127 protein-coding genes, 4 tRNA genes and 2 pseudogenes (1 of these 133 cut by a window edge) are annotated in these 107,766 nt (G+C 49.0%); 80 read left to right on the top strand and 53 right to left on the bottom strand.

Annotation, left to right across the window (positions count from 1 at the left end):
- The first annotated feature begins 39 nt into the window (after positions 1-39).
- The gene (locus tag AF_RS11780; RefSeq protein ID WP_010879826.1) at positions 40-951 is read left to right on the top strand and encodes a restriction endonuclease; all 912 of its coding nucleotides are present in this window, start codon (positions 40-42) and stop codon (positions 949-951) included.
- A 187-nt stretch (positions 952-1,138) separates the two neighbouring features.
- Here the strand turns inward: AF_RS11780 and AF_RS11775 are convergent.
- Positions 1,139-1,211, bottom strand: a tRNA-Val gene (locus AF_RS11775).
- Positions 1,212-1,346: 135 nt separating this feature from the next.
- On the opposite strand from AF_RS11775, the pseudogene AF_RS12780 reads away from it, so the two are divergent.
- Both AF_RS12780 and AF_RS11770 read left to right on the top strand, forming a co-directional pair.
- Positions 1,347-1,671 (top strand): annotated as a pseudogene (locus AF_RS12780) (IS481 family transposase); the annotation flags it as partial.
- Positions 1,672-1,755: 84 nt separating this feature from the next.
- The gene (locus AF_RS11770; RefSeq protein WP_010879825.1) at positions 1,756-2,499 is read left to right on the top strand and encodes an alpha/beta fold hydrolase; all 744 of its coding nucleotides are present in this window, start codon (positions 1,756-1,758) and stop codon (positions 2,497-2,499) included.
- On the opposite strand, the gene AF_RS11765 is transcribed toward AF_RS11770, so the two are convergent.
- Positions 2,500-3,012, bottom strand: coding sequence for a hydrolase (locus AF_RS11765; RefSeq protein WP_010879824.1), 513 nt, complete (start codon positions 3,010-3,012; stop codon positions 2,500-2,502).
- A gap of 33 nt (positions 3,013-3,045) precedes the next feature.
- On the opposite strand from AF_RS11765, the gene speE reads away from it, so the two are divergent.
- On the top strand, positions 3,046-3,855 hold the full coding sequence (speE, locus tag AF_RS11760) for a spermidine synthase (RefSeq protein ID WP_010879823.1): 810 nt from the start codon (positions 3,046-3,048) through the stop codon (positions 3,853-3,855).
- Positions 3,846-4,964 carry an aconitase X catalytic domain-containing protein gene (locus AF_RS11755; protein ID WP_048064561.1) on the top strand — a complete coding sequence of 373 codons (1,119 nt, stop codon included), beginning with the start codon at positions 3,846-3,848 and terminating at the stop codon, positions 4,962-4,964. The genes speE and AF_RS11755 overlap by 10 nt, the downstream gene beginning before the upstream one ends.
- On the opposite strand, the gene AF_RS11750 is transcribed toward AF_RS11755, so the two are convergent.
- Positions 4,957-5,403: a flavodoxin family protein gene (locus tag AF_RS11750; protein WP_010879821.1), complete on the bottom strand. Its 447-nt coding sequence runs from the start codon at positions 5,401-5,403 to the stop codon at positions 4,957-4,959. The genes AF_RS11755 and AF_RS11750 overlap by 8 nt on opposite strands.
- Positions 5,404-5,641: 238 nt before the next feature.
- Between AF_RS11750 and AF_RS11745 the strand changes: the two genes are divergently transcribed.
- Positions 5,642-5,920, top strand: coding sequence for an AF2331 family protein (locus AF_RS11745; protein ID WP_010879820.1), 279 nt, complete (start codon positions 5,642-5,644; stop codon positions 5,918-5,920).
- Positions 5,917-6,306 (top strand): hypothetical protein, encoded by a 390-nt coding sequence (locus AF_RS11740; RefSeq protein ID WP_010879819.1) that lies wholly within the window; start codon positions 5,917-5,919, stop codon positions 6,304-6,306. The genes AF_RS11745 and AF_RS11740 overlap by 4 nt, the downstream gene beginning before the upstream one ends.
- A gap of 21 nt (positions 6,307-6,327) precedes the next feature.
- On the opposite strand, the gene gatA is transcribed toward AF_RS11740, so the two are convergent.
- The 3 genes from gatA to aroE all read right to left on the bottom strand — a co-directional run bounded on the left by gatA (position 6,328) and on the right by aroE (position 8,905).
- Positions 6,328-7,701 carry an Asp-tRNA(Asn)/Glu-tRNA(Gln) amidotransferase subunit GatA gene (gene gatA, locus AF_RS11735; protein WP_010879818.1) on the bottom strand — a complete coding sequence of 458 codons (1,374 nt, stop codon included), beginning with the start codon at positions 7,699-7,701 and terminating at the stop codon, positions 6,328-6,330.
- Complete coding sequence (gatC, locus tag AF_RS11730; RefSeq protein ID WP_010879817.1) at positions 7,698-7,979, bottom strand: Asp-tRNA(Asn)/Glu-tRNA(Gln) amidotransferase subunit GatC; 282 nt, start codon at positions 7,977-7,979, stop codon at positions 7,698-7,700. Before gatC ends, gatA begins: the two co-directional genes overlap by 4 nt.
- A 116-nt stretch (positions 7,980-8,095) precedes the next feature.
- Positions 8,096-8,905 (bottom strand): shikimate dehydrogenase, encoded by an 810-nt coding sequence (gene aroE, locus AF_RS11725; protein WP_010879816.1) that lies wholly within the window; start codon positions 8,903-8,905, stop codon positions 8,096-8,098.
- Positions 8,906-8,980: 75 nt separating this feature from the next.
- Between aroE and AF_RS11720 the strand changes: the two genes are divergently transcribed.
- From AF_RS11720 to AF_RS11710, 3 genes are read left to right on the top strand one after another with little or no spacing between them, the layout of a single operon-like run.
- Positions 8,981-9,391: a translation initiation factor IF-2 subunit beta gene (locus tag AF_RS11720; RefSeq protein ID WP_048064560.1), complete on the top strand. Its 411-nt coding sequence runs from the start codon at positions 8,981-8,983 to the stop codon at positions 9,389-9,391.
- A gap of 8 nt (positions 9,392-9,399) precedes the next feature.
- The gene (locus tag AF_RS11715; protein ID WP_010879814.1) at positions 9,400-9,684 is read left to right on the top strand and encodes a DUF424 domain-containing protein; all 285 of its coding nucleotides are present in this window, start codon (positions 9,400-9,402) and stop codon (positions 9,682-9,684) included.
- Entirely contained in the window at positions 9,681-10,967 is a 1,287-nt protein-coding gene (locus AF_RS11710) for an RsmB/NOP family class I SAM-dependent RNA methyltransferase (RefSeq protein WP_143274480.1), read from the top strand. Before AF_RS11715 ends, AF_RS11710 begins: the two co-directional genes overlap by 4 nt.
- Here the strand turns inward: AF_RS11710 and cobS are convergent.
- From cobS to AF_RS11695, 3 genes are read right to left on the bottom strand one after another with little or no spacing between them, the layout of a single operon-like run.
- Positions 10,944-11,639 carry an adenosylcobinamide-GDP ribazoletransferase gene (gene cobS / locus AF_RS11705; RefSeq protein ID WP_010879812.1) on the bottom strand — a complete coding sequence of 232 codons (696 nt, stop codon included), beginning with the start codon at positions 11,637-11,639 and terminating at the stop codon, positions 10,944-10,946. The genes AF_RS11710 and cobS overlap by 24 nt on opposite strands.
- Entirely contained in the window at positions 11,632-12,291 is a 660-nt protein-coding gene (locus AF_RS11700) for a protein-L-isoaspartate O-methyltransferase (RefSeq protein ID WP_010879811.1), read from the bottom strand. The genes cobS and AF_RS11700 overlap by 8 nt, the downstream gene beginning before the upstream one ends.
- Complete coding sequence (locus tag AF_RS11695; protein ID WP_010879810.1) at positions 12,249-12,794, bottom strand: TIGR00454 family protein; 546 nt, start codon at positions 12,792-12,794, stop codon at positions 12,249-12,251. The genes AF_RS11700 and AF_RS11695 overlap by 43 nt, the downstream gene beginning before the upstream one ends.
- Before the next feature lie 52 nt (positions 12,795-12,846).
- Here AF_RS11695 and AF_RS11690 point away from each other — a divergent pair, with 52 nt between their 5' ends.
- The 7 genes from AF_RS11690 to AF_RS11660 all read left to right on the top strand — a co-directional run bounded on the left by AF_RS11690 (position 12,847) and on the right by AF_RS11660 (position 17,702).
- Positions 12,847-13,482: a 30S ribosomal protein S3ae gene (locus AF_RS11690; RefSeq protein ID WP_010879809.1), complete on the top strand. Its 636-nt coding sequence runs from the start codon at positions 12,847-12,849 to the stop codon at positions 13,480-13,482.
- Between the two features lie 17 nt (positions 13,483-13,499).
- Positions 13,500-14,084 carry a 50S ribosomal protein L15e gene (locus AF_RS11685; RefSeq protein ID WP_010879808.1) on the top strand — a complete coding sequence of 195 codons (585 nt, stop codon included), beginning with the start codon at positions 13,500-13,502 and terminating at the stop codon, positions 14,082-14,084.
- Positions 14,081-14,518 carry an RNA-binding domain-containing protein gene (locus AF_RS11680; protein WP_010879807.1) on the top strand — a complete coding sequence of 146 codons (438 nt, stop codon included), beginning with the start codon at positions 14,081-14,083 and terminating at the stop codon, positions 14,516-14,518. The genes AF_RS11685 and AF_RS11680 overlap by 4 nt, the downstream gene beginning before the upstream one ends.
- Entirely contained in the window at positions 14,503-15,102 is a 600-nt protein-coding gene (locus tag AF_RS11675) for an RNase P subunit p30 family protein (RefSeq protein WP_010879806.1), read from the top strand. The genes AF_RS11680 and AF_RS11675 overlap by 16 nt, the downstream gene beginning before the upstream one ends.
- A 79-nt stretch (positions 15,103-15,181) precedes the next feature.
- Positions 15,182-16,738 carry a tetraether lipid synthase Tes gene (gene tes, locus AF_RS11670; RefSeq protein ID WP_010879805.1) on the top strand — a complete coding sequence of 519 codons (1,557 nt, stop codon included), beginning with the start codon at positions 15,182-15,184 and terminating at the stop codon, positions 16,736-16,738.
- Positions 16,735-17,259: a nicotinamide-nucleotide adenylyltransferase gene (locus tag AF_RS11665; protein ID WP_010879804.1), complete on the top strand. Its 525-nt coding sequence runs from the start codon at positions 16,735-16,737 to the stop codon at positions 17,257-17,259. Before tes ends, AF_RS11665 begins: the two co-directional genes overlap by 4 nt.
- On the top strand, positions 17,259-17,702 hold the full coding sequence (locus AF_RS11660) for a methylated-DNA--[protein]-cysteine S-methyltransferase (protein WP_010879803.1): 444 nt from the start codon (positions 17,259-17,261) through the stop codon (positions 17,700-17,702). The genes AF_RS11665 and AF_RS11660 overlap by 1 nt, the downstream gene beginning before the upstream one ends.
- Here AF_RS11660 and AF_RS11655 read toward each other — a convergent pair.
- From AF_RS11655 to AF_RS11640, 4 genes are all read right to left on the bottom strand, one after another.
- Entirely contained in the window at positions 17,680-18,135 is a 456-nt protein-coding gene (locus tag AF_RS11655) for a MaoC/PaaZ C-terminal domain-containing protein (RefSeq protein ID WP_010879802.1), read from the bottom strand. The two genes, AF_RS11660 and AF_RS11655, sit on opposite strands and share 23 nt — an antisense overlap.
- A gap of 45 nt (positions 18,136-18,180) precedes the next feature.
- Entirely contained in the window at positions 18,181-18,666 is a 486-nt protein-coding gene (locus tag AF_RS13785) for a rubrerythrin family protein (protein WP_143274479.1), read from the bottom strand.
- Between the two features lie 5 nt (positions 18,667-18,671).
- Positions 18,672-18,866, bottom strand: coding sequence for a MarR family transcriptional regulator (locus AF_RS11645; protein ID WP_257640147.1), 195 nt, complete (start codon positions 18,864-18,866; stop codon positions 18,672-18,674).
- A 63-nt stretch (positions 18,867-18,929) separates the two neighbouring features.
- Positions 18,930-19,715 (bottom strand): MEMO1 family protein, encoded by a 786-nt coding sequence (locus tag AF_RS11640; RefSeq protein ID WP_010879799.1) that lies wholly within the window; start codon positions 19,713-19,715, stop codon positions 18,930-18,932.
- A 175-nt stretch (positions 19,716-19,890) separates the two neighbouring features.
- On the opposite strand from AF_RS11640, the gene AF_RS11635 reads away from it, so the two are divergent.
- From AF_RS11635 to AF_RS11620, 4 genes are read left to right on the top strand one after another with little or no spacing between them, the layout of a single operon-like run.
- Positions 19,891-21,375 carry an MFS transporter gene (locus AF_RS11635; protein WP_148183489.1) on the top strand — a complete coding sequence of 495 codons (1,485 nt, stop codon included), beginning with the start codon at positions 19,891-19,893 and terminating at the stop codon, positions 21,373-21,375.
- Positions 21,376-22,569: an anion transporter gene (locus AF_RS11630; protein ID WP_010879797.1), complete on the top strand. Its 1,194-nt coding sequence runs from the start codon at positions 21,376-21,378 to the stop codon at positions 22,567-22,569. It abuts the gene before it with no gap.
- 8 nt (positions 22,570-22,577) lie between these two features.
- Positions 22,578-23,675, top strand: a complete 1,098-nt coding sequence (locus AF_RS11625; protein ID WP_010879796.1) for a glutamate-cysteine ligase family protein — start codon at positions 22,578-22,580, stop codon at positions 23,673-23,675.
- A complete protein-coding gene (locus tag AF_RS11620) occupies positions 23,672-24,145 on the top strand; it encodes a YkgJ family cysteine cluster protein (protein WP_010879795.1) in 474 nt (157 codons plus the stop codon). Before AF_RS11625 ends, AF_RS11620 begins: the two co-directional genes overlap by 4 nt.
- Here the strand turns inward: AF_RS11620 and AF_RS13620 are convergent.
- The 5 genes and pseudogenes from AF_RS13620 to AF_RS11600 all read right to left on the bottom strand — a co-directional run.
- Positions 24,146-24,385 (bottom strand): annotated as a pseudogene (locus tag AF_RS13620) (HEPN domain-containing protein); the annotation flags it as partial.
- The gene (locus AF_RS13930; RefSeq protein ID WP_372430047.1) at positions 24,336-24,488 is read right to left on the bottom strand and encodes a HEPN domain-containing protein; all 153 of its coding nucleotides are present in this window, start codon (positions 24,486-24,488) and stop codon (positions 24,336-24,338) included. The gene AF_RS13930 and the pseudogene AF_RS13620, both read right to left, overlap by 50 nt.
- 37 nt (positions 24,489-24,525) lie before the next feature.
- Complete coding sequence (locus AF_RS11610) at positions 24,526-24,864, bottom strand: nucleotidyltransferase domain-containing protein (RefSeq protein ID WP_010879793.1); 339 nt, start codon at positions 24,862-24,864, stop codon at positions 24,526-24,528.
- A 38-nt stretch (positions 24,865-24,902) separates the two neighbouring features.
- Positions 24,903-25,763, bottom strand: a complete 861-nt coding sequence (locus AF_RS11605) for an ATP-grasp domain-containing protein (RefSeq protein WP_010879792.1) — start codon at positions 25,761-25,763, stop codon at positions 24,903-24,905.
- Complete coding sequence (locus AF_RS11600; RefSeq protein ID WP_010879791.1) at positions 25,741-26,367, bottom strand: RimK-like ATPgrasp N-terminal domain-containing protein; 627 nt, start codon at positions 26,365-26,367, stop codon at positions 25,741-25,743. The genes AF_RS11605 and AF_RS11600 overlap by 23 nt, the downstream gene beginning before the upstream one ends.
- Before the next feature lie 278 nt (positions 26,368-26,645).
- On the opposite strand from AF_RS11600, the gene AF_RS11595 reads away from it, so the two are divergent.
- From AF_RS11595 to AF_RS11550, 11 genes are all read left to right on the top strand, one after another.
- Positions 26,646-27,206 (top strand): pyruvoyl-dependent arginine decarboxylase, encoded by a 561-nt coding sequence (locus tag AF_RS11595; protein ID WP_010879790.1) that lies wholly within the window; start codon positions 26,646-26,648, stop codon positions 27,204-27,206.
- Between the two features lie 60 nt (positions 27,207-27,266).
- Positions 27,267-28,163, top strand: a complete 897-nt coding sequence (locus tag AF_RS11590; protein ID WP_010879789.1) for a deoxyhypusine synthase — start codon at positions 27,267-27,269, stop codon at positions 28,161-28,163.
- A complete protein-coding gene (locus AF_RS11585; protein ID WP_010879788.1) occupies positions 28,160-29,194 on the top strand; it encodes a CDP-alcohol phosphatidyltransferase family protein in 1,035 nt (344 codons plus the stop codon). Before AF_RS11590 ends, AF_RS11585 begins: the two co-directional genes overlap by 4 nt.
- 34 nt (positions 29,195-29,228) lie before the next feature.
- Entirely contained in the window at positions 29,229-30,071 is an 843-nt protein-coding gene (locus tag AF_RS11580; protein WP_010879787.1) for a DNA primase small subunit domain-containing protein, read from the top strand.
- Positions 30,072-30,197: 126 nt separating this feature from the next.
- Positions 30,198-31,805: a cytochrome ubiquinol oxidase subunit I gene (locus AF_RS11575; protein WP_010879786.1), complete on the top strand. Its 1,608-nt coding sequence runs from the start codon at positions 30,198-30,200 to the stop codon at positions 31,803-31,805.
- Entirely contained in the window at positions 31,798-32,880 is a 1,083-nt protein-coding gene (locus AF_RS11570) for a cytochrome ubiquinol oxidase subunit I (protein WP_048064554.1), read from the top strand. Before AF_RS11575 ends, AF_RS11570 begins: the two co-directional genes overlap by 8 nt.
- Before the next feature lie 43 nt (positions 32,881-32,923).
- Positions 32,924-34,168: an aminotransferase class V-fold PLP-dependent enzyme gene (locus tag AF_RS11565; protein WP_010879784.1), complete on the top strand. Its 1,245-nt coding sequence runs from the start codon at positions 32,924-32,926 to the stop codon at positions 34,166-34,168.
- Entirely contained in the window at positions 34,135-34,284 is a 150-nt protein-coding gene (locus AF_RS13155) for a hypothetical protein (RefSeq protein WP_158296901.1), read from the top strand. Before AF_RS11565 ends, AF_RS13155 begins: the two co-directional genes overlap by 34 nt.
- Positions 34,281-35,438: an MFS transporter gene (locus tag AF_RS11560; RefSeq protein ID WP_048064776.1), complete on the top strand. Its 1,158-nt coding sequence runs from the start codon at positions 34,281-34,283 to the stop codon at positions 35,436-35,438. The genes AF_RS13155 and AF_RS11560 overlap by 4 nt, the downstream gene beginning before the upstream one ends.
- A gap of 22 nt (positions 35,439-35,460) precedes the next feature.
- Positions 35,461-35,667, top strand: a complete 207-nt coding sequence (locus AF_RS11555; protein WP_010879782.1) for a hypothetical protein — start codon at positions 35,461-35,463, stop codon at positions 35,665-35,667.
- Complete coding sequence (locus AF_RS11550) at positions 35,645-36,508, top strand: hypothetical protein (protein ID WP_010879781.1); 864 nt, start codon at positions 35,645-35,647, stop codon at positions 36,506-36,508. Before AF_RS11555 ends, AF_RS11550 begins: the two co-directional genes overlap by 23 nt.
- Positions 36,509-36,669: 161 nt before the next feature.
- Here the strand turns inward: AF_RS11550 and AF_RS11545 are convergent, their stop codons facing one another.
- The 3 genes from AF_RS11545 to AF_RS13615 form a co-directional block, all read right to left on the bottom strand.
- Positions 36,670-37,455 (bottom strand): hypothetical protein, encoded by a 786-nt coding sequence (locus AF_RS11545; protein WP_010879780.1) that lies wholly within the window; start codon positions 37,453-37,455, stop codon positions 36,670-36,672.
- Positions 37,456-37,803: 348 nt separating this feature from the next.
- Positions 37,804-38,367, bottom strand: coding sequence for a histone deacetylase family protein (locus tag AF_RS11540; RefSeq protein WP_010879779.1), 564 nt, complete (start codon positions 38,365-38,367; stop codon positions 37,804-37,806).
- Positions 38,289-38,534 carry a hypothetical protein gene (locus AF_RS13615; protein WP_244372779.1) on the bottom strand — a complete coding sequence of 82 codons (246 nt, stop codon included), beginning with the start codon at positions 38,532-38,534 and terminating at the stop codon, positions 38,289-38,291. The genes AF_RS11540 and AF_RS13615 overlap by 79 nt, the downstream gene beginning before the upstream one ends.
- A 49-nt stretch (positions 38,535-38,583) precedes the next feature.
- Between AF_RS13615 and mvk the strand changes: the two genes are divergently transcribed.
- The 8 genes from mvk (at position 38,584) to AF_RS11500 (ending at position 44,398) form a co-directional block, all read left to right on the top strand.
- Positions 38,584-39,438, top strand: coding sequence for a mevalonate kinase (gene mvk, locus AF_RS11535; protein ID WP_010879778.1), 855 nt, complete (start codon positions 38,584-38,586; stop codon positions 39,436-39,438).
- Positions 39,428-40,141, top strand: a complete 714-nt coding sequence (locus AF_RS11530; protein WP_158296900.1) for an isopentenyl phosphate kinase — start codon at positions 39,428-39,430, stop codon at positions 40,139-40,141. Before mvk ends, AF_RS11530 begins: the two co-directional genes overlap by 11 nt.
- Positions 40,138-41,175 carry a type 2 isopentenyl-diphosphate Delta-isomerase gene (fni, locus tag AF_RS11525; RefSeq protein ID WP_048064552.1) on the top strand — a complete coding sequence of 346 codons (1,038 nt, stop codon included), beginning with the start codon at positions 40,138-40,140 and terminating at the stop codon, positions 41,173-41,175. The genes AF_RS11530 and fni overlap by 4 nt, the downstream gene beginning before the upstream one ends.
- Before the next feature lie 5 nt (positions 41,176-41,180).
- Positions 41,181-42,134 carry a polyprenyl synthetase family protein gene (locus tag AF_RS11520; RefSeq protein WP_048064551.1) on the top strand — a complete coding sequence of 318 codons (954 nt, stop codon included), beginning with the start codon at positions 41,181-41,183 and terminating at the stop codon, positions 42,132-42,134.
- Positions 42,135-42,238: 104 nt separating this feature from the next.
- On the top strand, positions 42,239-42,679 hold the full coding sequence (locus AF_RS11515; RefSeq protein ID WP_010879774.1) for a 30S ribosomal protein S13: 441 nt from the start codon (positions 42,239-42,241) through the stop codon (positions 42,677-42,679).
- Between the two features lie 5 nt (positions 42,680-42,684).
- A complete protein-coding gene (gene rpsD, locus AF_RS11510) occupies positions 42,685-43,203 on the top strand; it encodes a 30S ribosomal protein S4 (RefSeq protein WP_010879773.1) in 519 nt (172 codons plus the stop codon).
- Entirely contained in the window at positions 43,203-43,604 is a 402-nt protein-coding gene (locus AF_RS11505; RefSeq protein WP_010879772.1) for a 30S ribosomal protein S11, read from the top strand. The genes rpsD and AF_RS11505 overlap by 1 nt, the downstream gene beginning before the upstream one ends.
- Entirely contained in the window at positions 43,604-44,398 is a 795-nt protein-coding gene (locus tag AF_RS11500; RefSeq protein WP_010879771.1) for a DNA-directed RNA polymerase subunit D, read from the top strand. The genes AF_RS11505 and AF_RS11500 overlap by 1 nt, the downstream gene beginning before the upstream one ends.
- Before the next feature lie 4 nt (positions 44,399-44,402).
- Here AF_RS11500 and AF_RS11495 read toward each other — a convergent pair whose 3' ends face one another.
- From AF_RS11495 to amrS, 4 genes are all read right to left on the bottom strand, one after another.
- The gene (locus AF_RS11495; RefSeq protein ID WP_010879770.1) at positions 44,403-46,244 is read right to left on the bottom strand and encodes an aldehyde ferredoxin oxidoreductase family protein; all 1,842 of its coding nucleotides are present in this window, start codon (positions 46,242-46,244) and stop codon (positions 44,403-44,405) included.
- A 66-nt stretch (positions 46,245-46,310) separates the two neighbouring features.
- A complete protein-coding gene (locus tag AF_RS11490) occupies positions 46,311-46,613 on the bottom strand; it encodes a TIGR00304 family membrane protein (protein ID WP_010879769.1) in 303 nt (100 codons plus the stop codon).
- A 1-nt stretch (position 46,614) separates the two neighbouring features.
- Positions 46,615-46,911 carry a TIGR00304 family membrane protein gene (locus tag AF_RS11485; RefSeq protein WP_143274478.1) on the bottom strand — a complete coding sequence of 99 codons (297 nt, stop codon included), beginning with the start codon at positions 46,909-46,911 and terminating at the stop codon, positions 46,615-46,617.
- Positions 46,866-47,858 carry an AmmeMemoRadiSam system radical SAM enzyme gene (gene amrS / locus AF_RS11480; protein WP_010879767.1) on the bottom strand — a complete coding sequence of 331 codons (993 nt, stop codon included), beginning with the start codon at positions 47,856-47,858 and terminating at the stop codon, positions 46,866-46,868. Before amrS ends, AF_RS11485 begins: the two co-directional genes overlap by 46 nt.
- Before the next feature lie 49 nt (positions 47,859-47,907).
- On the opposite strand from amrS, the gene udg reads away from it, so the two are divergent.
- The 3 genes from udg (at position 47,908) to AF_RS11465 (ending at position 50,690) form a co-directional block, all read left to right on the top strand.
- Positions 47,908-48,507: a type-4 uracil-DNA glycosylase gene (gene udg / locus AF_RS11475; protein WP_010879766.1), complete on the top strand. Its 600-nt coding sequence runs from the start codon at positions 47,908-47,910 to the stop codon at positions 48,505-48,507.
- Entirely contained in the window at positions 48,504-49,391 is an 888-nt protein-coding gene (locus AF_RS11470; protein WP_010879765.1) for a nucleoside recognition domain-containing protein, read from the top strand. The genes udg and AF_RS11470 overlap by 4 nt, the downstream gene beginning before the upstream one ends.
- Positions 49,392-49,472: 81 nt before the next feature.
- Entirely contained in the window at positions 49,473-50,690 is a 1,218-nt protein-coding gene (locus AF_RS11465; RefSeq protein WP_209435118.1) for an acyl-CoA dehydrogenase family protein, read from the top strand.
- Positions 50,691-51,035: 345 nt separating this feature from the next.
- Here AF_RS11465 and AF_RS13780 read toward each other — a convergent pair whose 3' ends face one another.
- The 3 genes from AF_RS13780 to AF_RS11450 all read right to left on the bottom strand — a co-directional run bounded on the left by AF_RS13780 (position 51,036) and on the right by AF_RS11450 (position 54,677).
- A complete protein-coding gene (locus tag AF_RS13780) occupies positions 51,036-53,012 on the bottom strand; it encodes a 3-hydroxyacyl-CoA dehydrogenase/enoyl-CoA hydratase family protein (protein ID WP_048064774.1) in 1,977 nt (658 codons plus the stop codon).
- Positions 53,013-53,099: 87 nt separating this feature from the next.
- Positions 53,100-53,822: an NAD(P)/FAD-dependent oxidoreductase gene (locus AF_RS11455; RefSeq protein ID WP_010879761.1), complete on the bottom strand. Its 723-nt coding sequence runs from the start codon at positions 53,820-53,822 to the stop codon at positions 53,100-53,102.
- An 87-nt stretch (positions 53,823-53,909) separates the two neighbouring features.
- A complete protein-coding gene (locus tag AF_RS11450) occupies positions 53,910-54,677 on the bottom strand; it encodes a helix-turn-helix transcriptional regulator (protein ID WP_010879760.1) in 768 nt (255 codons plus the stop codon).
- Positions 54,678-54,854: 177 nt separating this feature from the next.
- On the opposite strand from AF_RS11450, the gene AF_RS11445 reads away from it, so the two are divergent.
- Together AF_RS11445 and AF_RS11440 are read left to right on the top strand one after the other, a co-directional pair.
- Positions 54,855-55,262, top strand: a complete 408-nt coding sequence (locus AF_RS11445; RefSeq protein WP_010879759.1) for a hypothetical protein — start codon at positions 54,855-54,857, stop codon at positions 55,260-55,262.
- Between the two features lie 80 nt (positions 55,263-55,342).
- A complete protein-coding gene (locus AF_RS11440) occupies positions 55,343-56,107 on the top strand; it encodes an Mrp/NBP35 family ATP-binding protein (RefSeq protein WP_010879758.1) in 765 nt (254 codons plus the stop codon).
- Here AF_RS11440 and AF_RS11435 read toward each other — a convergent pair.
- Complete coding sequence (locus AF_RS11435; RefSeq protein ID WP_048064549.1) at positions 56,101-56,817, bottom strand: acetoacetate decarboxylase family protein; 717 nt, start codon at positions 56,815-56,817, stop codon at positions 56,101-56,103. The two genes, AF_RS11440 and AF_RS11435, sit on opposite strands and share 7 nt — an antisense overlap.
- A gap of 48 nt (positions 56,818-56,865) precedes the next feature.
- On the opposite strand from AF_RS11435, the gene AF_RS11430 reads away from it, so the two are divergent.
- Positions 56,866-57,390, top strand: a complete 525-nt coding sequence (locus AF_RS11430; protein ID WP_010879756.1) for a nitroreductase family protein — start codon at positions 56,866-56,868, stop codon at positions 57,388-57,390.
- Here AF_RS11430 and AF_RS11425 read toward each other — a convergent pair.
- Positions 57,356-58,144 carry an MBL fold metallo-hydrolase gene (locus AF_RS11425; protein ID WP_010879755.1) on the bottom strand — a complete coding sequence of 263 codons (789 nt, stop codon included), beginning with the start codon at positions 58,142-58,144 and terminating at the stop codon, positions 57,356-57,358. The two genes, AF_RS11430 and AF_RS11425, sit on opposite strands and share 35 nt — an antisense overlap.
- A 48-nt stretch (positions 58,145-58,192) precedes the next feature.
- Here AF_RS11425 and hisH point away from each other — a divergent pair, with 48 nt between their 5' ends.
- Complete coding sequence (hisH, locus tag AF_RS11420) at positions 58,193-58,786, top strand: imidazole glycerol phosphate synthase subunit HisH (protein WP_010879754.1); 594 nt, start codon at positions 58,193-58,195, stop codon at positions 58,784-58,786.
- Here the strand turns inward: hisH and paaI are convergent.
- Positions 58,776-59,189, bottom strand: coding sequence for a hydroxyphenylacetyl-CoA thioesterase PaaI (gene paaI, locus AF_RS11415; protein ID WP_081423284.1), 414 nt, complete (start codon positions 59,187-59,189; stop codon positions 58,776-58,778). The genes hisH and paaI overlap by 11 nt on opposite strands.
- Positions 59,190-59,499: 310 nt before the next feature.
- On the opposite strand from paaI, the gene AF_RS11410 reads away from it, so the two are divergent.
- Positions 59,500-59,688, top strand: coding sequence for a hypothetical protein (locus AF_RS11410; RefSeq protein ID WP_048064547.1), 189 nt, complete (start codon positions 59,500-59,502; stop codon positions 59,686-59,688).
- On the opposite strand, the gene AF_RS11405 is transcribed toward AF_RS11410, so the two are convergent.
- Positions 59,685-60,053: a hypothetical protein gene (locus AF_RS11405; RefSeq protein ID WP_010879752.1), complete on the bottom strand. Its 369-nt coding sequence runs from the start codon at positions 60,051-60,053 to the stop codon at positions 59,685-59,687. The genes AF_RS11410 and AF_RS11405 overlap by 4 nt on opposite strands.
- Before the next feature lie 4 nt (positions 60,054-60,057).
- Positions 60,058-60,246 carry a hypothetical protein gene (locus AF_RS11400; protein ID WP_010879751.1) on the bottom strand — a complete coding sequence of 63 codons (189 nt, stop codon included), beginning with the start codon at positions 60,244-60,246 and terminating at the stop codon, positions 60,058-60,060.
- Positions 60,247-60,316: 70 nt separating this feature from the next.
- On the opposite strand from AF_RS11400, the gene twy1 reads away from it, so the two are divergent.
- The 5 genes from twy1 to AF_RS11375 all read left to right on the top strand — a co-directional run bounded on the left by twy1 (position 60,317) and on the right by AF_RS11375 (position 64,710).
- A complete protein-coding gene (twy1, locus tag AF_RS11395) occupies positions 60,317-61,213 on the top strand; it encodes a 4-demethylwyosine synthase TYW1 (protein ID WP_010879750.1) in 897 nt (298 codons plus the stop codon).
- Positions 61,210-61,800, top strand: a complete 591-nt coding sequence (locus AF_RS11390; protein WP_010879749.1) for a hypothetical protein — start codon at positions 61,210-61,212, stop codon at positions 61,798-61,800. The genes twy1 and AF_RS11390 overlap by 4 nt, the downstream gene beginning before the upstream one ends.
- Positions 61,778-63,040: a tRNA(Ile2) 2-agmatinylcytidine synthetase TiaS gene (gene tiaS, locus AF_RS11385; RefSeq protein ID WP_010879748.1), complete on the top strand. Its 1,263-nt coding sequence runs from the start codon at positions 61,778-61,780 to the stop codon at positions 63,038-63,040. Before AF_RS11390 ends, tiaS begins: the two co-directional genes overlap by 23 nt.
- Before the next feature lie 31 nt (positions 63,041-63,071).
- On the top strand, positions 63,072-64,583 hold the full coding sequence (locus AF_RS11380; protein ID WP_010879747.1) for a DHA2 family efflux MFS transporter permease subunit: 1,512 nt from the start codon (positions 63,072-63,074) through the stop codon (positions 64,581-64,583).
- Positions 64,584-64,635: 52 nt separating this feature from the next.
- Positions 64,636-64,710, top strand: a tRNA-Ile gene (locus AF_RS11375).
- A gap of 392 nt (positions 64,711-65,102) precedes the next feature.
- On the opposite strand, the gene AF_RS11370 is transcribed toward AF_RS11375, so the two are convergent.
- The 5 genes from AF_RS11370 to mobB form a co-directional block, all read right to left on the bottom strand.
- Positions 65,103-66,149, bottom strand: a complete 1,047-nt coding sequence (locus AF_RS11370) for an ATP-grasp domain-containing protein (RefSeq protein WP_010879746.1) — start codon at positions 66,147-66,149, stop codon at positions 65,103-65,105.
- A complete protein-coding gene (gene cofE / locus AF_RS11365) occupies positions 66,128-66,877 on the bottom strand; it encodes a coenzyme F420-0:L-glutamate ligase (protein WP_010879745.1) in 750 nt (249 codons plus the stop codon). The genes AF_RS11370 and cofE overlap by 22 nt, the downstream gene beginning before the upstream one ends.
- Positions 66,867-69,587 (bottom strand): alanine--tRNA ligase, encoded by a 2,721-nt coding sequence (alaS, locus tag AF_RS11360; protein ID WP_010879744.1) that lies wholly within the window; start codon positions 69,585-69,587, stop codon positions 66,867-66,869. Before alaS ends, cofE begins: the two co-directional genes overlap by 11 nt.
- Positions 69,588-69,640: 53 nt before the next feature.
- Entirely contained in the window at positions 69,641-70,729 is a 1,089-nt protein-coding gene (locus tag AF_RS11355) for a DEAD/DEAH box helicase (protein ID WP_052270496.1), read from the bottom strand.
- Positions 70,730-70,954: 225 nt separating this feature from the next.
- Entirely contained in the window at positions 70,955-71,434 is a 480-nt protein-coding gene (gene mobB, locus AF_RS11350; protein WP_010879742.1) for a molybdopterin-guanine dinucleotide biosynthesis protein B, read from the bottom strand.
- 78 nt (positions 71,435-71,512) lie between these two features.
- Between mobB and AF_RS11345 the strand changes: the two genes are divergently transcribed.
- From AF_RS11345 to AF_RS11330, 4 genes are all read left to right on the top strand, one after another.
- On the top strand, positions 71,513-72,685 hold the full coding sequence (locus AF_RS11345; protein WP_010879741.1) for an argininosuccinate synthase: 1,173 nt from the start codon (positions 71,513-71,515) through the stop codon (positions 72,683-72,685).
- A gap of 30 nt (positions 72,686-72,715) precedes the next feature.
- Positions 72,716-73,405, top strand: a complete 690-nt coding sequence (locus AF_RS11340) for a competence/damage-inducible protein A (RefSeq protein WP_010879740.1) — start codon at positions 72,716-72,718, stop codon at positions 73,403-73,405.
- A complete protein-coding gene (locus AF_RS11335; RefSeq protein ID WP_010879739.1) occupies positions 73,392-74,603 on the top strand; it encodes a dihydroorotase in 1,212 nt (403 codons plus the stop codon). Before AF_RS11340 ends, AF_RS11335 begins: the two co-directional genes overlap by 14 nt.
- A gap of 66 nt (positions 74,604-74,669) precedes the next feature.
- Complete coding sequence (locus AF_RS11330; RefSeq protein ID WP_010879738.1) at positions 74,670-75,035, top strand: response regulator; 366 nt, start codon at positions 74,670-74,672, stop codon at positions 75,033-75,035.
- A 12-nt stretch (positions 75,036-75,047) separates the two neighbouring features.
- Here the strand turns inward: AF_RS11330 and AF_RS11325 are convergent, their stop codons facing one another.
- On the bottom strand, positions 75,048-75,281 hold the full coding sequence (locus tag AF_RS11325) for an MTH895/ArsE family thioredoxin-like protein (RefSeq protein ID WP_010879737.1): 234 nt from the start codon (positions 75,279-75,281) through the stop codon (positions 75,048-75,050).
- A complete protein-coding gene (locus AF_RS11320) occupies positions 75,278-76,327 on the bottom strand; it encodes a permease (protein ID WP_010879736.1) in 1,050 nt (349 codons plus the stop codon). Before AF_RS11320 ends, AF_RS11325 begins: the two co-directional genes overlap by 4 nt.
- A gap of 112 nt (positions 76,328-76,439) precedes the next feature.
- Here AF_RS11320 and AF_RS13600 point away from each other — a divergent pair, with 112 nt between their 5' ends.
- On the top strand, positions 76,440-76,973 hold the full coding sequence (locus tag AF_RS13600; protein ID WP_010879735.1) for a (Fe-S)-binding protein: 534 nt from the start codon (positions 76,440-76,442) through the stop codon (positions 76,971-76,973).
- A gap of 466 nt (positions 76,974-77,439) precedes the next feature.
- Here the strand turns inward: AF_RS13600 and AF_RS11310 are convergent.
- The 3 genes from AF_RS11310 to AF_RS11305 all read right to left on the bottom strand — a co-directional run bounded on the left by AF_RS11310 (position 77,440) and on the right by AF_RS11305 (position 79,600).
- A tRNA-Lys gene (locus AF_RS11310) sits at positions 77,440-77,513 on the bottom strand.
- Between the two features lie 12 nt (positions 77,514-77,525).
- Positions 77,526-78,044, bottom strand: coding sequence for a hypothetical protein (locus tag AF_RS13595; RefSeq protein WP_244372777.1), 519 nt, complete (start codon positions 78,042-78,044; stop codon positions 77,526-77,528).
- Complete coding sequence (locus tag AF_RS11305; protein ID WP_244372775.1) at positions 78,032-79,600, bottom strand: DEAD/DEAH box helicase; 1,569 nt, start codon at positions 79,598-79,600, stop codon at positions 78,032-78,034. The genes AF_RS13595 and AF_RS11305 overlap by 13 nt, the downstream gene beginning before the upstream one ends.
- A 136-nt stretch (positions 79,601-79,736) precedes the next feature.
- On the opposite strand from AF_RS11305, the gene AF_RS11300 reads away from it, so the two are divergent.
- From AF_RS11300 to AF_RS11280, 5 genes are all read left to right on the top strand, one after another.
- Positions 79,737-80,945: an acyl-CoA dehydrogenase family protein gene (locus tag AF_RS11300; RefSeq protein WP_010879733.1), complete on the top strand. Its 1,209-nt coding sequence runs from the start codon at positions 79,737-79,739 to the stop codon at positions 80,943-80,945.
- A gap of 38 nt (positions 80,946-80,983) precedes the next feature.
- Positions 80,984-82,228: an acetyl-CoA C-acetyltransferase gene (locus AF_RS11295; RefSeq protein ID WP_010879732.1), complete on the top strand. Its 1,245-nt coding sequence runs from the start codon at positions 80,984-80,986 to the stop codon at positions 82,226-82,228.
- Between the two features lie 61 nt (positions 82,229-82,289).
- Positions 82,290-83,624, top strand: coding sequence for an adenylosuccinate lyase (gene purB, locus AF_RS11290; protein ID WP_010879731.1), 1,335 nt, complete (start codon positions 82,290-82,292; stop codon positions 83,622-83,624).
- Positions 83,621-83,995 (top strand): cyclophilin-like fold protein, encoded by a 375-nt coding sequence (locus AF_RS11285; RefSeq protein ID WP_048064546.1) that lies wholly within the window; start codon positions 83,621-83,623, stop codon positions 83,993-83,995. The genes purB and AF_RS11285 overlap by 4 nt, the downstream gene beginning before the upstream one ends.
- Before the next feature lie 31 nt (positions 83,996-84,026).
- Positions 84,027-84,218: a ferritin family protein gene (locus tag AF_RS11280; RefSeq protein WP_010879729.1), complete on the top strand. Its 192-nt coding sequence runs from the start codon at positions 84,027-84,029 to the stop codon at positions 84,216-84,218.
- Here AF_RS11280 and AF_RS11275 read toward each other — a convergent pair.
- Positions 84,175-85,245 carry a hypothetical protein gene (locus tag AF_RS11275; RefSeq protein ID WP_010879728.1) on the bottom strand — a complete coding sequence of 357 codons (1,071 nt, stop codon included), beginning with the start codon at positions 85,243-85,245 and terminating at the stop codon, positions 84,175-84,177. The two genes, AF_RS11280 and AF_RS11275, sit on opposite strands and share 44 nt — an antisense overlap.
- Before the next feature lie 210 nt (positions 85,246-85,455).
- On the opposite strand from AF_RS11275, the gene thsB reads away from it, so the two are divergent.
- Positions 85,456-87,093 (top strand): thermosome subunit beta, encoded by a 1,638-nt coding sequence (gene thsB, locus AF_RS11270; RefSeq protein WP_010879727.1) that lies wholly within the window; start codon positions 85,456-85,458, stop codon positions 87,091-87,093.
- Positions 87,094-87,098: 5 nt separating this feature from the next.
- On the opposite strand, the gene AF_RS11265 is transcribed toward thsB, so the two are convergent.
- Positions 87,099-87,644 (bottom strand): XTP/dITP diphosphatase, encoded by a 546-nt coding sequence (locus tag AF_RS11265; RefSeq protein ID WP_010879726.1) that lies wholly within the window; start codon positions 87,642-87,644, stop codon positions 87,099-87,101.
- 83 nt (positions 87,645-87,727) lie between these two features.
- Between AF_RS11265 and AF_RS11260 the strand changes: the two genes are divergently transcribed.
- Positions 87,728-88,363, top strand: a complete 636-nt coding sequence (locus tag AF_RS11260; RefSeq protein WP_010879725.1) for a hypothetical protein — start codon at positions 87,728-87,730, stop codon at positions 88,361-88,363.
- Positions 88,364-88,420: 57 nt separating this feature from the next.
- Here AF_RS11260 and AF_RS11255 read toward each other — a convergent pair whose 3' ends face one another.
- From AF_RS11255 to katG, 3 genes are read right to left on the bottom strand one after another with little or no spacing between them, the layout of a single operon-like run.
- Complete coding sequence (locus tag AF_RS11255; RefSeq protein WP_010879724.1) at positions 88,421-89,410, bottom strand: DUF362 domain-containing protein; 990 nt, start codon at positions 89,408-89,410, stop codon at positions 88,421-88,423.
- A gap of 5 nt (positions 89,411-89,415) precedes the next feature.
- Entirely contained in the window at positions 89,416-89,619 is a 204-nt protein-coding gene (locus AF_RS11250; RefSeq protein ID WP_010879723.1) for a DUF2769 domain-containing protein, read from the bottom strand.
- A 4-nt stretch (positions 89,620-89,623) separates the two neighbouring features.
- Entirely contained in the window at positions 89,624-91,849 is a 2,226-nt protein-coding gene (katG, locus tag AF_RS11245) for a catalase/peroxidase HPI (RefSeq protein ID WP_010879722.1), read from the bottom strand.
- Between the two features lie 87 nt (positions 91,850-91,936).
- Between katG and AF_RS11240 the strand changes: the two genes are divergently transcribed.
- Positions 91,937-92,323, top strand: coding sequence for a transcriptional repressor (locus AF_RS11240; protein WP_010879721.1), 387 nt, complete (start codon positions 91,937-91,939; stop codon positions 92,321-92,323).
- Between the two features lie 138 nt (positions 92,324-92,461).
- Positions 92,462-93,472, top strand: coding sequence for a UPF0104 family protein (locus AF_RS11235; protein WP_231487516.1), 1,011 nt, complete (start codon positions 92,462-92,464; stop codon positions 93,470-93,472).
- Here the strand turns inward: AF_RS11235 and AF_RS11230 are convergent.
- Entirely contained in the window at positions 93,460-93,726 is a 267-nt protein-coding gene (locus AF_RS11230) for a hypothetical protein (protein ID WP_010879719.1), read from the bottom strand. The two genes, AF_RS11235 and AF_RS11230, sit on opposite strands and share 13 nt — an antisense overlap.
- Before the next feature lie 73 nt (positions 93,727-93,799).
- Here AF_RS11230 and AF_RS11225 point away from each other — a divergent pair, with 73 nt between their 5' ends.
- The gene (locus tag AF_RS11225; protein WP_048064545.1) at positions 93,800-95,161 is read left to right on the top strand and encodes a cobyrinate a,c-diamide synthase; all 1,362 of its coding nucleotides are present in this window, start codon (positions 93,800-93,802) and stop codon (positions 95,159-95,161) included.
- 2 nt (positions 95,162-95,163) lie between these two features.
- Here AF_RS11225 and AF_RS11220 read toward each other — a convergent pair whose 3' ends face one another.
- Positions 95,164-95,511 (bottom strand): TusE/DsrC/DsvC family sulfur relay protein, encoded by a 348-nt coding sequence (locus AF_RS11220; protein ID WP_010879717.1) that lies wholly within the window; start codon positions 95,509-95,511, stop codon positions 95,164-95,166.
- 128 nt (positions 95,512-95,639) lie between these two features.
- On the opposite strand from AF_RS11220, the gene AF_RS11215 reads away from it, so the two are divergent.
- Positions 95,640-95,712, top strand: a tRNA-Pro gene (locus tag AF_RS11215).
- 118 nt (positions 95,713-95,830) lie between these two features.
- A complete protein-coding gene (locus AF_RS11210; RefSeq protein ID WP_158296899.1) occupies positions 95,831-96,781 on the top strand; it encodes a DUF128 domain-containing protein in 951 nt (316 codons plus the stop codon).
- Here AF_RS11210 and AF_RS11205 read toward each other — a convergent pair.
- Positions 96,768-97,826 carry an SPOUT family RNA methylase gene (locus tag AF_RS11205; protein ID WP_010879715.1) on the bottom strand — a complete coding sequence of 353 codons (1,059 nt, stop codon included), beginning with the start codon at positions 97,824-97,826 and terminating at the stop codon, positions 96,768-96,770. The genes AF_RS11210 and AF_RS11205 overlap by 14 nt on opposite strands.
- A 64-nt stretch (positions 97,827-97,890) precedes the next feature.
- Here AF_RS11205 and AF_RS11200 point away from each other — a divergent pair, with 64 nt between their 5' ends.
- Together AF_RS11200 and valS are read left to right on the top strand one after the other, a co-directional pair.
- Positions 97,891-98,643, top strand: a complete 753-nt coding sequence (locus AF_RS11200) for a fumarylacetoacetate hydrolase family protein (RefSeq protein ID WP_010879714.1) — start codon at positions 97,891-97,893, stop codon at positions 98,641-98,643.
- Between the two features lie 38 nt (positions 98,644-98,681).
- Positions 98,682-101,273: a valine--tRNA ligase gene (valS, locus tag AF_RS11195; protein WP_010879713.1), complete on the top strand. Its 2,592-nt coding sequence runs from the start codon at positions 98,682-98,684 to the stop codon at positions 101,271-101,273.
- A gap of 74 nt (positions 101,274-101,347) precedes the next feature.
- Here the strand turns inward: valS and AF_RS11190 are convergent, their stop codons facing one another.
- A complete protein-coding gene (locus AF_RS11190) occupies positions 101,348-101,506 on the bottom strand; it encodes a DUF2080 family transposase-associated protein (RefSeq protein WP_010879712.1) in 159 nt (52 codons plus the stop codon).
- 51 nt (positions 101,507-101,557) lie between these two features.
- Here AF_RS11190 and AF_RS11185 point away from each other — a divergent pair, with 51 nt between their 5' ends.
- Both AF_RS11185 and AF_RS11180 read left to right on the top strand, forming a co-directional pair.
- The gene (locus AF_RS11185) at positions 101,558-102,520 is read left to right on the top strand and encodes an ISNCY-like element ISA1214-6 family transposase (RefSeq protein ID WP_010879711.1); all 963 of its coding nucleotides are present in this window, start codon (positions 101,558-101,560) and stop codon (positions 102,518-102,520) included.
- A gap of 61 nt (positions 102,521-102,581) precedes the next feature.
- Complete coding sequence (locus AF_RS11180) at positions 102,582-103,604, top strand: hypothetical protein (RefSeq protein WP_010879710.1); 1,023 nt, start codon at positions 102,582-102,584, stop codon at positions 103,602-103,604.
- A gap of 200 nt (positions 103,605-103,804) precedes the next feature.
- Here the strand turns inward: AF_RS11180 and AF_RS11175 are convergent, their stop codons facing one another.
- Positions 103,805-104,071, bottom strand: a complete 267-nt coding sequence (locus AF_RS11175; RefSeq protein ID WP_010879709.1) for a hypothetical protein — start codon at positions 104,069-104,071, stop codon at positions 103,805-103,807.
- A gap of 137 nt (positions 104,072-104,208) precedes the next feature.
- On the opposite strand from AF_RS11175, the gene AF_RS11170 reads away from it, so the two are divergent.
- The 6 genes in view from AF_RS11170 to AF_RS11150 are tightly spaced (at most 9 nt apart) and all read left to right on the top strand, a layout consistent with a single transcriptional unit that may run on beyond the window.
- Positions 104,209-104,643 (top strand): cobalamin-dependent protein, encoded by a 435-nt coding sequence (locus tag AF_RS11170; RefSeq protein WP_010879708.1) that lies wholly within the window; start codon positions 104,209-104,211, stop codon positions 104,641-104,643.
- Positions 104,644-104,647: 4 nt separating this feature from the next.
- Entirely contained in the window at positions 104,648-105,043 is a 396-nt protein-coding gene (gene mce, locus AF_RS11165; protein ID WP_010879707.1) for a methylmalonyl-CoA epimerase, read from the top strand.
- Between the two features lie 8 nt (positions 105,044-105,051).
- Positions 105,052-106,602, top strand: coding sequence for a methylmalonyl-CoA decarboxylase subunit alpha (gene mmdA / locus AF_RS11160; RefSeq protein ID WP_010879706.1), 1,551 nt, complete (start codon positions 105,052-105,054; stop codon positions 106,600-106,602).
- Positions 106,603-106,611: 9 nt separating this feature from the next.
- Positions 106,612-106,737: a hypothetical protein gene (locus AF_RS13775; RefSeq protein ID WP_257640141.1), complete on the top strand. Its 126-nt coding sequence runs from the start codon at positions 106,612-106,614 to the stop codon at positions 106,735-106,737.
- Positions 106,734-107,156 (top strand): biotin/lipoyl-containing protein, encoded by a 423-nt coding sequence (locus tag AF_RS11155; RefSeq protein ID WP_010879705.1) that lies wholly within the window; start codon positions 106,734-106,736, stop codon positions 107,154-107,156. Before AF_RS13775 ends, AF_RS11155 begins: the two co-directional genes overlap by 4 nt.
- Before the next feature lie 9 nt (positions 107,157-107,165).
- Positions 107,166-107,766, top strand: the 5' end (the start) of a protein-coding gene (locus AF_RS11150; RefSeq protein ID WP_010879704.1) for an acyl-CoA mutase large subunit family protein. 1,046 nt of this gene lie beyond the right edge of the window; 601 of the gene's 1,647 nt are visible here — the first part of the coding sequence; it begins with the start codon at positions 107,166-107,168; the stop codon falls past the right edge of the window.

Here is a 107,766-nt window from a genome sequence, read left to right as displayed (position 1 = left end):
ACTAAAAACTGATATAAATAACTGAAGCAGATAGCTGTTATGAGGCTGAAAAAAGAAGACTCCATACTGAAAATATTCATAAGAGAGGATTTTCCGTACTTTGTTGACAAGTTTTTGAACGATACGTTGCCAGCAGCTGCGTACTACTCCAAAGATGGTGAACTTTGTCAGATACACGTTTCCAAGCACTTTTTTGAAAATGAGGAACCTGAATACTTCATCCCTGATAGGCTACCAGCAAGAAAGTACGTTTTTACATTTGGAAAAGAGAGTACAACCCCAAAAATTTGTGTTGACAGCCATAAAGATTTCAACTCAATAATGCTCAGCGGGTTCGAATTTAACGAGATGATGATAATAGAGCGTGCTGATGGGGGAGAGATTGAATACTACGATAGGTACAGGATTAGAGAGGATTTTCTTAGCGAGTGGGTAGAGAATGGATGGTTTACTGACTTTGGAAGGTCTATCGTAGAAAGCGTGTACTTCAAAAAGAAGCTTTACTTTTACGTCTCCAGCGAAAGCTACGATTTCAGCTCCATAGAAGAGTTTGAGGAGGTCTTTTCGAAGTATCTGGAGAGGATGGATTATAAGGTTGTGAAGTCAGCCAGAAAGGGGAAGTTCTCAGTAGTTGACGCCACCAAGAATGGGAAGAAGGAGAAGTTTCTGCTGGTAAAGCCAGATTACGAGGATGATTCAGACAGCATCTCCAAGGAAGAGCTGGAGAGTGTAACGAAGAGGATAAGGAAAAACTTACGCATAATTATGGATTACGAAGATGATCTATCGGAGGATGCCATGAAGTGGGCCAGAGAGCAAGGGATAGAGGTAAAAACGATAGACGAGTTCATGAAAGAATTCATGCTCAGGGAGTGGGAGGAAAACGATAGAATCGCCGCTGAAGATCCTGAATTCTGGGAGGATGTGATTAGAGATATCTTTGGAGGCTGATCTCTGAGTGAGTCTTTGCTCATCACGAAACTTTCCTCCGCTATGTTCCACTTGGAACGATCTGGAACAAAATCTGAATCATCTTATTCGAAGAAAAACCCAAAAATGACTTTTCAGAAGCCTTAAACAAATTATTGAGCTTTTTTAGAGCTGAACAGGCAGCAAAATTAAAAATTTAAGAATTTAGTGGGCTCGGCCCGATTCGAACGGGCGACCTTCGCCTCGTCAAGGCGACGTCATGACCCCTAGACCACGAGCCCCTGTTTGTCTGTTTGAGGGATGTCTTATGAATTTTACGGTTACTGTGCTTATCTGTAGTATCCCGAAATAACTTTACACTCGAACTTTGCCACGTGAGGAAGCTAATGAACAAGGACATACTCAGAATAGTCTTTATGGCCTTCATGGACGACGCTTCAAGGCTGATCACTGTTAGTGTTTTTGATGAGGCAACGACTGAGAACGGATCAAGGTTTTGAGAGAGATTGCTGAGTATGGCATTCCTGAAGAGATTCTTACCGAACACGAACCCAATTCGTTGCTGCGAAAAGCAGAGAGAAGGTTAAGCACATTCTTGCGAGAGTAAAGGTTGAGAGAGGGACTGGAAAGTTTGGCTCAGTTGAAGCAGTTGTTGGATGGCATAATGAGATTAAGCCTCATAGAAGTTTGGAGTGGGATGAACTCTGCAATGCTTTCTGGTGGAAGCATCCTCCAGATTGAAGGGAAAATAATTGGGATGCCAAGTTGTGTTTTGATCGTTGATTCTCCAAAATCTTATATAATCCGTAAAAATTAATCTTTAACATGGAAAGAATAACTCTCGAAATCGACGCCCTGAAGATTTCCGTGCTTAAAGGGAAGGAGAAAGACGTGATGTACATCCATGGCTCGGGATGCGATGCAACTCTCTGGGAAAGGCAGCTTGAGGATGTTGGAGGCTACGCCATTGACCTGCCTAACCACGGCCGTAGCTGCGCGGCGGAGATAAGGGACATTGGTGATTACGCCTACTTCGTTGCAAAGACCGTGAAAAAGCTCATGGGCAAGGCTGTTATAGTCGGTCACAGCCTCGGAGGAGCGGTTGCACAGAAAATCTATCTTGAGTATCCGAAGGTTGTGAAGGCTCTGGTGCTCGTTGGAACAGGGGCAAGGCTAAGAGTTATGCCCGAAATTCTAACTATGCTTAAGGAGAAGCCCGCAGAGGCTGCAGAATTGGTTTCAAAGTATGCTTTCTCGAACCAAGAGCTTGCAAAGGAGTTCTCTAAAGTTTTTGCGGAGAGGGCGGGGGTTCTCCATCTCGACCTCTCCCTCTGCGACAGATTCGACCTTCTCGAAGACTACAGGAGCGGAAAAGTAAAGGTGGATATCCCAACGCTTCTCATCGTTGGGGAGAAAGACGCTTTAACACCCGTGAAGTACTCCGAGTTCTTCAAAAAGCACATTCCGTCAGCGGAAATGGTTGTTATCCCGGAAGCGGGCCACATGGTTATGCTTGAAAAGCCCGATGAGTTTAACAGAGCCCTAAAAAATTTTATTGAGAAGCTGTAATCAATTTTTCACTATCTGTAGAATTTCCCTGAACGCAGGATGTTCTGCAGACTCGAGAAGCTCGTAAACTATGCTCTCCCACGTGGTAAGCTTTATTCCCTCACCAGCGAGCCTCATTAACGCAATTTCCTTGTCCTCAGCTTTCCTCGAGCCTGTGCAGTCAGCGACGACGTAAACATCGTACCCAGCCCTCTTCATGTCGATTGCTGTCTGCAGAACGCAGATGTGCGCCTCTATTCCTGCCAGAATTACTTTCTCAGGCTTAAGCTCTTCTATTTTTCTTCTGAAGTTCTCGTCTTTGTAGCAGCTGAAGGTAGACTTTACTATTGGCTCTTCAGCGTATTCAGCAAGCTCATCAACCGTTTTGCCGAGCTTTATCTGCTCTGTGAAGATAACCGGCTGTTTTAAGGCGACTATAGCTTTAACGAGCTTTACCGTCCTTTTCAGCATCTCTTCAATTCCTTCAATGTGTGGGGCAAGCTTCTCCTGCACGTCCACCACGACCAGAGCCATAGGTTTATAATCCCGTCAATCCTTTATTAGCTTATGGTTTGGTTCTTCGAGTACTACGACGGATGCGGCCTGGCAATCAAAGTGAAAAAGAAGCTTTACGAGGCAGAAGGGGTTCAGAAAGTCGAGATTTATGAGACCGAATCGATGGGAAAAATGCTCGTCATCGATGGAAAAATTCAGCTCACAGAACTTGATGAACCCTTCTACCACGAAATGCTCGTTCACGTTCCGATGCTTTCCCACGAAAATCCGAGAAAGGTTGCGGTCATAGGTGGTGGTGACGGTGGAGCGCTGAGAGAGGTTCTGAAGCACAATGTTGAGAGGGCGGTGCTGGTTGACATAGACAGGAACGTTATCGACCTATCAAGAAAGTTTTTGAAGATTGACCACGGTGCATTCGAGGACGAGAGGGTTGAGATAGCGATTATGGATGGAAAGGAGTTTCTGAGAGACTGCGAGATTTTTGATGTGATCATAGTGGACAGCACTGATCCAGTAGGTGTTAGCGACACGCTCTTCGACAGAGAGTTCTTCGAGCTTGCGAGGCAAAAATGCGATGTGATAAGCCTTCAGTCTCAGTCTCCTCTAATTCAGAAGGAGTACTTCAGAACGCTGCTTGTCAACTCCGCCCCCTTTGAAAGGAGGGATGTTTACCTGTCATGCGTTCCGACCTACCCTCTTGCCCTCTGGAGCTTTATAATTGGTGGAGAATACGACTTCAGCAATCTTGAGGAAAGATTTGAAAGAATAAAGGGGAAAACCGTTCACTACAACCCTGATGTCCACAGAGCTGCATTTGCTTTGCCTGAGTGGCTCAAAAAGGAGGTGGAAGCATGTATCTGACAAAGGATGAGGAGAGGCTGCTTGAGAGTGACAACGATACAATAAGAAAGTGCATGGAAATTCTTGTTGCAGAAGGAGAGGCAAATGAGGCCGAAAGGCTTGTGGAGGTGAAATCGGCGCACATTTCCGGGGTTAGCTACGACAACATCGGTGAAGCTGGACTGGAGTGGCTTGAAAGTCTTGATGCCAAGCTGAAAGTTCCCGCAACGCTCAATCCTGCGGGCATGGATGTGGAGAGATGGAGGGAGATGGGTATAGATGAGGAGTTCCATGAGAAGCAGATGCGCGTTCTGAGAGTTTTTGAGAGGCTTGGGGTTAGGATGACTCTGACGTGCACACCCTACTACCTTCTCAGGCCAGAGTTCGGCGACCATCTGGCCTGGGCTGAAAGCTCTGCAATAGTCTACGCAAACTCCATAATAGGGGCGAGAACTGAGAGGGAGAGCGGGCCATCAGCAATAGCTGCTGCCATAATCGGCAAAATTCCCTACTACGGTGTGCACATAAAGGAGAACAGGGCACCGACAATCTTCGTCAGGCTAAAGGGTGACCTTGCAGCAGCGGGTTACAAGGCTGGAAGGGAGTTGAGAGACCAAATACCCTACTTCGTCTTTGACAGGAGCGTGACTGAGGAGGAGTTAAAGCTTCTCGGTGCGGCGCTTGCCGCAACCGGAAATACCGTGATGTTTCATGCTGAAAATTACACTCCCGAGTGGAAGGATTTTGAGAAGCCGGCTGAAAAAATCGAGGTTGACGATAGGCTTGAAAGGGCGTGTGAGCCAGATTTAATCACAATTGGATGTCCTCACGCCTCTGTCAGGGAGCTTGAAACGATCTTAAAGCTGATGGGGGGCAGAAAAGCCAAAAAAGAGTTCTGGGTGTTTACAGCAAGAGATGTTGCGAGAAAAGCTGAAAAAATCGTCCAGAAGCTTGAGGAACTTGGCGTAAAAGTTTTCTCGGACACCTGCATGGTGGTGTCACCGGCAACCTCAAAGTTCAGGTGCATTATGGTGAACTCTGGAAAGGCGCTGTACTACCTCCCGAACAAAAGGGATGTTGATGTAGCCTTTGGCGACTTAAGGAAGTGCGTCGAGACGGCCGTTAGCTGATCTTCAGCCATTTTTTGATGTTATCCCGAACCTTTTCCGGGTTCTCTCTTAGCTCCCTCCTCTTAACGAGCAAGTAATCAGCTTTTTTGGCTCCGCACTTCAGAGCGAAGCTTTTGTAAAATTCGGCATATCTTCTCTCGTCAAAGCCACCGTAGCAGATTATCATTCGGATTTCCCTGCCTTTAGCGAACTTTTTCAGGAAGGCTGTTACAGGTGGGCAGTTGAAAGTCCATTTCGGGAAGCAAAGGATTATTTCTTTACCTGTCGGAGGCTGGACGTCAATTTTAACTGCCATGCAGGGGACGAAGGAGAGCAGAAGCCATGCAATGTAGGGAAGCCTGAGGCTCTTGATTTCTCTTAACTCAACAGCGAGCTCATCTGCAACCATTTCCGCAATTTTTCTGCTGTTGCCGGTGAAGGTGAAGAAGTAAAGGTTCACAAGCTTTGTTTTGCTTGATTTTCAAAAAGGTTTGGGGCATAGGAAAGTCGGATAGCAGCATGCATATATTGAACAGAATCCAACCTTGTAGAACTCCACTGCTCATCAGCCCCTTCTGCCTTAAACTGGTGCCATATTTTTCAGTATTTAAAGATGGTTTTGAAACCAATTTGACAGGGCTTTAAAACTCCCTCAACCAAAACAATAAAAATTATCAACCTCTCAGCCAACTCCTTTTATGCCAGCCTACGTCTTCAGCAAGGAGAGCTTTCTGAAGTTTCTTGAGGGGCATCTGGAGGATGATGTTGTTGTCGTCGTCTCAAGCGATGTGACGGACTTCTGCAAGAAGCTCTCCGAGTCAATGGTTGGGGAGAAGGAGTACTGCTTTGCTGAATTTGCCTTTCCAGCAGACATCTTTGATGCGGACGAGGACGAGATTGACGAGATGATGAAGTACGCCATCGTTTTTGTGGAGAAGGAGAAGCTGAGCGAGGCGGGTAGAAACGCAATCAGATGAGATGGCAGGAGTTTGAGGGGGAAGTAAGGAGGATTTGCGAGGCACACGACTTCTCAACGAAGTTCAGGTTCGTTTTCAAAGATGAGGAGGGGAGGGCAGAGATTGACGTTGTGGCCGAGCGCTACGGAATTGTGCTGTGCTTCGATGCCAAGCTATACTCAGCCTCAAGGTACAGAGCTTCCCAGCTGCGAAGAGAGGCAGAGAAGCACAGAAGGCGCTGCGAGAGGTTTTCTGCCTTAACAGGAAAAAGAGCCATTCCTGTTGTTGTTAGCTTAATTGACGATTCACTGCGCTTTCACTCAGGCTGCATAATCGTCCCCTATCACTCCTTAAACGAGTTTCTGACGAACCTGCACTTCTACTTGGCAGAATTCGGCTTCCTTTAGCTGTTTTGATGTTTTCAGCCCCTAATCTCCCTCGCCAAACCTCTCCCCCACCCACTTACCGAAGTTCAGCAGGGTGTTCTCGCTGAAGTAGTTCCCTATGACCTGCAGGCCAACCGGCAGGCCTTTAACCATCCCGACGGGAACGCTCAAGGCAGGCAATCCCGCAAGGTTCACGGGGACGGTGTTCACATCAGCTTTATACATTGTCAGCGGGTCGGCCAGCTCCCCGATCTTGAAGGGCAGTGCTGGCATTGTTGGCGAAATCAGAACATCATACTCCTCAAAGGCCTTCTTGAAATCCCTTATGACGAGCGTTCTCACCTTCTGCGCCTTGAGGTAGTATTTTCCGTAGTAGCCTGCTGACAGAGCGTAGCTGCCGAGCATTATTCTCCTCTTCACTTCATCACCAAAGCCCTCTGCCCTAACCTTCGAGAAGTACCTCCGCCAAGAGTCCAGCTTTTCAAGGGCGAAGCCGTATCTCACTCCATCATACCTTGCGAGGTTGGATGAAGCCTCGCTCATGGCGATGATGTAGTACGCAGCGAGGGCATACTTGAAGGAGGGCATGCTCACCTCTCCAACCTCATGCTTCTCCCTGATAACCTCAACAGCTTCGTTGAAGCGTTTCATGACGTCATCATTTCCTCCCATCTCCGCAATTATGCCAACCCTCAGCTTCCTGTCCTCTGGCTCAAACCTGAACTCCCTTCCTGCGTTGGTTGAGTCCCTCGTATCTTTGCCCGCTATCACCTCAAGCAGCAGAGCCAGATCCTCGATGCTGTCTGCCATCGGCCCTATCTGCTCAAGGGAGTTGGCGTAGGGAATTAAGCCATACCTCGAAACGAGGCCGTAGGTTGGCTTCAGCCCGTAAACTCCGCAGAAGCTTGCTGGACACCTTATGCTCCCCCCAGTGTCGCTTCCCAGCGAAAGAACAGCCTCATCTGCAGCGATTACCGCACCACTCCCACCGCTGCTCCCTCCTGCAACTCTCGCTTCATCGTGGGGATTTCTCACAACTCCAAAGTAGCTGGTTTCCGTTGTGGTGCCCATGGCAAACTCGTCCATGTTGGCCTTGCCGATGATTATGGCCCCTTCCTGCTTCAACTTCTCGACAACATGGGCATCAAAAACAGGCCTGTAGTTGCTGAGCATCTTGGAGGCGCAGGTTGTGAGAATGCCCTTTGTTGAGATGTTGTCCTTAACAGCAACAGGAATCCCCGCAAGCCTACCCTTAAGCTCCCCCCTGTCATACTTCTCGGCCATTTTCAGCGCTTCATCCTTGCAGACAGTGATGTAGGCGTTCAGCCTGCTCTTCTCAATTCTTTCGAGCATCTCAGAGACGGCATCGTAGCATCCCTGACTCTCAACCTTCTCCTTCCATTCTGCAATCCTCACTCCACCACCCTCGGCCCCTTGAAGTAGCCCTCCTCCTTATGCTTCGCGTTGCTCAAAGCCTCCTCCTGCTTCAGACACTCTCCCGGCTCATCTTCTCTGAAGACGTTGGTCAGGGGAAGAACGTGAAAGGTGGGCTCAACATCCTCCTCGACCTCGTCGAGGATGTTGAAGTAATCGAGAATCGTCTCAAACTCCTTCCTGAACTTCTCCGCCTGCTCCTCAGTTATCTCAATTTTTGCGAGCTCGGCAGTGTGGTAAACATCCTCGATGGATACCATGAAGGGTGGTTAAGGGTGGGTAATAAATGGTTTTTCTAGTTTTGGGGGCTGGGGGTGTGCCTTTAGATGAGGGAATTATTCCATGATGTCACAGAATGTACAACAAACCAAAAATCTCAAAACCTCAAAGCCCTCAAAGCAGCCTCCCTCATCACCCCAACGTCAGGCTCAATGCCCGTCCAGATTTCGAAGGCCTTTGCCCCCTGATGGACGAGCATTTCTATGCCGTAAACGACCTTGCAGCCCCTCTTCTTCGCCTCACGAATCAGCGGGGTTTCCATAGGATTGTAAACGGTGTCAAAGACCAGCTCAACTCCATCGAGCATTGAAGGCGGAACCGGAATTTCTGCCTTAAATCCCCGCATTCCGAGAGGTGTGGCGTTAACAACAACATCCACCTTCCCTTTCAGCTCCTCTACTCTGCTCAAAGGCCAGAAAATGCACTCCCCATATCTTCTCAGCATTTCAACCGCTTCTCTCCCCTTCTCCTCGGTTCTGTTTGCAACGATAACAGTTGAGCCCATATCCAGCAAAGCCAATGCAGCAGCCTTCCCCGCCCCGCCTGCACCAACAACCAGCGCAGTCTTCCCACCAAGCTCGGTTCCCGAAAGGGCTGCCTTGACACCATAAACATCCGTGTTGTATCCCACCATCTCAACAAGGTCGATGGTGTTCACTGTCTTTATCTTAGCCGCCTCACCTTCAAGCTCAACGAACTCCACGACGCTCTCCTTGAAGGGGATCGTGACGTTAAGCCCCCTGAATCCCAAGGCTTTAGCACCGAAAACTGCATCCCTCAGCCTGTCTGGCTTAACCTCAAAAGCCAGATAAATCCCCTCTATCCCCTCATGCTGTAAAGCTGCATTGTGCATTGCGGGAGAGACTGAGTGCTTGATGGGGTAACCTATGACGCCAAGGTAGAGCATGCCTCATAGTGGTCATGCAGTAAAAAAGGGTTTTCGGAGCGGTAAGTATTTATCCAAAGCGGCAGAGTATCGGTGATGAGAAGCTACGAGGAACTCCTTGAAAGAGCCTTCGAGAAGCTTGCAGATAAGGATGTGGTGAGAAGGGAGAGGTTCGAGATACCGAGAGTTAGCATTCAGAGAGAGGGGGCGAGAACGATTTTGAAGAACTTCTCACAGATTGCAAAAACCCTGAACAGAAGTGAGGATCACCTGTACAAGTACATCGTCAAGTCGCTCGGTACTGCCGGCTTCATCGACAACGGAAGGCTGGTTCTTCAGGGCAAGTTTACGGAGAGCGAGCTGCAGAAAGAGGTTGACGATTACGTGAGGCTTTACGTCCTATGCAGAGAGTGCAACTCTCCCGATACGGAATTCATCAAAGAGGAGAGAGTGCTGATGCTCCGCTGCCTTGCTTGTGGAGCTAAGCACCCGGTGAGAAACATCTGATGTTCAGAATGCGAGTTTACAGAGTGAAGGGAGAAGTGCTCGTTGCCGTCTGCGATTCGGACATAGTGGGCAAAACCTTCAGAGAGGGAGATCTGAAAATAGAAGTCAAGGAGAGCTTCTACGGTAGCGAAGAGGTCGGAGAGGAGGAGGTTAAGAGAGCGCTGAGGAATGCAACGATTGCGAACATAACAGGCAAAAAAGCGGTGGAGCTTGCTGCAAGAATCGGCATCATCGACAGAAATAGAGTTCTCTACATAGGAGGATGTCCGCACGCTCAGATGGTAGTAATGTGATTCCCACCCAGGAGATTGCTGCAAAGGTTCTGGCCGAGGTCGAGAGGAGCAGAATTTCGGTAAAGTCGGCTGTTCAGAAGCTTGCCGGGGGCTTTGACTACAAGGTAAGGGGTAGCGTTCACGCCTACAGCGTTGAAACTCTCAAGAGGCTCAACGCAATAGACTACTTCCTTAAATCAACCCTCAAAAAATTCGACGGGCTCGACCCGTTTACCAGAAACCTGCTCAGGATTGCCGTTTACGAGATGAAGTACAAAGGCGTGCATCCAGCTCTCGCCACAGATTCTGCTGTGAGAATTGCAAGGGAAAGGGGAAAGGCCTCTCTTGTTAATGCGGTTCTCCGCAAAGTGGAAAAGCTTGATATTCAGGCAGAGGGCAGGCTGAAGGAACTTTCCCTCACATACTTCCACCCAGAGTGGTTTGTAAAGTACGCCATCGAACTTCTCGGTGAGGATGGGGCGCTGAAGCTGATGAAGGCAAACCTGAGGAATCCCCCAACTTACGTGAGGGTTAATGAGCTGAAAGGGTCTGTGGAATCTGTTAGAGAGTATCTGGAGAAGAACGGCGTCATTCTGGAGGAGACTTTTCTGGATGAGGTTTTCCGCGTTAAAGGTTACGAAAAGCATCCAGCCTCACTTGACTGGCACTCGGAAGGAAAGTACGTTATACAGGACCTGGCATCGTGCTTCGTTTCGCATGCCCTCAACCCATCTCCGGGAGACGTGGTCATCGACCTTGCCGCCGCTCCAGGAATGAAGACCGCCCACATGGCGATGCTGATGCAAAATGAAGGAAGAATCGTGGCGGTTGACAACTCTCCGAGCAGGGTGCGAAGGATGAGGAGCAAGCTGAAGCAGCTTGGTGTCAAAAACGTTGAGATAAAGCTCGGCGATGGATGCGTTTTTGAGTGTGAGGCTGACAAGGCTCTCGTCGATGCACCGTGCTCCTCAACTGGCAACTACGCATCCCAGCCAAACGTCAAGTGGACGTTCGACGAAAGAAAGTTCAGAGCTACAATGAAGGTTCAGAGGAAGATGATTGCCAACGCCCTGAGGAATGCCGATGAAGTCGTTTATGCAACCTGCAGCATAACCTTCGAGGAGAATGAGGAGAATCTGCTCAAAACCGGGGCGAAGATTCTGCCCCTCCCCTCGCCCTTCGGAAGGGGTGTAAGGGAGTTTAGAGGTGTGCTGTTCAGGGACTGGGAAAAGGTCGTGAGAAGCTTTCCACATCTCCACGATACTGCGGGGTTCTTCATCTCAAAGCTGACCCGCGATGGTTAGCGCTGAAAGAGAGGCGGCGAAGGTAAGGCAGTTGGCGGAGCCTATAACATCCCCATTAACTCCACCGAAGTGCTTTTCAGAGTAGGCCTTAAGCAGGAGCACCACAGCAAATCCCGAAGCGAGCGCTGCTAAAGATTCGATGCCCACTTTGTAGCAGAGAAGCACGACGGGAACCGCACCGATGAAAACGTCCTTTGAGGAAATTTTCTCCATAAAATACGAGCCCATTCCGTCCCAAGAAGGCCTGGAGAGGAGCATCAGGAGTAGCATGGAGTACTTTGCGAGAACCTGGGATAGGGCTATTTCCCAGAAGTCTGAGCGGTAGAGCAGGGTGTAAAGCAGGAGAAAGTAAACAACGACAACAGCAACACCACCCGCTCCGGTGTTGAGGTCCTTGATTGCCTCTCTTTTTCGGTTTTTGGGAGCGAAGAGAGCATCCCCGAAGTCAGCGAGACCGTCAACGTGGTTTATGCCCTCAGCCCCAAGGTAGAGCACCAAAGCCAAAAACCTGATATCGACAAAATTCCTGATGAAATGAGGAACGGAAACGATTAGTGCAATCAGGATAGCCGCATAGGGGAAAAGCCAGAGATTTTTTCTAAGCTCCTCAACGTCTCCACCTAACGGCAGAGTCGTTAAAAAGGAAATTGCTGATCTGATTGCCTTAATCATACCTCACACTTTTGAAGCCGTACTCGCCCCTTAGGGGCACAAATCGCACAGAACCCCAGTTCTTCTTCCTTACATTGCCGCTCTCATCCTTTTCCACGATTATCAGCCACTGCACGGAGTCACCTACAGGAATGACCATCCTGCCTCTGGGCTTTAGCTGCTCTATCAGCGGCTTGGGGATGTCAGGCGCCGCAGCGGTGACGTAGATTTTGTCGTAAGGAGCCTCTTTCTCGTAGCCCTTGCTCCCGTCGCCGACTATCACCTCAACATTGTCGTACCCAAGCGCCTTCAGAATCGCCCTAGCCCTCTCCGCCAGTTCAGGAATGTACTCGATGGATATCACCTTCCCGCTCTTCCCGACAATTTCTGCAGTCACAGCGGCGTGATATCCGCAACCCGTGCCCACCTCGAGGACCTTATCCCCCTCCCTCAAATCGAGAAGCTCGCACATGATCGCGACCATGTGGGGTGCGCTTATCGTCTGGCCGTAGCCTATTGGGAGGGGTGTGTCAACGTAAGCTTCATTTTTGTAGCTCTCGGGCACAAAAAGGTGTCTGGGCACCTTTCTTATCGCCTCGTAAACTTTCCTGCTCAGGTTAAGCTCCTGCCTCAATCTCTCTGCCAGCCTCTCTCTTTTCTCATCGTAGTCCATAACCTCTCAGCCCTCTCAACATCAGCAACGGTGTTTACGTTTACGACACTATCTTTCTCGATGCTATATATCTCTTCTTCCTGCCAGGTGTTGATCAGGAGAGAATCAATTATGTTAACTCCCACCGGCTCACCCTCCATAACCACCGTGAGAGCGGGTTTTATCGTTTTCATGTAAGCATCAACTATGTCAAAGGCTATATCTCTGATATAGACTATGTCGGCCGAAGCAACGATAACAGGCTCGTTGATGGCAAGCTCCCTGCAAGCTTCGCTGTAGTCTTCGATGTAACCTTTCCCCGCAGCCCTGTAAACCTCCACACCTTTTTCAGCGAGATAACTTTCCGTAGCTGGCGTGTGAGGGGAAGTTATGGCGATGACGTCGAAATCTTTGTATTGAAGCAGCGAGTGGTCGATGAGCTTCATCCCGCAAACCTCGAAGAGGGGTTTCTCTCCCCTTCCCAATCTCGTTCCCTTCCCGCCACACATCAGGAGAGTTAGCATGAACTATCGTCTCCAAAAGTTTTATTAATTGTCCCCTCAAAACTGCAAAAGCATGGCGAGAAAGAGAAGGGCTGCAAGAGTTAAGGATAAATGGACGTTGAAAAAGTGGTTTACGCTCATCGCTCCTGAGTACTTCGGAATGGCAGAGCTTGGAGAAACACCTGCTGACGATGCGAGCAAGGTCGTGGGGAGGACGGTGGAGACAACTCTGGCTGAGCTCACCAACGACTACTCCAACCAGAACACCTACAAGAAGCTCATTTTCAAGGTTTACAGGGTGGCTGGTGACAACGCCTACACCAAGTTCTGGAGATTTGAGCTTACAAGAGAGTACCTCAACAGCCTGACGAGGAGGAGAACGAGCAAAATTGAGGACATAGTTGATGTTACCACTGCTGACGGATACAAGCTTAGGGTTAAGTCGGTCGTCTTTACTGTCAGGAGGTGCAAGACGAGCCAGAAGAGGGCAATCAGGGCAATAATGAGGCAGATAGTCGTTGAAAAGGCAAGCTCGCTCAACTTCGTCCAGTTCCTTCAGGAGTGCGTTCTGGGCAAAGTTCCGGCGGAGATTTACAAGAATGCCAAGAAGATATACCCCATCAGGAGGGTTGAGATAAGGAAAATTGAGCTTCTTGCGGAACCTGCTGAGGCTGAAACTCAGCCTGCTGTTGCCGAGGCTGTTGCCTGAGTTGCGTGGTGGTGAAGATGAAGTCGATGTATGCTTATATCAGAGAAGCTTGGAAGAGACCGTACGAGGGGTATGTTGGAGAGCTAATGTGGCACAGGTTGCAGAAGTGGAGGAGGGAGCCTGCGGTTGTTAGAATTCCACGCCCGACGAGGCTCGACAGGGCGAGAGCATTGGGCTACAAGGCGAAGAAGGGAATCATAGTTGTTAGAGTCAGAATCAGAAGGGGAGGGAGAAGAGCAACGAGGCCCAACAAGGGAAGGAAGAGCAAGGGACTGATGGTGAACAGAAGAACGCCGAAAAAAAACCTGCAGTGGATAGCTGAGGAGAGGGCGAACAGGAAGTACCCCAACATGGAGGTTCTGAACTCCTACTGGGTCGGTGAGGATGGGAGGTACAAGTGGTTTGAGGTCATTTTGGTTGACAGAGACCATCCGGCCATAAAGAGCGATCCGCAGCTTTCGTGGGTTAGCAGAACCAGAGGAAGAGTTTACCGCGGTTTGACCTCGGCAGGAAGGAAGGCGAGAGGGCTGAGAAGAAAGGGCAGAGGAGCGGAGAAGGTCAGGCCAAGCCTCAGAGCTAACTTCAGGAAGAAGCGCAGATGAAAGGAAAGATTGAGTGGGTTAGAGTATCCGCAGTTGTCCACTCAACAGAAGACCGCGAAAAGGTTGGAGAAGCTATTTCCACTCTTTTTCCCTTTGAGTTTGAGATTGCTGTGAGCAAGGCCAAAGGCCATTACGGCAACCCGATGGAGTATCTCGAGGTTGAACTTACAAAAAGCTCCGAAATAAAGAAGTTCTGGAAGAATCTTCTCGAGCTTCTTGGGGAGCAGGCTGAAGAGATTTTGAGCACTCTTGAGGACAGAATAGACGAGCAGAATGTTCTGCACATCAGAATAGATAAGCAAAAAGCTTATCTTGGAGAAGTTTCCCTCACAAGTGGGGGAGACCCCATAGCGGTAAAGCTGAGGCTCGTAACTTATCCATCGAAGCGTGAGAAAGTCATAGAGTTTGCCAGAGAGCTATGTACGATTTCCTGAGGTTTTTTCCCGAGAACTTGCCTGATTTAGGCTTTAAAAGTTACGTTTTCATGCTCGAAAAACCGAAAGGCTGTGGAATTGTTATCAGGGCGAACTCTCCGGAGGAACTGAGAAAAAAGCTCAGAGGCGTTAAAAGGAGGGCCATAGTCGGCATTATCGGTAAGGAGGCTGTTTGCAGAGAGGCTGTGATGAGAAGAAGGGTTGACGTTATTCTTGACTGGGAGGACAGGGAGCTGGATTACGCAACGCTGAAGCTCGCTGCCGAGAAGGACGTTGCAATTGAGCTCAGCTTGTCCAAGTTTCTGAGGACTGAGGGCTACAAGAGAATGCACCTCTTCGAAAGGCTCAGGCAGGAAATAATGGTTATCAGGAAATTTGACGTGCCATTTATAGTTACAACGGCGGCGGAAAACCAATATGAGCTGAGAACGAGAAAGCAGGTCGAAACCTTCTTTAAGTTCTTTGGGGCCGAAATACCGAAGGCGAGATTGTATGCGCAAAGGCTTGTCAGGAGGTACTTCGACGAAAATTATATTATGGACGGATTTGAAGTTGAGCAGCTCTCGAATTCCGGTGTAGTGTAGATTTTACACTACGGGAGCGGTTAATTAAGCCCAAACCCCAACAGAAAACTTGATAAACTCTTGAACAGTTTTAATCATAATGCAGAATGTTGAATCGGAATTAAAGGATATCAGGCTCCCTTACAAAACAAAATCCCTCTGTCCTGAATGCCTGAAAATTCTTGAGGCTGAGGTTTACGAGGAGAACGGCAAAGTAATGATCAGAAAGGTTTGCGAGGAGCATGGAGAATTCGTTGACGTTTACTGGGGAGATGCCGAGATGTTCAAGAAGGCAGCGAGGTTCGCTGCCGACGGTCACGGCATCTCAACTCCAATCACACAGAACACTACCTGTCCCTTCAGCTGCGGGCTGTGCAACAACCACAAGAGCCACACAGCCCTGCTGAACATCGTTCTGACGAATCGCTGTGACCTGGCATGCTGGTACTGCTTCTTCTACGCCAGAAGGGCTGGCTACGTTTACGAGCCGACGATTGAGCAGATACGCGAAATGGTCAGGAAGGCGAAGAACATGAAGCCAATCGGCTGCAACGCGGTGCAGCTCACGGGAGGAGAGCCAACGCTGAGGGATGACCTGATTGATATAATCAGAATGATAAAGGAGGAGGGGTACGACCACATCCAGCTCAACACAAACGGGATAAGGCTTGCCGAGGACCCTGACTTCGCTCTCAGAGTTAGAGTGGCGGGGGTTAACACGGTCTACCTATCCTTCGATGGTGTTGATGAAAAAACCAATCCGAAGAACCATCACGAAATCCCGAAGATTCTTGAAAACTGCAGAAGGGCTCAGCTCGGACTTGTGCTCGTTCCAACTGTCATTAAAGGCGTCAACGACCACCAGCTTGGAGACATCATTCGCTTCGCAGCTGAGAACATCGATATCGTAAGGGGTGTTAACTTCCAGCCGGTCAGCCTCGTGGGGAGCATGCCAAGAAAGGAGAGGGAGCAGTTCCGCATAACGATTCCGGACTGCATAAAGGCAATTGAGGAGCAGACGAACGGAGAGATTGGCAGAGAGGACTTCTACCCCGTTCCGAGCGTCGTTCCCATTTCGAGATTTGTCGAGGCCCTCACAGGCCAGCCGCAGTATGAGCTAACAACGCACTTTGCATGTGGTATGGCAACCTACATCTTCAAGGATAACGGCAGGCTCATCCCCATAACGAGATTCGTAGACGTCGAAGGGCTTTTTGAGTTCCTCAACGAGAAGGCTGAGGAGATTGCCAAAAGCAGGATGAAGACAATAAGAGCCATCAAAGACATTATTGACCTGAGAAAGTTCGTGGACACATCAAAGGCTCCGAAGGGGTTCAACATTGCAAAGATTCTCTACGAAGTGCTAATCAAGCACGACTACTCCACCCTCGGAGAGTTCCATGTAAAGTCCCTTTTCATCGGAATGATGCACTTCCAGGATTTATACAACTACGACATTGCGAGGGTTGAGCGCTGTGAAATTCACTACGGCAGCCCCGATGGCAGAATCATCCCCTTCTGCACCTTCAATGTTATTCCCGAAAGGTACAGGGATGCTATACACGAGAAGTACGGAATACCCATCGAAGAGTGGGAGAAAAGGACGGGAAGGAAGCTGAAAGATGACATAAAAAGGGCCGTGCGGAGACCGAGATGAGAGCGTTCTTCGTCGGAAGGTTCCAGCCTTACCACCTCGGACACCACGAGGTTGTCAAGAACGTTCTGCAGAAGGTGGACGAGCTTATAATAGGGATAGGCAGCGCGCAGGAAAGCCATTCTCTCGAAAACCCCTTCACGGCAGGAGAGAGAGTTCTGATGATTGACAGAGCCGTGGACGAGATAAAGAGGGAGCTTGGAATCGATAAGAAGGTTTACATAATTCCGTTAGAGGACATATACCGAAACAGCCTCTGGGTCGCGCACGTCTGCTCGATGGTACCTCCATTTGACGTTGTTTACACCAACAATCCGCTCGTTTACAGGCTTTTCAAAGAAGCGGGCTTCAAAGTGATGCACACGAAAATGTACAATCGAAACGAGTACCACGGCACGGAAATCAGGAGAAAGATGCTCGAAGGTGAGGACTGGGAGAAGTACGTTCCAGAATCTGTAGCTGAGATAATAAAGGAGATAGACGGTATAAAGAGGCTGAGGGACATCTCCGGCAGGGACTTCTGATGTTCTCGGTTAAGTGGGGAGAGCTTTACTTCAACGTTGTTATGGAAGGGGGGAAGGCAGTAAAGTCCTACTTTTCAACGTATCCATCTTTTTCTTCCTCAGATTCCGAATACGCAAGGCAGCTTGAAAGGTACTTTTCGGGGGAAAGGGTTGAGGTCAGGATACCCTACAGGCTTAAGGCAAGCAGCTTCACAAGAAGGGTGCTTGAGGAGGTCAGCAGGATTCCGTACGGTATGGTTAGGATGTACTCAGATATCGCCAAAGCCCTTAACACCTCACCCAGGGCAGTAGGACAGGCGGTCAAGAGAAACCCTCTGCCTGTGATCATCCCCTGCCATCGGGTGGTTGGTAAAAAGGAGATTGGCGGATACACGGTAAGCTGCTCCGATATTGATGGAAAAAGTTTGAAGAAGAGGCTGCTCAGGCTTGAGGGCGTCTTTTGAGTATTGCAGCCCTTGAGGTATAAGTTATGACAACCTCCCCTCTCTGGTTCACGCCCTTTATGTCGTAAACAACGACTCCGTATGGCTTGCCCTCCTTGTCCTCCTTCCCGACAACCTCCAGAACGGCCCTTATTGTGTCCCCAATAAAGACGGGGTTCGTGAACCGAAGCTTGTCGATTCCGTAGAAAGCAACGATTGTCCTTTCCGTCAATCCGAGTCTCACGAGAAGCCCTGCCACGACGGACAGCGTTAAAAGACCGTGAGCAACTCTCTGACCAAAAATAGTCTTTTTGGCGAACTCCGCATCCGTGTGTATCGGGTTCCAGTCCCCGCTTAGCGATGCAAACATAACTATGTCCGCCTCGGTTACAGTCCTCGCCGCGCTCTCGACTTTCATTCCGATTTCAAAATCCTCGAAATAGAGGTTCTTCATGCAGGCAGTGTAACAAAAAATATTAAGAAATTTCGCTAAATTTGATTAAAATTCGACGAACTTTTCCTTTGGTGTGTTGCACAGCGGGCACTTCTCAGGAGCTTCACCCTCCATCGCGTACCCGCATACCGGGCAGACGTAGATTTTGTCCCTGTAGTCCTCTCCGCTCTCAATTAGCCTTTTGAAGATACCAGCGTGAACTTTTTCCGTTTCAAGAGCCCACTTTATGCTGTTCATCGCTCTCCTGTTGCCCTCCTTTTCTGCCTCCTCGTAGAACCTTGGATACATTTCCGTAATCTCATACGTCTCTCCCGCATAGGCGGTCTCGAGGTTCTTCCTCACGTCGTTCAAATCTTCAAGAACCTTTAGATGGTTCTTGGCGTGAACGAACTCGGAAAAGGATGCAGCCTCAAACACCCTTGCGATTCCCTCAAGCCCCTTACTTCGGGCTATTTCGGCAAAAATTCTGTATCTCACCATCGCCTGGCTCTCTCCGGCGTAGGCGTTTCTTAAGTTCTCCTCCGTTGTCATAAACATCACTCCTTCACCGCATAATAACATCTTTTTGGCGAGTGGACGAGTCCCTCCTTCCTAAGCTCCTTTATTATTTTCGAGACTTCCTTGCTGTCCAGTCCAGTCTCTTTGGCTATGTCGCCCGGCCTCACTGGCTTTCCCGCCCTTTTCATCGCCTCAAGAACAAGTTGCTTTGGGTCGCTCATAGCGTTAAATATTATTTCCGATATTTAAAGCTTAGGTTCGATATTCGGAAAAAATTTTAGAGAATGTTTTTAAAATCAAACTCTGAAAACTATGCCTGCGTAACCAACTACCTGGCTTCTGTCTGCAACGTCACCACTTGTCGAGTAGTCAACGAGCTCAGCTCTCGCCCCCTTGGCCTTTGAGTAGTACATAGCAACAGCTATGCAGCCGTAACCGCAAACGCTCGCCTGCAGCCTGTAAATTGTTTCGTAGTACTTTTTAACGTCCATCGACAGAATAGCATCGATTACTATGCTGTCGAGCCGTCTGCATTCCTCGTCGGGCAGGTAGTGGTGCATGTCGGATGAGGCTATTACAACCACCTTCCTACCTGTCTCCCTCTCAGCCGTCAGAATCTCTTCCGCCACCTCCATCGCAGTCTCTTCGTCCTGCATTCCGAGACAGATTGGAACGATTTTGAAGTCGTCGTGCAGGTACTGGAGAAAAGGAACCTGGACCTCGAGGGAGTGCTCGTAGCGATGGGCAATCTCGTCTGGGGCTGTGATTATCTTGGGCATCGCTTCAACGAATTCCGTATCCACCTCAACCTCGCCGAGAGGTGTCAGCCACGTGTCCGTCGATACCGCTACCGGCAGACCGTAGCCCGTGTGGTTGGGCCCGACAATGACGAAGGTTTCAGCATCCGGCAGTAAGGAGTGAACCTTTCCGGCTGTCCTTCCGGAGTAAACGTAACCGGCATGCGGAGAAACGCAGGCAATGACGCTTTCGTCCTTTGCTGGATAGGTGTACTCCCTCAGCATCGCGAGAAGCGATTCGGGATTGGCAGGGTAGAAGCTCCCCGCCACTCTTGGGTGTCTCATAATTTTAATGCGATTCCGAAAGTAAAAATTTTTGCTCAGTTTTAGAGTGGAAGGAGCCTTCTTGAACTTTTCAAGACCAACATTTTCAACTACTAATCCTGCTGTTACTCACCTAAAATCTGCGACGGCAAGGTTTAAATACAGGATGTTTACCTCGCACGGAAGAAGACCACGTATGGACGGCGAAGAGGAAATTGATCTGGACCGGAGCCTCAGAAACCTGCTTTTTGACGGATTAGCATCTCAGATAATGTTCTCCCTTCTGACCGTGTCGATAATCAGCTCATACCTTGCGTCAAGAAATGCATCACCGCTGCTAATTGGACTCGTTGCAGCAACCCCCTACCTCTCTCAGCTTGTACAAATTCCCTCAGCAATTTTTGCCGAGAAGTTCAGCAGAAAGAAACTTTCTCTCGTTTCAAACGCAGTTTCGAGGATTTCTCTTCTCGCAATGGCGTTTGCGGTACTCTCCGCCTCAGACCTCGTAATGTTCATCGCCTTCTTTGCGATATACAACGTTTTCAAGGAAATCTCAACCGCTCCGTGGAGTTCGTGGATGAGGGATCTGATTCCTGACAGCATCAGGGGGCAATACTACTCCACCAGAATGGCCTACGGAAAGCTGGTTTCACTGTTCGCAGTTCTCGCCTTCACAGTTATATTCAACCTGCTCGGCTCAGCAACTTTCCCGCTCCTCTTCTCAACGGCCTTCATTGCGGGTATGGTCAGCCTTTACTTCATCAACGGGATAGATGACGTTAAGGTGGGCAAAACGGGCAGAAGGAGTCTTAAAGCACCTCTGAAAAACAGAAACTTCCTGAAGCTAATTTCTGGAACCTCACTGTGGAGATTTGCCTCAGAATTGGCTCTCCCCTTCTACTCTGTTTACATAATTGCCGTGCTTAAGTATCCGGTCTGGATTGTTATTGCCCTCACAGCAGTAAGCCAGCTTAGCTCGATTTACTTCCTGAGGATTTCGGGAAGAATTATGGACAGGTTCGGAAACAGGCCCGTGCTTGCGTTGTCTTTTACAGCCTTCTCCATTGCGGCGTTTCTGTTTACCTTCACCACCATGCCTGAAAGGCACCTGTTTACGCTTCCACTGCTCGTTGTCATTTACGTTCTTGATGGATTCTACACATCAGTGCCGGGGATTGCTCTGATGAACGTCGTTGCGAAGATCAGTCCAAAGGGCTCATCCGCCTCATACTACGCCTTGAACTACGTCATCAATTCAGTTTTCGGAGCTGCTGGCTCTTTAACTGGTGGAATTGTAGCTTCCTTCTTCGTTTCCGCAAACTTTGCTGTGAAGATTGACATCGAATCGTCACTAGGCTTTCTGGAAGTTCCCGCCCTGCACTTCGCCTCCTACGACTTCCTGTTTTTGATTTCAGCCGCTATTTCACTCGCAGCCATTAAGATGCTCAGGCTCTTCGATGAGGAAAATGCCAAAGACGAGCAGACGGTGAAGGTTGAAATGAAGCGTGCAGTTATAACCGACATCTGCTCTCTTATGACTGCAATGCACATTCCGCTTCCCAACACAAGCAACTACGTTAAATTCGCTAATCAATCCGGCTTTTCAGCTCTTTCCCTCAACTATCAGCCATCGCTCGAACCTCTCCCCTCGATTCCTGAGGACCTGAATAAGGGGTCTTAAATGATTGAGCTTCTGATATCCATCCTAACATATGCACTGATATCTCTTCAGAGCTTCTACCGCAAAATGGACAGGCCGGCAGCATCGACAATAGGTGCCGCTTTAATGCTCGCCTTTGGTGTGATGAGCCTCAAAGAGGCTGTCAGAGCCATAGACTACAACACGATAATGCTCCTTTTCGGCATGATGGTCCTGACAGCCTACCTTGGAATTGCTGGCTTTTTCGACTGGCTCGCCTCGAAGATAATGGGGTTTTCTGGAAACGGGAAGAGGTTGCTCTTCACAATAGTTTTCTCATCCGGATTCCTTTCGGCACTTTTTGTAAACGACACCATCTGCGTTTTCATGACCCCCGTGGTTGTCAGGGTAGCTCTTTCAGCTGGAATCAGCCCAATTCCTTTGCTGATTGCCCTCGCAACATCCGCCAATGTTGGAAGTGCGGTAACGATAATCGGAAATCCGCAGAACATGCTAATAGGTCTGAAATCGGGCATTGGATTTGTTCAGTTCACTGCAAAAATGCTTCCCGTTGGAGTAGCGGGGATTTTCATAGTTTATTCGGTCATATACGTTCTTTACAGAGGGGAGCTTGGTAAACTCAGGAATGGAAAAATCGAGGTGAACCTCAACAGGAGGTTAGCGGCAAAGGGCTTGCTCACCTTCGCTTTAGTTCTAATTCTCTTTGTCACCGAGTTCTATCCCGTCTCGCTCTCAGCCTTCATTGGAGCGGCAATAATGTTTGCTATAGGTGGAGTAAAGCCGAGAGAAGCGCTCGAGAAGGTTGACTGGGGATTGCTGCTTCTATTCTGCAACCTCTTCATTGTTATGCATGGATTTGAGAAGAGCTACGGCGAGAAAATCCTTTCGATGCTGAGCTTTGGCGAGAGTTTTGCCGACTACCTTTACTTCAGCCTTCTCACCGTTGCGGGAAGTAATCTGGTCAGCAACGTTCCATTCGTGATGATGGTCCTGCCAGCAGCTAAAGGTGCGGCTGCAGACTTCTGGCTAATTCTTGCAATGGCCTCAACCTTCGCCGGGAACCTCACGCTGATAGGGAGCGTTGCAAACCTTATAGTGGCTGAGAGCGCGGAGAGACATGGAGTCCACCTCTCCTTTTTCGAGTATCTGAAGGCTGGAGTTCCTGTAACCTTTGCAACCGTGCTGGTTGGAGCTTTGCTGATTTACATTACGTAGGTGGGGTTATGATTGGTCCCGAGCACGAATTTTCTATAAACGATGAGAACTTCAATCCTGTTCCCATTTCAGATGAGATACTAAAGAAGATAGGGGGTAGAACAGTTAACGAGGCAAAACTGGGCAGAGTGGTAATAGGCAAGGAGTTGCAGAAACACGTTATCGAGCTAAAACCTGCAAGGCCCTTTGAAAGCCTATCCGAGTTCGAAGAAACTATGCAGGAAGGCGTTGAGGAGCTTCTTAGCGTTATGGACGGCTACAAACTTTTAGGACTGGGAATGCACCCCCTTCTCAGGCTTGAGGATGCCAAAGTTTGGAATCACAGAGACAGAAGGATATACCAAGCCTACGACAGGCTTTTCAACATAAAACAGCATGGCTGGCTTAACATCCAGAGCTATCAGCTGAACATACCTTTTTCTTCCGAAAAGGAAGCGGTAGAGCTTCACAACAAGATAAGAGTTCTGCTTCCCTACATTGCTGCGGTAGCTTCAGCCTCTCCAATCTGCGAGGGGAAGTCTTACTACGTTGACACAAGACTTTACTTTTACCGCATAAACCAGAAGGAAGTTCCGGAAATCTGCAACGATGTAATTCCAGAAAGAATATCCAGCCTAAAGGAATACAGGAGCATTCTTAACGGCATCTACGAGGAGCTGAGAAGAAAAGGAGCTTACGTCCTCTGCAGGGAGTGGGTGAATTCGAGAGGTGTTATAGTGAGGTTCAGCAGGAAATGCCTTGAGATAAAGGTGATGGACGAGCAGGAGTGCATCAAGAGCGATGTTGCTCTTACAGCGTTCATCAGAGCAATTCTTAGAGCTGAACTTGAAGAACTGCCAGTAGATGTGCTGATTGAGAAGCTCAACAGCGCGATGAGGAGCGGAACCGAGAAGCTGAAGCCTGAGTTAAAGGAGCTGTTAAAGAAGTCAAAAGAGCACGCCGATGAGGAGGAGAGAAGGTATATGAAGGTCGTGAAACTGAGAATCGAGGAGGGCAGTCTGGGAGAGCGCATCCTTATGAACATGCCTGAGATTAGCAGGGAGGAAATAATCAGCCTTTGCGAGGAGCTTTCCAGATGCCTTGAAAGAAACGAGGTGTACTTATGACTGACTTTTACGAAGTCTGCTCCAGATGCGGTGGGAAGTGCTGCATCGATGCCAAACCTCCAATTACTGAAAGGAGGCTGAGGATTCTGCTGGATTCCGGAATAAGCTTAGAGCTTTTCGATTTTGAAGAATACACACATCCAAAGATGAAGGAAAACGGCTACTGCGTGTTTTTTGATGAGAAAGAGAAGAAATGCCTGATTCACAGCATCAAGCCCGAAACCTGCGTTGCAGGACCTTTCACCTTCGACCTGAGGGAGGGTAAAATTGATATATACCTCAAAAAGGAGTCAATATGCCCGATTGTAACGCTTCTCAGGCAAAACGAGGGGATTTACAGGAAGCAGTACGAAAGGGCTGTGGAAGCTATTAAGACTCTCGTTAAAGAACTCGATGAAAGGGCTTTGAGGAGGATTCTGGAGATTGACGAACCTGAAACTGAGAAGGTTGGTGAGTTTCCTTTGAGTTAGCTAAACACCGAACTCCTCCTCCAAAAATTTCTCAAGCTCCTTAACGAACCTTTCTGCCAGCCTGAAATACCTCTCAGCATCATCTTTTTTGTAAGCGTCAAGCGGATTCCAGACTCCTTTTGAGTAGTCTATCGGATACCTCGTTCTCAACCAGTGCTTCTCGAGCTCCACAGCTATTTCGTAAATTTCCTCAAGCTGGGGGTACAGAATGACGAACTCGTCGTAAAATAAGCCGGAAACTCTGTGCTCCTTGACCTATTCCCTTCAAAACAAGTGCTGCTTTAATGGCCTTTTCCACAGCCTGCTGACTGTGGTAGATACTGTCGGCAGGAACTATGTCCATCAGCACTTCAGCAGATTTTAAATCCGCTTTAGCTCTCTCAAGCCACAACCTTGCTTTTTCCAACATTTTCAGCCACCTCTCTCAAAAACTTGATGTAGAACTCCCCATAAATCGGTTTACACTCCTTTACGATTTGGGTGAAAAAAGGGTCTCCTTTATGAATCAGCTCCAGAGCGGTTCTCATGGTCAGAGCATGTATCTCAACCTTGCCCTTCTCAAACTTCTCCGCCTTATTTCTGCTCTCCTCATCCTTTGTTATTATCAGCAAATCATAATCAGAAAACTTTCCCGCTTTTCCCTTAGCCTGAGAGCCGAAAAGCGCTATCGCTTTCGGCTTAACTTCCCCGATTATTTCGTTAATTAGTTCTTTCTGCATAGTAATCCCTCACCCTTAAAATATTAAAATCAAATGGTTCAGCCTACCAGAGCCTGAATAATCTTTTGGTAAAGCTCAGGATTCTTGGCATCCTCGTAGCCGTGCATAATTGTGGGATTGTCGTTGACCTCTATAACGTAGTAACAGCCATTGACCTCTTTTATGTCCACTCCATACAGCCCGTCCCCTATGCTCTTCGCAGCCATCACCGCAGTTTTTCTCAGCTCTGTGGGAGCGTTTTTGACCTTAATTGCCCTCACGTCTCCCCACGTCTTCTTTCCCTCTACATTGTCGCAGACCTTCCAACCACCCTTCGGCATTAAGTACTTGCATACGTAGATTACCTCTCCTTTCAGCACTCCAACCCTCCAGTCGAATGCTGTGGGCAAGTATTCCTGCAGAATCAGAGCCTTGCTCCTCTTCATGAACCTCTTTGCTGTTTTAACCAGCTCCTGATAGCTGTTAGCCTTCTCCACATACAGAGAGAACCTCGAATTCGGACTTTTAACCACAACAGGGTATCCGAGCTGTTCAGCATAGCTCTCAAGGTTTTCAAAGTCGCCGTAGAAGAACAGGGTTTTTGGAATTCTGACGGAATTTTTCATGAGCCTTTTGTACATGTCTATCTTGTTGGAGCAGATTCTGATGCTCTCGGAATCGTCTATGACCTTCTTTCCCTTCTCCTCAGCCAGCCTTGACACAACGTAAGATACGAAGAGCGGGTCGGTTGTTGCTCTAATGAAAATTGAGTCGTAATCGTCAATCCTCGAAAGGATTTCCTTTCCAAGAACATCGAAGCTGTGGCCCATGCTTTCAGCGGTGGATTTGAAGATTTCCATGGCCTGTCTTTCCTCTTTGCTCTTGAAGTTGTAGCTTTCAGCGAAGCAGGCAATTTTCATAAAGCACCTCAAAAACGAGCCTTAGATTTATCTCACCCTTTTCGACGGGCATGAAGTAGAAGGGCTTTGCCATTCCGTCGGTAACGTCAACAAGAACCTTACCGAGCGGTATTCTGAGGCCTTTGAAAATTTTCTCCGCTATGAAATTGTACTCCTCCTTGTCAGCTCTCCAAAGGTAAAGGTTGAAGGAGTCGTATTTTTCGGATTTCACCTGCACCACTGGATAGCGGTTCATGCTTAACCTTTTGAAGGCTTTTGCATACTGATGGCTGGTTTTCACAACCTTTGCTGAGTTCTTGGAGAATGGGTTCAGTGGTAAAAGCACTCCTCGCTCGAATTTAGGTTCTGAGCGAATGCTGAACTCAGGCGTTTCCAGACCGAGCTTCCTCACGGCGTTCATGAAAAGAGGCGCTCTGTACGCATCGAGGGCGTTTTTGACGGGAGGAAAAACCTCACAGCCATTTTCTTCAGCATGCAGAGACACAAAATAGCCCTTTGTCAAAAATCTATAGTCGCCAAGCAAATTTAAAACGCTGTCAGCCACCTCTCGCCTTAAAAAATCATCCGGAGGCTCCAAATCCTCGCCGTCACCGACTAAAATCATGTTATTAAAGTCTTACACAGATGATATAAATCTTATCATCTGGTTATCGGTTCAGAATTTTTATACGAATGTCAAATAATTAATTTCCTAATTTTAATTTTATTATTTATCTCTTAATCAAAATTTTTATTCCAGATTTTAATTTTCGTGCAAAATATCGCTAAAAATGGCCTGATTTCGATTTAGTTACGTTTTGTGGAATTTTATCAGCATCTGGCAAATCAAATTAAAGCAATGCTTAAATACTCAGCGTATACTAAACCGTAAGGTGTACGGAAATGTTCGAGGCGATTAACGAAGGATTGGACGGGATTAAGGGAGTCTCAGAGCCCAGAAGCGAAACTCAGGTAATTTCTCCACCCAAATTGCTGCCGAGAAAAGTGTTCTTCACCAAAGGCGTTGGCAGGCACACCGACCCTCTGGTGAGCTTTGAACTCGCTCTGAGAGATGCGGGGATAGAGAAGTTCAACCTCGTCACTGTAAGCAGCATTTACCCACCTTACTGCGAGATTGTGGAAGCTGAAAAGGGATTGTCGGAGCTCTTTCCGGGACAGATAGTCTTCTGCGTGATGTCCAGAATGACAAGCAACGAGCAGGGGAAGAGGATTTTCGCCAGCGTTGGGGCTGCGATTCCTCCCGACCCCTCGCTAAACGGATATCTAACCGAATACCACGGATACTGCAATGGAGAGGATGCTGGAAGGCACGCGGAGGAGAGCGCGGCCTACATGCTTAAGACAGCTTTCGAAATAGAGCCTGCAAGGACGTTCAACATCACGGTTGAGGCTGATGTTGAGGACTGCACAACCGTTGTTGCCGCTGCCGTTTTCGTGATCTGAAATGAGGCCGACAGAGCCGATTGAGGTTTACGAGAAGACTTCGCAGAACTGCTTTCATCAATGGCAAGGACGGGATTTCAGGGGAGGAAGCTGGGAGAAGCCTTTGAAATCTGGACCGAAATGCTTCGGGAGGAGAACATAACGATTCTGATGGGGCTCAGCGGGGCTATGGTTCCTGCAGGGATGAGGAAGATAATCGCATGGCTCATAAGAAACCGCTACATTGACGTTCTGGTTTCCACGGGGGCGAATCTCTTCCACGACATCCACGAGGCGATGGGGTTCAGGCATTTTATGGGCAGCGAGCACGTAAACGATTGCAAGCTTTTTGAAGAGGGAATCGACAGGATTCACGACGTCTTTGCCTACGAAAAGGAGTTCAACGTAATTGACTACACTCTTGCAGAGATAATCTCAGAGATGAGTGGAGTTATGTCTTCAAGAGAATTCCTTGAGGAGATTGCAGGGAGACTCAACGTCAAGGACAGAAACTCCATTGTTATTGCAGCTTACGAGTCAAAAGTCCCGATATTCAGTCCGGCAATAGCTGACAGCTCCATCGGCATAGCTGCCGCCTTAGCCAAAAGAGAGGTGGTTATAGACACAATTAGGGACGTTGAAGAGCTCACTGAGATAGTGGTGAATTCAGAAAAAACAGGGGTCATTTATGTTGGTGGAGGAGTGCCGAAGAACTTCATCCAGCAGACCGAGGTTGTGGCGAGGCTTAAAGGCTACGACGTCAGAGGCCACGAATATGCCATTCAGATAACAACAGACGTCCCGCAGTTTGGAGGGCTGAGCGGCTGCACCTTTGAGGAGGGGGTCAGCTGGGGCAAGATAAGCGGCAAGGCCAAGAAGGTGCAGGTAAACTGCGATGCTACCATCGCTTTGCCAGTTCTGGCTCACGGGCTAATTGGAATTAGGAGGCAAAAGTATCCTATCTTTAACGGATTATGAGGTTAGCGTACGTTAAAAACCATGAGATTTACGGGGAAAAGCTGCTTGGATTAACGCTCAGAGAGAGGATAGAAAAGACTCTCCAGAGGGCAGGCTTTGATGTGAGATTTTTCGACGAACTCTCACTGGAAGAGGCTGAGGATTATTTAATTATTCTTGAGCCAGTTCTCATCCTTGAGAGAGACTTGCTGCTGGAAGGCAGGAAAATACTTGTTTCCGATGGTTTTACAGTAGGATACTTTTTTGGAGGGGATTTCAGGACTGTATTTGATGGTAACCTGCAATCGTCCATAGAAAAATACCTTTCTCTGAACAATCTGGAAAGTTACGAGATATGGGCTATCAAACTCTCCAACGACAACCTCAAGACAGCAGAAAAGCTCCTTCTGAGCTCCCTCATCAAGGCTAAAAGAACGGGATTGAAGCCAGCTTACTACGACGGGTGGATTGCAAGAGAAATCAACAGGAAAGTCTCCCTAAGGATTTCAAGGCTTCTCGCCGACACCAGCGTCACTCCCAACCAGATAACGGTGTTCTCCTTTTTCCTTTCCTTAGTAGGCTCAGCACTCTTTCTCCTCAATAGCTATCTCACAACTCTTCTGGCTGGAGTAATTATCCAGCTACACAGCATTATTGACGGCTGCGACGGGGAGATTGCAAGGCTCAAGTTCATGGAGTCCAAGTATGGTGCTTGGCTTGATGGCGTTCTCGACAGGTATTCTGATTTCATTATCGTTTTCTCCATAACCTACGTCCTCTCAGCATCCAATCCCGTTTACTGGATAATCGGCTTTCTCGCTGCCTTCGCCTCACTCATGATTGCTTACACGGGAGACAAGTTTGTTGCCGCCTACATGAGAACCTACAGCCCGGAAGGCTTTGCAATACCAATTACGAGGGACTTTCGCCTCCTCATAATCTTCGCATGCTCGGTTGTTAACCTTCCTTCCTTGGCACTCGTTATCATTGCCTTACTCGGAAACTTTGAGGCTTTGAGGAGGATTGTTGCACTCAGAAGTTACACGAACTAGCGAAGGTGTTATATTATTTCAACCAACTTTAATCGTGAAATACCGCTTTCCAAAGGGGATGCGCCCATCAACCTTAAGAGAGAGGGAGAGCTTCTACCGCTACGAGTTCAGCCTCGATAGGGTTGAGAAATGGCTTGGCTGGAGGGATATAGGCAACACCGCCTTTGCGGTAATCATCGGAAGGCACTCCGACATTTACCTCCCGGAATATGAGGACATAAAGAGAAAGGCTGTAATCATCGACGAGCACAAAGGTTTGGCGGATGTCCTCGACTACATTCTGCAGTATCTGCCTGAGGGGGTTTACTACGACCGCAACGTCTACTCAGACATTAAGCTGTGCGTTGAGAGAGGATGCGACTACAAAAACTGCTGGGGTTGTGAGAACTTTCTGGGACAGGAGCTTGCATTCGACATCGACCCTGAGAACGTTTCCTGCCCCTACCACGGAAGCATAGAGGACAAGATGAAGAGGGGGGAGGGGCTGAGCTTCTGCATGCTTGAGTTCAAAAAAGTGAGAAAGCTTACCTTAAGCCTTTACGACGAGCTCAGGGCTGAATACAAAAAGTTGAGAGTGGTTTTCTCAGGCAGGGGATTCCACATCCATGTTTTCGACAGAAAAGCGTTAAAGATGAGCAGAGAGGAGCGGGTGGAGCTGGCCAAAGCCTATTCACACTACGCCATTGACGAGTGGGTAACCAACGGAGAAATGAGGTTGATAAGGCTACCTTATTCCCTCAACGGGCTCGTTTCAAGGATTTGCTCCCCTCTAAGCATTGAAGAGCTTCCTGCTTTCGATCCACGCAACCACTCTATTCCTTCTTTTCTGCTTTCGTCTCCTCGCCGTAGTAGTAGAGCTTCTTCTTCTCGGCCTTAACCTCCTCCCCCTCGTAGTACTCCTTTTTCTTTTTCTCTTCCATGGTTCTACTAACAATAAATCGTTTAAAAAATTTGCTTTCGATAATCGAACGAAAAGATTAAATTTTATGTAGATTATAGTTAAGTGTCGGGAGGTGAGACCATCATAGATGCAAGCTGGTTGCTGGGACTGTCTGCCCTTGGTATTTACATCCACGCAGTGTTCCTGAGCATAACACTCGGCTTTCCGCTGGTGATAATTGGTCTGCTCTTGAAATACAGCAAATCTGGCGACGAGGACTACTTCAAAACTGCAAAGATTATGACTGCGGTTCTTGCCATAAACTTCGCCCTTGGTGCTGTGACGGGAACTCTTGTGGAGTTCGGTCTGGTTCAGGCGTGGCCCGGGACGATTCTCGCCATAGCGAGCTTTGCCTTTGCCCCCCTCGCCCTTGAGCTCCTCGCCTTTGCCAACGAAATCGCCACCCTTGTTCTCTTCATAGTGACTCTTGGCCGCATAAGAACTTCCTACAGCATTGCCATTCTCGCCGTTTACTGGATTTTTGCAGCCCTTTCAGGCGTTCTGATAATGAGCGTGAACTCGTGGCTTGTAGCTCCTTGGGGAACTGGACCCATTGCCAAGTCAATTTATCCCTTCATGCCTGAATTTGGCGGGCTTGCTGCAGATGCCCAGAAGCTTGTAATTCTGAAAATTCTGGCCATCGCTTCGGGAATGCCCATTCAGGCAATAATCCAGAATCCAGAGGTGGCAGGGAAGGTCGGAGTAATTCTAACAGACCCGTACGTTGCAATCTTTAACCCATTCGCAGCTATCTCCGCCCTTCATGCGCTCTTTGCAGCCTTCTCCGTTGGAGTTTCCATAGCCCTGCTTGCCTTCTCCCTCAGATATTACACAGGCGGTGAGAAAAGGAATTTGAAAGCGGCAAAAGTTGCTTCACTTGTAATTCTCGTGCTTTTCCTCATCCAGCCGACAATTCTGGGCCACTTCATGGGAGACGGAGTTGTGGAGATGAACCCAACAAAGTTTGCCATGATGGAAAATGCTAAGGAAACCTTCTACAATCCAATGATTGCCCTTGTTGCCTACGGCGACCCATCAAGGCCGATTGTTGGCTTTGATGAGTTTGAGAGGCAGTGCAACTCCCTAGGTGATGCAGAGCTTGGAGATTTGGCTGGACAGCTTGGGATAACCATGGATGCTGCTATCGCAACAGCCAAGCAGGTTGGGGTAAAGGTTGGCTCGGAAGAGATTCAGAATGCCTGGAATACGGAGCTGAGGCAGATATGCCTTGCCGACTTAAAGAAGGCTGAGAGCAGAATTGCTGTGGTTCACGCTGCCTACTACACCAAGATAGCCTTCGGCGTTATCGGCTTTGTGTCGGCCATAGCCCTCTTCGCCCACTTCAGGAAGCTTCCGCTGCTCTCTTCGCTGGTGGACAGAATTCTTGGCAGAAGAGCTATGTTGATTCTACCCATTGGAGTTTTCCTCGGGGCTGCGGTTCCATCAGTGTTGGGCTGGTACGTCAGGGAAGTGGGAAGGAAGCCGTGGACCGTTTACGGAATTCTATATCCTGAGGAGCTTGTAACGGTGGTGGGCTACGGGAGAAGCTTTGAGTTTGCGGTGTTCATGGGCGTAATAATAGCTGCCATTGCTGCCTTTGGTATGGTCTCGATGTATTTCGTTGCAACGAGAGGATACAGGTACCTCTTCAGAGGTGATGAGAATGAGTGAGGTGGGCTTTTTCGGGCTCGGTTTTGCTGTGCTGCTCCACATAATCTTCGTATCCATCACAATCGGCGTTGGCTGGATTGCTGCCTACTCTCGCCTTAAAGCCTATCTCAGCAACGACAGTTACCTCGAAATGTTCTCAAGGAAGGTCTTTAAGGTTATGGTGGTTTTGGAGCTCTTCTCAGGAGTTTGGGGGACGATAATCACGGTCTTTCTCGCAGGATTCTTCCCTACTTTAACAGCGCTTGCAACCAACGTCCTTTTTGTTCCGCTGCTCATCGCCCTGATATCAATCATGGTCAGAATTCCGAGCATAGGCATTTTCTGGTACACTTGGGGCAAGATACATCCCAGATACCACAGCTTCATTGGAATTGTGATGGCGGTGTCAGGCTTCACCATTCCCTTGGGATTCAGGGCCATTTTCTCTGAAATCACCGCACCCACTGCTGTTGCTGAATACCTCACAACCTCAGCCGTTTCTCCACTTGCAGCTTATGCAAACCCCTTCTTCTGGCTGCTTTACCTCCACACGCTCTTTGCTGTGATGTCAGTAGGAGGATTTGTTGTTGCATACCTGATGTCCCTCGAAGGAGACTCTGATGGGATAAGAGTGGGATATCTCTACGGTCTGGGTTTCCTTCTGATCCAGATTCCGATGGGTGTTATCTTCTGGGCTTCACTCCACGACTACTCTCCTTACATGTTCTCAAGCGTTACCTTTGGCTCCTTCGCCCCCGCTTTCGCCGCCAAAATAGCAGTGGTTACAGCCCTCCTCGTTCTCGGCATTCTGGGCTACATAAGGGAGAGCGCTTCTTACACAAAATACTCGCTGATTCTTGCCTTATCAGCGGTCTTTTTCGGAGAGCTGATGAACAGCGGAGCAAGGTATCCGTACATGGTGGTTACAGGCAGCGAAGGGATTCCCATTGCCGCCTTCTCCAATCTCTACATAGAGGTTCCAATGGTTGCAGTTTACGTAATCATGGCCTTCCTGCTCGTAAGCCTCGCCGTTTTCTTAACAGCAGCATTCTACGCCCTCTTCAAGAGGTATCTGACAGAAGTGCCGGAAAGCTAGCAAAATCGAAACCTTTATTTTTTAATTAAAATCAATTTAAAAGATGACGATAGATGATGTGCTCTCCCTTCTTGAAAAGGCCGAATCGGAAGACCTCAACCCTCGAACCGGAAGGCTTTTCGCCTACGTTTACGAGACCGGAGATGAGAACATAAGGAAGGTCGCTGAAAAAGCTCTGGTGCGCTTTGCTGAGAAAAACCTGCTTGACTTTACCGTTTTCAGAAGCGCGGTATTCTTTGAGAAGGAAGTGGTCGGGTTCGCCAGAAACCTGATGCACGGCGACGCTGCTGTTGGCTCCTTCACCTTTGGCGGGACGGAAAGCATAATGCTCGCCGTGAAGGCTGCCAGAGATTACTACAGGAAGAAAGAGGGAACGGCGGAGGTTCCTGAAATACTTGCACCAATCTCGATTCACCCAGCTTTTCTGAAAGCCGCTGACTATCTTGGCCTTAAAGTTGTCAGACTGCCGGTAAAGGATGCAAAGGGTGATGTTGATGCCTTTGCTGAGGCCGTCAGCGGTAAAACGGCACTAATTGCCTTGTCCGCACCCAACTGGCCTTTCGGAACCATTGACCCAGTAGAGGAGATTGCAGAAATTGCTGCAGAGAGAAACGTCCTCCTTCACGTCGATGCATGCCTCGGGGGCTTCATTCTGCCCTTCTTCGAGATGCTGGGAGAGAAAATACCGAAGTTCGATTTCAGGGTTGAGGGGGTTACCTCAATCTCTCTCGACGCGCACAAGTACGGCTACGCCCCAAAGGGAGCTTCTGTGGTGCTTTTCAGAGATGCTGAACTGAAAAAATGCTCCATGTTCGTTGATGTAACCTCTCCGGGCTACGTTTTTGTCAATCAAGCCGTGCTGTCTTCAAGACCTGAGGGGCCTTTAGCAGCAGCCTTTGCGGTGATTAAGTACCTGGGCGTCGAGGGCTACAAGGAGCTTGCCTCGAAAATTCTATCGGCGAGAGACAAAATTTACAGGGGGTTGAAGAGTCTAGGTTTCGAGAGCGTCGGAGAGGTTGAGAGCAGCGTTCTGGCGATGACAAATCCGGATGTTGACCTGATGGGCTTCGTAAACAACATGAAAAAGCTTGGCTGGCAGCTTCACCTTCAAAAGGGGCTGAAAGAGTACGACATCCCTGACAACATTCACCTCACGCTGAGCCCGGTTCACGACGGTGTTGCGGAGAAGTTCGTTGAAGATGCTGCGAAGGCTCTGGAGATGGAGCCGGAGTTGACACTAAGCAGATTTACGCAATGGCTGAAAGGGGGGAGTTTGCCGAAATCATAAAGGGCATAGAGGAGGGTAGAATAGACTCCAGCGTTATACCAATGCTGCTCGAATCCATTCCAGAAAAGGTGGCGGTTGAACTGATAAAGAACATCGTTGTAGAGTGGTTCAGATGAGGGCGCTGCTAACAGCGGGCTTTATCCTCATAGTTTTTGCCTCGCAGGCAGTCTGGGTTACATTCTCTCCGGTCCTCACTCTCGTTTCTGAAGAAATAAACGTCTCGGTCGAGCTTCTCGGCCTGCTGGCCGTAACTTACCCAATCTTTTTCCTTATCCTCACCATACCGAGCGGGTTGCTTCTCGACAGGGACTTCAAAAGGTGGTTTCTGTTCGGCAGCGTAGCGACCTTCTTCGCTGCAGCAGGAAGGCTTGTGAGCTTCAACTACTACTGGCTCCTTGTATGCCAGCTTTCAGGTGCTCTGGGGCAGCCTTTCCTGCTTAACGCCTTCGTTCCCTATGCATCGCAGCTTTACGAGGAAAGGAGGACGCTCGTAATCTCAGTTCTTAGCCTCTCCATGTATCTCGGAACTGTCTTCGCCCTCGCTGCGGGGCTCAAGCTCTACACCGCTGGAGGGCTAACTTTGCTCATACTTCCTTCTGCCGTGGTTGCAACCGCGGGAATAGTCTTAGTGCTAATAGCAGTGCGGGCGGTGAGGTTTACCAAAGCCGAAAGCTTTGCCGTTAAACAGTTCGGAGCGGTTTTGAAAAGAAAAGACCTCTGGATTATCGGAGCCATTCTTGGATTCGGCGTAGCTACCTTCGACAACCTCGCAACATGGCTGCAACCTGCTTTAAGAAGTGCTGGGCTGGAAAAGGTTGCTGGAGACGCCGTTGCTCTGGCGATAGTTCTCGGGTTGATTGGTGTCGCGGTTATTCCAGACAGAGTGGCAAGAGCGAATTTAAGGACAATCTACATGAGATCTATAACTCCGCTGATTGCTGCCTTCTTCGTCATTCTGGCATTTTCCTTAAACACCACGCTGCTCTTCGCCTTTCTCGGCATAAGCGGGCTGCTGATGCTCCCCGCCTACGCGATAATAATGGACTGGATAGGAAAGTTCTGCGATAGAGAGGTTCACGGCAGCGCCACCGGGTTTGTTGGATTGACCAGCAGAGCGATTTCAGTGGCCCTTACGCTGGGAGCCATGTACTTCATCAGCAGTGCAGAGCTTTACTTCACCTACCTAACCATTCCAATTACGGTTGCCTTCATCCTGACGCTGCTGCTCCCCAACGACCGTAAAAAGCCATCAATTTCAAAAGTGTTTTAAGTTGAATACGGGAGTGGCTTTCATGGAAATAGAGTGCCCCATCTGCGATGACGGAAAGCTCCACGAAGTTGAGGTTCTTGAGGAGAAAAAAGGGAAATTCAAGAGGAGGAATGCTGAGTTTGATGCTGAAGTTTACATTGTCGTCTGCAAGGATTGCGGGACTAAAGGAATCGTTAGGAGGGTTAGGCAGATAAACATGGAGAGCTATGAGTTTCCGCTTGAGGATTGATGACAGCGTTACTGCCGACCACGTCGTTTGCTGGGGAGTTACGGTAGCGCTGCTCAAAAAATCGCTTTTTGGCTCCACACCCGAGGAGCGGAAAAGGAGGGTCGAGGAGAAGATTTCGCAGGCTGTAGTGGAGCTCGGCCTTGAAGGTCTCTCCGACGAGTTCAGGGTTTCTATGCTTTCAGCCTGGGTTAGGTACTACGTTTTCAGAGTTGACGCCGGAGAAAAAACCTTCGTTCTTAATGTTCTTTCACCAAACTCTCCGGTGAAAAGCTTTAGGGACATCCTTGACCCACTGAGGGGACTTTTTGAGAAATTCAGGGAGAACATTGCGGTTCCCGTTGCGTACACGGACGAGTTCATGCTGCAGGAGTGGATTAACGGTCTTCCGCTTTCCGAGCTGAGGGACGGAGACGTAATGAGGAGCGATGAGAAAAGCCGGAGAATAATCGAGGAGTCCATCTACCTGACGGCGAGACTCCTCTACAGGCTCTGGAAGGAGGGATTCGTTTACTCCCCCTGGGAGGATTACGAGGCTATGTACTGCGACGGAAAAATAGTCTTGCTCGACGTCACGAGGTTTGAGAAGAAGCCGAGCAACGAGAGCTTTCTGCAGCATTACTATGGTGCGCCCTTCTGCCCACCTGACGTTCTCAAAGACCCTAAAAGTCCTGTAAACCGGCTTTACTTCAGGGGAACAAGCGAGAGGGACTACTTCGGTGTGGAAAGGGAAAAATACGAGGAGCTGTTTTTGAAGGGGATAAGGGACGAGTGCGGAAGTGAGCAGGAGTTCAAAATATTGCTGGGGGATTGTGAGGCGGTGGAACGCATAAAAAGGGTTTGATATTTTGACGCAAAACCTATACTCTACCCAACTACCACCATGTAAAATGCCTAAGACTTTTGGAAAACTAACGAAGGATATTAGGGTGCTAGTGAGATGTTATTGTGGTGGGAATGAGTTCAGAAATGAACATACCCCCTCCAACACGACCTATAGAGATGTTATTCGAACCTCCTTACGGTTGGAGTTCCAAAATCAGCCGTATCAGCAGATTTATAAACCATAATTCTGTCAAAATATCCTTCTGCATAAGTGTCTTCAAGTGGATTCGAGCCAAGGTATATTACAGAATCATTTAAATTAAAGTCAAAATTTAATTTTTTGGAAACTCTTATACCGTTTATCTCCAGCCAAATTTCATCTTTACTCGTGTCCCACATAATTTTTATGTTGTTCCAGTTATCGCTAAATGCCTCATCAAACCATTTTACGGATTTCAACTGAATGTAAACTCCAGAGATTTTGTTTTTTGACTTTATAATATAAAAAATCTCTCCTTCGCGTTCGAATAGATTTATCTGTGCATCATCCCCATCTATAAACAAAATTGCGTGTGTCCCTTTGGAATCCATCCAATTAGACCTAAATTTCAAGTCCACTATATATCCATGATCTGTTAAGTTTAGTTTTGTGGCCATAACGACACACTTATCTATTCTAACAGCTCCATCTTTTACGATCGGTTTCTTGAAATCCTTGCATTTGAAATAAATTTCATAATTTTTAAGGCTCTCGTTTATCTCATCCAAGATCTCTTTCTTGAGTTGGTCATAATCCTGAGGAAAAAGTACTAATGTAAAAAAATAAGCTGCTATTGTCAAAACTGCAGCTAATATAGACAATATAGAGAAGGTATCCCAAGATTCGATGTAATTTAGTCTCTTCAAAACAATTAAAATGCCAAAAGTAACTACAAAGGTAGCTATGGCTATTAACCTTGTGTCCACGATTAGTATCAAGTTGTTTCACTATTAATCACTTTCGGAGAACATTACCAATACTCAAAATTCTCCTCATCCCTTGTGTTCAATGTAAAATATCTATCCCCACTCGTCCCATCGATTGATAAAAAGTGGATGACGATCGGCATGAAATAATCCATACCCTTAAGTCGATAAAAATATCTGAAAACCCTCGTAAGCTTGAGGTTGGTTTTACAATTTGGAAAATTTGTAGGTTAGTGCACATATATCAGATATTGCAAGCTCTCTTTGTTACAATTACAAATCCTCATATATTCAATGGTTCCGCGGCTCTCAGTTTTTGATGGTCGATTGTCAAGAAGAGCGGATTACTTACTCCATCCCCTCGACAAAAGCCCTTACGTTCTTCCCCAGCACCGAGTGGTTGTAGCCGCCCTCAAGCACGGCAAACCTCCTGCCCTCGCACTTTTCTTCAGCATACTCCTTGATTATTCTGCCAATCTCTCTGTAATCTTCAGTTTCAAGAATTCCTCCCCAATCATCCTTGTGTCGGTCGAAGCCCGCTGAGACGGCAACTATGTCGTATTCGTTCTCCTTCAGGAACTGCTCTATGCCGGCTATGTCCGCACCCTTCATGTGGTGGTACTTGACCTCCTCCACACCTGCAAAGGCGTTTGCAGTTCCGTCTCCAAAGTGCAAGTCGAAGTCCACGATTACGGCCTTCTTAATCCTCCCCTCCACCAGCAGCTTCTTGACCGCAATGGCTATGTTGTTGAAGTAGCAGAATCCCCAGCTGCTGTCCGGGCTTGCGTGATGCCCTGGAGGGCGTATGGCTCCAAAGGCAGGCTCGTTAAAGGCTATTTCCGACGCAAGAATCGCTCCGCCAACGGCGAGAACCGCAACTTCATAAATCTCAGGCTCGCTTTTGACGTACATGTAGTGCTCCCTCGTGTGAACGAGAGTATGTCCTCTATCTTTGCCGGTTCCGGCTCAACGACCTCGTAATCCCTCAGCTCCTCCATAATAGCCTCCATCCTCCCAGCCTCCGCTGCGGGGTCGGAGGTGTAGACGGTGTAGAACTTCGGGTGAAAAACGATCTTCATGAGAGAATGTTTGCACAAAATTCTTTAAGTTTTTCCCGTAGTCTAATCGATGATTGCATCAGCACCCGGAAAGATAATTCTGTTCGGCGAGCATGCGGTGGTTTACGGTAGGCATGCGGTGGTGTCAGCGATTAACCTTAGATGCAGAGTGTCGGTGAGAAAATCTGACAGGTTTCTGATTAGGTCTTCGTTAGGAGAGAGCGGGCTGGACTATCAAAGGCATCCCTACGTCGTGCAGGCTGTTAAGAGGTTTGGGGAGCTTAGAAATATTCCGGGTGCTGAAATTGAGATTGAGAGCGAAATACCGATTGGCTCTGGGCTGGGCAGCTCTGCGGCGGTGATTGTTGCCACAATAGCTGCTCTGAATGCAGAGTTCGATGGGGATATGGATAAAGAGGCCATCTTCCAGATGGCGAAGCAGGTTGAGATTGACGTTCAGGGAAGGGCGAGCGGAATAGACCCGTTCATATCCACCTTTGGAGGTTCGTGGCTTTTCCCTGAGCGTAGAAAGGTCGAGATGCCGTTCAAGTTCTTCGTTATCAACTTTGGCAGCAGGTCAACGGCTGAGATGGTCGCAAAAGTTGCTGAGCTGAGAGAGAGGCATCCTGAGGTTGTGGATAAAATATTTGACGCTATCGACGCAATCTCCCTTGAGGCGAGCGATGTTGGCAGCGCTGAAAGACTTGAGGAGCTCATAGCCATAAACCAGTCGCTTCTGAGGGCGATAGGGGTGAGCAATCCCGAAATCGACAGAACCATTGCAGAGCTCGAAAGGATGGGTTTGAATGCGAAAATAACTGGAGCGGGTGGTGGGGGGTGTATATTCGGCCTGTTCAAGGGAGAGAAGCCGAAAGGGAGCTTCATAGTCGAGCCCGAAAAGGAGGGTGTCAGAATTGAAGAGTGACGTTACCATTCTGAAGATAGGGGGTTCGGTGATAACAGACAAGAGCAGGGGGGCCTTTGAAAAGCTGAAAGAGAGGGAGCTTAGGGAAGTCTGCAGAGCAATTTCGGAGAAATGGAGAAACCTGATTGTCGTGCACGGTGCAGGCTCGTTCGGGCATCCCCACGTAAAAAAATTCGGTTTAAGCCCTCTTGGAGCCTCAAAGGTTCATCTCGGGTGCCTCAGATTGAGTGAGAGATTCTGCTCCGTCCTCACCGAGTTCGAAGTTCCCGCCTACCCCATCCATCCCTTTCTGGCGTACAGCGTTGAGATTGTTGATAAAGCCATGAAAAGCGGTTTTCTTCCCGTTCTCCACGGGGATGTGGTGATGGCGGAGAAGATAGAAGTTCTCTCGGGGGACGACATTGTTGCGCACCTCGCAGAGGCTTTTAAAGCTGAGAAGATCGGGTTCGCCACCGACGTTGAGGGTGTTTACGATTTTAACGGCAATGTTATCGATAGGCTTGACAGAAGCCTCCTTGAGGAAATGATTGCCAAGGGTGGAGTGGCAAAGGGAAAGGAGGATGTGACAGGAGGTATGCTGAGAAAGCTTCAGAAGCTTTATGAGATGGGGCACGGGTGTAAGGCTTACGTTTTCAAAGGCAACTACGAAAACTTGAAGAAGTTCTTACAGGGAGAGAAGGTTGGAACGGAGGTGATAATCTGAGCACTTCGAAGAGGAAGATTGACCACCTGAAAATCTGCCTCGAAGAGGAGGTTGAGTCAGGATACACGGGACTTGAAGACGTGATGCTGATTCACAAGGCTCTTCCCGAGGTCGATTACTGGAAGATTGACACAGAAATCGAGTTTTTTGGGAAAAAGCTTTCGTTTCCCCTCCTCATCGCCTCTATGACCGGTGGGCATCCCGAAACGAAGGAAATCAACGCCCGTTTGGGTGAAGCGGTGGAGGAGGCCGGGATAGGCATGGGTGTCGGAAGTCAGAGGGCGGCGATAGAGGATGAGAGCCTTGCGGACAGCTTTACTGTTGTAAGGGAGAAGGCTCCGAATGCGTTTGTCTATGCGAACATTGGAATGCCTCAGGTTATAGAGAGGGGGGTTGAGATTGTTGACAGGGCTGTGGAGATGATTGATGCCGATGCGGTTGCGATTCACCTCAACTACCTTCAGGAGGCAATTCAGCCGGAGGGTGATTTGAACGCGGAAAAGGGCCTGGAGGTCCTGGAAGAGGTATGCAGATCCGTGAAGGTTCCGGTTATCGCAAAGGAAACGGGAGCGGGGATAAGCAGAGAGGTTGCAGTAATGCTGAAGAGGGCGGGCGTTTCAGCGATAGACGTTGGAGGTAAGGGTGGAACGACGTTCAGCGGCGTTGAAGTTTACAGGGTTAACGATGAGGTCTCCAAGTCGGTGGGTATTGACTTCTGGGACTGGGGATTGCCAACAGCCTTCAGCATCGTTGATTGCAGGGGAATTCTGCCCGTCATCGCCACGGGCGGACTGAGGAGCGGCCTTGACGTGGCGAAGTCCATAGCAATCGGGGCCGAGTTGGGAAGCGCGGCCTTGCCCTTCCTCAGGGCAGCGGTTGAGAGTGCTGAGAAGGTAAGGGAGGAAATCGAGTACTTCAGGAGGGGATTAAAAACGGCAATGTTTTTAACGGGCTGCAAAAACGTTGAGGAGCTAAAGGGCCTAAAAGTTTTCGTTTCGGGAAGGTTGAAAGAGTGGATCGATTTCAGAGGTTGATTGCCATGCTGAAGGAGGAAATAGCGAAAAGGGCCGAAATAATCAACAAAGCCATTGAAGAGCTTCTGCCCGAAAGGGAGCCGATTGGACTCTACAAAGCCGCAAGGCATCTGATCAAAGCAGGTGGCAAGAGGCTAAGGCCTGTAATAAGCCTCTTAGCAGTCGAAGCCCTTGGGAAAGACTACAGAAAGATTATCCCGGCTGCTGTCAGCATTGAAACAATCCACAACTTCACCCTCGTGCATGACGACATAATGGACAGGGACGAGATGAGGAGGGGAGTTCCGACGGTACACAGGGTTTATGGGGAAGCGACGGCCATTTTAGCAGGCGACACACTCTTTGCTGAAGCCTTCAAGCTGCTGACAAAGTGCGATGTTGAGAGCGAGGGAATCAGAAAAGCTACAGAAATGCTTTCGGACGTTTGCATAAAAATATGCGAGGGGCAGTACTACGACATGAGCTTTGAGAAAAAGGAGAGCGTTTCCGAGGAGGAGTATCTCAGGATGGTCGAGCTGAAGACCGGAGTGCTGATTGCAGCTTCTGCAGCATTACCTGCGGTGCTTTTTGGGGAGAGCGAGGAAATTGTAAAGGCGCTGTGGGACTACGGAGTTCTTAGCGGTATTGGCTTCCAGATCCAGGACGACCTGCTTGACCTGACTGAGGAGACCGGAAAGGACTGGGGAAGCGACCTGCTTAAAGGGAAGAAAACCCTGATTGTCATAAAGGCGTTCGAAAAGGGAGTGAAGCTAAAGACGTTTGGAAAGGAAAAGGCGGACGTCTCTGAGATTAGAGATGATATCGAAAAGTTAAGAGAGTGTGGTGCGATTGATTACGCTGCCAGCATGGCAAGAAAGATGGCTGAAGAGGCGAAAAGAAAGCTCGAAGTTCTGCCTGAAAGCAAAGCCAAGGAAACACTGCTGGAACTTACCGACTTCTTGGTTACAAGAAAAAAGTGAAGAGCGGCGAATTAAATGCTAAAATTGGAATAATCCTCAATTGAAGGGGGGCACATAACCTTTAAATATCCTTACAGGCTTGCTTCCTCTTAGACGGTGATGTTATGACGTTCAAGCATATCGTGAGAATTGCCGATACGGATCTGGACGGGAACAAGAGTCTCATGTTCGCTCTCACAGGGATAAAGGGGATTGGGCTCAGAGCGGCGAGATGTATAGTCAACGAGCTCGGAGTGGACGGAAGGGCGAAGCTCGGAGAGCTCGACGACGAGACGATCGAGAAGGTTAAGAAATTTGTTGAGGAGGAAATCGAATCGCTCCCGTCGTGGCTACTGAACAGAAGAAAGGACCCCTACTCCGGCCAGGACCTTCACCTTCTGTCGAAGGATGTTGACTTCGCCAGAATGCTGGACATAGAGAGACTGATTAAGATGAAGGCCTATCGCGGCGTCAGGCATGCGAGGGGCAAGAAGGTCAGAGGTCAGAGAACGAGGTCAACTGGAAGGAAGGGCAGAACAGTCGGTGTTGTTAGGAGGAAGAGGTGATTTAGATGGGCGATCCAAAGCGACACAGAAAGAAGTACACAACTCCAACTCATCCCTGGGATAAGGCCAGACTTGAGAAGGAGATGCAGCTGGTGATAAAATACGGTCTCAGGAACAAGAGAGAGCTCTGGAGATTCCAGAATATTCTGAGGAAGTACAGGAGAGTTGCCCGAGACCTCCTCGCTGAAATTGGGCTTCCGGGCAAGGAAGGTGAGATTGCAAAGGCAAAAGCCCAGACGGTCATCAAGAAGCTTAACAAGATGGGCATACTGCCTGAAAACGCAACTCTCGACGACATCCTGAACCTCAGCGTTGAGGACTTCCTTGAGAGGAGGCTTCAGACGATGGTTTACAGGCAGGGCCTGGCAAGGACCATAAAGCAGGCGAGGCAGTTCATAACTCACGGTCACATCGCTGTTGACGGAAGGAGAGTCACCTCTCCAAGCTTTATCGTAACCAAAGAGCTTGAGAGCAAAATTTCCTTCTACAGGAATTCTCCTCTTGCAAAGACTGAGGTGGTCTGATGGCCGAGAAGAAGAAGGGAGGAAGGTGGGGGATAGCTCACATCTACTCGTCATACAACAACACGATTATCACGATTACAGACATAACCGGAGCGGAGATAATTGCAAGAGTAAGCGGCGGAATGATCGTCAAGGCCGACAGAGATGAGGGCAACCCTTACACCGCAATGCAGGCGGCACTTAGGGCTGCAGCGATAGCGAAGGAAAAGGGAATTGACGGTGTGCACATAAAGGTTAGGGCTCCGGGAGGAAACAAGCACACAACTCCCGGCCCTGGGGCGCAGGCGGCGATAAGAGCCCTTGCAAGGGCAGGGCTTAAGATAGGAAGAATTGAAGACGTTACGCCAATTCCGCACGACGGAACGAGACCTCCGGGAGGTAAGAGAGGCAGGAGAGTCTGATGATGCCAGAAATTGAAATTCTGGAAGAAAAGGATTTTAAAATTAAATTTATTTTGAAAAACGCTTCTCCAGCGCTTGCAAACTCCTTCAGAAGAGCGATGAAGGCAGAAGTTCCGGCAATGGCAGTTGATTACGTTGACATCTACCTCAACTCAAGCTACTTCTACGACGAGGTTATAGCTCACAGACTGGCGATGCTTCCCATAAAAACCTACCTCGACAGGTTCAACATGCAGAGCGAATGCTCTTGCGGTGGAGAGGGGTGTCCCAACTGCCAGATATCCTTCAGGCTTAACGTCGAGGGACCAAAGGTTGTTTACTCAGGAGATTTCATCAGCGATGACCCGGATGTCGTTTTCGCTATAGACAACATCCCGGTTCTGGAGCTTTTTGAGGGTCAGCAGTTGATGCTTGAGGCTGTTGCGAGGCTGGGCACGGGGAGAGAGCACGCAAAGTTCCAGCCCGTCTCTGTGTGCGTTTACAAGATAATACCGGAAATTGTTGTTAACGAGAACTGCAACGGTTGTGGAGACTGCATCGAAGCCTGCCCGAGAAACGTTTTCGAGAAGGATGGAGATAAGGTCAGAGTTAAGAATGTTATGGCCTGCTCGATGTGCGGGGAGTGCGTAGAGGTCTGTGAGATGAACGCCATCAGCGTGAACGAAACGAACAACTTCCTTTTCACGGTTGAGGGAACGGGTGCGCTGCCGGTCAGGGAAGTTATGAAAAAAGCCCTCGAAATCCTGAGAAGCAAGGCCGAGGAAATGAACAAAATAATTGAAGAGATCCAGTAAAAAATTAGGGGATGTCCAGCTCCTTCAATTTCTCTTTTGTCGGAACTCCGTTCTCCCAGCCTCTTAGCTGATAGTACTCCTCCTTCATCCTGTCCAGCTCAACGACCTGTCCCTTGGCTGGCCCCTCCTTAAGCGGTTCGGTTAGCAAGCGCTTCGGAAGTGTGTCATCCTTGCCGTCGAAGCCGTACTTGTTGAGTATAACTCTCTCGAGGTTGTAAATTCTCTCTCCAATTTTCATTATCTCGTCAGCGTTCAAATCCCATCCTGTGATGTGGGAGAGCAGCACCGCATAGTCCTCTGCACCGAGAGCGAAGGTCGTGAAGAGGCAGTTCACCGCGGAGTTCACCACACAGGTGAAGTCCTGGAAGGCCTTAACCCATGCGGCCTTTCCTTCGTAGGTGAGTGGGTCGATTTTCTCAGGCAGCCCCACAATTTCCGGCGAGACCGTGTAGCCGGTAACGTGGCAACCTCCTCTGTTTGCGGTTGCGTAGTTCAGTCCTATGCCCTTTATGCCTCTTGGGTCGTAGGCAGGCATCTCAAGTCCCTTAACGCTCATCGAAAGCTCAGGTGCGCCGAAGATCTCTGCCAACCTTTTGCTGCCCAAAGCCAGGTACTTCCCTATACCAGTCTTGTACGCAGTTCTCCACACAGCCTCAACCATCGCCGCATCGCTGCCGAAGGACAAATCGAGTCCCTGAAGGTCCTCGTCCTTTATGTAGCCCTTCTCGTAAAGCTCCATCGCACAGGCAATTGTTGAACCCATTGAGATTGTGTCTATGCCAAGCTCGTCGCAGAAGTGGTTGGCCTTGATAACCGCCTCAAGGTTTATCACTGCAGTATCGTTACCGAGAGCCCAAATTGACTCGTACTCAGGCCCTTCAGTGTTGAGGACCTTGAACGGACCGGTCTTAACCTCCGTCGCCCTTCCGCACCCTATGCTGCAGCCCCAGCATGCGACCCTCTTCCTCAGGTACTTCGCCTCCAGTGTTTCTCCGCTGATTTCATCCGCCTTCTCGTTGTACGCCTCCTGCCAGTTCTTGTAGGGCAACGCTCCGGCGTTGTTTATCACGTTAACCAGCACCGCTGTTCCGTACTTCGGCAGACCCTCTCCCGTTACCGGGTTCTGCTTGATCTTGTCCAGCATTTCCTTTGATGCAGCCTTGAACTCGTCGGGCTTGGCTATTTCCGGCCTCTCCGAGCCTTTGACGACGATCGCCTTTAGCTTCTTCGAGCCCATAACGGCTCCAACTCCCGTTCTCCCTGCAGCTCTGTGCTCTTCGTTTATTATGCAGGCAATATGGACTAGATTCTCTCCCGCGGGACCGATGCATGCGACGCTGCAGTTTCCTCCAGCTCTCTTTGTGAGAATTCTCGTGGTGTCGAAGGTGTTTTTGCCCCAAAGGTCCTTTGCGCACTTTATCTCTGCAGAACCATCAATTACCTCGAGGTAAACGGGCTCCTCGCTTTTGCCCTCCACAATAATCATGTCGTAGCCCGCAAACTTCATGTACGGTCCAAATCTGCCACCGCTGTTTGCGGAGCCAATCCCTCCGGTTAGCGGGCTTCTGAGAGTCATGACGTGGTACCTTCCCGGTTCTGGAAAGCCTATAACACCCGTCGCAGGGCCAGTAGCGAAAATCAGAACGTTCTCCTCCCCGAGCGGGTCGATGTCCTCTGGGGCGATTCCGAGCCTCTCGTACTCGGTGAGGTAGTCGTAAAGAAGTCTTACTGCATATCCCTTCCCGCCAAGGTATTTTCTGGCTATTTCCTCATCAATCGGGAGCTCCTTTATGCTCCCCTCGCTCAAATTCACCTTCAAAATTTTGCCCATATAACCTCCTGCCATAAAATCACCAATACCATTTGATTTGAAAAAATATATAATTTCCGATATGTACAGCTGTGCTTATCGCTATGAAATGAGAATTACGGCGATGGAGAGGAGCATCAGGATTATTGCCAGAAGGAGGGAGAGGAAGGCGTACTTGCTATCGCCGAATACGATTGGTATGGGCCCTATCAGAACGACCCCTCCTCCTTTCACTTCCCTTTTTGGCTCATCCGATTTCCGGCGTTCTGAGATTCTCCTTCTCTCGTATTCTCTCTCATCCTCTTCCTCATCCTCCCATTCTTCGATCCAGAATGGCTCTCTTAAGCCCGAAATGATCAGATAAATCCCAAGAAGGATTATGATGAGGGAAAGCAAGGCCAGCATGCTACCACCTCATCAGCAGGGGCAGAAGAATTAGAATTAAAGCTACAAATACCATAAGAACGGCAATGTCAGGTGATGAGCCGAAAACGATGGGGAATGGACCGATAATTACCACTCCTCCGTACTCCACGTTCTCAGCACTGCTCAATGCGAGCAGGGTGAGACCGAGCATTACCACGGCAAAACCTATCATAACTTTGAAAGGGTTCATGGTTATCTCTATACCTGAATGAATAAATTTTGTTTGCTCCCTCAAACCCAAACTCCGTAAATCTCCCTCCCGCACTTGGGGCAGCATCCGCTCCGAATTCTGTTATCGACAGTGGAGAAGGAATACCTTCTTATTAAAAGCTCCCCACAGTCGGGACAGTGTGTGTTCTCAAACCTGTGCCCCGGGACGTTGCCGATGTACGCGAACTCGGCTCCCTCCTTATACGCATGCTTCACCGCCCACTCCAGGAACTCAATCCTCGTCGGAGGTGCTGTGAACCTGTATGCGGGGAAATAGCGCGTGAAGTGGATTGGAATGCTGCTACCAGCTCTCCTCAGGTGCTCCCGAACGATTTCCCTAACCACCTCCTCATCCACCACGTTGGAGACGAGCAGGCAAACGACCTCTACATGTATTCCCAGTTTGGTGGCTTTCTCGATCACCCTCCAAACATACTCAACTTCTGCATTGCAGTAATCCCTGTAAACCCTCTCATCCCCCTTTACGTCAATGTTTATAGCATCAAGTCCAGCATTTTTCAAATTTTTCAACGCTAAAATCGACATGTAGCCGTTGCTGACCATCGTGTTCTTCAGCCCCTTCTCCCTTGCAAGCCTGAAAACGTCAAGAAGGTATTCGTAAAGCAGGGTCGGCTCGTTCAGGCTTGCGCAGGTACTTTTATCCCCCATAATCAGCGCCAAATCAACCACCTCTTCGGGGCTCGTCTCCCTCAGCGCTTCCGGAGGGGTTGCTTTGGAAATGCTCCAGTTCTGGCACCAGGGGCAGTCAAAGTTGCACGAGTACGTCGAGAAGGTCATGCTGGTGGAGCCGGGGAGGAAGTGAAAGAACGGCTTAATCTCGATCGGTCTGCTTTCGAGGTGGCTGAGTTTGCCGTAGGTTGTGGTAAAAATTTTCCCCCCTTCGTTTCTCCTCACCCTGCAGTGTCCCTCCTCTCCATCCCCCAGCTTGCAGAATCTCCAGCATAGCTGGCAAACCACTTTGTCCCCAACTCTACTGTAAAGGGATGCCTCCACAAAACTTCTTATCAGCAAACTATTTTAATTTGCCTTAAACATTAGAGCGATGGAGTCTCTGGACGACATAGTCCGGGAAATCATGAGCTGCAGGAAATGCGACCTCCACAAAACGAAAACGAACTACGTTCCTGGAGTGGGAAATGAGAAGGCCGAAATCGTTTTTGTGGGAGAAGCTCCCGGCAGAGATGAGGACTTAAAGGGGGAGCCGTTTGTCGGTGCTGCCGGAAAGCTTCTGACGGAGATGCTGGCTTCAATCGGCTTGAGGAGGGAGGACGTTTACATAACCAACGTGCTCAAGTGCCGACCCCCCAACAACCGCGACCCAACTCCGGAGGAGGTTGAAAAGTGCGGAGATTACCTTGTGAGGCAGCTTGAAGCAATCAGACCGAACGTAATCGTCTGTCTCGGGCGGTTTGCGGCTCAGTTCATCTTCAACCTTTTCGACCTCGAATTCACGACGATTTCCAGAGTAAAGGGCAAGGTTTACGAGGTGGAGAGGTGGGGCAAAAAGGTGAAGGTTATCGCAATTTACCATCCCGCAGCCGTTCTCTACCGACCTCAGCTAAGGGAGGAGTACGAGAGCGACTTCAAGAAGATCGGCGAGCTGTGCGGAAAAAAGCAGCCCACGCTCTTTGATTACCTATGATTGAATCCGCCGTCGGCAAGGCAGCTTACTCCACAGCAGCATTCCTAATCAAAAGCCTTCCTGTCGTCGTAATAGCCATTTACGCGGTGAGCTACTCTATAAAGAAGGGATACCTTGAGAGATTCGCCCTTTTCCTCCAGCCAGCTTTAAGAAAATTCGGCGTGAGCGAGTTCGCGGTGATAAGCTTCGCCACCTGCTTCGTCAGCCCGACAGCAAGCTACTCAATGCTCTCCCAGGCTTGGAGGGAGAAAAAGGTTGATGATAGAGAGGTCATTGCCATATCCTTTCTAAACTCCTTTCCAAGCGTTTTCAGCCACCTGTACGCTTACTTCATCCCCTTCGTTATCCCAGTTCTGGGATTTGCCGGAGTGGTTTACACCGCAGTGAGATTTGCGGTTGCTGCGATTAAATCGCTCATAGGATTGCTTTTGTCGAGAAGCCGGAAAAACAGCGATACGAGCGCTCCAGAGCTAAGTCCCCTCTCTGTTTCCCAGAACGTGGTTAGAATAGGCGCAGTTATGGCTGCAACATACTTCATAGTCTCCTTGCTCTCCCAGCTTGGTGTGTTCGACCTTATGGCCGAATCCCTGAAGTTTCTGCCCTTTAGGGCGGAGGCTGTCACAATTGCCATCGTTGAGTTCTTCAACATACGCTCCGCAGTTGTCACAGCAGCGAGCTTCATTGATGCGGGCTTGGAGTGGAAGTGGGCGGTTATCGGGCTGATTCTCGGAAACGTCATTAGCTTCTCAACGAGGTCGGTCAAGCACTCGCTCCCGATGCACCTCTCCCTTTTTGGCGGGTTTGGTGTAAAAATTGTTCTACTAAATTCCATTGTAACGCTAATTCTCGATATATTTTTTGTAGTTCTACTGCTACTCGTTTGAAACATTATCACCATAACAATCTTTCACAAAAAATAGCGTAAAATTAATAAAATCTTTTGTATTGTGTGTTCCGGTGATAAAATGGAGATGGAGTTGAGTCAGGAGCACAGGCTCTTTAGAGACAGCTTGAGGGAATTTCTGGCGAAGGAAGTTGAGCCGATCGCGGACGAGAGGGACAGGAAAGGTCCTTTGTCGAAGGGAGAGGTTCTTGAGTTCTTCGCTAAGTTCAGGAAGCTCGGCATCGGCTACGATCCTGAAAGCCTCTCCGTTTACTTCGAAGACCCATTCTACTACGGAATCGCAAGCGAGGAGATAAGCAGGGTCTGGGCGAGCCTGAATGTTGTTCTCGGCATGTCATTCCCCGTTGTTTTCGTGAACCTCGCCTCAGACCAGACAAAGGATGCCATGATGCCAAAGCTGGAGAAAAACCAGCTAATAGGTTGTCTTGCAGCGACGGAGCCTGAAGCGGGTAGCGACACGACCAAGCTGAAAACTACAGCAGAGCTTGACGGTGATGAGTGGGTTCTGAACGGAACAAAAACCTGGATAAGCAACGCAACAGTTGCTGATGTTGCTTTAGTTGTTGCAACAAACAGGGAGATGAGAATGCAGGACATGTTCCTCGTTGACCAGGTGAACTCCCCCTTCGAGACTAGCGAACTCCACAAGCTCGGATGGAGAGCAGCGCCGACAGGGGAGATTTATCTGAGAAACTGCAGGGTTCCAAAAGACAACGCTTTGAGCGTAATGATTCAGAAAGCTCTCAGTTCGGGAGGCATGGTTGAGGCATTGCCCATAGCGGCATCAATCTCGAAGCTCTACGCCTACATGTCTCCGCTGAGCGCGGTGTTCTGCCTTATGCGCTCCGGAATGGCTTTGATGGCAACCGGTATTTCTCAAGCCGCGCTCGACGCATCAATTGCCTATGCAAGACAGAGAAAGGCCTTTGGAAAGCCAATAGGAAAGTTCCAGCTTATTCAGGACATGCTCTACAAGATGGCTGCAATCACCGAATCATCAAGGTTGCTGGGCTATAAGGCTCTCTACATGATTCAGAAAGGAGACCCAAAGGCGAGATACATGTCCTCTCTGGCAAAGGGCTACGCGTGCGAGGGTTGTGTGGAGGTTACCTACAACGCCATTCAGATTCACGGCGGGCTTGGGTTGAGCGATGAGTATCCGCTGGAGCGCTACTTCAGAGATGCGAGGGTGATGACGATCCCAGACGGCACAACGGAGATTCAGAAGCTCATAGTGGGAAGAGAGTTGCTCGGAAAAGGGTTCTCAGCCTACACTTAAAATTTTTCCGATCAAGGATGTTTTTTAAACTTTTTAAATACTCCACAAGGTTATATGCGCAAGTGCTTACTAGCCCTCCTGGTAGCCGTATCCTTAACCTTTGCTCTCTCCTACTGGTGGCATTATATGGAAATGAAAAGCGTTGCCTCATACATGTACACTAAATTCGAGCTTAGCAGGTGGGAGCTGGAAAGCATGGGAGAAACTTTTGACTACAAATCTGGATGTGCTAAAGCAGTTTGACAGTGTGATATCAGAGCTTAATACATACAGGGACCCCTTCAGAATTTCGGACAAGCTTGCTGAAAGGATGCTTGAGCTTAGCGAAAATTTAAAAATAAAAGGTTAGCGCCCCTTGAACTGGGGCTTGTCCTTCCTCAGGAAGGCTGAGATTCCCTCTCTCATGTCCTCTGTTGCGAAAAGCAGACCTGCTGCAGTGCACTCCCACTCAAGGCCGATGTCCATCGGCACCTCTCCGCCCTTGTTGATGAGCCTCTTGATGAGGGCCATCGAAATCGGGGCGCAGCGCTCTGCGATGTTCTTGGCGTAGTTCATTACCTCCTCCTCGAACTTGTCGTCATCAAAGACTTTGTTAACCAGCCCCCATCTCTCTGCCTCCTCTGCGGTGATTCTCTCTCCGGTTAAGGCAAGCTGCATTGCCCTGCTTATGCCAACGAGCTTCACCAATCTCTGAGTTCCGCTCCAGCCGGGCAGTATGCCCAGCCCAACCTCTGGAAGGCCGAGAACAGCAGACTTCTTAGCCAGCCTAATGTCGCAGTTCATCGCAATCTCCAAACCACCACCAAGGGCGTAGCCGTTTATTGCTGCAATGACTGGTTTCGGAATCTCCCTTAGCCTTGTGAAAACTCTCTCTCCCTTCCTGTTGTGCTCAAGGAAGTCGAAGGGGTGCGTTATGATGCTCCCTCCAAGGTCTGCTCCTGCGGAGAAGGCTCTGTCTCCAGCACCTGTGATGACGATGACCCTCGTGTCTTTATCGTTCCATAGCTGCGTAATCGCCCTATCGATCTCATCCAGAACTTCTGGGGAGATCGTGTTTAGCCTGTCAGGTCTGTTCAGCACGAGCTTCGTTATCCCTCCATCGAGCTTTTCAATCTTGATGGTCTTGAACTCGTCCTCTTTTTTCTCCTCAGCCTCAGCCTTTCCCGCCTTCAACAGTTCCTCAAGTTTCCCCTCCTTCAGAGTCTTTGCTGGCTCGAAAATCTTCTTTCCGAACTGCTTTGCAAGCTCCTCGAGCCTCTTCGCAATCTGCTCCGCTCCAAACTGCTTCGCCAGCTCAAAGGGGCCGAAGGGTCTGTTGAGGCCGAGCTTTATCGCCGTGTCTATGTCCTGGGGTGTGGCAACACCCATTTCGACGAGCTTTACGGCTTCATTGATTTCGACAAAGGTGAAGTCCATCGGGTTGATTTTGTCTGTTGCCTTGCTCGAGTCGATTTGCGGTCTGCCCTTGCTCCAGTCGTAGAATCCCTGTCCGGTCTTTCTTCCGAGCTTGTTCGCTTTCACCATCTCCTCCAGGAACTTTGGCGGCTCGTAGTCGGGGCTTATTGTCTGGGCGTAGTACTTCAGGGCGTTGTAGAGGATGTCAACTCCCGTGTAGTCAACAAGCTCGAAGGGCCCCATCGGAAGTCCGAGCCTTCTTACGGTGGCGTCAACTTCCTCAGGTGTCGCTATGCCCTTCTCGAGGATGGCCATCAGCAGAACGCTCGCGGGAGCCTGCACTCTGTTGACTATGAACCCTGGCACGTCCTTCTCCACTCTCACAGGCGTCTTACCAATGCTCTTCACGAACTCAACAAGCAAATCCATTACCTCGTCGCTGGTCTTCTCTCCCCTTATAACCTCAACCAGCCTCATCAAGACTGGCGGGTTGAAGAAGTGCAGGCCTGCAAACTTCTCCGGCCTTGAGGTGAAGTCTGCGAGCATGGTTATTCTCATTGTTGAGGTGTTGGAGGTGAAGATGCAGTCCGGCTTTGCCAGCTTGTCAACCTCCTCCCAGACCTGCTTCTTGATTTCAACCACTTCTGGAACTGCCTCTATAACCAAGTCGGCATCCTTAACAGCCTCCTCCAGATCTACTGTTGGCTTTATTCTGGAAAGGACTTCTTCGGCGCTCTTTATTTTGCCCTTCTGCTCGAGCTTCGCAAGGCTCTCCTTTATCATGTTCATTCCTCTGTCAACAAACTCCTGCTTGATGTCCCTCATTGTCACGTTGTAGCCCGCCATCGCGCAGACTTCAGCAATTCCGTGTCCCATCAGCCCGGCACCGAGAACTGCAACGGTTTTTATTCTCTCCCTTACATCCATATTAATCACCTGCTTCACTCTCCGTGGCACATGTATTAAGTTTTTCCATTTTATTCGTTATCCTTGAACTTATGGTGTAAAAAAGTTCTAAATTTTTGCAAGAAAGTTCTTTACATTCTCCTCAACTTTGGAATAGTCATATGTGCATGTTACAACGTTGCCAACCGGAGTGCCCCTCAGCTTGAGGGGGTTGAAGGGGTTCCTTCCCCCGTAAACGACAAGAGTGTCGCAGCTGTATCTCACGCCAGAAATTTCCACACCCTCGACCCTCTCCTTCCCTATTACCTGAATATCGTTCGTGAGCTCGCTGATTTCCACGTCATAGCCAAGATCGCTTAGCTGAGATTCGGCGAGCTTAACTATCACGTCATCCTTGGCTGCAATCAGCACTTTTTCGCCTATTTTGTTGTTCTCGGAAATCTCTCTTAAGGCGTTTTCAAGCGTGTAAATACCTTCAATCTTCTTGCTCAAAACGTTCAGCTTGACGGGAGCGGTGTCAGTGGCTCCTGTGGCTAATATAACTCTTCTCGCTTCGTATCTCTTCAAACCGTTTCCTGAGTTGATAATAACAGGCTTAGATTTGATAACAGTCCCTATATCCACCGGGATGTCTTTTCTTATTTCCTCGATCTTTTCAATGTACTTTTCATACTTCGACCTGAACTCCTCCAGCTTGGAGAATACGACGATTTCTCCTCCGCTTTCTCTCATGTCAAATACGAGAGTCTTGAATCCCTTATCCATAAGGGCTTCGGCGCACATCAATCCCGCATAACCTGCACCGATTACCACGTAGTCTATTGCTACCATACCCTTTCACTTCCAGCAACTGCTTTCTACATATACTACGACATCTCTGCATTAAAACGATTATGTCTCTATGATAATTGACAGCACTCAGTATTCAACCGGTAAGGCGCTCTTTTTGAAGTAATTGTACAGGTCAAACCCCCACCTAATCGCAGTATCGTCGAAGCTCAGCAGTCCGCTTTCCGTGTCGTACTTTCCGTCTCGAAGAAAGAAGCCCATGCATAATGCCCTTTCTGTAACAATAACCGTCAGCCTGACGTCATCGTTTCTGTAAATTTTACCTCCATTAGCCAGATACTGCTTCAATTCTTCCTTGTACTTGCTTTTAAGCGTGTTCAAAGCTTTCAAAGGTATTATCACCTCAACATCGGCTTTTGCCGCTATCTCGGCGAACATCTTCGGGTGGGAGGGGAAGAAAACGGCCGAAGCCAACCTGACTATTTCGGATTCAGTGTATATGGAGGAGAACACCCTGTAGTGCTTGAGCACCTCATCCTTGTCACTCCTCAGTATCTCATAATCCCCAATCTCGTCAATCCTCAGCTTGAATTCGTCGGGAATGCCGCTGAAATCGTGAATCTCCCAGAACTCAGGATCTTTATCCAGCACCCTCACTATTCTTCTGAACTTCTCAAGGGCGAGGTGCACGAAGTAACCCTTATCCGTCAGAATGTATCGGGTGTTGTCTTTCTCAACCAGTCCCAGCTCACCGAGCTTTTTCAAATGTCTTGAAACTAAGGGAGGTGATATCCCCGTTAGCTCGCTAATTTCCTTGATAGATTTCGGAGAGATTGAAAGAATATTTAAAATCTCTTTCCTTTGCCCCGAACATGCGAGAGCTTCAAAGGTATCCATGCTGTCAAATTGGGTTGACTAAGTTTTAACCTTTTTCTTTTTTGTTTAACCATTAAAGTCAAAAATTTACCTTTCAAGTTAACAATTAACTGCAGAAGTTAAAAAATTACCTGAGATATTAAATTTTAATCAAAACAAATAAAAAAATTTTTTATATGCCACCATCAACTTCTCAACATGGAACCTGCAATCGGCATTTGCAACCTGGGAGGTACTGCCGAGTCGCGAGTGGTTTTTGAACCCGTGATTTTAACAAAGGAGGATATCGCCGAAATTTTCAGCGATAAGAAGTCTAAAAAGTTTTTGAGCCACATCAAGTTTGTGGATTTCGACAAGATGAAGGGGGAGCTCATACTTATAGACGACGGTGTTGTAGCGGTCTGCAGGCAGCGTCAGGAGAATAAGGTTTTTGTCCTCGTCAAGATTATCGGAAAAGAGGAGGACTTCCTGATGGCCTACGAGGTTGAGGATTCAAGTTACAGGATATACCTCGAAAGCAGCTGCTCCGAAATCAGCGTAAGCAAGTTCTGCAGAAATTCAGCCTGCTGGGCCGTTCCGGTTTACATCCTCTTCCCCTCCCTCTAATCCGGAGCTTTGCGATAGGGAGGTCTGCAAGAAGTTTACAAACACATGAATTTAAAAAGCGAGTTTTCACTTTTGTTTTTATGCAGAAGAGAGTTACTGATGAGGATATCAAAGAGAGGCTCGACAAAATAGGTTTTAGAATTGCCGTGATGAGCGGTAAGGGTGGTGTGGGTAAATCAACCGTCACAGCTTTGCTGGCTGTGCATTACGCCAAGCAGGGAAAGAAGGTTGGAATTCTCGATGCCGACTTTCTTGGCCCGAGCATTCCCCACCTCTTTGGTCTTGAGAAGGGAAAGGTAGCCGTGAGCGACGAGGGCCTTGAGCCAGTTCTGACGCAAAGGCTTGGGATAAAGGTAATGTCCATCCAGTTCCTTCTGCCCAAGCGGGAAACGCCGGTAATCTGGAGAGGGCCCTTGATTGCTGGTATGATCAGGGAGTTCCTCGGCAGAGTTGCCTGGGGGGAGCTTGACTATTTGCTGATTGACCTTCCGCCGGGAACGGGAGATGCGCCTCTCACAGTAATGCAGGATGCGAAGCCAAACGGGGCGGTTATAGTCTCAACTCCTCAGGAGCTGACCGCAGCGGTGGTTGAAAAGGCGATAACGATGGCTGAGCAGACGAAAACGGCTGTGCTGGGGATTGTGGAGAACATGGCCTACTTCGAGTGTCCCAACTGCGGCGAGAGGACGTACCTCTTTGGCGAAGGTAAAGCATCGGAACTGGCCAGAAAGTATAAAATAGAGTTTATTACCGAAATTCCAATCGACTCTGATTTGCTGAAGCTCTCTGATTTGGGCAGAGTGGAGGAATACGAACCGGACTGGTTCGAGTTCTTCCCCTACTGAACTTTTTTGATTTCCCTGATTTTGAGCAAGGCCGAGAACCTGTAACCCCCAAGAATTTCCTTTACAACAGGCAACTCGTCGTTTATCCCACTGTAAAGCTTCAGCTCTGCGTTTCCTCTCTCGATTTTCGCGTAGCTAACCTCAGGAACTATCTCCACGAACTCCTTTACACCCATAGGTTCGGCAAACCTGTAGAGCATCCAGCTTCCAAAGCTGTCAAGCGGATTGGACTCGACCTCCTCCATCGGCTCAACCACCATCTTTGCAAGGCCGTAACCGCCCCTCATCGCAACTCCCCCGAATTTTTTCTGCTCAAGCAGAGGATGCTCCCTTGTAATGTCAATGACAGCAAGCTTTTTTGGAAATCCGGCAACAAAGCCTCTCAGCAGTGAGACATCGTTGTCAACGTACATAAAGGGGCAGTAGGCGAGGACTCTCCCGCCATATTTCACCTTCAGGAATATGGCAAGCTCTCTGTACTGAACCAGTCCCGGAGCTTCGTAGTTGAGCTCGGGAAAGTTCGGACTTTGCGAGATGATTTCGGCAAAGTAAACATACCCCTCCCCCTCACTTTCCATGTTTTCCGGCAGCAACTCCTCAAAGCCGCTAAGCATCGCATGGACGGATATGGCCTCCATACCGTAGCTCCACGGCCCAGCAGGCACGAGAGCCGACCTTCCGGATTTCGAGTAGGGTGTTGTCCACGCCATGCTCACAATTTTCTGAAAGTATTATTAACTTTGGCCACACCTACCATCATGGAAGAATGCCTTAAGATGATATACACCAGGAGGAGCATCAGAGTTTACTCAGACAGGCAGATAAGCGATGAAGATATTGAGAAAATCCTCAAGGCCGCGATGCTCGCGCCCTCTGCGGGAAACGAGCAGCCCTGGCACTTCATAGTAGTGAGAGACAGGGAGATGCTGAAGAAAATGAGCGAAGCTTTCACCTTCGGTCAGATGCTGCCCAACGCCAGTGCGGCAATAGTGGTTTGCGCTGACCCGAAGCTTTCAAAGTACCCCTACGATATGTGGGTTCAGGACTGCAGTGCGGCAACGGAGAACATTCTGCTGGCAGCAAGGTGCCTTGGCATAGGCTCCGTATGGCTTGGAGTTTATCCGAGAGAGGAGAGAATGAAAGCTCTGAGGGAACTGCTCGGCATTCCGGAAAACATAGTGGTTTTCAGCGTCGTCTCCCTCGGCTACCCCAAAGATGAAAAGGACTTTTACGAGGCCGATGACAGGTTCAATCCAGACAGAATTCATCGAGAGAAGTGGTGAGGTGCTTCTCCACCATAATTTTTTCGAAGTGCAGGTAAATCTCTCTTGGCTCAGGTATTTTCCGGTAAATTATTCCTTTTCCGACCGGATCAACACCTAACCTCACGAGTTCTCTAATGGCCTTATCCCTCTCAAAAATTTTTTTGAGGTATTCCCGCATCGCACCGATTATTTCCTCCTTGCCGTAAACGGGCCTTCCGTGGGAGGGGATCGCGATCTCTATATCTCTTCTTTCGACTTCCCTCATCATCTTCTTTACAGACCTAACGAAATCGTCAACATCGCAATCCAAGCAGCCGTACCACGGTCCAAAGCTCGTGAGGTCTATATCACCCAGAAATACCGCTTCGTTGTTGATAACAAAGCAGCAGTGGCCTGCTGAGTGCCCGGGAGTGTGTATCACTTCAACGCTTACCCCCTCAAATTCCAGCTGCTCCCCATCCTCAAAAACATCATCAACCTGTCCGAATTCGAAGTTTATGAAAAGTCTGACCGAATCACCGATACCGTACCTTCTCCTGAACTCCTCGTAGCTTTCAATCGCCTCTGCGTCGAGAGGGTGTGCGAGAACCTTTCGCCCTATGCTGTTCATCGCTATGTGGTCCTCATGCCAGTGTGTGTTGAGGACGCAATCAACCCTGAGCGGAGCAAGAGCTTCTCCGGAGCCTGTGTCAATAATGCAGCTTTTTCCAATCAGCAAACTGTGGCTGAAGGGATACTTGCCAGAGTTTGGGGCTTCGATGATTCTGTACATGGGTCGAGTAGAACAACCTTAATTAATCCTTTTTCTCAAGCCCTTGCGATGATTGCAATAGTCAACTATGGTGTGGGCAACTTAAAGAGCATTTCAAAGGCGCTGGAGACTGTGGGGGCGAAAGTGTCTGTTACCAGCGACCCGGAAAAAATAAAGTGTGCATCGGGAGTTGTTTTTCCGGGCGTTGGTGCGTTTAAGTCAGCAATCGAAAAGTTAAATCTAATCAGGGACGTTATCGACTCTCTTGAAGTCCCAATACTCGGTATTTGTCTTGGAATGCAGCTTTTCGCCACAGAAAGCACGGAAGGTGGTGTTTACAGGGGGTTGGATTACATTCCGGGGAGAGTTGTAAGGTTCCCTCCCAGCGTTGGAAAGGTGCCGCACATGGGCTGGAACACTTTAAAGATAACGAGAGAAGCAGAAATTCTGGACGGTGTTGAGAGCGGCGAGTTCGTCTACTTCGTGCACTCCTACTACATGCAAACCGACGATGAGTTTGTAATCTCCAAAACTGACTACGGAATTGACTTTCCGTCAGGAGTTGAGAGGGAAAATTACATCGGCTTTCAGTTCCATCCCGAGAAGAGCGGAAAGGTAGGGCTGAGAATTCTGGAGAACTTCGTGAACATCGTTAAGAGGTAGGCGGAAAGTCTTCGTTGACTCTGTAAACCGTACCCTTCGCGAGGGCTATTAGCTTATTTGCTGAATTTTTGACCTCCATCAAGTACGTTGCAGTTTTGTTTCCGAGGTTCACCTCCTTAGCCTCAGCAACGAGCTTCTCACCTTCATAGGCAGCTTTCATGTATGTTATGCTGACTTCAATGGCAAGAGCGAGCTTTCCATGGCTGTTGCTTGCCAGTGCAAATGCCAGGTCGGCGAGGGAGAAAATAATGCCCCCGTGGCAGACGTTGGCAGCGTTCAGATGCTCCTTTTTTACGACCATTTCAACCTTCGCGTACCCCTCTTTCATCTCCAGAATCCTCGCATCGAGAAGCTCGAAGAGTTTGTCGTTTTTGTACATGTAATCTTTAACCCGTTCCACCATCTGCGACTTTTTAGCAGTGGAGCAAAAAAACTTAGTGACGGAACACCTCATTATGATGATTACTATTGTAATAATATAAAAATGAAAAGATTTAAATAGTCAGAGGTCTAGATTAGAATATGAAAGCGGTGGTTGAAGTAAAGGATGTGGTAATGCTTTCAGTTGTTGCGCTTGGGCTACTTGCGCTTCAACTGGGCATTCTCGGCTGAAGAAGAAATCGCTTGTTAAATAATGTACTGTTTTGTTTGTTACTTTTTGTTACCTATGGCTAAAACAAAAGGTTTATTGAACCTCTCAATGATCAGAGCTAATGAAAGATGAGCAGCGGGAAAATTTAATGAGGTCGCTACAGAGCCTCTCAATCTCCGGTTCCGTTGTTATGACATTCGCAATTGCCCTCATCGTGTTGAAAGCCTCCGGTTTTAGCTTGCTGCACTCCGCGACAATTGCTGCAGCCTTATCGATTGCCGTTTTAATCCTGAGGATGAGAAACGGTTAATTTCCGTTGTCTCCTCCAACTCTTCTCAAATACTTTTCCAGCGATTCCTTGATGACTTCCTCTATCTTGTCCAAGTCCTTGGCGGCACTTTCCATCATTTCTTTAATGGCGCTTGCAACATCCTCGATCACGAGGGAGCAATCCATTCGTTGCATTTCGATCTCTATTGAGTTCTCCCTGAAGTTGACAATGACATCCCCAAACTCCCTTTCAAGCATTTTCTGAATTGCAGAGAGGCTCACGGGAGCACCCTTGAAAACAAGAATGTCATCTCTTCCGTACCCTCCAACTGAGAACTCTGGATGCTCGGGGAAGAGCCTTATCTTGCAGAACCCCTCCTCTGACTCCACCTTGAGGCTGAACATCCGGTCACCCTACCATATCTACAGCTTTTTTGAGAATCTCCTCGACTTCTCTGTATTTTTCCGCAGCCTCCTTAAGCTTTTTGGCAATCTCCGGATGAGTGCTTTCTATCTTGCTTGCGACCTCCTCAAACCTCTCTCTGTGCTCCTTGGTATGCTCAACCCAGTGCCGTAGAAGGTGGGGGAGTTTTTCCATAGACATAGTTTTCGGGGAGCTTTAAAATTCTTCCTAATGAAATTTAAATAGCAGAAATTGCCTACATGCTATGATGAACGAGAAGCTGCTCAGCGAGCTCAAGGGATACCAGATTGTTGGTAAGCACTCAGCCGTCAAAACGTGCCTCTGGCTTAAAAAATCGCTGAAAGATGAGGGAGTGTGCTACAAGCAGAAGTTTTACGGAATCAGCTGTCACCGCTGTCTTCAGATGACTCCAGCCTTGATGTGCAACCAGAACTGCCTCTACTGCTGGAGACCGCTTGAGCTTCTCAAAGGCTTCAGGGGATGGGACGAGCCGGAGTTCATTGTTGAGGAAAGCATTAGGGCTCAACACCGCCTGCTCAGCGGATTTCACGGAACCGAGGGTGTTAACAGGAAAAAGCTTGAGGAAGCTTACGAGCCCAATCAGGTTGCCATAAGTCTTATCGGAGAGCCAACTCTCTACCCCATGCTGCCGGAGCTTATTGAGGAGTACAAAAAGAGGGGGTTCACGACCTTCCTGGTTACGAACGGGACGAATCCCGATATGCTGGAGAAGGTGAAGCCAACTCAGCTCTATCTAAGCCTCACGGCCTTTGATGAGGATAGCCATCTCGTCCTCAACCGTCCCGGAAAGTCGAACTGGGAAAGGGTACTGAGGAGTCTAGAGGTCATGAGGGACAGCGGCAGCAGAACCGTAATCAGGCTCACTCTTATCAGGGGCTACAACATGGACGAGGAAGCGATCAGAAAGTATTCCGAGCTTATAGAGATGGCCGAGCCCGACTTCATCGAGGCGAAGGCTTACATGTATCTCGGCTACTCCAGATTGAGGCTGAGGTGGGGGAACATGCCAGAGCATGCGGACATCGTTGAGTTCTCCAGAAAACTTGCCGATAGCACTGGCTATGAGGTGAAAAGGGAGTCCGAGCCGAGCAGAGTTGTGCTGCTGGAGAGGGTAAAATGAGGCTCGAGGAATGCAGAAAGAGGCTTGAGGAGCTTGAGGCTGCGAGGGAGGAGCTGCTGAAGGTTTTGAGGGAGATGAGAATTCACTCAACCAAGTCGATTGCCCTTATTCACGCCGGAAAGGTTGAGGAGGCAGAGCAGGAACTCAAGAAGGCCATCGAGTTGCTTGAGAAGGTGAAAGCATACCGCGAGTATCCGGAGATTTACTTCTACCTGTGCAATGACGCGATGCAGGAGCTTGTTGAAGCAATAGCTTTCAAAAACGCCATATCTGGGGAGTTCACCTTCGAAATTGACCTTGAGGTAACGCCCGCAGCATTTCTGAACGGATTCGCGGATGCAGTTGGGGAGTTGAGGAGATACGCGCTTACAAAGCTGATTGAAGGCGACTTTAAATCAGCAGAAAGGATGCTTGAAGTGATGGAAAAAATATACGAGCGCCTGATGGAATTCACGACTTTTCCGGATAAACTCGTCTCGGGATTAAGGAAAAAACTTGATGTGGCAAGGGGAGGCATAGAAAGAACGAAATCGGATTATATCGCAGCGAAGGTAGCAAGGCTGAATGAGAGTCTGGGTGGGAATTGACGACACGGACAGCAGCAGAGGGATGTGCACTACCTATCTGGCAGTGCTTGCAATGGAGAGGGTAGAGAGGGAGCTGGGAAAGGTAATCGGATTTCCGAGACTCATAAGATTGAATCCGACAATTCCGTACAAAACTAGGGGCAATGGGGCTGTTAGCTTTCTCGTCGAGGTTGATGACGTTGGGGAGCTTGTTGATGTTGTGAATGAGGTTATAATCGAGCATGCAATGCTTGATGATGAGAAGACGAACCCCGGGGCCGTTTTTGTTGATGAGGAGCTTGCGGTCAAGCTTAAACCCTTTGCGGACAAAGCCATTAAAGACGTTTTGCAGATTGATGAGGCCCTCTTCGTCATCGGGAAGTACTTCATCCCCCATTTAAGGCACAAAAAGGGAAGGGGTCTCATCGGAGCCCTTGCCGCCGTTGGTGCGGAGCTTGAAGACTTTACGTTGGAGCTAATAGCCTACAGGTATCCAGAGAGATTCGGGACGGAAAGGGAGTACGACGAGGAGAGCTTTTTCGACATGGACTACGAGCTCTATCCCCAGACCTTCGACAACGTTGACTGGTGCAATGATGTTGTAGTCTGCATCCCTAACACACCCTGTCCGGTGCTTTACGGAATCAGGGGCGAGAGTGTCGAGGCTCTGTACAAGGCCATGGAGAGCGTAAAAACTGAGCCCGTGGATAGGAGAATGATTTTCGTTACTAACCACGCAACCGACATGCACCTTATTGGGGAGGAAGAAGTTCACAGGCTGGAAAACTACCGCTCCTACAGGTTGAGGGGGAGAGTTACTTTGGAGCCGTACGACATTGAGGGGGGGCACGTCTTTTTCGAGATTGACACGAAATTCGGCAGCGTTAAGTGCGCCGCCTTCGAGCCGACGAAGCAGTTCAGAAACGTGATAAGGCTGCTCAGAAAGGGGGATGTTGTTGAAGTTTACGGCTCGATGAAAAAAGACACGATAAACCTTGAAAAGATACAAATCGTTGAGCTCGCGGAAATTTGGGTTGAGAAGAATCCAATCTGTCCGAGCTGCGGGAGGAGAATGGAGTCCGCAGGAAGAGGGCAGGGATTCAGATGCAAAAAGTGCAGAACTAAGGCAGATGAAAAGCTAAGGGAAAAAGTGGAGAGGGAGCTTCAGCCAGGGTTTTATGAGGTTCCGCCGTCTGCCAGAAGGCACCTTTCCAAGCCGCTAATCAGAATGAACGTGGAAGGCAGGCACATTTTCAGATAACTTTTTAATAATGGAGAGTTGAGGAGTTTCGATGAGCGATGATGACCAGAGCGTCTTAAAGGCGTGGATAGCCTTTCTTCCAGTGAGCGCGGGACTTTTTATGGTTCTTCTTGACGTCAGCGTTCTGAACGTCGCCCTACCAAGGATAGCAGAGGACTTCGGGGCTAAGATGTCCGATTTGCAGTGGATCATGAACGCCTACACGCTGACAATGGTCGTATTGCTCGTTCTTGCTGGAAGAATCGGTGACATGGTGAGGAGGGACAGGTTTTTCATCTTGGGAATGGTTATCTTCGTTCTCGGTAGCTTTCTCTGCGCGCAGTCTTGGAACACTCAATCGATGATCGCCTTCAGAACTTTGCAGGCTATAGGGGGCACAATACTTAGTGGAAATGTCCTTGCAATAGCTGCCGAGCTTTTCCCGCCCGGTAGGAGAGGAGAGGTAATGGGTCTGAATGCAATTCTCACCGCATCCAGCTTCACGCTCGGCCCGATTATCGGCGGATGGCTTACAACTCACTTGAGCTGGCACTGGGTGTTTTACATCAACATACCAATCGGAATTGTGGCAATTGCTGCAGCATGGTTCACCCTCCCGCCGCTTGGTGGTAGGGAAAAAGTTCCAATTGACTGGGTTGGTGCTGTGCTTCTGTCAATCGGATTGGGAGCTTTGACCCTCGGCATCATAGAGGGTCAGAACTGGGGGTGGTGGGATGAAAAAACGCTCTCCTGCTTTATAATCGCCCTCCCATATCTGCTTGCCTTTTCACTGTGGGAGCTGAGGACTCCCTACCCAATGCTTGATTTGAGCCTATTTAAGATCAGGAACTTCTCAGTTGGTGTCGTAGCTACAGCAATACTTTTCTTTGGGGTTTCAGCGAGTTTGTTCGTTTTTCCGTACTTCCTGCAGGGCTTGAAGTTTTTGAGTGCAGAGGAGGCTGGCTACTGGCTTGTGGCAATCCCGATTATGAACACCTTCGTAGCCCCCGTTGCCGGAAGGCTCAGCGACAGGATGAACCCGAAATACCTGATGAGTCTGGGGCCTTTGTTTTTCGCAATCGGGCTTATTAATATCACGTCGATTGATGTCGATATCAAATACTGGGATTTCTTCGCCAAAATAGCCCCTATGGGCATAGGAATGGGTATGCTCATGTCTCCTTCTTTTAACGTCATTCTCTCATCGGTTCCTTTAGAGAAAGTGGGAATGGCCAACGGAACAGTAAGGTCGGTAAACACCCTCGGTCAGGCTATGGGCATTGCTGTTGGTGGAGTGCTTCTGACGACGAGAATGAGCGACTGGATTCCCGGCTATGCCAATCAGATTCCTGATCCGGGCACAATGAAAATACTCATTGAATACGCTAAATACAATCCCGCACCGCTGGTCGAAATGGTTGAGGGGTTCGTTGACAGCATGCATTTCGTTTTCAGCACGATGATAGTCTTTCCAATCCTGACCTCGCTGATTATAGCGCTGTTTCTGCATGGGGATGAGCATGTGAGAAGGGCGAGAGCGGCGAGAAAAGGCGTTGTTGCATAGCCTCATACATCGAAGCAAAAAACAAATATACTCAAAACTAAATTTACCCAGAGGGCCCGTAGCTTAGCCAGGTCAGAGCGCCCGGCTCATAACCGGGCGGTCGAGGGTTCGAATCCCTCCGGGCCCATCAGGAAAACCAGCTGTATTCTTTTTTCAAAACCGCCAGATACTGCCTGATTGCTGCCTCTCCGTCCACTGAGATTGCTCTCACATTGCACTAGGTTTTTGACATTTTAACAATTTTATATTCTTTTCTTTAATCTATACTGTCTTTGGTAAAACTAAATTTGCGTACTAAAACTCAATTATTATGAAACTCCCCATCACATCCGGAGAAAAGATAGTCAAACTCTTAACTAAAGCCGGTGCCCTGAACTGGACATCGCCAGTCAGGGAGAAAGCGTTGAAGAGGCCATAAACAACCTCAGAGAGCCACTGAGCTATATCTTGAGGATGAGGACGCAGAAATCGGCTCCGAGCAAATTTTGCTCTCAACAATCGAAATTCGAAGGCCAGAATTTAGGCCAAGCTCAAAAACAAATCCCTTCTTTCCAGAACCCTTCTTTCAACATCTTCTCTGCTTTTTCCCGCTGCAAGAATCGAAACGAGAGGGTCATTTTTCCCGTACCTTTCCCCTTTCCCAGGCACGTCAGCGTAAAAGGGATTTCCCGCAAGATTCTCCTTTATTTCAACATCCCTCGGAGAGAAAAGGATGGCTCTCAGGGCATACCTGCGAGGTCTCACCCTTTCAGGCAGCCTTCCGTCGAAAGCTTCAGCATGCATTTTGAAGAGGTTAACGTCGCAGCTCCACTCCACGCTGTCCAGGGAGCCCTGAAACCTCGGGTTGATTTCGAGAATGTATGGCTTTTCAGCCAGAACAAAGTCCACCCCAACTGACCCAGCTAAGCCAAAAAGCTCAACAGCCTCAACTGCAAGCCTTTCAAGCTCTTTCCTGATTTCTTCTTCCACGATAAAGGGAGTCATGTTGCCAGAATACCTGAATCCAGAGGCGTTCATCTCCTTCCAGCCTGCGTAAATTAAATTGCACGCTAATGGTAAAGCTCTCTCGCCATTTGCTATAACTGAAACGCTGCAAGGCGTTCCGCTGACAAACCTCTGCTTCAGAAAGCCCTTCGGTACCTCCTCTCCCATCACTACCTCTTCTCCCCCTCCTCCGACGACCGGCTTGATTATGCCCCTCTCCCCTTCCCCAAGAAGCTCGGGAAAAGGTAAGCCAGCCTTTTCAAGCTCCCTGTAAAATTTCAGCTTGTTCGCTACCCTCTCAACCTTCCCGTAAGGATTGCAAAGCAATTCCCCTCTCACTCTGAGAGTTTCAAATCCAGAGCAAAGTACAACTTTCGCATCAATTTCCTCCGCTTTATCCTCTATTTTCTTAGCAATCTCTTTTTCTGGCAGAGAGTCGTCAACCCTTTCCACTTCCCTGCAGTAAATTCTCAAATCAGCATCCACAAACTTCGTTATGGCAAAAACCTCAAAACCGGCCTTTGATGCGGACTCTGCAACGTTCCTTACGTTGTTCCCCGCTACAAGCACCTTTTCAGGCATCTTCTTATAACATCCTCTTCCTCGCTGCGGTAAATCTCTTCCATGCTCCCCTCTCCAGCCACGTTAAGTCCCCTTACAACAACTGCTGGAATTCCGTCCCCGCCCTCCCCCATAAGCAGGTTGGCAAAGGCAGCTATCTCGTCCGCGACACACTCTACCGTAACCTCAAGCTCCCTTCCGTAAAGGTCTTTCCGCCCTATCCAGTCTTTCATGGCCTTCACACCAGAGATGCCGATGGCGAATCCAACCACTCCCCTCCTGAAGCACCTTCCGTTCGTGTCGGTGATTATAACCCCGACTCTCTTGCCCGTCAGCTCCAAAATCCTTCTCCTGAGCTTCTCGGCGCTTCCATCGGGATCGAGTGGTGGTAGAAGAAGGCTCCCCTCCTCCACGTTCGATGCATCGATGCCTGCATTGACGCAAACGTTTCCAAATTTTGCCTTGACGAGCAAAAAGGGAAAATCGAGAAGAACTTCCTCGCTCTCCTCCAGCACGGCCTGGACAAACTCTGCCGGTTTCCCTATCCTGGCTGCTATCTCCTTCGCCCTTTCCGACGGATTGAATTCCTCTAATCTCCTGATTCTCCCCTCTGCCTTCGAAATAACTGTGGAGCAAACTACCAGCACATCTCCGTCCTCGAATCTAACCCTGCTTGAAATTAGCTCCGCCAGGTCGTCGCCCTCCTTAATCAGAGGCAGCCCTTCAACGGGAAAAACTTCAACCCTCATGCTCTGAAAGGAAGCGGAATATCACGTCCAGCATCTCTTCCCTGTCGAGAAGCTGCTGCACAGCACCCTGAGCAACATCCTTTCTTCCTCCACCGCTACCCTTTGCCACCCTGCCAATTTCCCTGAGTAGCTCCCTCGCATCGTACTTTTGCCCGCTGAAAGTGACAACGAAAACCTTGCCCTCTCCCTTCGCCATCAAGCAGCCCACAGCCCCCTTCTCAGCCAGCCTCTCCGCTAACTTCTGAAGCGCCTGCATGTCCGCATCGACAACTTCCGCGACAACCTTCATCGAATCGAACTCCTCAGCCCTCTCCATCAGAATGTCCGCCCACAGATCCGCTATAACAGACTTTAGCCTCTCAATCTCTTTCCTCTGATCCTTCCACTCCTCGAAGAACCTCTCCACAGTTTTCGGCAGCTTTGCTGGCTCCACTCTGAGAATTGAACTCGCCTCCCTCAGCAGCCTTTCCATCTCCTCAACGGCCTCAATTGCAGCTTCCCCGGCAGCAAACTCGAACCTAATCACTCCGTCCTGTATTGACTCCACCTTCAGGATTTTCAGCATCCCAATCTCCCCGGTGGAGCGGCAGTGGGTACCACCGCAGGCCTGGACATCGTCTCCAACCTGCACGACCCTTATCTTCCTGCCTGGCGGGACTCCTCCCTGATAAAGCCTGAAGCCAAATTTCCTCTCAGCCTCGATTCTGTCCATCCATTCCCATTTTATAGGCTTGTTCGCCAGAATTTCCCTGTTGGCGAGCATCTCAATCTCCTTTATTTCCTCCTCGCTCGGTCTGCGGAAGTGTGTGACGTCAAGCCTCGCCTTGCTGAACTCCTTCCTCGCTCCGGCCTGCCAGACGTGATTGCCCAGAACCTTCTGGAGAGAGTAGAGCAGGACGTGAGTAGCGGAGTGATGGCGCATGTGCCTCCATCTCACGTCTGAGTCTATAACGCCCTTAACCTTCGTCCCGACTTCAGGCTTCGCCCCCTTCACCACGTGGAGCACCACTCCGTCAGCTTCCAAGACGTCAACAACCTCAAATTTGCCTCCGTTAGCGATAAGATAACCCACGTCGTTGTCCTGCCCACCGCTCTCAGGGTAGAAGGCGCTCCTGTTGAGTATCACAAAGTCGCCCTCAACGCCTATGACTTCAGCCTCAAACTCCAGAAGAGTTGGGTCGTCGTAGTACAGCTTTTCAGTGGCGGGATACTCATTCTGAAGGGTTATCTTCTTTTCCTGAACCTTTTCGGCCTTTGAGTGCCTCTTTGCCAGCTCAGCGTAGATATCCTTTGGCATTTCAACCTCAGCACCCTTTTCAGCGGCAATGCCAACCGCAAGCTCAACGGGGATGCCGTGCGAGTCGTATAGCTCGATTAAATCATCCTTCTCAAGCTTCTTCTTCCTCTCAACGAGCCTTTCAACAAGTCGGGTTCCCTTTGAGACCGTCGTCCTGTACCTTTCCTTCTCAAGCTCTAGAATCTCCTGTACAGTTGATAAGGGCACATCGAACTCGAAGCCGAGTATTTTCTTGTGCATTTCAACCAAGTCGTACAAATCAAGACCGAGCTCAAGCTCCTCGGCGAGCCTGAGACTTCTCCTTATCATGAGCCTCGCCAGATAACCGGCACCTGCGTTTGAAGGAACCAGCCCGTCACCGAGCATGAAGAGAATGCACCTCGTGTGGTCGGCGAGAGAATAGACCTTCTCGAGAGGGACAACGATGCCCTCAAGCTCCTCAACGCTAACTCCTACGGTGTCAGCAACGCTTTTTCTGAGCTGATTTAACCTCTCCCCCCTTAGCTCTCCCATTATTCCCGCAAGCTTTGAGCTTTCAGCCACGATTCTTCTTACCCTCTCATCCTCCCTGTTGAAGCTAACGTTGCTGTTGTCGATAATTGTGTCAACAACCTCGGGGAAGATTGCGTCGTAAACTGTTGGCGTGCCTTTGCTCGCCCACACGAACCTTTCAAGACCGTAGCCAGTATCAACGATGTAGTTGTCCATTTTTCTGTATCTCGCTCCCTTTATCTCTATATCTCCCTCAGGATGCTCCTCAAGGTTCATGAAAACCAGCGTGGCAACCTCAAGACCACCAACAATTGCCTCAAGACAGGGGCCAGCATTACCCCCACCCGCCCACGGCTCCTCCTTGTAAACAATGTCTTCCTTCTTCACACCGAGCTCATTGAGGAGCTCAGTGCAGTAAGCAACGGTCTCGTTCTTCCAGTAGATTTCCTTTCCGGGATAGTTGAACGCATGATGAGCCATCATCTCGAAAAGCGTAAGATGCCTTCCCGTTCTGCCCACGCTGTCCAGGTCGTCAAGCCTGATGCAGGGCTGTGAGATTGTGAGGGGGTTAGCGGGTGGTGGAGCGACGCCTGAGGTTACGAAGGGCTGGAAATCGGCAATTGAGGCAATGGTGAGGTAGATGTCAGTCCTCCACCTTGCAACTACAGGATAGCGCTCAATTCTGCCATGTCCCCTCCTTTCAAAAAAGTTAAGGTAATACTCCCTCATCTCGTCAAGCTCGAAGGGCTTTTTGAATACAGGGTTACCGATAAAGCTGTAACTCTCACATGGAGGGTCACCGCAAATTTCTCTCTCTGGATCAGCTGTCCAGAAGTGCTTGCCGCACTTTGGGCACCTCTTCCTGACAAACCCGTTTTCGGTTAGAAACGTGATGTCCAGATACTCCTCGTCGAGAGTCATCGGATGCCTTCTGCATTGGATGTTTATATCTCTTGCCTTTGCTTATTTCGATGTTACCTAAACCGGACCTTCGCAGTCCTCTCTATTATTTTCAGCTTCCTCGACTCCCAGGGAGCAACGAAGGTTATGGCCTTACCCCTCTTTCCCTCTCTGCCGGTTCTTCCGGTTCTGTGGATATATGCTTCTGGATCCTGCGGGATAGAGTAGTTGACGACGTGGGTGAGGTCTTTCACGTCAATTCCCCTTGCGGCAACATCTGTTGCGACAAGAACTCTGGTGTATCCTTTTCTGAAATTTCTAAGGATGCTCTCTCTTTTATGCTGTGGAATGTCTCCGTTCAGCGCATCTGCCTTATATCCCCTCGCTCTAAGCCTTCTTCCAAGTTCTCTTGTCTCTTTTTTCGTCTGGCAGAAAACGATGCCGTAAAAGTTGTTCTCGTCGAGAATTCTGCAGAGATGCTCGAACCTCTTTTCCGGGTTAACCTTCAGACATCTGTGCTCGACGTTTTCGGGAGTGATTTTGCTGTGAACTCTCACAACCTCGTAATCTCTCATGTAACGCCTCGCCAGCCTCAAAACTTCAGGGGGCATGGTTGCGGAGAACATCAGAACACGCCTTTCCGCGCCTGCGTGTCTGAGGATCCTCTCAATGTCGTCAATGAAGCCCATGTCGAGCATCCTGTCCGCCTCGTCAAGCACGAAGAACCGAACTTTTTCGAGCGAAAGCGTTCTCCTCTCAAGGTGGTCGATAACTCTTCCCGGTGTGCCCACGACTATCTGCACGCCCTTCCTCAGCCTCTCAATTTGAGGGAATATGGGCTGCCCGCCGTAAACAGCGAGGACGTGAACCTTTTTGCCCCCTCTGAGCGACTCAATCTCGTCCTTTACCTGCAAAGCCAGCTCCCTTGTGGGCGTTATTACTATGGCCTGCACATCCTTGCTTCTTTCATCCACAAGGTCGAGAATTGGCAGGGCAAAGGCAGCTGTTTTCCCCGAGCCCGTCTGTGCCTGGCCGACCATATCCTTTTCACCTTCGAAAAACCTCGGTATGATTTCCCTCTGAATTTCCGTAGGCTTCTCAAAACCCTTTCTTCTAACTGCATTCAAACCGTTTTCTGAGATTCCCAAATCTTCAAATTCCACTTTATTCACCTCTTTCAACAGAGAACAGAACAGCAACGTTCCACTCTATCTCCCAACGCTTGGCTGAAGGGTATATAAGTCTTTGTTTGAATCCCTCAATCTTCGACTCTCTCCGAGATGCAAATTAAACTTCTAAACATGTCTGAACGCTAGAGTCTCGGCTCAAATCGGGCGAATCCACTCCTTAATTTTAACTTTACAAAACTTTCACCATGAAAAAGAGTTTTAACGCAGCAGCGATAGAATGAACTCCGCAATCCTTTCCACCTCATCTCTCCTGAACCATTTGTGCCCATCAACCCTCTCATCGCAAACCACGGCAAGAATTCTCCCCTGCCTGAAGTGCTCAACCTCCTCAGGCTTCTTAACCACAACAATTCTGTCCTTTCCCGCCTTGCTGAAACCCTCGGTAATGACGAGGTCGTAATCGCTCAGGTACCTTTCGTAAATCCAGTCAAGGTCGTTTCCCTCCTCCTCGCTTACTCTCCTGATGAAGGCGAGCTTTACTGGAGAGGCAATCACCACATCCGCACCGCTGTTGTAAATCTTCCACGAGTCCTTGCCCTCCTTGTCAATTTCGAAGTCGCCGTGCGCGTGCCTCTTCACTACGGCAACTCTCAACCCCCTCTCCCTTAGTATTGGCATCATTCTGGTAATCAGCGTGGTTTTCCCGCTGTCTGAAGTTCCGACAATGCTTAGAATCATAACCTCTGAAAACCCAGGAAGTTTTTTAACTTTTGTTTAATCTCAAAAGATTTAAACCTCTCCGCATGACGGGATTGTATGAAGGTTGTGCTGTCATATTCCGGTGGGCTTGATACGACGGTCTGCATCCCTCTGCTTAAAGAGAAGTACGGTTTTGATGAGGTTATCACGGTCACCGTTGACATAGGGCAGCCTGAAGCGGATATAAAGCAGGCAGAGGAGAGGGGAAAGAAGTATGCGGACAAGCACTACACAATCGATGCGAAAAAGGAGTTTGTTGATTCCCTCTTCATGCTGATCAAGGCTAACGGCAATTACGAAGGTTACGTTTTGGGAACGGCTTTGGCTAGGCCGCTGATAGCCGAAAAGGTTGTTGAAGTCGCCAAGAAGGAGGGGGCTGAGGCGGTTGCTCATGGATGCACGGGGAAGGGAAACGACCAGCTCAGATTCGAGAACATTTTCAGGCAGCACGGATTTAAGGTCATCGCCCCCGTGAGAGAGCTGAACCTCACGAGAGAGTGGGAAATCGAATACGCGAGGCAGCACGGCATTGAGGTGCCCGCAACAAAGGAGAAGCCGTACAGCATCGACGAGAATCTCTGGAGCAGGAGCGTTGAGGGAGGGAAGCTGGAAGATCCATCCTTCGAGCCGCCTGAGGACATCTACGAGTGGACAGCGAGCCCGGAAAAGGCTCCAGACAAGCCAGAGATCGTAAAGATAGATTTCGAGAAGGGAGTTCCTGTAGCGCTGAACGATGAGAGAATGGGCGGATTTGAGCTGATAAAAGCCCTTAACGAGATTGGCGGAAAGCACGGAGTGGGAAGAACGGACATGATTGAGGACAGGGTTCTCGGACTGAAGGCGAGGGAGAACTACGAGCATCCTGCAGCCACAATCCTTATAACAGCCCACAGGGACCTTGAAAACCTCGTCCTCAGCAGAAGGGAGCTGAAGTTCAAGAAGTTCGTTGAGGAGGAGTGGGCGGAGCTTGTTTACTATGGCCTGGTCAACGACCCGCTTTTCGACGCTCTGAACGCCTTCATAGACAAGACACAGGAGAGGGTGACGGGGTGGGTTAAAGTTAAGCTTTACAAGGGCTCCGCAGTTGTTGTGGCCAGAAACTCACCCTACGCCCTTTACTCGGAAGAGCTCGTCTCCTTCGACACGGAGTCCATTGACCAGCGCCTTGCTGAGGGATTTGCGGCATTCCACGGTCTGCAGGGCAGGCTGTTCAGGAGGCTGTTTCAATAATATTTTTAAATTTTTAAAATAACTTGGAACATGGAATTCATCATAATTTCTGTGGGCAACGAAATTTTGAGTGGTGATATAACCAACACAAACGCCGCTTACATGGCGAAGAAGCTTACCAGGGCAGGGCACAAAGTAAAGAAAATAATAACAATCCCCGACGACGTAAACATTATTGCGGAGGAGGTCAGAAAGGCATCTAAGGAGGCCGACTTCGTTTTGGTCACAGGGGGGCTGGGAGCCACGCACGACGATGTGACCGCAGAGGGGATTGCCAGGGCCTTCAACAGAAAGCTGGTGATAAGCAAGGAGGTTTACGAGTGGTTGAGCAAGCTCAGCAAAAACGAGGAGGCCGTAAGGAAAATTTCGTCTGTTCCCGAGGGGAGCGAGATTGTGTGGAACGACGTTGGGGCTGCGCCCGCATTCATAGTGGAGAACGTTGCGGTCATGCCGGGCGTGCCGGCTGAGATGGAGAACACATTCGAAAAAATTCTTGAGAGGTTCGAAAAGGGTGAGTATCACGAGGAGGTTGTGAAGGTTAACGGCTTTGAGGTTAAGATAGTTGATAAGCTCAATCAAGTAGTGAGAGATAACCCGGATGTTGAAATAGGCTCCTATCCGAAACCGGGATACGTTATGGTTAAGTTTTCTGGCCGCGATAAGGAGAAGGTGAAAAAAGCTGTAAAGCAGTTTGAGGAGCTGCTAAATGATAAGAGGTAAGGTTTTCTACAAAGGGGAGTTCGTTGAAGCGGGAATAGAGGTTGAGAACGGCAGGATAAAGAGAATTGGGAAGCTTGTAGAAGGCAAGGAAGTTAAAGGGGTTATCCTCCCCGCGGGCATAGACGTTCACGTCCATCTAAGAGATTTTGCGGAGAAGAGGAAGGAGACGATAGAAACCGGAACCCTCTCTGCCCTTCACGGTGGAATCTGCCTCGTGGTGGACCAGCCAAACACCAAGCCTCCTGTCGACGATGCGGAAACCTACTTTCGGAGGATGGGGAAGGCCGAAAAATCCGTGTATGTGGACTATGCCCTGAACCTTGCCCTCACAAACTCAAATCATGGGAAAATTGGGAGCATAATGAGAAAAATTTCGGAGAGGTACTTCGTCCCCGCTGTTGGGGAGGTCTTCATCCAGCACGACAGCGAGGACTTGCAGATTGACTACGAAACCCTCAGCAGCGTTTACAAAAGGTTTGAGGGTGTTGTTTTCACCATACATGCAGAGGACCCGGCATATGTTGCCAGGGGCTCACCCAATTTCGTTTTCAGAAGGAGGGAGGCTGAGGTGCTTGCCGTTGAGAGGCTCGTTGAGCTTGGCAAGTTCCACTTCTGCCACATCTCCACAAAGGACTCCGCCAAGGAAATACTGAACAGCAATTCAACGTACGAGGTGACGCCGCACCACATGCTTCTAAGCGTTGAGGACTACGGGAGGTTGGGGAACTTGGTAAACGTGAACCCTCCTCTGAGGGAGAGGGAGGACGTAGAGTGGCTCTTCAGAAACTTTCACCGCATCGACGTTTTGGCTTCCGACCATGCACCGCACACCTTGGAGGATAAAGAGGCGGGAGCTTCCGGATTTCCGGGAGTGGAGACGATGTATCCGCTTTTCGTGAACCTCGCCTCGAAGGGTTACATCTCCTTCAAAACCCTCGTCGAGAAAATTGCGTCGAATCCTGCAAGAATCTTCGGATTCAAAGGATACGGGGAGATTGAAGTCGGAAATTACGCAAACTTCGCGGTTTTTGACCTAAAAAAGGTTGATGAAATAAGGGCTGAAAGGCTGCACTCAAAGTGCGGCTGGACTCCCTTTGAGGGGTTTGAGGCTGTCTTTCCAGATAAAGTTTATTTGAGAGGTAAGGAATTGCTTGAGAACGAGATGAAAGCAGGAAATGTACTGAAAAAAAGAGTGTGAGAGAACCTGGAGTAATTTCAAAACTGCAAGAAAAGATTTTTTAACTTGTAAATTACAATTGTTATAATGATTAGGCCCAGATTGCTGATAGTCGATGATGACGACAGCATTAGGGAGATTGTAAAGATTATGCTCAAGGATTACGACATTATTGAAGCTTCGAACGGTGAGGAGGCTGTAAGGGCTTACAAGATGTTCAAGCCCGACCTCGTTCTCATGGACATTCAGATGCCAAAAATGGACGGTGTTGAGGCAACAAGGGAGATACTGAAGATTGACCCTCACGCCAAGATTGTGGGCTTGACGGCCTTCGCAAGGAGCAGGGGCAGGGAAATGCTTAAAATCGGAGCATTGGAGGTCGTGGAGAAGCCGTTCACAAGAAGAACTCTCAAAGAGCTGATAGAGAAGTACTCCGCGAAGGCCGTAGCGTAAAAAATAAAAAATTTACTTTTTGATGATTTCCAGTATCTCGCTCTCCTTTGGTATTTTGCCCTGAATAACTACTTTCCCGTCAACCCACACTGCTGGTGTCGCAACAACACCCAGCTCGATTGCCTCGTTCATATCCGTCACGTACTCAAGCTCCACGTCAAGCCCCTCTTTCTCAACGACTTTTTTCACCACATCGAAGGTTGCCTTGCACCTCGCACATCCCGGACCAACGACCTTTATCTTCACGCTATCACCTCCCCGTAAACAACTCCAGCTATGGTAGAGAGAGCGACGATTGTGATTATATACACAGCCGCTCTCTTCACACCAAAAAGCTTCCCAATTGCGAGCATGTTTGGCAGGCTCAGGCCTGGGCCTGCAAGCAGGAGTGCCAAAGCCGGCCCTTTCCCCATCCCGAGCTTCATGAGTGTATCGACGAAGGGAGCTTCCGTCATTGTGGCGAAGTAGCTTAGCGCACCTATCAAAGCAGCCAGAAAGCTCTGCCCGACACCCTCCCCACCGAGATAAACTTCCACGACGTCGGTGGCTTTCAGAATCTCCCCAACAACACCCACGATAAAAACTCCTACGAGCAGGAGGGGGATTATCTGCTTGACGAAAAACCACGTTTCGAGCATCCAGTATTTCAAATCCTCTTTACTAAAGCTCTTCAGCGCGTAAACTGTTGTGACCAGCATTAACACGCTGAAAACCTCAACCTTGAAAATGTAGGGCTTCCCAACACCCAGGTAGTTCGGCAGAAGCAATGTGGCTACAAGAAGGGCAAAAAGAACCAAAGCGTTGTTCTCGACCAACCTTCCAGCCTTCGGCATCGCCGAATCAGACTGTGATGCTATTTTCCTGTCGAAGACGTAGAAGAGTATCAGTCCCACAACAAAGGCGGTGGATATTGCAGCAACGATTCTTGCCAGGGCGAGTTCGAGGCCTAAAACCGCCCCTGTGTACGTTACAGCAAGAATGTTCGTTGCAGGAGCGACCCATAGTATTATCATTGCAGGAGCGGTGGCATTAGTTCGCTTGTAAATCCCAGAAGCGATTGGTATGACAGTGCAGGAGCACACTGCGAGAAAGAAAGAGGAAACTATCGCAAGGGGAAAAGATTTAAGCTTCGAAGTTGCAGCACCCAAGTAGTTGATTAAAACGGCCTTGTTCATCATCGACATGAGTGCACCGGCAATTAAAAAGGCCGGTACCAAACACGTCAGGACATGCAGAGCTATGTATTCCTCAAGGGCCTGAATTCCCGCCAGCAGCAGTGCATTGACGTCCATATGGTTTAAAATTTATAACTGAATTTAAGTTTTTGGTTTAAAATTTAAACTTTTTTCTTAGGTTTAAAAAATAAACCAAAAGTTTAATAAACGTTTAATTTAACAAAGTAGCATGGAAATCAAAGAAGTGTTGCCTTGCATTGCTGATCCGAAAAAACTCAGGGTGATAGGCAGAGTTGACGGCAATTTTCCGGCTGTAATGCCCTATCTTGCGAGGTTGATTCCCAACGCAAGCTACAACGAGAAGAGGGGATGGATTTCATTTAAGAAAGGGCAGAGGATAATCACGATACACGAGGACGGTTTTGTGGCGATGACGCAGATTAAGGACGAGGATGAGGCAAAAAGCATTCTGGGTGAGATAGAGCAAAAGGCTCAGGAAGCTTGGGAAAAAAGGAACAAAATAGACCTTTCAAAGCCTCTTGAGAAAACTGTGGTAAGCCCCTTCGATGTTTACAACTACCTGCCGAAGACCAACTGCAAGCGGTGCGGCGAGCAGACGTGCATGGCCTTTGCCGTAAAGCTGCTCAACGGAGAGGTTGATATCAAAGCCTGCAAACCTCTTTTCGAGGATAAAAAATATGAAGGGCTCAGGGAGACGCTCATAGGAATGCTTGTTGCTGCAGGTTACGATTTAGAGCTTTAACCCTCTTTGCAGTAATTTCCAGAGCCCCAACAATCATTGTAATGCAGCCTCATAAGTCGAAATACCTCCTCTCGTAACCGCAGTTGCCAGCACAGGAGGAGAAGATTCTCGACTGCAGTTTTAAATGCGTGGAGGTAAACTATTTGAGGGAGCTTGTGTTTAGAGTTGTAATTCACAGGAAAGTAACTCAAGAGCTGAAACCGTCTTAAAAAAGCCCATTTAAAGAGTTTTGGTGAAAATTTGGTGAACTTCTTGAAACGCTCAAAACGAATCCAATTCCTCGATGTTAAAAAGATTGAAGGCGAGGAGAACTTTATCGCATTGGGGATTTCAGAATGATTTACTTTCTTGATAAACCAACCAAAACAGTTCTAAAAGTTGAAAGAAGAGGAAAGCCTACACTAATCCGCCAAGGAGTGTTTTAGAGTTTCTATGAAAAGAGCGAGCTTTCCCTGCTCACAAACAGCGGGCCGGGAGGGATTTGAACCCCCGACTGCGGGATTAAGAGTCCCGCGCTCTGCCTGGCTAAGCTACCGGCCCTGCATGATTGCATCATGACTCCGGGTTTAAAGACTTAACGCTAATGCCCTCTACAACCCTCTCTGCTATGCCCCTCCCAATCAGCGATGCAACCTTTTCCCTGTGCCTCACAATGTCCTCAGCATTTCTGATCCCCGCGTTGTAAAGCTTTCTCGCCCTAACCCTCCCGATGTGCCTTATTCTCACCAGCTCAAGCAGCTCCTCCTTGACTCCATGCTTTATCCTCTCCGTAAGCCCGCTGACACTCGTGTTTCCCACCTCCTCCGCTATTCTGTTCATCGCATTGCTCAGCCATTCCGCAGTCTCAACTATCCTCCTCAAATCACCGGGAGCGATGCCGTACTTAGCGCATATTTCGTCCTCATCTTTTTCCTCAATCCAGTCCTTCAGGCAGAGAGCCGTCTTGACTTCAGACAAAAACCAGTCGTACTCAACAGAAAAATCGGATGGGTAGTAGCTTAGCTCCTTTCGAAGCCTGAAGGCTTCCTCCTCAACCCACGAGTCTGTCTTTCTAACAGTCAGCCTCTCCATGTCCGGAGTTCTGCAGATGAGTGCAGGGCACCGATATCGGAGAGCTCCATCCTGCTGAGAACGTCGTGGAAAATGAAGCCCGTCAGCGGGTCGATGTAGAGCCTCGAAACAAGCGAGCCTAGCTTCGTTGGAGCAAGATGGTGATCCTCAACAACCATCCCCCAGTTCTCAAGCTGTCTGACAACTCTCTCAAGCTCGTAGCTGAGGGATATTTCGTTTTGCTTGAAGAAGAACGTGTCAGCGAAAAAGTCCTCGAGCTCTTCCAGAGTTTTTGCGTAGCCATCGCAGATTATGGACAGGCTGTGAAACCTAAGGTGAGTCTCAACTCCGAGCTTCGAGGTTATCCTCTCAGGCTCTCCAAAAATATACCTTTTCACAGCAATCTCTCTGTCCCTCTTCCCGACAATGATAATCGCCTCTCCTCTCTCATCCATTCCCGGCCTGCCGGCTCTCCCAGCCATCTGCTTGTATTCGGAAACCTTAATTCTCTTCGAGTATCCGTCGAATCGGTAAAGACTTCTCACTATCACCCTTCTGGCTGGAAGGTTGACGCCCGCTGCCAGAGTTGGAGTGGCAACGACAACCTTGATATTCCCCCTTCTGAAAGCATCCTCAACAACCCTTCTCTGCCCGTTCAGCAGGCCAGCATGGTGAAAGGCCGCCCCTTTCCTAACGCATTCTGCCAGTTTTCTGCTCATCTCACCCTCATTCTCCTCGAGTATCGCCTTCTCCAAGCCTTCATTTTCAACATACTTTGCCGTAATTGCTGAGAGCTTAACTGCCGTCTTCTCCGCCCCTCTCCTCGTTGATTCGAAAACAAGAACACCCCCATTCTCAGCAACGCACTCTTCAACGAGCTCTTCGAACTTTACCCTCCTTGAGGTCGAGAATGCACCGTCGAAGAGCTCCAGAGTGCCCTCGCAGAGCACTCCCTCCACCAGCGGCACAGGCCTCCAGTCGCTCACGTAGTAGTCTGCATCTAGCCACTCTGCAATCTCGGTGACATTTGGAGCCGTTGCGGAGAGCCCTATAACCCTCAGCGCCTTATTCATTCTTCTCATTTTAGTCACGAGAATTTCCAGGGTGGCTCCTCTCTTCTCGGAATCGAGTAGGTGTATTTCGTCAACGACAAGGCAGCTAACAGCTTTAATCCAGCTTGCTCTGTTTCTGATCAGAGAGTCAGCTTTCTCGCTTGTTGTTACTATAATGTCACAATCCCCAAGGTGCTCGTCCCTCGACTCGTAATCGCCTGTCGATATGCCTATCCTCAAACCAATCTTCTCCCACTTCTTGAAGCTTTCGTACTTCTCCCCCGCAAGAGCCCTCAGAGGAACAACGTAGAGACTCTTTCCACCTTTTATGGCCTCTCTGACCATCGCCATCTCGGCGAGGAGGGTTTTACCCGCCGCTGTGGGCATTGCGAGGAGCAGATTTTTGCCGGAAAAGACCTTCTCCACCGCCTCAGCCTGAGGCGGAAACAGCTCTTCTATACCCTCCTCCTTTAAAATGCCAACAGCATAACTTGAGATGCTTTCAGCAAGCTCCTCCACCTTCACCACTTCAAGTTTTCAACGGTGCATTAAAAATTGCTCCTCGTTAAACTCATGATATATAACTACAATTGTGTTCTATTTAAATCCTTTTTCAATTGTTTAACTTGGCAAAATTTAAATAATCACAAAAAGAGCCTGCATGAGGTGGTTAAAAATGCTCGCGGATTTCATCCTGACGGAAGACCAGAAGGCAATTAAGGAGGCAGCAAGAGAGTTCGCGGAGAAGGAGTTTCCAAATTACGTTGAAGAGTGCGACAGGGAGGAGAAGTTCCCCTTTGAGCTTTGGAAGAAGGCTGCCCAGCTCGGATTCATCGGAATGGCGATTCCAGAGCAGTACGGAGGGCAGGGCTTAGGAGTGCTGGACTCCTGCCTCGTTGTCGAGGAGTTCTGGAGGGTTGACGGCGGGCTTGGAATGATTCTCGCCACAACATTCGGCTCAGAGCAGATCATAGCCTTCGGCAACGAGGAGCAGAAGAAGAAGTACCTGCCACCGCTCGCAAAGGGAGAGAAAATCTGCGCCGCCTGCTACACAGAACCTCAGGCGGGGAGCGATGTTGCGGGAATTAAAACAAGGGCTGACAAGGATGGAGATGAGTACGTAATCAACGGAACGAAGATGTTCATCACAAACGGCAGCATTGCAGACTACTACATAGTTCTGGCGAGAACTGATCCAAATCCGCCGAAGAGACATCATGGCATGTCGGTGTTCTTGGTCGAGAGGGACATGCCAGGTGTGCAGGCGAACAAGCTGAAGAACAAGCTTGGTATTAGGGCGAGCGATACGGCCGAGGTCGTCTTCAAGAACGTCAGAGTGCCGAAGGAAAACCTCATCGGTCAGGAGGGGCAGGGATTCTACCAGACGATGATGTTCTTCAACATCACAAGAATCCCTGTTGCGTTCCAGGCTCTTGGGCTGGCTCAGGGGGCATTTGAGCTTGCGTACCACTACGCCAGAAACAGGGAGGTTTTCGAGAGGAAGCTTGCAGACTTCCAGGTTACGCAGGAGAAGCTTGCGAAGATGAGGACGGAGCTTGAGGCTGCCCGCTTACTGGCATATCAGGCTGCCTACTTCCAGGACAAGATGGGGATGCCAGATCCGGGATTGACGGCGATGGCGAAGTACTACACGGCCAAGGCCGCGCAGTTCATTGTTAATGAGGCTTTGCAGATACACGGAGGTTACGGATTTATGGGAGAGCAGCACATAAGCAGGATGTACAGGGACGTTAGAATTCTGGAGATCTACGAGGGTACAAGGGAAATAGAGATGGAAGTTATTGCCAGGTCGCTGCTCGGAAAGATACCCTCAAGACTCGGAGTTGTGAGGAAACATCCTCTACAGTAAATTTTTTATTATTTGAAAAACGTTTGCAGGGTGATAGAATGGAGGAAGTATATATAGTTGATTTTCTGAGGTCTGCATTCTCGAGGAGCAGGCCAAAGCAGCCGGAGAAGGACGTTTTCAACAAAATAGACATGCCTGCAGTGGCTGCGATGCTGATAAAGGAGATGGTGAACAGGACGGGCATCGATCCAAAGGAGATTGGCGACGTCATCACAGGATGCACAATGCAGATGAAGGAGAACTGGCTTTACGGCGGTAAGGTTGTCCCTCTTCTCGCTGAACTGCCCGTAGAAGTTCCTGCGCACGGCGTTGAGAGGGTCTGCAACTCCTCAACGACAGCAGTTCACCACGGAACAATGGAAATCATGCTCGGCTACTCTGACATCGTAATTGCATGCGGTTTCGAGCACATGACCCACTTGCCAATGCAGATGGACCTCAACCCGCACATCGGCATCTCACCCACTCTGATGTCCCGCACGGATTTGATTCAGAAATATGATTTAATGACGGCCATGAGCATGGGTCTCACAGCGGAGAAGCTCTTCGAGGTTGCGAAGGACGAGATGGGATGGACGAAGAGAGATCTGGATGAGTGGGGTGTCAGGAGCCACAAGCTTGCAGCTCAGGCAGTCAAAGAGGGCTGGTTCCTTGAGGGAGAGGGCTACCCGATGAAGTGGAAGGGAGAGATTCTCCCCATTGAGGTGGAGCAGGCAGACGGAAGCAAGAAGGTCATAGACGTTGACCAGTCAATAAGGCCTGACACAACGCTTGAGCAGGTGGAGAAGCTCCCACCAGCCTTCAAGCCGGGAGGTGTTATCACTGCCGGAAACTCCTCTCCGCTCAATGCAGGTGCTACAGCACTTATGCTGATGAGCAAGAAGAAGATGAAGGAATATGGCCTTGAGCCGATGGCAAAAATCGTTTCAATGGGCTGGGCTTCAATCGACCCGAGCATCATGGGCGCAAGCCCCGTTCCCGCAAGCCTGAAGGCATTGCAGAAGGCTGGGCTTGAGGCGAAGGACATAGACTACTGGGAGATAAACGAGGCCTTTTCTGTTGTTCCGCTCTACACCATAAAGAAGCTCGGCCTCGACCCCGAGAGGGTGAACATCAAGGGAGGAGCAATTGCCATAGGCCACCCGCTCGGAGCGAGCGGTGGAAGAGTTCTCGGCACCCTCGCAAGAATCCTCCTCGTTCAGGAGGCCAAGTACGGCTGTGCCACGCTCTGTGGTGCAGGCGGACAGGGTGGAGCCACCATCATCGAGAACCCGTATATCTAAACTCTTTTTTCTTTTTAACGAAAAGGAGTAACCTTTTATCGCCCCCTGTTAACTTCGCTTCATGATAGTTCACCCCATCGATTACCGCTACGGCACCCCCGAAATGAAGAGGATTTGGAGCGAGGATAGCAAGATCAAGAGGATGGTAAGGGTTGAAATGGCTCTTCTACGCGCTCTTGCAAAAAAAGGATACCTCAGCGAAGAGGAGGCCAAAGAGGCCAAAAAGAAGGCTTACAGCGTAACACCAGAGAGAGTGAAGGAAATTGAGGCAGAGATAAAGCACGACATAATGGCGCTGGTAAAGGCCATTACCGAGGCCACCGGATGCAGGTGGGTTCACTTCGGAGCCACATCAAACGACATAATCGACACAGCAACGGCTTTGCAGCTAAGGGACAGTTTGAAAATCCTCGAGGTTAAAATAAAGCGCCTTGCGAAGGTTCTTGCGGACAAAGCCTTAGAATATAAGGACGTGGTCTGCCTCGGCAGAACTCACGGTCAGGCGGCTTTGCCCACAACCTACGGCTTCAGATTCGCCCTGTGGGCGGCTGAGGTTGCAAGGCACTACATCAGGCTGCAGCAGATGAAGGACAGGCTTCTCGTAGGGCAGATGAGCGGGGCAGTGGGAACACAGGCCGCCTTCGGCAAAGACGGCTTCGAGATAGAGGAGGAGGTTATGAGGCTGCTGAACCTTAAACCGGCTCTGATTTCAAGCCAGATAATACCCAGGGACTCCTACTGCGAGTACCTCGAGTTTCTCGCAAATCTTGCTGCAACACTCGAAAAGATTGCTCTGAACTTCAGACTCCTTCAAAGAGCTGAAGTTGGAGAGTTGATGGAAAAATTCGAGGCCAAGCAGGTCGGAAGCTCCACGATGCCCCACAAAAGGAACCCAATAGACTGCGAGAATGTTTGCGGCTTGGCGAGGGTCGTGAGGGGGTTCGTGGAGCCTCAGCACCAGTCGGCAATTCTGTGGGAGGAGAGAGACCTTACAAACTCCTCGGCGGAGAGGATAACCCTTGTTGAGTCAACGGTTCTGGCGGACCACATTCTAACGAAGATGATAAAGGTTGTTTCCAGCGTTAGTCTCAACCTCGAGAACATCAGGAGGAATCTTGAGATGCAGAGGGGGCTCAACCTGAGCGAGGCGGTGATGATAGAGATGACGAAAAGAGGGGTGGGGAGGCAGGAGGCGCACGAGATTCTCAGGCAGGCGGCGATGAGGGCTTACGAGAACAATTCATCGCTTCTTGACGAGCTTTTGAAAGACGAGAGAGTTATGAAGTACTTCAAAGAGGATGAGCTTAGGGAGATTCTGAAACCTGAAAATTATCTGGGGACTGCAAGGGAAAGGGTCGAGAGGGTTGTGAGATGGGTGAACGAGGTGTTGAAATGAGGTTGAGGATTAGATTCGAAAGTGCGGAATGCGAAGTTGAGCTTTACGAGGAGTGGGCGCCTGAGACTGTAAGGGCGATTGCCGATGCTCTGCCGATAAAGTCCACCGCCAACAGGTGGGGAGATGAGATTTACTTCACAACGCAGGTTGCGGTTGAGAAGGAGGAGAATTCGAAGGACGTTGTTGAGCTGGGAGACGTGGCGTACTGGATTCCTGGAAAAGCTATATGCCTCTTTTTCGGAAAAACGCCGATAAGCGACGATAAAATCAGGCCTGCAAGTGCCGTCAACGTTATAGGGAGGATCGTCAACAGCATGGAAGGCCTTAAGGGCGTTGCGGACGGAGAGAGTGTGGTTGTGGAGAGAGCGTGAAGTATTTATTTTTTCTCAAACCACAAACTACATGAGTCCCGAAGAGATTCTGCAAAAGGCCATTGAGATGGAGAGGGAGGCTATTGAGACCTACGCCGAAATGAAAAGAGAAGCCGACAGGGAAACTGCAGAACTGCTTGATTTCCTCATCTCTCAGGAGAGGGAGCACATAAAGCTCCTCAATGACCGCCTGAAAGTTGTGAGGCTGCTGAAAAAAGAGTAGGAAGAGTGGCCATCAGGATAACCAGAATGGCTAGGGTCAGCGTCAGCAGAACGAGCTTTGATGAAGGTTTCCTCTCCCTGATGTAATCTCCGAGCGCTTCTGTGTAAACCACAACGGTAAACGTGAACGCGGCAAGCAGAGAGAACGAGAGCCAGTGGGGCATCTCCGTCACGGGAAGAAAAGCCTCCCAGATTTTCATCGAGTAGTAAAAAACCGCCACAAACTCAATTACAGCCGCGGCAGCCTGCAAAGCCGAGGTTCTCTTCTGCAGCTCAAGATTTTCCTTCCCCCTGAGCATTTCGAGGCGAAGATGAACGACGTCGAGCGCATCCCTGACTCCCGAAAGGGTTTGCTCGAACCTCGACTCGAAGTAGCTTATTGTCTCAAGCTGATTTCTGAGCTCGTCAATCTGCTCCTTTAACAACCCACCAAGAAAGTTTGAGATGCTGCTCGCCCTTGCAATTGAGGAAAAAATTTCCTCAACGTCATCCTTGAACAGCATGTAGCTGCTGAAAAAAGAAGCCCTTAATGCCGAAACCTCGAAGGATAGCTCCTCAAGTTTCTCTATGCTGAGCGTTTTAACGTCCTCCGAGATTTTCGTAATCTCCTTCACAATCTCGCTTTCCCTTTCCGCAAGATGGCTCGCCCTCAAGTTGCAGTCCTTGATGAGGAGCCTTGCCGAGCTGATTTCGCACAGCAGCGCGGGAAGGTAATCGTAAAACAGCTTCTCGTTAAAATTGCAGTCTAAAAGAAGCTTATCCCTCAGGGAGTACTTTCCAAACCTGAAGCTCCGAAAATTGCCGTCATCTTTTTCTATTTCCACTTCAAAAATCTCTATTGGCTCTACGTCAAGCTCAAAGGGCTCTTTGGAGAAGAGAAAGTAGAGCGATCTGTATTTACCAACAACACCTTTTTCGGATTTCGCCAGCAGTTCCACGTATCTGAATCTCCTAAACTCCGGAGAAGCTTCTCCGATGGCTTTCAGCACTCTTTCAAGATTCGACTCGTCGAAGATTGCGTAGCGCACATTTGGATTTGTGTCTGTTTTATAAAAAATTTTGTGGATTTGGTTCAGCTACAGCTAAATGTTTCCATGCAGCTATTCGTTCAATTCAACCTCCCCAAAAACCATGTAGCCTCAATCAACCCTTCCACCGCGCAGAGCTCAAAAAGCCTGACCGTAAAATATATATAGAAATTTCAATCCACCAATATTTGCAAGAGGGAGGTGAGTGGGATGGCCACACTGCAGGGGACACCGGTTTTGATACTGAAGGAGGGAACTCAGAGAACCGTTGGAAGAGATGCCCAGAGGATGAACATAATGGCCGCTCGTGTGATTGCCGAGGCAGTGAAGAGCACCCTTGGGCCGAAGGGAATGGACAAAATGCTCGTTGACAGCCTTGGAGATGTGGTGATTACAAACGATGGTGTGACAATCCTTAAGGAGATGGACGTTGAGCATCCAGCAGCGAAGATGATCATTGAGGTTGCAAAGACCCAGGACAATGAGGTCGGTGACGGCACCACAACTGCTGTAGTTCTTGCGGGAGAGCTGCTGAAGAAGGCAGAGGAGCTTCTTGATCAGGACATTCATCCGACGGTGATTGCCAGAGGTTACAGAATGGCCGCAAACAAGGCGGTTGAGATTCTGGAGAGCATAGCAATGGACATCGACGTTGAGGACGAGGAGACCCTCAAGAAGATTGCCGCAACTGCCATAACTGGAAAGCACTCAGAATATGCGCTGGACCACCTGAGCAGCCTCGTTGTTGAGGCTGTGAAGAGGGTTGCAGAGAAGGTCGATGACCGCTACAAGGTTGACGAGGACAACATAAAGCTGGAGAAGAGGCAGGGAGGCAGTGTTGCAGACACAAAGCTCGTTAACGGCATCGTCATCGACAAGGAGGTAGTGCATCCGGGAATGCCCAAGAGAGTGAAGAATGCGAAAATTGCAGTTCTGAAGGCTGCCCTTGAGGTCAAGGAGACCGAGACGGATGCTGAAATCAGAATCACCGACCCAGACCAGCTGATGAAGTTCATCGAGCAGGAGGAGAAGATGCTCAAAGAGATGGTCGACAGGCTTGCAGAGGCTGGAGCCAACGTTGTCTTCTGCCAGAAGGGCATTGATGACCTTGCCCAGTACTACCTCGCAAAGGCTGGAATCCTTGCAGTGAGGAGAGTCAAGCAGAGCGATATCGAGAAGATTGCAAAGGCGTGTGGAGCGAAAATCATAACCGACCTGAGGGAGATAACCTCAGCAGATCTCGGAGAAGCGGAGCTTGTTGAGGAGAGGAAGGTTGGCGACGAGAAGATGGTCTTCATCGAGGGCTGCAAGAACCCCAAGGCCGTGACGATACTGATCAGGGGCGGCAGCGAGCACGTTGTGGATGAGGTCGAGAGGAGCTTGCAGGATGCCATCAAGGTCGTCAAGACCGCCCTCGAGAGCGGTAAGGTCGTTGCTGGTGGTGGAGCACCTGAAATAGAGGTTGCCCTCAAGATAAGAGACTGGGCACCAACGCTTGGCGGAAGAGAGCAGCTGGCAGCTGAGGCCTTTGCATCAGCCTTAGAGGTTATTCCAAGGGCCCTCGCCGAGAACTCAGGGCTTGACCCAATCGACATTCTTGTCGAGCTGAGAAAGGCCCATGAAGAGGGCAAGACCACCTACGGTGTGGATGTGTTCAGCGGAGAAGTAGCCTGCATGAAGGAGAGGGGAGTCCTTGAGCCGCTGAAGGTCAAGACTCAGGCAATCACAAGCGCTACAGAAGTGGCAATAATGATTCTGAGAATCGACGACGTCATTGCTGCAAAGGGACTGGAGAAGGAGAAGGGACCAGAGGGAGAGAGCGGAGGAGAGGAGGATTCTGAAGAATAAATTTTTTAAATTTTATTCTCCTTAAGCCATCTGAAAAACTCCTCGAAGGCCTTTCTTCTGTGGGAAACTTGGTTCTTCTCCTCGGTTGCCATTTCTGCGAAGGTTTTATTGCCGTAGAGGAAGATGGGGTCGTAGCCGAAGCCCTGAGTTCCCCGCATTTCTCTGGAGATTTCCCCCTCCACCTTGCCGGTGAAGGTTCTCACCTCCTTGCCGTCAAAGTAGGCTACGACAGCCATGAAGTAGGCTTTTCTGTTCTCAACGCCTTCCATGAGCTTAAGAATCCCCTCGTTGCCGATGGTTTTGAAAACGTAGCTTGAGTAGGGCCCGGGAAAGCCCTTCAAAGCCTCAACGAACAGACCGCTGTCCTCAATTACGAACTCCCCCTCCACCTTCTCAGCCAGCATCTCAGCACTAAGCCTTGCAATCTCCTCCAGACTGCTTCCCTGCGGCTCAATGTACTCCATCTTCAGCCACTCTATCTCGATTCCGTACTTTGAGGCCATCTCTCTTACTTCCCTGAACTTTCCCTCGTTGGACGTTATGAAGTACATGGTATCAATTTGTGGGTGGATAGAAATTTGTTTCGAAGAAATATTAAAGGAAAGATTTAAATATTAAGGATAAAATTAGTGACATGCCAACGCAAGCAGCAAACGAGGCCTTGGCAATATTGAGGGATGCATCCCAGTTTCAATGGTATGTAATAACCCTTCTGCTGGTAGTGATTTACATCTACGCCAGCGAAATTCATCAGAAAAATTACAGGGCTGTATTCGCTGGACTTGCCTTCTGGGGGATGGATTGGTTCAACGAGATATGGAATGCCCTCGTTTTCCACTTCACAAACTACGCTGCTGTTTGGATGGCCCCAGGAAAAACCGCTTACCTGATTTTGATAGGTCTCAACATTGAGATAAGCATGATGTTCGCAATCATGGGTGTAGCAGCAACAAAGCTTTTGCCTGAAGACAGGAAAGCGAAGATTTTCGGCATTAACAACAGAATCTTCTATGCCATTGTGCTGTCTGCAGCATGTGTCGTCGTTGAAATTATTCTGAATGCCGCCAATGTTCTTGTCTGGGAGTACTGGTGGTGGAATGCCAAGATGCCACTCCTGATATTTCTGATCGGCTATCTGCCTTTCTTCCTCGTTGCCTACTGGGTTTACGATATGGATTTGGTAGAAAAGCAGGCCGCAGTTAGCTTTGGAATTCTGGCGATTGACGCCGTACTCCTGATAGTCTTTGCAGGTTTGATGGAGTGGATTTAGCTCACAAGAGTTATTCGAATTGCCGGTTTATTGGTTTTTCGCTCAACCCTTGTTCAATCAGCCCCAGAGCACAGCCTCAATTTCCGAGCAGATTTTCTCTGCATCGTCATTGGCTGGAATAATCTCAAACTCACCTGAGGAGAGACCAATTTCAATCGCCCTTGCTATCTGCTCCTGTTCGAAAACACTTCCCTTGGAAACTTCCGGAGTTGTGCCGTGGATTCTGAGAATGGCCACACCAACTGCATCGATGGCAACTCTGTCGTTGCTGGCAATCATCAATCCCGGCTCAATGACCGTTCCTCTCTCAGGCCCACCATGCGAGAAGCCCTTTATGGCATCCATGATTACGATTTTGGGGGAGTAGGATACGTTTATCTCGGCAATCATCTTTCTCATGTGGGGCGAGGTGTGGAGCTCTGACATGTAGTCGTGCCCCTTCCACCTCCTCGCCACCATTCCAACGCTGTTCTTGAGAGACATGGTGAAGTGCCCTCCAAAGCGATGCGTCTTGAGGCAGCATGTCTGTATTACAGAGTCAACGGTCAGGAAGATGTCTGCGAAGGGATAGCCTTTTTTCCAGTGGCTGTCTTCTGGCTGGTGAAGAACCCAGCCGTCGTAGCTGTCGAGGTCGATAACTGTAAAGCCCTTCTCTCTGGCCAAGTCCAGAATGCCCATGGTTTTCAGCACCGCTGAAGTGTTTCCCATCCCGCTCCTCTCTGCCATGAATACCTCTGCCTTCTGCTCCTTCAGAACATCAACGATTGCTGAGAGCGTCTTTGGATGGGTTGATGCGGGAAAAGGATCGGCGCTGTTGTAGTTGGCCTTTAATCCAACGGTTGAACCCTCAAAGTCAGAGAAGTTCTGCATGAGCTTGCTGACAGCCTCTTCCCTTCTCTCGGTTTTGAGAACGTAAACGACTGATTTTCTTGGAGGATTGGATTTAGGCGTTAGTGGTTCTTCCACCACTCTATCACCGATGGCACAGCCTGAAAGTAAAAAAGAGAGGGCTGCTGCGGATGTTATGAGGAAATCCCTTCTTTTCATAGCTTTTAAGAGCCTCTCGTGCAGTAAAACTCCCCTTTGAGTTCCATCACGGCCGCAACCTTGCAGAGGGGGCAGAGACAGCCCTTCTCATCTTTTATTACCTCACTTGTTCCGAAGTAGCAGAAGCCAGTCTTGCTTTCCTCCGCAACGTAGGTTGAGCAGTCCCTGCAAATGCACTCCCTCTCAACGAGCTCGTCAACCCTCTCCATTCTTTCACCTCAAACCTGCGGTTATCTCCTTATACAGCTTCCTGTTGCTTCTCCACAAATCAAAGCGGTCGAGGTGCATAACCTTTGCACACACTGCAGCGAAGTCCTTCACGAACTTCTCCTTTGCATCATCGCAACCGTAAACCTCTGCCACAGCCCTCAGCTCGTCGTGATGGCCTAAGATTAAATCAACCCTCGTTGCCCTCCACCTCAGCTCTCCGCTCTTCCTATCGTAGCCTTCGAAGGTGTACCTGTAGTCGTCAGCAGCCCTCCACTCTACGGACATGTCCAGAAGGTTGACGAAGAAGTCGTTGCTCAGCACTCCGGGCCTTTCGGTAAGGACACCGTAGTCAGAGTGGCTGTAGTTTGCTCCAAGAGCCCTCATACCCCCAATCAGCACCACCATTTCGGGAACTGTGAGGGTTAGCAGGTTCGCCTTATCGACGAGGAAGTACTCGGGAGTTGTGTAAACGTCCCTTTCATTGATTCTCTCTGGATACCTGAAGTAGTTCCTGAAGCCATCGGCGAAGGGCTCAATGACTCTGTAGAATTCCTCGTCAACGTGCTCTTGCTGCGCATCCACTCTGCCGGGAATGAATGGAACCTTAACGCTGAATCCCGCCCTCCTTGCCGCCTCCTCAACAGCTGCAATACCTCCAAGGACAATGAGGTCGGCGATTGAAATTCTCTTCTCACTCCCCTTCGCCCCCTCGTTGAACTCCTGCTGAATTTTCTCGTATGCAGCAATAACCTTCTTAAGCTCTTCCGGATGGTTTACCTCCCACACACTCATCGGCTTAAGCCTGATTCTCGCCCCGTTGGCCCCTCCTCTCCTGTCCGAGTTGCGGTAGGTTGATGCTGAGGCCCACGCAAAGTAAACGAGCTGGCTTAAGCTGAGCCCCGACGCAAGAATCCTCCTCTTCAGCTCCTCCACGTCCTTTTCGTCAACGAGCTCGTAATCTCTCCTTGGCAACGGGTCCTGCCACACAAAGGTCTCCTCCGGCACGTACTTGCCAATGTAGCAGTCCTTTGGACCCATGTCTCTGTGGGTGAGCTTGTACCACGCGATGGCGAATGCCTTTTCAAATTCCTCAGGATTTTCGAGAAATCTCCTCGCAATTTTCGAGAACTCTGGGTCGAAGCGGAGGGCTAAGTCAGCGGTTAGCATTCTCGGCCTGTGCTTTTTGTTTGGATCATGAGCATCGGGAATGATTTCTGGAGCGTCCTTGGCAACCCACTGGTTTTTCCCTGCTGGGCTCTTCTCCAGCTCCCACTCGTAGGTGAAGAGAATTCTGAGGTAGTTTATGCCGAACTTTGTGGGCGTGGGCGACCAAGTAACCTCAAGACCAGAAGTGAAGGTGTCAGAGCCCTTTCCCTTGCCGTAGTTGTACTTCCATCCGAGCCCCTGCATTTCAATGGGAGAGGAGCTTGGGTCTGGCCCAAGATAATCAGCGGGTCCAGCGCCATGACACTTTCCGAAGGCATGCCCTCCGGCGATAAGTGCTACAGTCTCCTCGTCGTTCATCCCCATCCTGCGGAAGGCAACCCTAATCTCCTGAGCCGAGCCAAGCGGATCTGGATTTCCGCCGGGCCCTTCAGGGTTTACGTAAATCAGGCCCATCTCGGTAGCTGCAAAAGGTCTCTCAAGCTCCTCCTTCTCCCCTCTCTTTGCTGTAAGCATCTCCTCCTCCGGCCCCCAGTCGGGGCTCTCGTCAGGCTCAAAGATGTCCTCCCTGCCCAGTGCGAAGCCGAAAAGCTTCACTCCCATGTCCTCCATTGCAACTGTGCCCGCAAGGATAATCAGATCCGCCCAAGACAGCTTTCTGCCGTACTTCTTCTTTATCGGCCAGAGCAGCCTTATCGCCTTGTCGAGGTTTATGTTGTCCGGCCAGTTTATGCGGGGCGGAAAGCGGATGCTCCCGTCCCTCGCCCCACCTCTGCCATCAAAAATGCGGTAGCTGCCCGCGCTATGCCACGCAAGGCGGATGAACAAAGGGCCGTAATGGCCGAAGTCAGCCGGCCACCAGTCCTGAGAGCTTCTCATCAGCTCCTTCAAATCCCTGATGACAGCATCGATATCGAGATTCTCAACCTCCTCGACGTAATCGTAATCCTCCCCGTAGGGATTCTGGAGGTTCTGTCTCAGAATTTTCAGGTTCAGCCTGTTGGGCCACCAGTCCGTAATCCACCTTTTCCTTGCTCCAACCATAACACCACCCTGTCTCATCATACTTAAAGCTGATGTTTTAAAACAATTTCGATTTAGAAGTTATTTCTAGAAGAAAAATGTTTTTTACTAAGATGTGAAATTGAAGATGTGTGGAAGGAAAGGGCAATGGAGGAGATGAAAAAAGCCGGTTTGAGGCTAACTCCGCAGAGGCTGAAGCTTATTGAGGTAATAGAAAAAATTGGGGGCAGGCACCCTACTCTGAAGGAGGTTTATGAGGAAGTGGTGAAGGAGTTTCCCACAATGAGCTTCTCAACGCTTTACTCCAACCTGCTGATTTTCAGGGGACTGGGTTTGCTGGACTTCTTCACGCTTGAGGGGGAGACGAGGGTTGAGGTTAACTGTGAGCCGCACTTCAACGTCATAGAGAGGGAGGAGATTAGAGATTTCGTGGATGAGGAGCTGATAGGGGAGATAGAAAGGAGACTGGGGAGGAATGTCAAGGTTGTGAACGTTTTTATGGAGGATAGGGATTGAGGGGGGAAGTAAGTGCGTGAGCACTGCGCTCAGCCAAGCGGGGTACCACATCAAATCCAAGTGATGGCGAGTGGACAGTAGTAAAGAAGGACGAAAATGGTTTATATACGTTAATTGTATTGAGCACCGGGGGGAAAATTGAGTTCGACGCTCAGGGCTGCAGTGATAGGAATTCTCGTGAGCATCGCTGTAACGGCAATTATCTTCAAGTACACCGAATCGGAGCTAACCTGGAGTGTCATAAAAAGAGCCAACTGGCTTCTGCTGATTGTGGCGTTCCTTCTCCAGGTGTCCTTCTGGCTTCTCTGGGCGCTTCGCATGAAGCTCCTTTCAAACTATCTTGGTTACCGCATCTCCTTTTTCCACTCCCTTGAGATAACAATGGCGAGCATGTTCACGGCATCCATAACTCCCTCCTCCGCTGGTGGGGAACCGGTAAGAGTCAAAATGCTCTCAGACAGGGGTGTGGAGGTGGGCACGTCGGCCTTTATCGTTCTTGCTGAGAGAATCCTCGATTCCATGTACTTTTCGACGGCCCTGCCGGTTTTTTTGATTGTAACAGGATTCTCGACAAGTTTTGGATTTAAAATAGCCATTATCTTCATCACCCTCCTTTTGGTTTTTCTCTACATTCTCTACAGAATATTCAGAAACGAATCCAGCATTGACAAATTTGCCCAGCTTCTCTACAAAGCTGTTCGAAAGTTCAACGAAAAAAAGGCCGAGAAGTACTCCTCAACCTTCTCAAGGGAGCTCAGGAGATTCAGAGAGGCTACGATAAAGATGCTGTCCGATTCCCCTTCTGGAATTCTCGTACTGTACCTTGTAACGCTTGTTATGTGGAGTGCAAGCTTCGCAATCCCCTCGGTAATCCTCGTTGCTCTCGGCTACGACGCTTACTTCCTCTACTCCTACACTGCCCAGCTCATAATAGTGATCGTCTCCCTAGTTCCTCTAACTCCCGGAAGCAGCGGAATCGCGGAAGTGAGCATGGCGTACCTCTACTCCAACTTCGTGCCAACCAACGTGCTCGGCGTCCTCGTGGGACTGTGGAGGCTGATAACCTACCATACAAACATATTTTTCGGCGCGATATCTGTAAACTACAGCCTGATAAAATCAAAGTTTGTTAAAAATCAGCTAACGTAGCTCTCATCATCGTCGAAACCGTAGCTCATGTCCTGAAGCATTTTGGTTGCGAGTCCGACGAGCACCTTATCGTCGCCCACTATTTCCTTTATGAGCATGAGCGAAGCTGACTCCTTCAATTCAAAGCTTTTTATTTCATCCAGCAACTTGAGGAGCTTGGACGCCAGCTTGTAGATTTCTGCAAGCTTTACGTCGTCCTCACCCTCCACCTCTTCATCCTCTTCTTCAAATATCGCGTACTCAAATTCGTCCATGCTAAGGTTTAACCTCAAAACTTAATTTAAGGTTTTCTGTAAAAGCTAAATTACCGAAGTGAAACTTCTGCCAATGGACATTCCAAGAGTCGTAATAGCAGGAACGAGCAGCAAGGTTGGAAAAACGATGATTTCCATCGGGCTAATGAGGCTGCTCGTTAACAGAGGTTACGAGGTTCAACCCTACAAAGTTGGACCGGACTTCATCGACCCGGGCTTTCACCACCTTGCAACTGGCAGATACTCGCGAAATCTTGATAGTTTCATGCTGAGCAGGTCTGCAATCCTTGAAACGTTCATCAGAAACTTCAGAGGTGCGGATGTCGCAATCATTGAGGGGAAAACGGGACTTTACGACTCCTCTGATGCCGTAAGCGAAAAGGGAAGCGTTGCAGAGGTGAGCAAGATTTTAAAAGCTCCTGTTGTACTCGTTGCCAACGTTGAGAGGTTAAACAGAACTGCAGCTGCAATAATTCTCGGATATAAACTCTTTGATCCGGATGTGTTGCTTAAGGGCGTTATTTTGAACAGAGTCGGCAGCGAGAGGCATGCTGGAAAGGTTAGGACGGCGGTCGAGAAGCTCGCAGGGGTTAGGGTTCTTGGAGTGGTGCCGAGAAAGAAGGTGAAAATGCCTTACCGCCACCTCGGCCTTGTTACGGCTTACGAGAGGGAGGACATGGACGAGCTGCTCGACAACATTGCGGAGATTGTTGAGAAGCACGTTGACGTTGATAAAATTCTCGAAATAGCTGAAAAGGCACCTCCGCTTGACTCCGTCTTTGAGGATGAAAAAGAAGATGAGGAAAAGAAATATGTGAAAATTGGAGTTATTAGGGACCAGGTTTTCTCGTTCTATTACCAGGACAATTTAGATGAGCTGTCAAAGTACGCTGAACTCGTCTTTGTGAACTCCCTTACTGATAAAAGGCTTCCCGATGTGGACGCTCTTTACATTGGGGGCGGATTCCCAGAGGTATTTGCGGAGGGACTTGAGAAAAACGAAAAGCTTAGAAACGAAATTTACGACTTCTGCCAGTCTGGAAATCCCGTTTATGCTGAATGCGGAGGGCTGATGTATCTCGGAGAGTCTCTTGAAACCTCAGAAGGGGAGTTTGAAATGGTTGGCTTCCTTCCGCTAAAGACAAAAATGTACGAGAGGTTTCAGGCGCAGGGCTATTCGGTTTACAGGACGTTGAAGCCGTGCATAATAGCTAAGAGAAACCAAAAAATAGTCGGTCACGAGTTTCACTATTCAAGGCCCACTCTTACGGGAAAGGCTGATTTTGCATTTAGGGTGGAGCGAGGGTTTGGAATTGACGGCAGGAGGGACGGAATACTAAAGGAAAATACGCTCGGATGCTACATTCATGTCCATTTTCTTTCGGATAAAAGCATCGCCAGAAGATTTGTTAAAAAAGCAATGAAGAAAAAATAAGATTAGACACAGCCAGTTGGCTTTGGAAGACCAGCAATTCTACAAGCGTCCTTTGCAGGTCCCTGCGGGAAGAGCTTGTAGATGTACTGCAGGTTGCAGTCTGGCCTGACCTCTTTCTTGCAGTGCTTTACAAGCATTCTGACTGGTGGAGCAACACCGTACTTTATAAAGTAGTCTCTCAGATATCTTATAATCTTCCAGTGCTCCTCTGTCAACTCAATCGGCTGCGGGCTGAAGCGGGTGTCCTTCGCAAGAGCCTCTGCAACCTCCTCGTCCCACTCTTCCCAATCCTGCAGAAAACCGTCCTCGTCAAGTCTGAGCTTCTTTCCTTTAACCTCTAACTCTGGCATGAAGTCACCTCCGTCTTAGAGTGCCTTTTCATCTACGCATATATAATTTACGGAATTAGCCCCATAAGGTTCAGAATTTTTTGAAAGAGCAAAAGCCTTTAAAAACCATCCTTCGAGTTATTTTTGCTGGGGCCGTGGGGTAGCCTGGTAGCCTCTCGGCCTGGGGCGCCGGTGACCCGAGTTCAAATCTCGGCGGCCCCACTTTAAATAGGCCGTGAGTTGTGTGCAGTCCAGCTTGGGGCGTACGTTCAAAACTTTTAGCAGATTTTTATACGGAGCAAAGAAATGGATTTAAACTTTGATGGCTGTTAATCTTTTAATGGTTGAAGAGGAAATTCTCAGCGTCTTAGAGGAATCGGGGGCGTTAAGCTCTAAAGAAATTGAGTTAGAGCTGCGAAAAAGGGGATACAACATAAGAGCAAGGACCATAAGATACCACCTGAAAAAGCTTGAAGAAAGGGGACTGGTTAGAAAAAACAGCAACGGAAAAACCGAACTTACTGAAAAAGGCGAAAAGGAACTCAAGAGAAAAAGTGCTTTCGAAAGGCTGGGGGAGTTCTCGGAGAGAATAGAGTACAACGTATATCTCTCGAACTTTGACCTCTACACTCTTTCCGGGCTCGTACCCACAAATTTCGCCTTTATCGATAAATCGCTCTTTGAAAGGGCAATGGAGATCGTTGAGGAGTGCATTTCGCAACCTATATCCATTTCCAACCGCATCTTTATCGCCGAAGAAGGTGAGTCACTTGGAGGCTATACGGTTCCAAAAAACTCCTTTGCGCTGGGGGTTATCTCCAACACTATTTACGATGTCATATTGAAAACCGCCGGTGTGAACACAACTCCCGAGTACGCGGGGTTGATGAGCGTTGAAAACATGGAGGCAAGGGGGCTAACAGAATTGATCAGTTACTTCGGAACCACTCTGAGCCCCGGACTTTTGCTGCTGAAAGCAGGGTTGACATCCGTTTACTCTGCATGCAAAACCGGAAGGGGGGAAATTATAGTCGCCATAAGGTCCTTCAGCAGGTATGCAATGGACATAGCGAGAAGGGAGCTGGAAATTGCAGAAAGCAAAGGCCTTAGAGGTGTAATTAAAATTCTGCACCCCTCAGACAGAATTTTTGGACTTCCAGCGGCAAACAGGGCCAGATTGGTTGTGAGTGCTGGCCTAAACATGATAGCCCCACTCTTCGAGAACGGAATCATCCCTGAGGTTAGGGTTAACGAGTTCTTTGTGGATTTCAGGGACTTTAGAGTGATTTGATTACTCCTCTCGCCTCTTCATCTTCCTCGTAAACCGTCAGCAACGCTGATAGGGTTACTGGGATGGTTTGCTCAGTGGCAAAGGTTATGTAAGGGGCCAGGTCAATTACGAAATCCGCCAGCCTGAAAAGCCCCTTTGGAATGCCAACTCTGCTTCCCGCGAAAATAACAACTTCGTCAGCAAACCTGATTCTTCTAACAAGCTCCTCCTTCACATCTGAAATCTGCCTTCCCGTAGGGTCGGTGATTATCAAAACGTTCCTCTTTCTCCTCTTGTCCCTCGCGGTCTGGTAGAGGTCCCTAACGAAGACGGGAACCTTCCTCACCTCTCTCGCATAAGCCCTCTCCTGAATTTTGTATCGGGCAATCTGCCCCCTCCTAACTCCCTTTATGAAGTACTCAAGCTCGAAGGCGTTGACGTAGTCGTGAGGGGCGATTATGAGCTCCTTTATCTCGAAAGCCTGCGCAGCCCTTCCTATCCTCTCCCCTATTTCCAGAGCGGCCTTTGTATCTTCAAGATAAGGCATCTGGACGAAGCTGATTTTTCCAAAAAGCTTCCTCGAGTCAACCTTCTCTGGAGTGTACTTTTTCCGCTCCTCGCTGCCGTCAATTACTCCGATAAAGGCCCTTTTACCTATAATTTCAACATAAACTGCCTTATCCGGAAAATTGAGGTCAACCTCGCAGCCTGTAAGCTCCCTTATCCTGTCTCCCAAATCGAGGTTAACGTCGAGGCTTGTGAAGTCATGAGTTCCCCTTCTCTTCGTCCTAATTGCAAAGGTTCTCGCTCCCTTGACCTTCTCAGCCACCACCTCCGCCTTAGAAAGAATTTCATCGAGCTTTGCCTCGCACTCCACAAGGACGGGGATTATGGTCTCGATTTCGGGAATCTCCTCCAGCTTCTCTTTAAGGCTCTCATCGCAGTGAACGATGAGCAGGCCGAGGAAGCCTGAGGGCCTGATTTCAATTTCAACATCACCGATGGCATCTTTGATGTGCGATGCAGCAACGTATTCCATCTCCCTCAGCGTTTTTACGAGGAGCATGTGTGGCGTAAGAAGGCAAAGGTTTTAAGAGTTATCTCAGAAGTTCTACGCCTGAGGTGATATCATGCTCGGAAGGTTTGTTGCCAACGGAAGGATTTACGAGGGAAGTTTTGAGATTGATGGCGAGCTTCTTGTCTTCGACGGTTATGAGGTTCCCTTAACGGCTGTGAAGTTCCTTCCTCCAGTCGTTCCGTCAAAAATCATCGCAGTAGGTTTGAACTACATCGACCACGCTGAGGAGCTCAATATGCCGGTCCCTGAGGAGCCGATACTCTTCATGAAGCCCTCAACTGCTGTTATCGGCCACGATGACTGCATAATCCTGCCCCAAATTTCGCAGAGAGTTGATTACGAGGGAGAGCTGGCGGTTGTGATAGCGGAGGATTGCAGAAACGTTCCCGAAACTAATGCAGCGGACTACATTCTCGGCTACACCTGCTTCAATGACGTCACAGCGAGGGATTTGCAGGCGAAGGACGGGCAGTGGACGAGGGCGAAGAGCTTCGACACCTTCGCTCCTCTCGGCCCCTACATCGCCGAAATTGACGACCCCTCGAAGCTGGGAATTCAGACAAGAGTTAATGGCAAGGTGGTGCAGAAATCAAACACCTCAAATCTGATATTCGACGTCTTCCAGCTCGTTTCCTTCGTTTCCTCAGTGATGACTCTCAAAGCCGGGGATGTCATTGCAACCGGCACGCCCGCTGGTGTTGGGATGCTGAAAGATGGAGATGTTGTTGAAGTTGAGATTGAAAAGATAGGTATCCTTCGAAACACTGCCGTGAAAATTGACAGACAGATTCGATGTGAGTGCTGAGCAAAAAGTTATATTTCAAGTTTCTGTGAGGTGGACACATGGAAATCAGGAAGGACTATGACGCTCATGAGGTTGAGGAGAAGTGGCTGAAGCTGTGGAAGGACGAGATGTATTACTTTGACTGGAATTCCGAAAAGCCTCACTACATAATCGACACTCCTCCCCCATACCCCACAGGCTCCTTCCACATCGGCCATGCCCTCAACTGGTGCATTATCGATTTTATTGCAAGATACAAGAGAATGAACGGCTACGAAGTCATGTTCCCTCAGGGCTGGGACTGCCATGGCCTTCCGACCGAGGTTAAGGTGGAGGAGAAGTATGGCATAAAGAAGGGTGATATTCCAAGAGATGAGTTCAGAAGGCTCTGCGTGGAGTTTACAGAGGAGAACATTGCAAAGATGAGGGAGACAGCGAGAAGGATGGGCTACAGCATCGACTGGAGCAAGGAGTACATCACGATGTATCCCGAATACTACTCAAAAACGCAGCTCTCCTTCGTCAGAATGTACAATAAGGGGCTGATTTACAGGGATTATCACCCCGTCGTTTTCTGTCCCCGCTGCGAAACCACCATCGCTCTTGCAGAGATAGAGTACAGGCAGGGGAAGACGAAGCTGAACTACATAAAGTTCGATGATGACGTTATCATTGCCACAACTCGCCCAGAGCTTATTCCCGCCTGCGTTGCCATCGCAGTCCATCCAGATGACGAGAGAAATAAGCATCTGATTGGCAAAAAGGTTAGGGTTCCCACCACTCCGTACGAGGTTGAGGTTATAGCGGATGAGGAGGTTGACCCCGAGTTCGGAACGGGAGTGGTGATGATCTGCACCTTCGGAGACAGGCAGGATGTCAAGTGGTGGAAGAAGCACAAACTTGAGCTGAGAAACATTGTTGGGAGAGACGGAAGGCTGAATGAGAAGGCCGGGAGATATGCTGGCATGACCATTCCTGAGGCGAGGGAGGCAATTCTGGAAGACCTCAAGAAGGAGGGGAAGCTGCTGAAGCAGGTTGAGATTGACCACAATGTCGGCACATGCTGGAGGTGCAAAACACCTGTTGAGATTATCCCAGCAGAGCAGTGGTTCGTTAAGGTGGAGAAGGAGAAGATTCTTGAGGCTGCGAAGAGGATTAAGTGGGTTCCAGAGCACATGTACTCAAGGCTGGAAAGCTGGGTTCAGTCGATGGAGTGGGACTGGGTTATAAGCAGGCAGAGGATTTTCGCCACACCCATTCCCGCATGGTACTGCAAGAACTGCGGGGAGGTGGTTGTTGCCAAGGAGGAGTGGCTTCCTGTTGACCCAACGGCAACTCAGCCTCCCGAGCCATGCCCGAAGTGCGGCTCCACAGAGTTCAGGGGAGAGACCGACGTTCTCGACACGTGGATGGATTCCAGCATCACACCTCTGATGATTTGCGGATGGCCCAGCTTGAAAGAGTATCCAACCCACCTCCGCCCTCAGGGACACGACATCATCAGGACGTGGGCCTTCTACACCATTCTGCGCTCCTTAGCATTGGAAGGGCAGATTCCGTGGTATGAGATTGTCATAAACGGAATGGTTTTCGGAGAAGATGGAAGGAAGATGAGCAAAAGCCTCGGAAACGTCATCGTGCCTGAGGAGGTTGTTGAGAAGTATGGAGTGGATGCGCTCCGCCAGTGGGCTGCGAGTGGAGTCATAGGGGATGACATAATATTCAACTGGAAGGATGTCATTGCTGCCAGCAGATTCCAGCAGAAGTTCTGGAGCATCACCCGCTTTACTCTGATGCACATCTCCGACTACACTCCATCTGAGGAGGACAAGAAGCTGCTGAGAGATGCGGACAGGTGGATTCTCTCGAAGCTCAACAGGCTTGTTGGGGAGGTTAGGAAGCACATGGACGAGTACAGGTTTGACGAGGCAATCAAGGCGATAAGGACGTTCACGTGGTATGAGTATGCGGACAACTACCTTGAGATTGTGAAGAACAGGCTTTACTCAGGCAGTGAAGAGGAGAAGAGGGCTGCCAAGTTCGTTCTTAGCTACGCTCTCGATGTTCTGACGAGATTGCTTGCACCAATCACGCCTTTCATGGCGGAAGAGTGCTGGAGCCACTTCAGAGAGGGGAGTGTGCACTTGCAGAGCTATCCAGTCGTTGAGGAGGAGTTTCTGGATGAGAGAGCGGAGAAGGCTGGAGAGGAGATTAAGGAGATTGTTGCTGCAGTTAGAAAGTTCAAGCACGATAAGGGGCTGGCTTTAAACGCCCCCCTCAAGAAGCTGATTGTCTACTCCAAGCTTGACGGTCTTGATGTAAGAGACATTGCAGGGGCGACAAACTCTGAGGTTGAGATTGTTACGGAGATGCCTGAGGTTAGGGAGAGAGTTAAGGAGCTTAAACCAAAGTTTGCCATCATCGGCCCCATGTTCAGGGAAAAGGCGAAGACCCTAATCAAAGCTGTCGGCTCACTCAGCAAGGAAGAAAAGGAGAGGTTGCTGAAGGAGGGGGCGATTCAGGTTAACCTCGATGGAGCGAGCGTTGAGGTTAAGGCTGAGTGGTTTGAGGCGGTGACGGAGAAAAGCATTGAGGGGAGAGAAGTGGAGATGCTTGAAACAGCTAACAGCGTTGTTTTTGTTGAGGTTTGATTTTTCTTATTTGGTTTTAGAATGCAGTTTTTTGATTTGGGCTATAATACCGGTTTTGGGACAAAATTCTCAGATCAATCTTTGAGGATTATAACATAAGCTCTCTGTCCAATATGCTTTTTTGGAACGCTGACCTTGGCTGAAGTTCCGAAGGGAGTTACCCTCTTCTCGTACACAACCTCCACCTCATCTGTGAGCAAAAGCTTATCCTTGACTATCTCAATCCTCCTCATACTTGATATATCTATAGATATCTTTATATAGTTTGTGGTTGGATTCAGGTTGTGAACGTGAGAATAACGAAGAAGATGGTAAGAGAACTTCTGGAGGTTCTGGATGAGATAGTTGAGGAGATAAGACAGGAGGAGAAGGAGAAATATCCCTATGCTGAATGGGAGAGGAAGAGGGAAATTGTCAAGGAAAGGCTGAGAAAACTTCCTAAATACGTTAGAGAGGCTGTTTCTGCGATCAGAATTGAGAAAAGAGTAGGAAGGCCAAAGAAAGTTGATCTGGAGAAGAGAGTTATGCTTTTCCTGTTTGCAAGACTGATAAATAAGTCGAACAGGGATGTTGAAGAGCTGCTTGAGTTATTCGAGCCTTTGTTTGGAATCAGGGTGAGCTACAAGACGATAGAAAGATTGTACTCGGATGAAGAGGTAAGGATGGCCTTGCACAACCTCTTCATTCTTTTGTTGAAGGATGAAGGAGTATCAGGAGAATTTTCAGGAGATGGAACAGGTTACAGCTTAGCCATCACTAAGCACTATCGAAGCAATCCGAAGAAGAAAGGTAAAGATTTCCGATACGTTTTCAGGATAATCGATCTTGAAACGGGAATGTACGTTGGATTTGGTTATTCTGCAAAATCTGAGAAGGATGCCTTCGAGAAGGCGATGAAGATGCTCAAAAGCATGGGAGTGAAGGTAAACTCGATTTCTCTGGATAAGTATTACAGCACAAGGAAGACTTTAAGGATGTTTGATGCTGAGACATCTGTCTACGTCATTCCAAAGCGAAATCTTTCCAGAATTGGATTTGATTGGTTGAGAGTTATTGAGAGGATTGTTGAAATGCCTTACAGGTTTCTGAAGAGATATTTTAAGAGAAATCTGAGCGAGGCAGGTTTTTCTGCTGATAAGAGGAGATTTGGATGGTTGATAAGGCAGAGGAGGGAGGACAGGAGGGAGATGGCTTTGTTTGCTGTCGGGCTTTGGCACAACATATTTGCTGTGAGGGTGATGAGGTAATTTTGTCCCAAAGTCCCATAATACCAAAATATTGAAATAATGTGTAGAATAAATTTGAGCTATGCTGGCATCGGACAGCAAACTTATCAGGATCAGAAATTTTGAGGCTTGTTTGGGAGTAGTATTAGAGATAAAAGAACCTGTAGGGTTCAAAAGACGCTATCTAAACTTTATAGAAGAGATAAAATCGGCCTATCAAATAAGTAGTCCAAGAAACGTTTTTAAAAGCTATGAGTTGAAACGCAAGTTGGGTTTGCAGGATTTTGAAGATGTTGCTCAAAACTTTGTAAATATCGTGATTGCAGATTCCTGTAGAATTCACATTGTATTTGCATCGTTTAATACTAAAAAAGTTGAAAAGGTGATTTATTACAGAAAAGACCGCAGAAAAAGGCAACAAGAAAAGAAAACCATAGAGTTTCTTAGGCATCTGAGTAGCTATTTTCCTTACGTAGCAGCTTGGAGCGCCATATTCAATGATGAAGCAATCAGTTTTGATAACATTGAAATCCACTTGGATTCTTTTGATGGCGAAGTAACATATGCTTGGGAAATCCTTAAAAATAATATTTCAGCAAAAATCAAGACATTTCCAAAAGGAGACCAGTGCAATCCCTTCATATCGGCATCAGACATCGTGCTTTCTTTGGTAGAGATTAACTTACTGAAGGGAGACTTTCGCTTGGATGTTCAAGAGTTGAAAAAATTATTAGAAAAATATAATATTAAAGGGTCGATCACCCATTGTGGAACCAACAAGATTAAATACATTACGCCGATTTCATCTCAAAAAATTCCAGAAGCTTTAGATTACGCTGAACCTGTCATTTACGTCGTTCCCGGACAGATAAAAAAAGAATGGATAGAAAACTCACCTAAATTCGAGTACGTTCTTAAATATGCTCAGTTTGTAGAAGGAGGAGTAAAGTTTCTAAACATAGATAGGGATTACGAATTTATTCGCGATACAGATGTTTTGGCTTATTTCGATGATGCAGGCAAGGTTTTGGCTAAAAACATATCCAGCCTTTATGATGTAGAATGCAAAAGCATCTCTGAAATCATAAATGAGACAAAATATTGACTGACTAAGAAAATCCGTAAATTAAATATACGTGTAATTACAAAAGTTAGAACGTGGAGGCATCCCCAGACCAGGGGGTGCTTCCTAACTCCACATATAGTTTAAATTTTTCCCATCCAAGATTAATTCCGATTAGCCACAAATCAACTGTGATATCCCAAAAATAATTTCACTCCTCAAACAACCACCTCCTTATGTATTCAACTCATCCTTTTCATTATCCTCCCAAAGTCCACACTCTTTATCTCTGCATCAACTCCAAGCTCTCTGGTCTTTTCGATGTCTGCAATAATCTCAGCTACCGAGATAACCATCTTGGAGGGAATGCATCCCCTCGTGAGGCAGATTCCTCTCGGCCTGTATTTGTCAATAACGGCAATTCTCGAATCCGGATTCATGCTCAGCAATCCCTGAACGATTATCATTGCCGAGCCCGTTCCTATGACAATAGCATCATACTTTTTCATGATTGTTAGACCGAGCCAACTTATTTAAAATTATTTGGAATGAACTTCTCATCGCCCAAAATTCAAACCTCACAGAAGGCATTTAGCGGAATTAATCCGAAAAATTTTTACCTATATGACAACTACTCCCCTACGGGGTGAGGCTTTTGGAGGCTCAGCTTACGAGGAAAATCAGGGTTATTGTTGCCAAGCCCGGCCTTGATGGTCATGACAGGGGGGCAAAGGTTGTTGCCAGAGCTTTGAGGGATGCGGGCTTTGAGGTTATATACACGGGCATTAGAAGAACTCCTGAGGAAATCGCTGAAACCGCACTGCAGGAGGACGCTGATGTTGTTGGGTTGAGCATTCTGAGCGGGGCTCACCTTGAACTCACGCCGATGGTCATTGAAGAGCTGAGGAAGAGGGGTCTGGAGCCGAACAGGGATGTACTCGTCATTGTAGGGGGCATCGTTCCAGAAGAGGACGTGCCAAAGCTCAAGGAGATGGGTGTGGCGAAGGTCTTCGGGCCCGGCACTCCGCTGAACGAGATAATTGATTTTATCAGGGCCGAGGTGCCCAAGTTAAAGAGGTGATAGCTTGATAAGGAAAATTGACCATGTTGGTGTTGCAGTAAAGAGCCTTGAAGAGGCTGTTAAGACATACGAGGCTCTTGGATTCGGGGTTGAGGAGATTGAGGAGGTGGCGGAGCAGAAAGTGAGAGTTGCGATGCTTCCCGCTGGAGAGAGCAGGGTGGAGCTTCTGGAAGCGACTTCTGAAGACAGCGCCATTGCCAAGTTCATCTCGTCGAGAGGAGAGGGGATTCACCACATTGCGGTTAATGTGGAGAACATTGAAGAGGCGCTGAACAAAGCCAAAGAGGCGGGACTGAGGCTAATCGACGAGAAGCCAAGAGTTGGAGCTGGCGGGAAAAAGGTTGCCTTCGTCCATCCGAAAAGCACGCACGGTGTTTTGCTGGAGTTTGTTGAGGGCTGAGGGATAGCATGAGAAAAGAGCTTGTTGAGGAGCTTTACGGCAAAAAGGAGAAAATCAGGCAGATGGGAGGCAAGGAAAGGATAGAGAGGCAGCATGAACAAGGGAAGCTTACGGCAAGGGAGAGAATTGAACTTCTGCTCGACCCGGGGAGCTTTGTTGAAATCAATCCCTTTGTGGAGAAGAGGAACACCGACTTCGGCCTTGACAAGATGGATTTGCCCGCTGACGGGGTTGTGACGGGCTATGGAACTGTTGACGGCAGACCTGTTGCCGTTTTTGCTCAGGACTTCACGGTGATGGGGGGAAGCTTGGGGGAGATGCACGGCTTCAAGATTGCCTACATTCTGGACTTTGCGATGAAGCTCGGCATTCCCGTTGTGGGGCTGAACGACAGCGGCGGGGCGAGGATTCAGGAGGGAGTTGATGCCCTCAAAGGCTACGGGGACATCTTCTACCGCAACACCTTGGCGAGCGGTGTGATTCCGCAGATAAGCGTGATAATGGGGCCGTGTGCTGGAGGAGCTGTTTACAGCCCCGCAATTGGCGATTTCATCGTCATGACCAAGAATCCTAACTGCTACATGTTCATCACCGGCCCTCAGGTGATTAAGACTGTAACAGGCGAGGAAGTTTCGGCCTTTGATTTGGGAGGATGGCAGGCCCATGCGATGAAGAGCGGCAACTGTCATCTTGTGGCTGAGGATGATAGAGATGCGATGATGCTCGTAAGAAGGCTTCTCAGCTATCTGCCGTTAAACAACATGGAGGACCCGCCTGTTGTGAAGACAGGCGACGACCCTGTCCGCTTAACGCCTGAGATTTACGATGTGCTGCCTGACGACCCGCAGAAGCCCTACGATGTGAGGGATGTGATTACTGCAGTTGTTGACAATGGAGAGCTACTGGAAATCCATCCATACTACGCCCCCAACGCTGTTGTGGGATTTGCGAGGATTGATGGAAAAAGCGTGGGAATCGTTGCCAACAATCCGAGGCACTTTGCAGGCTGCTTAGATGTTGACAGCAGCGACAAGATTGCGAGGTTCGTGAGGTTCTGCGATGCCTTCAACATCCCCATAATCACCTTTGTTGATGTGCCGGGCTACCTGCCGGGAGTGCAGCAGGAGTATGGGGGAATAATAAGGCATGGGGCCAAGGTTCTGTATGCCTACAGCGAGGCAACAGTCCCGCTTGTCACGATTATCCTGAGAAAAGCCTACGGAGGAGCCTATCTGGCTATGGGGAGCAAGCATCTTGGGGCGGACATTGTCTATGCCTATCCAACCGCTGAAATTGCAGTCATGGGGCCTGAGGGGGCTGCGGAGATTGTCTTCAGGAAGGAGATTAAAGCTGCAGAAGACCCGAAGGCCATGAGGGAGGAGAAGATTAGGGAGTACAGGGAGAAGTTCGCCAATCCTTACAGGGCTGCGGCTCGCGGCTACATAGACGATATAATAGACCCCAAGTACACCAGAGTGAAGGTCGTCTCAGCTTTGAGAATTCTGGAGAGCAAAAGGGAGAAGCTCCCACCCAAGAAGCACGGCAACATCCCGCTCTGAGGTGGTAAAATGACGCCTGAAGAGTTTCTGGCTGCGGTAGCTGCGATAAATCGCTATCTGAGAGAGAAGGAGGGAGTGGTTGAGCTCAGGGAATATCCAAGAAACTGGAAGATGGCGGCGAGGTTGAGAGAATGAAGTATGAAGTTAAAGTTCAGGGAAAGAAGTACGAGGTGGAGGTTGAGGAAGTCTCCCCCATGGTTTTTGAGGTTAAGGTTAACGGAAAAAAGGCTGTAATTGAGGTGAAGAAGAAGTTCGAGTTTAAGGAGTTCGAGAAGGCCGACATCAGGGAGAGGAGGTTTGCTGAGAGGAGAGAGGAGGCGAGGGCAGAGGTTAAAGCCACGGGTAAGGCAATCACCGCCCCAATGGCTGGTGTTGTGACCAAAATCCTCAAGAAAGTTGGAGAGAAGGTCAAGGCGGGGGAGACCGTGCTGATTATCGAGGCCATGAAGATGGAGAATCCCATCGCATCTCCTGAAGACGGGGAGATTGCGGAAATTGTTGTTAAGGAGGGAGATAAGGTTGCGAGCGGTGATGTGCTTGTTTACCTTAAGTAGGTGGTTTGTATGAACAAGAAGGAGTGGGAGGAGAAGTACGTAAAGCCTCTCCTCGAAAGATCCCCCGAAAGGAAGAAGGAGTTCAAAACATCCTCGGGCATAGTGGTTGACCGCCTCTACACGCCTGAGGATGTGGAGATTGATTACGAGAACAAGCTGGGCTATCCCGGAGTTTACCCCTTCACGAGGGGAGTCTATCCCACAATGTATAGGGGAAGGCTCTGGACGATGAGGCAGTATGCTGGCTTTGGCACTGCCGAGGAGACTAACAGAAGATATCGCTACCTGCTTGAGCAGGGACAGACGGGGTTAAGCGTTGCCTTCGACCTGCCGACACAGATAGGCTACGACTCCGACCATCCAATGGCCCTTGGCGAAGTCGGGAAGGTTGGAGTCGCCATAGACACCATTGAGGACATGGAGATTCTTTTCAACGGCATCCCGTTGGGGAAAGTTTCGACCTCAATGACCATCAACTCCACCTGCGCCCAGATTCTCAGCATGTATGTGGCCGTTGCGGAAAAGCAGGGGGTTGAGAGGGCGAATTTGAGGGGAACGGTGCAGAACGACATGCTTAAGGAGTACATCGCCCGTGGCACCTACATCTTCC

Source organism: Archaeoglobus fulgidus DSM 4304 (genome assembly GCF_000008665.1).
Lineage (GTDB): Archaea > Halobacteriota > Archaeoglobi > Archaeoglobales > Archaeoglobaceae > Archaeoglobus > Archaeoglobus fulgidus.
This window is presented reverse-complemented; position numbering and strand designations above follow the sequence as displayed.

Excerpts from the sequence above, each read along its gene's own strand:
- AF_RS11780 (WP_010879826.1), top strand. The coding sequence starts at position 40 with ATGAGGCTGAAAAAAGAAGACTCCATACTGAAAATATTCATAAGAGAG.
- AF_RS11770 (WP_010879825.1), top strand. The coding sequence starts at position 1,756 with ATGGAAAGAATAACTCTCGAAATCGACGCCCTGAAGATTTCCGTGCTT.
- AF_RS11765 (WP_010879824.1), bottom strand. The coding sequence starts at position 3,012 with ATGGCTCTGGTCGTGGTGGACGTGCAGGAGAAGCTTGCCCCACACATT.
- speE (WP_010879823.1), top strand. The coding sequence starts at position 3,046 with ATGGTTTGGTTCTTCGAGTACTACGACGGATGCGGCCTGGCAATCAAA.
- AF_RS11755 (WP_048064561.1), top strand. The coding sequence starts at position 3,846 with ATGTATCTGACAAAGGATGAGGAGAGGCTGCTTGAGAGTGACAACGAT.
- AF_RS11745 (WP_010879820.1), top strand. The coding sequence starts at position 5,642 with ATGCCAGCCTACGTCTTCAGCAAGGAGAGCTTTCTGAAGTTTCTTGAG.
- AF_RS11740 (WP_010879819.1), top strand. The coding sequence starts at position 5,917 with ATGAGATGGCAGGAGTTTGAGGGGGAAGTAAGGAGGATTTGCGAGGCA.
- gatC (WP_010879817.1), bottom strand. The coding sequence starts at position 7,979 with ATGGTATCCATCGAGGATGTTTACCACACTGCCGAGCTCGCAAAAATT.
- aroE (WP_010879816.1), bottom strand. The coding sequence starts at position 8,905 with ATGCTCTACCTTGGCGTCATAGGTTACCCCATCAAGCACTCAGTCTCT.
- AF_RS11720 (WP_048064560.1), top strand. The coding sequence starts at position 8,981 with ATGAGAAGCTACGAGGAACTCCTTGAAAGAGCCTTCGAGAAGCTTGCA.
- AF_RS11715 (WP_010879814.1), top strand. The coding sequence starts at position 9,400 with ATGCGAGTTTACAGAGTGAAGGGAGAAGTGCTCGTTGCCGTCTGCGAT.
- cobS (WP_010879812.1), bottom strand. The coding sequence starts at position 11,639 with ATGATTAAGGCAATCAGATCAGCAATTTCCTTTTTAACGACTCTGCCG.
- AF_RS11700 (WP_010879811.1), bottom strand. The coding sequence starts at position 12,291 with ATGGACTACGATGAGAAAAGAGAGAGGCTGGCAGAGAGATTGAGGCAG.
- AF_RS11695 (WP_010879810.1), bottom strand. The coding sequence starts at position 12,794 with ATGCTAACTCTCCTGATGTGTGGCGGGAAGGGAACGAGATTGGGAAGG.
- AF_RS11690 (WP_010879809.1), top strand. The coding sequence starts at position 12,847 with ATGGCGAGAAAGAGAAGGGCTGCAAGAGTTAAGGATAAATGGACGTTG.
- AF_RS11685 (WP_010879808.1), top strand. The coding sequence starts at position 13,500 with ATGAAGTCGATGTATGCTTATATCAGAGAAGCTTGGAAGAGACCGTAC.
- AF_RS11680 (WP_010879807.1), top strand. The coding sequence starts at position 14,081 with ATGAAAGGAAAGATTGAGTGGGTTAGAGTATCCGCAGTTGTCCACTCA.
- AF_RS11675 (WP_010879806.1), top strand. The coding sequence starts at position 14,503 with ATGTACGATTTCCTGAGGTTTTTTCCCGAGAACTTGCCTGATTTAGGC.
- tes (WP_010879805.1), top strand. The coding sequence starts at position 15,182 with ATGCAGAATGTTGAATCGGAATTAAAGGATATCAGGCTCCCTTACAAA.
- AF_RS11665 (WP_010879804.1), top strand. The coding sequence starts at position 16,735 with ATGAGAGCGTTCTTCGTCGGAAGGTTCCAGCCTTACCACCTCGGACAC.
- AF_RS11660 (WP_010879803.1), top strand. The coding sequence starts at position 17,259 with ATGTTCTCGGTTAAGTGGGGAGAGCTTTACTTCAACGTTGTTATGGAA.
- AF_RS11655 (WP_010879802.1), bottom strand. The coding sequence starts at position 18,135 with ATGAAGAACCTCTATTTCGAGGATTTTGAAATCGGAATGAAAGTCGAG.
- AF_RS13785 (WP_143274479.1), bottom strand. The coding sequence starts at position 18,666 with ATGACAACGGAGGAGAACTTAAGAAACGCCTACGCCGGAGAGAGCCAG.
- AF_RS11640 (WP_010879799.1), bottom strand. The coding sequence starts at position 19,715 with ATGAGACACCCAAGAGTGGCGGGGAGCTTCTACCCTGCCAATCCCGAA.
- AF_RS11635 (WP_148183489.1), top strand. The coding sequence starts at position 19,891 with ATGGACGGCGAAGAGGAAATTGATCTGGACCGGAGCCTCAGAAACCTG.
- AF_RS11630 (WP_010879797.1), top strand. The coding sequence starts at position 21,376 with ATGATTGAGCTTCTGATATCCATCCTAACATATGCACTGATATCTCTT.
- AF_RS11625 (WP_010879796.1), top strand. The coding sequence starts at position 22,578 with ATGATTGGTCCCGAGCACGAATTTTCTATAAACGATGAGAACTTCAAT.
- AF_RS11620 (WP_010879795.1), top strand. The coding sequence starts at position 23,672 with ATGACTGACTTTTACGAAGTCTGCTCCAGATGCGGTGGGAAGTGCTGC.
- AF_RS13930 (WP_372430047.1), bottom strand. The coding sequence starts at position 24,488 with ATGGACATAGTTCCTGCCGACAGTATCTACCACAGTCAGCAGGCTGTG.
- AF_RS11610 (WP_010879793.1), bottom strand. The coding sequence starts at position 24,864 with ATGCAGAAAGAACTAATTAACGAAATAATCGGGGAAGTTAAGCCGAAA.
- AF_RS11605 (WP_010879792.1), bottom strand. The coding sequence starts at position 25,763 with ATGAAAATTGCCTGCTTCGCTGAAAGCTACAACTTCAAGAGCAAAGAG.
- AF_RS11600 (WP_010879791.1), bottom strand. The coding sequence starts at position 26,367 with ATGATTTTAGTCGGTGACGGCGAGGATTTGGAGCCTCCGGATGATTTT.
- AF_RS11595 (WP_010879790.1), top strand. The coding sequence starts at position 26,646 with ATGTTCGAGGCGATTAACGAAGGATTGGACGGGATTAAGGGAGTCTCA.
- AF_RS11590 (WP_010879789.1), top strand. The coding sequence starts at position 27,267 with ATGGCAAGGACGGGATTTCAGGGGAGGAAGCTGGGAGAAGCCTTTGAA.
- AF_RS11585 (WP_010879788.1), top strand. The coding sequence starts at position 28,160 with ATGAGGTTAGCGTACGTTAAAAACCATGAGATTTACGGGGAAAAGCTG.
- AF_RS11570 (WP_048064554.1), top strand. The coding sequence starts at position 31,798 with ATGAGTGAGGTGGGCTTTTTCGGGCTCGGTTTTGCTGTGCTGCTCCAC.
- AF_RS11565 (WP_010879784.1), top strand. The coding sequence starts at position 32,924 with ATGACGATAGATGATGTGCTCTCCCTTCTTGAAAAGGCCGAATCGGAA.
- AF_RS13155 (WP_158296901.1), top strand. The coding sequence starts at position 34,135 with ATGGCTGAAAGGGGGGAGTTTGCCGAAATCATAAAGGGCATAGAGGAG.
- AF_RS11560 (WP_048064776.1), top strand. The coding sequence starts at position 34,281 with ATGAGGGCGCTGCTAACAGCGGGCTTTATCCTCATAGTTTTTGCCTCG.
- AF_RS11555 (WP_010879782.1), top strand. The coding sequence starts at position 35,461 with ATGGAAATAGAGTGCCCCATCTGCGATGACGGAAAGCTCCACGAAGTT.
- AF_RS11550 (WP_010879781.1), top strand. The coding sequence starts at position 35,645 with ATGAGTTTCCGCTTGAGGATTGATGACAGCGTTACTGCCGACCACGTC.
- AF_RS11540 (WP_010879779.1), bottom strand. The coding sequence starts at position 38,367 with ATGTACGTCAAAAGCGAGCCTGAGATTTATGAAGTTGCGGTTCTCGCC.
- AF_RS13615 (WP_244372779.1), bottom strand. The coding sequence starts at position 38,534 with ATGAAGATCGTTTTTCACCCGAAGTTCTACACCGTCTACACCTCCGAC.
- mvk (WP_010879778.1), top strand. The coding sequence starts at position 38,584 with ATGATTGCATCAGCACCCGGAAAGATAATTCTGTTCGGCGAGCATGCG.
- AF_RS11520 (WP_048064551.1), top strand. The coding sequence starts at position 41,181 with ATGCTGAAGGAGGAAATAGCGAAAAGGGCCGAAATAATCAACAAAGCC.
- AF_RS11515 (WP_010879774.1), top strand. The coding sequence starts at position 42,239 with ATGACGTTCAAGCATATCGTGAGAATTGCCGATACGGATCTGGACGGG.
- rpsD (WP_010879773.1), top strand. The coding sequence starts at position 42,685 with ATGGGCGATCCAAAGCGACACAGAAAGAAGTACACAACTCCAACTCAT.
- AF_RS11505 (WP_010879772.1), top strand. The coding sequence starts at position 43,203 with ATGGCCGAGAAGAAGAAGGGAGGAAGGTGGGGGATAGCTCACATCTAC.
- AF_RS11500 (WP_010879771.1), top strand. The coding sequence starts at position 43,604 with ATGATGCCAGAAATTGAAATTCTGGAAGAAAAGGATTTTAAAATTAAA.
- AF_RS11495 (WP_010879770.1), bottom strand. The coding sequence starts at position 46,244 with ATGGCAGGAGGTTATATGGGCAAAATTTTGAAGGTGAATTTGAGCGAG.
- AF_RS11490 (WP_010879769.1), bottom strand. The coding sequence starts at position 46,613 with ATGCTGGCCTTGCTTTCCCTCATCATAATCCTTCTTGGGATTTATCTG.
- AF_RS11485 (WP_143274478.1), bottom strand. The coding sequence starts at position 46,911 with ATGCTGCCCCAAGTGCGGGAGGGAGATTTACGGAGTTTGGGTTTGAGG.
- udg (WP_010879766.1), top strand. The coding sequence starts at position 47,908 with ATGGAGTCTCTGGACGACATAGTCCGGGAAATCATGAGCTGCAGGAAA.
- AF_RS11470 (WP_010879765.1), top strand. The coding sequence starts at position 48,504 with ATGATTGAATCCGCCGTCGGCAAGGCAGCTTACTCCACAGCAGCATTC.
- AF_RS11465 (WP_209435118.1), top strand. The coding sequence starts at position 49,473 with ATGGAGATGGAGTTGAGTCAGGAGCACAGGCTCTTTAGAGACAGCTTG.
- AF_RS13780 (WP_048064774.1), bottom strand. The coding sequence starts at position 53,012 with ATGGATGTAAGGGAGAGAATAAAAACCGTTGCAGTTCTCGGTGCCGGG.
- AF_RS11455 (WP_010879761.1), bottom strand. The coding sequence starts at position 53,822 with ATGGTAGCAATAGACTACGTGGTAATCGGTGCAGGTTATGCGGGATTG.
- AF_RS11450 (WP_010879760.1), bottom strand. The coding sequence starts at position 54,677 with ATGGATACCTTTGAAGCTCTCGCATGTTCGGGGCAAAGGAAAGAGATT.
- AF_RS11445 (WP_010879759.1), top strand. The coding sequence starts at position 54,855 with ATGGAACCTGCAATCGGCATTTGCAACCTGGGAGGTACTGCCGAGTCG.
- AF_RS11440 (WP_010879758.1), top strand. The coding sequence starts at position 55,343 with ATGCAGAAGAGAGTTACTGATGAGGATATCAAAGAGAGGCTCGACAAA.
- AF_RS11435 (WP_048064549.1), bottom strand. The coding sequence starts at position 56,817 with ATGGCGTGGACAACACCCTACTCGAAATCCGGAAGGTCGGCTCTCGTG.
- AF_RS11430 (WP_010879756.1), top strand. The coding sequence starts at position 56,866 with ATGGAAGAATGCCTTAAGATGATATACACCAGGAGGAGCATCAGAGTT.
- AF_RS11425 (WP_010879755.1), bottom strand. The coding sequence starts at position 58,144 with ATGTACAGAATCATCGAAGCCCCAAACTCTGGCAAGTATCCCTTCAGC.
- hisH (WP_010879754.1), top strand. The coding sequence starts at position 58,193 with ATGATTGCAATAGTCAACTATGGTGTGGGCAACTTAAAGAGCATTTCA.
- paaI (WP_081423284.1), bottom strand. The coding sequence starts at position 59,189 with ATGGTGGAACGGGTTAAAGATTACATGTACAAAAACGACAAACTCTTC.
- AF_RS11410 (WP_048064547.1), top strand. The coding sequence starts at position 59,500 with ATGAAAGATGAGCAGCGGGAAAATTTAATGAGGTCGCTACAGAGCCTC.
- AF_RS11405 (WP_010879752.1), bottom strand. The coding sequence starts at position 60,053 with ATGTTCAGCCTCAAGGTGGAGTCAGAGGAGGGGTTCTGCAAGATAAGG.
- AF_RS11400 (WP_010879751.1), bottom strand. The coding sequence starts at position 60,246 with ATGGAAAAACTCCCCCACCTTCTACGGCACTGGGTTGAGCATACCAAG.
- twy1 (WP_010879750.1), top strand. The coding sequence starts at position 60,317 with ATGATGAACGAGAAGCTGCTCAGCGAGCTCAAGGGATACCAGATTGTT.
- AF_RS11390 (WP_010879749.1), top strand. The coding sequence starts at position 61,210 with ATGAGGCTCGAGGAATGCAGAAAGAGGCTTGAGGAGCTTGAGGCTGCG.
- tiaS (WP_010879748.1), top strand. The coding sequence starts at position 61,778 with ATGAGAGTCTGGGTGGGAATTGACGACACGGACAGCAGCAGAGGGATG.
- AF_RS11380 (WP_010879747.1), top strand. The coding sequence starts at position 63,072 with ATGAGCGATGATGACCAGAGCGTCTTAAAGGCGTGGATAGCCTTTCTT.
- AF_RS11370 (WP_010879746.1), bottom strand. The coding sequence starts at position 66,149 with ATGCCTGAAAAGGTGCTTGTAGCGGGGAACAACGTAAGGAACGTTGCA.
- cofE (WP_010879745.1), bottom strand. The coding sequence starts at position 66,877 with ATGAGGGTTGAAGTTTTTCCCGTTGAAGGGCTGCCTCTGATTAAGGAG.
- alaS (WP_010879744.1), bottom strand. The coding sequence starts at position 69,587 with ATGACTCTCGACGAGGAGTATCTGGACATCACGTTTCTAACCGAAAAC.
- mobB (WP_010879742.1), bottom strand. The coding sequence starts at position 71,434 with ATGATTCTAAGCATTGTCGGAACTTCAGACAGCGGGAAAACCACGCTG.
- AF_RS11345 (WP_010879741.1), top strand. The coding sequence starts at position 71,513 with ATGAAGGTTGTGCTGTCATATTCCGGTGGGCTTGATACGACGGTCTGC.
- AF_RS11340 (WP_010879740.1), top strand. The coding sequence starts at position 72,716 with ATGGAATTCATCATAATTTCTGTGGGCAACGAAATTTTGAGTGGTGAT.
- AF_RS11335 (WP_010879739.1), top strand. The coding sequence starts at position 73,392 with ATGATAAGAGGTAAGGTTTTCTACAAAGGGGAGTTCGTTGAAGCGGGA.
- AF_RS11330 (WP_010879738.1), top strand. The coding sequence starts at position 74,670 with ATGATTAGGCCCAGATTGCTGATAGTCGATGATGACGACAGCATTAGG.
- AF_RS11320 (WP_010879736.1), bottom strand. The coding sequence starts at position 76,327 with ATGGACGTCAATGCACTGCTGCTGGCGGGAATTCAGGCCCTTGAGGAA.
- AF_RS13600 (WP_010879735.1), top strand. The coding sequence starts at position 76,440 with ATGGAAATCAAAGAAGTGTTGCCTTGCATTGCTGATCCGAAAAAACTC.
- AF_RS13595 (WP_244372777.1), bottom strand. The coding sequence starts at position 78,044 with ATGGAGAGGCTGACTGTTAGAAAGACAGACTCGTGGGTTGAGGAGGAA.
- AF_RS11300 (WP_010879733.1), top strand. The coding sequence starts at position 79,737 with ATGAGGTGGTTAAAAATGCTCGCGGATTTCATCCTGACGGAAGACCAG.
- AF_RS11295 (WP_010879732.1), top strand. The coding sequence starts at position 80,984 with ATGGAGGAAGTATATATAGTTGATTTTCTGAGGTCTGCATTCTCGAGG.
- purB (WP_010879731.1), top strand. The coding sequence starts at position 82,290 with ATGATAGTTCACCCCATCGATTACCGCTACGGCACCCCCGAAATGAAG.
- AF_RS11285 (WP_048064546.1), top strand. The coding sequence starts at position 83,621 with ATGAGGTTGAGGATTAGATTCGAAAGTGCGGAATGCGAAGTTGAGCTT.
- AF_RS11280 (WP_010879729.1), top strand. The coding sequence starts at position 84,027 with ATGAGTCCCGAAGAGATTCTGCAAAAGGCCATTGAGATGGAGAGGGAG.
- thsB (WP_010879727.1), top strand. The coding sequence starts at position 85,456 with ATGGCCACACTGCAGGGGACACCGGTTTTGATACTGAAGGAGGGAACT.
- AF_RS11265 (WP_010879726.1), bottom strand. The coding sequence starts at position 87,644 with ATGTACTTCATAACGTCCAACGAGGGAAAGTTCAGGGAAGTAAGAGAG.
- AF_RS11260 (WP_010879725.1), top strand. The coding sequence starts at position 87,728 with ATGCCAACGCAAGCAGCAAACGAGGCCTTGGCAATATTGAGGGATGCA.
- AF_RS11255 (WP_010879724.1), bottom strand. The coding sequence starts at position 89,410 with ATGAAAAGAAGGGATTTCCTCATAACATCCGCAGCAGCCCTCTCTTTT.
- AF_RS11250 (WP_010879723.1), bottom strand. The coding sequence starts at position 89,619 with ATGGAGAGGGTTGACGAGCTCGTTGAGAGGGAGTGCATTTGCAGGGAC.
- katG (WP_010879722.1), bottom strand. The coding sequence starts at position 91,849 with ATGATGAGACAGGGTGGTGTTATGGTTGGAGCAAGGAAAAGGTGGATT.
- AF_RS11230 (WP_010879719.1), bottom strand. The coding sequence starts at position 93,726 with ATGGACGAATTTGAGTACGCGATATTTGAAGAAGAGGATGAAGAGGTG.
- AF_RS11225 (WP_048064545.1), top strand. The coding sequence starts at position 93,800 with ATGGACATTCCAAGAGTCGTAATAGCAGGAACGAGCAGCAAGGTTGGA.
- AF_RS11220 (WP_010879717.1), bottom strand. The coding sequence starts at position 95,511 with ATGCCAGAGTTAGAGGTTAAAGGAAAGAAGCTCAGACTTGACGAGGAC.
- AF_RS11210 (WP_158296899.1), top strand. The coding sequence starts at position 95,831 with ATGGTTGAAGAGGAAATTCTCAGCGTCTTAGAGGAATCGGGGGCGTTA.
- AF_RS11205 (WP_010879715.1), bottom strand. The coding sequence starts at position 97,826 with ATGCTCCTCGTAAAAACGCTGAGGGAGATGGAATACGTTGCTGCATCG.
- AF_RS11200 (WP_010879714.1), top strand. The coding sequence starts at position 97,891 with ATGCTCGGAAGGTTTGTTGCCAACGGAAGGATTTACGAGGGAAGTTTT.
- valS (WP_010879713.1), top strand. The coding sequence starts at position 98,682 with ATGGAAATCAGGAAGGACTATGACGCTCATGAGGTTGAGGAGAAGTGG.
- AF_RS11190 (WP_010879712.1), bottom strand. The coding sequence starts at position 101,506 with ATGAGGAGGATTGAGATAGTCAAGGATAAGCTTTTGCTCACAGATGAG.
- AF_RS11180 (WP_010879710.1), top strand. The coding sequence starts at position 102,582 with ATGCTGGCATCGGACAGCAAACTTATCAGGATCAGAAATTTTGAGGCT.
- AF_RS11175 (WP_010879709.1), bottom strand. The coding sequence starts at position 104,071 with ATGAAAAAGTATGATGCTATTGTCATAGGAACGGGCTCGGCAATGATA.
- mmdA (WP_010879706.1), top strand. The coding sequence starts at position 105,052 with ATGAGAAAAGAGCTTGTTGAGGAGCTTTACGGCAAAAAGGAGAAAATC.
- AF_RS13775 (WP_257640141.1), top strand. The coding sequence starts at position 106,612 with ATGACGCCTGAAGAGTTTCTGGCTGCGGTAGCTGCGATAAATCGCTAT.
- AF_RS11155 (WP_010879705.1), top strand. The coding sequence starts at position 106,734 with ATGAAGTATGAAGTTAAAGTTCAGGGAAAGAAGTACGAGGTGGAGGTT.